Below are 104079 nucleotides of genomic sequence, written 5' to 3' on the forward strand. Positions count from 1 at the left end.
GAACGAGTGTGTTGAAATCGATGGGAGCGAAGGTGACATCCATTCCGAGTTTTTTGAGCGCTTCCGTTATGATGTTACCCATTCCTTCACGGATCTGGTTTCCAGCGTTGGTCATGATGATGAACTTCACCGGATTTCCTTCACTGTCGAGGAGCTGGCCGTTTTTATCCCATTTGAAACCACCGAGCTTGAGCATCGTTCTGGCAAGATCGAGGTTGTACGGATACTTTCTGAGAACGGATTCGTCGTAATAAACGGTCGCAGCCTGACTGATAGGACCCCACTGTTCAACCGCGAGGCCGTTGTAGAGTGTGTCGATCATCGACTGCTTGTCGATGGCATACGCCACTGCCCTTCTGAAGAAATCGTTCCTGAACCACTTTCTCTTCACAGGATCGGGAGCGTTCCAGTTGAAACTGATGAAAGTGGTTCCAAAGTTCGGACCTCCGATACCCACAATCCAGCCCTTTTCTCTTGCCATGGCCTTGAGTTCCGCGTACTCTGTTCCGCGAGGTCCGTACACATCAACTTCTCCGTTTTCAAACGCAAGCCTCTGCGCATCCAGTGTTGGGATGATCTTGAAGATGATGCCGTCGAGATAAGGAAGCTGTTTTCCTTCCTTGTCGTACTTCCAGTAGTAAGGGTTCTTCACGAATCTCACGTACTGATCGGGCACGTACTCAACGGGAATGAACGGACCAAGACCCACGATTTCTCCCTTGTTGATGGCATCAACCGTCCAGAATTCCTTGAATTTTCCTTCCTTCACGTACGGTTCCGCGAGGTGTTTGGGGAAGATAGGAATGCCTCCGATGTACCTTACCGCAAGCCTGTACGCTTCTTTGAGAGTGGTTTTCACCGTGTAATCGTCGATCTTTTCGGCCACCGGCCAGTTGTCTGCAAAGAGGTCCTGCATATCGTTCGGTATGTCAGGGTTGAAATAGATATCGTTGATCGTGAAGACCACATCGTCCGCTGTGAACGGTGTTCCGTCACTCCATTTGACACCCTTCCTCAGGTGCCAGACTATCTCCATGCTTCCGTCCTCGTTTTGCTTGAGTTCCCAACTTTCCGCAAGAGCGGGATGGATCCTTGCGTAATTGTCAAGCTCGATCATGGAAGCCATAAACCTCGCTATAACGTCTGTGGAACTCGTCTCCTGTGCTACAACATCGTTACACGTTCTGGGACCGGAAAGCGTCGGTACTACGAGCACTCCCCCGTACTGTCCTGTGAATTCTGCTCCGATATACGTTTCGAACTGAGCGAACGGTGAAAGTTCTGCGAAAAGTGCAACGGCTGCAATCATAAGGAAAATACCAAGAAACCTACGCATAACATCACACCTCCTCTATGACGAATGTAAATGACACGCCACCCAGTGACCTGGGGAAATTTCCTTCATCGCCGGATACTCTTTCTCACACACGGGCATCTTGTAAGGACACCTCGGATGGAAGAAACAACCAGCCGGTCTGTTGATGGGGCTTGGAACCCCGCCCCTGAGGATGATGCGTTTTCTCGTGCGCTCAACTTTCGGATCTGGAACGGGAACGGCAGAGAGTAACGCCTGAGTGTATGGATGAAAGGGATTATCGAATATCTCGTCGGTGTTCCCCATTTCCACGATCCTGCCAAGGTACATGATACCGACTTCGTGGCTTATGAATCTCACAAGTCCAAGGTCGTGCGAGATGAAGAGATACGTGAAACCCTTTTCTTCCTGAAGCTTGAGAAACAGGTTTATAACCTGTGCCTGAACGGAAACGTCCAGCGAGGCTGTGGGTTCATCGAGTATCACTATCTCAGGATTTATGGAGATCGCCCTCGCGATAGCGATCCTCTGTCTCTGACCTCCACTGAATTGATGTGGATATCTTTCGAGGTGATATTCCTTGAGCCCCACGCTTTTGAGAAGATCTTTCACTATATCTACAGCTTCTTCTCGTGTTTTCGCCAGTCCGTGGAACAGAATAGGCTCAGTCAGAATGTCGCCAACTGTCATTCTCGGATTCAAGGAACTCATGGGATCCTGAAAGACAATCTGTATCTTCCTTCTGAATCTCATCCTCTTTTCACCGATGTCATCGAGCAGAATCTGATAAAATTTCTCTTCGCTTTCTTTCGCTTCTTTAAAGAAGATTTCCGCGTACTTCTTATCCACATCCTCAAGCACATCCACAATCTGATCTGGTGATAATTTTTCCCCAATTTCGCGGAATATATCCACGTAGGTTGTCTTCAGATATTTCTCCGCGTCTTTTCTCTTCATGAAGTAGTACGTGGTGTCGTCACCGTCGATCACAACACGGCCCGCGGTGGGATTCGTGAGACGCAGTATCGTCTTTGCGGTAGTTGTCTTCCCACATCCCGACTCGCCAACGAGGGCGAACGTTTTTCCCTTTTCCACAGAAAAAGAGATATCATCAACCGCTTTCACATAACCAACGATCTTTTTCATAAGGAATCCTTTTCTGATCGGGAAATACTTTCTCAAACTCAGCACTTCGATACTCTTCATCCTGAACAGCTCCCCTTCATACGATGAGTGTGTATCCCAAACTGTCCACAATGGTTTTTATTTGTTCTTTGGAGATTATTTGATCATCGTAATCCACACCAACAACCTTAGCCGTTATCTCATAATCCACATCGAAAACGCCCTCGAGCTTCCCAATGACTTTTATCACTTTCCTGTAATCTTCCTCCGTTTTTGCACCCTTGAGCATAAAATAGTTCAATCTTCTCAACTCTCATACCTCCTTTCGAATCGCATGCCTTCGATTATCGATCTTCCATTTTTTGCTTCCCAGAAGGTCATCTTCTTCTTTCCGGGGAATTGAATGTATCTTACTTTCACTTTTCCGTTGCCGGTACCTATCCATGCACCTTCCTTATCAATATAGTTTATCAAACCTGGTTCATCTCCCGAACTATCTATCGCTGTTACTCCAAACAATTTCACTTCATCGTTCCCTAAGAAAGCTCTGGCACCGGGTCTGGAATCGTAAGCCCTGATTTTGTTCTTCACCGATTCAGCGTCCTTTGAGAAATCCACAATCAGGTCCTCTTTTTTTATCATTGGAGCATAGGTTGCCAGGGAATGATCCTGATCTTTCAGTTCTATGTCCCCCGCCTTCAGTTTTTCCAGGAACTCGATCAACATCTCTTTCGAAAGTTCTATCAAACGTTTTTCTACCTGATCGAAAGTTTCGAATGGATTCACAAAAATTTCCCTCTGGAGTGCAATAGGACCAGCGTCGAGCTCTTTCACCATCTTGTATATGGTGACACCTGTTCTTTCTTCGCCGTTCTCAAGCACTCTCTGTATAGGAGAAGCACCCCTGTATTTTGGAAGAAGAGAGGGATGAATGTTGTAACAACCAAGTTCTGGAAGAGAAAGTATCTTCTCACCCAAAATCCTTCCGTAGGATGCGACTATTATAACATCTGGCCTCACAGACCGGAGAAATTCTAAAGCTTCTTTCTTGTTTATCGATTCGGGTTGAATGAAAGGAACTCCGTGTCTTTCAGCCACTGCCTTCACCGGAGTTGGTGCGACTTTCCTTCCCCGCCCCCTTGGTTTGTCCGGTTGGGTGACTACACCCACCACGTTGAACCTGTTTTTGATCAAATGTTCCAGTATTTCCGCTGCGAACTCCGGTGTTCCCACAAAGACAATTCTCAAATTGCCACCTTCCTTTTTAGAATCTCAAGAGTTTCCCGATCAGCCTTCAACGTGATCAGAGCGTGCCCTTCCCCGTAGTTTTCGTTCAGTATTACCAGTCGATCTTTCAAAGCGTAGATCTGTCCTATCTTTTCCAAGGGAACTTTCAAAGTTTCCTGAATATCCTTTTGCCCCATGATTTCTTCCAGTTTGTTCAGAAGCTGATCCAGTCCTAGCCTTTTTTCCGATGAGATGAACAAGGCCTCCGGATACTTCCACTTCAGCGTTTCTATCCTCTCTTTGGGGCAAACATCGATCTTGTTGAAAACCAGCATCCTCGGAATCTTATCGGCACCGATTTCCTCCAGAACTTTCTCAGAAGCTTTCATTTTTTCTTCAAGATACGGATCAAAAGCGTCAACAAGATGTATAAGCACATCCGAATACTTTATCTCTTCAAGCGTCGCTTTAAACGCACTCACAATGGTGTGAGGTAGCTTTCTGATGAATCCGACTGTGTCACTCACAAGAATGACTCTTCCGCTCTTTAACTTCAACCGTCTCGTGACAGGCTCGAGAGTGGCAAAGAGTTTGTCAGCGACGTACACATCACTGTAGGTTAAAGCCCTGAGGAGAGTGGATTTCCCGGCGTTTGTGTATCCAACTATAGAAACATGTGGGATCTTCTTTTCCAGCCTTTGTTTTCTCTGAGTGTTCCTTTCTTGCTCTATTTCTTTCAGTCTTTTTCGGAGCTGTGCGATGCGGTTTTTTATGTGCCTTCTCAAAACCTCTAGCAAGGGTTCACCTGGCCCTCTGGTGCCAATACCTCCACCGAGTCTAGAAAGTTCCTCGCCCTTTCCAACGAGCCTTGGAAGCTCGTAAAGCAAACTCGCCATCTCCACCTGGAGCTTTCCTTCTTCGCTCGTTGCATGACGGGCAAAGATTTCAAGGATCACCTGCGTCCTATCAAGAACATCTACGTTCAGCTCTTCTTGCATGTTTTTGTACTGCACCGGCGTGATTTCATCGTCAACGACCACGAGATCCGCTTCACAGAATTCTATTATTTCCCTGAGCTTCTGCAATTTCCCCCTCCCAAGGTAGGTGGCTGGATCCGGCTTTGTTCTCTTTTGCCAGAACCATTCAACGACTCCAACACCAAGGGTTTTACACAAACCCTTCATTTCTTCAAGAGACTCTTTTATTTTCTCCTCATCTTTACCAGCAGCAACGACCACCGCTTTTTTCCCTTCAAGATCCCTCGTTCTCAGAGATCTCATCCTCCCGCTCTGTTTCCTGTTTCTTTGGCATCAGCATCACATAAGAGGAAGGAATAATCGTGCTGATCGCGTGTTTGTAAATGAGACTTTGCTGGTTTCCGCTCTCCAGCAGGACCGTATAGCTGTCGAAAGATCTGATGAATCCCTTTGTCTGAAAACCGTTCACTAGATACACCTTTACTTCGATTCTGTTAACCCTGAGATGGTTCAGAAACCTGTCCTGAAGGTTGAACTTTTCCGCCAAGGCAAACTCCCCCCTCGATGTGATTCAAAATAGAATTATACTGAAAAATTTTCAACTATCAGCTTCTTGAGTTCCTCCTTTACTTTTCTTTCACTTTCGAACGTTAAATTGTACCACACGGCTTCCTTGTACCTTTTGAACCATATGATCTGTCTTCTGGCAAAGTGTCTGGTGTTTCGTTTTATGAGATGAATCATCCTGTCAAAATCGTACTTTCCTTCCAGATAGTCGATGACTTCTCTGTATCCTATCGTCTTCATCGAGTTGAGATCTTTAGAATATCCCATCTCCAAGAGTTTTTTCACTTCGTCCACGAGTCCTATCTCTATCATCTTATCAACTCTTTTGTTTATTCTCTCGTAAAGTTCGTGCCTTTCCCGGGTCAGAACGATTATGAAAAACCTGTCGTCACCCTTTGCTTCTTTTTGAAGCTCCGAGATCCTTCTTCCCGTTTTCATGTAAACTTCAAGGGCTCTGATCGTTCTCTTGAGATCGTTTGGATGAATGCGTGTTGCCGCTTCAGGGTCGAATTCTTCGAGCATTTTTCTCAAAATCCCGGGTTCTCTTTTCTCTAATTCTCTGAGCTCCTTTCTTATGTTCTCGTCGGCGGGCACTCCTTCGAATATACCCCGAACCAGAGCGTCCGTGTACAGTCCCGTTCCTCCAACGTAAACAGGGATCTTCCCGCGTTTGAGGACATCTTCCACTACTTTCAGAGAATCCTTCCTGTACATGAAGGCGTTGTAATACTCATCAGGATCGATGATATCTATCATGTGATGAGGAACCCTCTTTCTCTGCTCCGGTGTTGGCTTGGCTGTTCCTATGTCCATGTGGCGATAGATCTGCCTCGAGTCCATCGATACGATCTCTGCACCTATTTCTTCACACACTTCAATCATGACATCTGTCTTCCCGACAGCAGTGGGTCCACCGACTATGGCTATCTTCATCGCTTGTATATCACCCCGTACAGAACACCACTCTTTCTGGAACCTTTCAGTTCGTCAACCTTGATTTTCTTGAAGAGAGAATCCTTCACATGGCTTTTTAAAATAACCTTCTTCTTCGCGATTCTCAGCATTTCCTCAATGTCTTCTTCGCTCACCGTGCCGTACACGGCAAAGGGCCTTAGAGGATTCATGGCAGAAGACTCGTACACAGGATTCTCAAACATGGGATCGCAGTAAACCACGTCGAACGAATTATCGGGCTGACTTCTGATGTATTCCTTGAAATTCGCGTAATGAATTTCTATTCTTTTTAAAGCGTCTTTCAACCACTGAATGTCAGTCTCAAAATTTTCCATTCCGTATTTCACGACGGTGTATATGTGAATGGATCCTTCAAGGCCGATTACCTTACCTTCAGGAAGAAAAGCGGCCACGAGGATAGCCTCACTTCCAAGACCAAAGGTTGTATCCAGCACGACTTCGTTCCCTTCCGGTTGAAGGGACTCTATCAGGTAGTCTTTCTGACCGCTTCTTATGTTCCTCATCCGTAGGATAGCTGAAGAAGGATGAAAAAAGAACTCCCCTCCGGGCCATTTTATTGAGATTCTGTTCTTCTCCACCACGTAGTAGAAGTCCACGTTGAACTCTTTCAATCTCCTTCTTGAAACGTAGATGGTGTCAAGTTTTTCAGCGAGTTCTTTCGCCTTCACCACCTGCTTTCTGTCCGGTTTGTGTGAGGTTGTGACCACGAAGTTTTTCATTCTCTATCACCTCTAAAAGCTTCTGGTTCAGCACTTTTTGTTCCTCAATATTCGTCTTCAATTCCTGGTATTTCGACATCAACTGATTGTGCTTCTCCAGTGCCACCTGATAGTTGTGATAGCTCACGAGAAAAACAAAGATCATGAGGAAGAGAAAAGTCAAGAGTCCCAGATTCACTTTGAAATGTTTCCGCCTTCTTGGCCTCAGTTTAGAACGTGATCTCATATTCATCCCTCCCCTCCTGTATGGTGAGGGATGTTGGTTCATCATCAAAAAACACATACACAACGTAGCTTTCATCAGTCTCTGGCAGATATAACAGAAATCCTTCATTATAAACGGGAACTTTCATTTCGTATCCCCCGAAACTCAGTTTCACCACATTTCCCTCGTTGGTGAGTTCACCGTACACCTTCACAGGGTCTTCCACTGCAAAAATTTTCTCGTTTTCAAGGTCGAAGAGCAGGTACGCGTTGCTCCTCAACACCGTGTCGGTGCTGAACTCTCCTGCGGAGTGGTAAAGCACCACTGGCGCTGTTTTAAAAGCTGTTTTAAAAGACACTTCTTCTTGTTGTTCATCGAACACGATTGTAGCCACTGTGGTGAGCTCAAAATCTGACAGATCAAACGGTATATCCACCGTGGTCAGAAGCACTCCTTCATTGGCCAATACATCCTTAAGCGTGTACTCTTTTCCGTTCACCGATAAATAACTGCTTTCCAGATCCACAGTAACGCTTCCGTCTGTTCCTACGTTGAACAAATAGACGTACAAATCCGCCTTTTCGGGGCTCATCAGGGTACAGCCAACGGCGAACAGCAGGAGAAAAGCAGCGAAAAGAACCCTCACAGGAAACACCTCACAGTATGTACGCGCTCAGATCCTCGTCCTGAACGATCCTTTCGAGTCTTCTTCTCACGTATTCGGCATCCACAACGACCCTCTTTTCCGGAATATCCGGTGCTTCGAAAGAGATCTCCTCGAGGACCTTTTCAGCAACCGTGTAGAGCCTTCTGGCTCCGATGTTTTCGAGTCTTTGATTCAACTGATATGCTATTCGAGCCATTTCTCTGATTCCATCCTCGGTGAAGACGAGTTCCACGCCTTCCGTTGAAAGGAGTGCTTGGTACTGTTTTATGATGGCGTTCTCTGGTTCCTTCAGTATCCTCACGAAATCCTCTTCGGAGAGGGGTGACAGTTCCACACGTATCGGGAAACGTCCCTGAAGTTCCGGGATGAGATCTGATGGTCGTGAAACATGGAATGCTCCGGCCGCTATGAAGAGAATGTAATCCGTTCTTACCGGTCCGTACTTGGTCATGATCGTGGTGCCTTCAACGATGGGAAGAAGGTCCCTCTGAACACCCTGTCTGGACACATCTGGTCCCACAGCACTTTCTTTTCCAGCGATCTTGTCTATTTCATCTATGAAGATGATTCCCCTGTTCTGAGCTCTGTCAAGTGCTTCCTGCACCACCTTGTCCATGTCTATGAGTTTTTCCGCTTCTAAAGGCAGCAGGACCTTCCTCGCTTCAGAGACCTTCATCTTTCTCTTTTTCTTCTGCTTTGGAAGCATTCCACTGAACATATTAGTGATCTCTATCCCGAGGTCTTCCATGCCCGGCCCGAAGATTCCCATGAACGGAGAGACCGTTTCTTCGAGTTCTATTTCAATCTCTTCGTTTTCCAGCTCCCCTTTTCTCAGTTTCTCCCTCATTTCTTCTCTTTTCGCTCTGAATCTTTTCCTATCTTCCGGTGTGTACTGATGTTGCTGTCCACCGGTTATGAGGTTTATGAAGGGATTCGTGACAACTGGCACGGCTTTTGATTCGGGAACGAGAGAATCGAGAATTCGCTCTTCAACCAGTTCTTCCGCCTGTTTTTCCACTTCTTTTATCTTTTCCTGTTTCACCATGTTGACACTGATCTCAACCAGATCTCTTATCATCGAGTCCACGTTCTTTCCCACGTATCCCACTTCCGTGAACCTTGTCGCTTCGACTTTCAAGAACGGTGATCCGGAAAGCTGAGCCAATCTCCGGGCGATCTCTGTCTTTCCTACACCCGTGGGTCCGATCATCAGGATGTTCTTGGGGAGTACTTCTTTTCTCCATTCTTCTGGAAGCTTCTGTCTTCTGATTCTGTTTCGGACCGCTATCGCCACAGCTTTCTTTGCTTCGTATTGACCGACTATGTATTTATCGAGCTCCTGAACGATTTCCTTCGGAGTCATTTCATCGAAACTCTTCATAAAAACACCCCCTAAACTTCTTCGATCACTATGTTCTGGTTCGTGTAGATGCAGATCTCACCGGCTATCATCATTGCTTTCTCCACGATTTCCCGCGCGGAGAGATCGGTGTTTCTGAGAAGGGCCTTGGCAGCTGCGAGTGCGTAAGGTCCTCCAGAACCGATGGCGGCCGCGTCGTCGTCGGGCTGGATAACCTCACCGTTTCCCGATATGATGAAGATGTTCTCTTTATCTGCCACAAGAAGCAGGGCTTCCAATCTTCTCAGAACTCTGTCCGTTCTCCAATCCTTTGCGAGTTCAACGGCAGCCTTTGTGAGGTTACCTCCCCACTCTCTCAGTTTCGCTTCGAATCTATCGAAGAGCGTCATGGCGTCCGCCACAGATCCCGCAAAACCAGCGAGCACTTTTCCTTCCCCAAGCTTTCTAACCTTTCTCGCATTTCCCTTCAAAACGGTCGAACCGAAGGTGACCTGACCGTCTCCTCCCATCACCGTTTGACCGTTTTTTCTCACAACCAGTATCGTCGTTCCGTGAAATTTCATGGTTCAACACCTCCTCAAGTTATTTTAACTCAATTTCTCAAATAAAGGAAATGGTATCATCTTAAATGAGGAGGTGCGAACTTGAAAGTAGGGGTAGCTCTCAGTGGAGGAGTAGACAGTGCGGTAGCTCTCTATCTACTGCTGAAAGAAGGACACGAGGTAAAGGCCTTCCATATGAAAACGAAGGAAGATGAATTCTTCATCAGAAAAGAAATAAAGAAGAAGGTCTGCTGCAGTCCATCGGATACGGCTGACGCGATAAGAATAGCCCACTCTCTTGGAGTGAAGATAGAGATCGTCGATGTGAAAGAGATCTTCAGAGAGAAAGTCATCGAACCATTCAAGAAGGATCTTCTCAAAGGTCTCACTCCGAATCCTTGTGTACACTGCAACCGCTTCGTGAAGTTTGGGTACCTCATGGATTACGTTCTCAACCAGGGATTCGACGCGTTCGCGAGCGGGCATTATGCGAGAATAGATTTCAGTGAAAAGTACGGGAGAAAGGTGATAAAAAAAGGTGTGGATTTGAAGAAAGATCAGTCGTATTTCCTTGCCAGGATCGAACCCTGGAGGATAGAAAAACTCATCTTTCCGAACGGAGTATACACGAAAGAAGAGATCAGAAGAATCGCAGAAGAAGCGGGAATACACGTCGCAAAGAAACAGGAAAGTCAGGACGTGTGTTTCATACCGGATGGCAGTGTCGAAAATTTTTTGAAAGACGAAGGTATAACACTCAAAGAGGGTGACCTCATTACACCAGAGGGAGAGACCGTTGGTCAACACTTCGGGTATCCACTCTACACAATCGGTCAGAGAAAGGGCTTCAAGATAGAAAAATTCGGGAGAAGATACTACGTGGAGGGCAAAATTCCGGAGAAGAACGTTGTTATTGTATCAGATCTGGAAGATGTTTTTTTCTCCGGTTTGATCGCAGAAGATCCTGTCTGGCATGTCGAAGTGCCGGAAGAGTTCAGATGTGTCTGCAGGGTGAGGAAAAAATCCGAAGAAGCTCCCGCGATCGTCAGGGTAAGAGATAACGAAGTGGGGGTCAGGTTCGAGAAGAAAGTCTTCGCTGTTACACCGGGTCAGATCGCCGCCTTTTACGATGGGGACACACTCCTTGGAGGAGCGATCATAAAGGAGGGAATCCGATGAGAAGCATCGTTCAGAACAAGGTGGAAGAGTGTCTCGAGATATTGAAGTGGGACAAAACGAAATGGATCGATTTCTGGAGAGAGCTGAGAAAAAAGTTCGGTCCGATAGTCCCAAACTACGAGAAAAAACTCGAATTGAACGATGAAAAGATCGAAAAGATCCTTCGGGAAATAGAGCGAAGAGAACTCGACAGATTCAAGTGGGATTGGCTGGACGTCTCGAGGAACAAAAAAATAGAGTGTGCAGAATCGCTCTCAGAGAGAGAAGATTTCCTCGATTTGAAAAAAGAAGACTTCTCCGTGTTCCTCATGTCGCTTCTGGGTCTTTCAGACTGGGTTGTTGTGGATGGAGAGAAAGAGAAGATCGTGGTGATTGACGTGTTCTCTCTCTGGAGAAAGGGATTTCTAAGAGAGCTTTCACTCGCCACGCTCCACGCGGTGATAGAGTTCAGAAAAGGAAAAAAAATCGGGAACTACGGAGGAAAAAAAGAGTACTTTGATTCACTGCTGAAAGAGATTGAGAAAATTTTAAGAGGAAAAGAAGCTCTCGGTGATCTGTGCAAATTTTTGAGAAACCACGTTTCGTACTACGACTGGGTGGGATTTTACTTCGTGGAAGATGGAAAGCTGAAACTCGGTCCGTTCGTGGGAGAGCCAACAGAACACGTGGAGATACCGTTCGGAGTTGGAATCTGTGGTCAGGCAGCGGAAAGAGAAGAGACCTTCGTTGTCCAGGATGTGAGCAAAGAAACGAATTACCTCTCCTGCAGTCCAAAGACGAAAGCGGAAATTGTGGTTCCCATTTTCAAGGATGGAAAGATCATAGGAGAGCTGGACATAGATTCGTACAGTCCTTCTCCTTTTTCCGAAGAGGACAGAGACCTTCTCGAAAAGGTGTGTGAACTCGTGTCAAAGGTGGTGTGAGGGAGAACCTCACACCACTCTTTTGAAGTGTTCGATGGATCTGTCCCAGGTTTTCTCCGCGTCGTTCGGGAAGTAGCACGCGGGAAGTTCTCCATGCTGTCTGTGGTAGTGCATGCATTCACAGCAGATGCCCTTTCTCGGACATCCAGGATAAGAACAGTTGCAGTAAGAAAGGTTCCTCTCTTTGTTCGGGCAGACCTTCACGATCTCACCTCCAGATTTCCCATGATTCGATCATCCATATCGAGAAATTCGTTTATTTCCCGAGAGAGTCTGACAACCAGATACAACCAGTATGCACCGAAAGTGAACAGAGTGAGGAGAAAAACCGATAGCACGTTCCTTTCTTTTATGACCGGTTTGTAGTCGATGTTGAAAAGGGTTCTGTAAAGGTGGATCTTAATCTCCTGGAGTTTTCTTATAGTTTCAAACAGATAATGAAGAAAGATCACAAAAAAGATCAACTGAAACAGTGAGAAAATCCATATTCCAGCAAAGAGAAACTCGAGAAACCAGAAGGCTATAAAGGCAATGTATGGCCAGTTTGGAACAAACGGCTTCTCGTTCAAGTTCACTGAATGTAGCTCCGCCAGTCTCAACGTTTCCAGAATGTTGATGTTCAGGAGCACACTCCACTGTCTGTAAACGATCAAAAGAGAAATCGTGGAAATCAGAGAAAGAAAAAGGGTCATAGACCCAAGGGTGTAACTGGGAGATCCTGCCAGAATCTCCCTGTAATATTCTAACAGCAGAATCGAGCTCATCGCAGAAAAGACAACACCCATCCAGGCCAGGTTCATGTTCACCCTCTTCAATTTCTATCCCTCCAGTGTTCGATGAGATCGTCTCAGGAGCTCTCCGAGGTGAAGTCGTTTAAAGCAACGAAATCGTCCCAGTATTCCGGATTTTTCACTTTCTGAGGCAAGTAGATCTTGACCTCCTCCCAATCCCCTGAAGGGGATGGGACTTTTGGTGGCTCTCAGGCCACCTTCCATGGAGCCAAAGACGCTCCATGGCCACAGAGGTGCGGATGGAACCTCACACCTCTGACGGGGGCCAAACCCGCTACTACCTGGCCTGTGCCAGGATACCTTTTCCAGATGTTGATTGCTCCAACTCCGTCCCTGTGATACTCAAAACCACAGGTTTTGCAGTGGTATCTTCTTCCGTTCGGCTTGTTCTTTGCACCACAGACAGGACACGTCTTGCTCGTGTTCGCTTCTGAGATGAGCTTTACTTTGATTCCGAACTGCTCTGCTTTGTACCTTATCATCTCGATGAGTTTTCTGAACTGCCACTGGTGGATCTTCTGGTTCGCATTGTCGCTATAGTCCGCTCTTTCTCTGATCCCTGTGACGTCTCCTATCACGATGGTTCCGATTTGTTTTCTGAGGCACAGTCCGATGAAACTGCTTGTGATCTTGTGCATGATGTCGTTGATCTGGTTTCTGAGCCGTCTCAGGACTCTTTTCTTTGCACGAACAAGCTTGTTGTACCTTCTTGATCCCTTCTTGCACTCTGCTATGGCAGACTGAAGGCTTGCGAGGCGTTTGTTTCGGTAGCGAAGGATGCTGCTAAGAACCCCTCCGTGGTAGCTGATGACTTCTTTTCCATCAAAGCACGTGATGGGACGGAGCACTCCAGGGTCGACTGCCATAACACCAGAATTAGCACTCTTTTCTTCAATCTCCACCTCTATCGCAAGGTGGAGATAGTATCCATCTTCAAAGACAAGTCTTGCCTGTTTGATGCGAAGGGGAGGTTTGAGAGGTGTTTGTACAACAAATGGTTCTCGTTCTTTGCCCAAAGACAGTCTCAGGGTGCCGTCTGATAGAAGTTTTACAGCGCTTTCTTTCCATATGAACGGTAGATAGCGTTTTTTCTTGTAGGGAGGTTTTGCATCTTGATTCTTTTTGGCTGCTTTGAAGTACCCTTTGAGGGCTTGAAAGTAGAGCTGAACAAATGCCTGCTTTGAGTGGACGTGGATTTTGATGTTTTCTGCCCAGCGGAGGATGTATTTGTCTGCGGTGGGCCAGGACAGCCAGAAGCCTTTCTTTCGGTGTATCTTTCGCACAAGAGACATCGTTTTGTTGTAGATTCTTGCTGCGGTGCGGTTGAGTTCTTCGCATGTTTGATTCAAATGTCCCGGTACAGCGAGTTTGTAGGTTCGTATCACACGTCTGGGCATTTTTCCACTCCCTGTGCCAATTGTAACACAGTCGAGCTACAACAACCACTTACTATCCCTCTGAAAGAGGATAGCTTGCGTGGTTGGGGTTCTGTCAACCAGAGCGAAGACATCTATCCAAGATGGATTTCCCATCATCTCCTTCAGATCCTGAGAGATGAACTGCTCCAGATCGTTGTCCCCTGCTATCCAGACGAGGAACGAAAGCGTGTGGTTGTAAACAGGAATGCACCCGAAAATCAAGAGAAAAAGACTACCTGTTAAGATAATCAAACTTCTTGCCCTGATACGTATCTCTCCTCTCGAGTTCTTCTTCTATCATGTTGATGATTTCTATCTTGCTCTTTCCCCAGTTACCGAAGATCGTTCCCTTTCTCGGAGGATCTGCAACCAGCCTGTGAATAACCACGTTCGGAGAGAGATACTCGAGAAATGTGATCGCTCTGTCGATGTACTCCTCGAGTGAACAGATTTTTATTTCTCCCTTTTTGTACATCTCCGCGAGTTTTGTTCCTTCCACCACGTAAAGCGAGTGGAGTTTCACACCGTCCACATCGAGAGCGGAAAGGATCTTGGCCGTCTCTACCACATCCTCCATATCGTCCCAGGGCAGATTCAAAATCACATGCACCACGAGTTCGATGCCTCTCTTTTTCACTCTCACAGCGGCATCCACGAACTCCGCGAGGGTGTGGCCTCTGTTGATCTTCTTGAGTGTTCGATAGTTTGCTGTCTGAAGACCGAGCTCAACGGAAACATCGACACGCTTTTTGAATTCTTCGAACAGATCCAAAACTCGTTCGGACACGAGATCGGGCCTCGTGGAGACAGAGAGCTGGATTATACTGTCGTCCACGAGAGCTTCCTCGTAGCGTTCTCTGAGCACCTCAACAGGAGCGTACGTGTTGCTGAACGACTGAAAATACGCGATGAATTTCTTGATCCCCCGCTTTTCGTATTTTTTCTTTATTTCCATGACCTGCTCTCTTATCGGGAGCCTCATCAGAGTGGTAAAACCGCTTCCCGTGGCATCACAGTAGATACAGCCACCCCTACTTTTCGTACCGTCCCTGTTCGGACAGGAGAATCCCCCGTGTATCACTATTCTCTGAACCCTTTCACCGTATCTTTCCTTCAGATAATCGCTGAGCTTTCTGTATCGCACGGCCCATCCTCCTTTTCCTATCTATGATACAATAGTTTCAAAAGAACTCGAAATCGAGGAGGAGATCGGCCTTGCGGATGAAAGACCTCTACGCTCCTACTCTCAAAGAAACCCCTTCCGATGTTGAGACAGTGAGCCACGAGTATCTTCTTCGAGGAGGCTTCATCAGAAAAACAGCTGCCGGTATATACACCTACCTCCCACTGGGAAGAAGAGTGCTTCTCAAAATAGAGAACATAGTTCGGGAAGAGATGAACAGGATAGGGGCACAGGAAATTCTGATGCCCATCCTTCAACCTGCGGAACTCTGGAAACAGTCAGGAAGGTGGGACGATTACGGTCCCGAAATGATGAAACTCAAAGACAGGCACGAAAGAGACTTCACACTCGGTCCCACGCACGAGGAGATCGTCACGGACCTTGTGAAGAACGAGCTCCGTTCGTACAAACAGCTTCCTCTCACTCTGTATCAGATAGCGAACAAGTACAGAGACGAAATCAGACCCCGTTTTGGCCTTCTCAGGGCAAGAGAATTCATCATGAAGGACGCTTACAGCTTTCACGCAAGCTGGGAATCTCTGGACGAGACGTACGAAGAGTTCAAAAAAGCGTACTCCCGAATTATGGAAAGGCTCGGCGTGAGGTACATGATCATAGAGGCAGAAACGGGTGCCATCGGAGGGAACGCTTCCCACGAGTTCGTCGTTCCTGCAAAAATAGGAGAGACGAACGTACTCTTCTGTGAAAAGTGCGGCTACCAGGCAAGCGACGAAAAAGCCGAATACAAAGGTGAATATACTCAGGAACAGGAAGAAGAGAAACCCTTCAAGAAGGTTCCCACACCCGGGGTGAAGACGATCGAGGAAGTTTCAGAGTTTCTCGGTGTTCCTCCGTCGAAGATCGTGAAGTCTCTTCTTTACAAAGGAAGAGAAGGATACGTCATGGTACTCATAAGAGGAGACCTGGAGCTCAATGAAGCGAAACTCAAAGCACATTTGAAAGATCAGTCGCTGAGAATGGCAACTCCAGAAGAAATTCTGAAGGACTTCGGTGTTCCTGTCGGATTCATTGGACCCATCGGTGTGGATGTGAAGAAAGTGGCCGATCACAGCGTCAGGGGGCTGAAAAACTTCGTCGTTGGGGGTATGGAAGAGGACACGCACTACGTAAACGCAAACCATCCCAGAGATTTCAAGGTGGACGAGTGGTACGATCTGAGAACGATGGTGGAGGGCGATCCCTGTCCCGTCTGTGGTGAGCCTCTCAAGGCAACAAAAGGGATAGAGCTTGGTCACATATTCAAACTCGGTACAAAATACTCCGAAGCCATGAAGGCCTACTTTATGGATGAAAACGGTGAGATGAAGCCTTTCATCATGGGCTGTTATGGCTGGGGAGTTTCCAGAACGATGGCGGCTGTTGTGGAGCATTTCCACGATGAGAACGGTATGATCTGGCCCCTTTCGATCGCCCCTTACACCGTTGTGGTGGACATTCTGAACATGAACGACGCTGAACAGAAGCAGGTGGGAGAAAAGATTTACCAGGTTCTCTCAGAAAAAGGAGAAGAGGTTGTTCTGGATGACAGAGAAGTCTCGCCTGGTTTCAAATTCAAAGACGCCGATCTCATAGGCTTTCCCATAAGAATAAACGTGGGAAGATCCCTCAAGGAAGGTGTTGTTGAACTGAAGAAACGCTATTCGAAAGAACTCGTCAAGGTGAACATCAAAAACGGTTTCGGCACGCTTCTGGAAACACTGGAAAAGATGAAGCGGGAGTACGATCCCAAGGAGGCTGCCAGGTGAACTACAGCAAACTCTCCTCCGCCACGATACAGGGAATAGAAGCAATGAAAATAGATGTGGAAGTGGATTTCGACAACAGGAGCGTTTTCAACGATATAGACGTGGTCGGTCTCGGTGACACCGCTGTGAAAGAGAGCAGAAAAAGGGTGAAAAGTGCTATTCTGAACAGCGGATTTTCTCTTCCACACGGTAAATACGTGGTGAACCTCGCTCCTGGAGACGTGAGAAAAGAAGGTTCCATGCTCGACCTGCCAATCGCACTGTGCATACTCGCTTCAACAGGAATAGTTCAGGTGAGCGAAAACATCCTCGCTATAGGAGAACTCTCGCTGAATGGAGAAGTGAAGAGGGTGAACGGGGTTCTTCCCGTTCTCCTTTCTCTTTCAGAAAGGTTCAATGGTACGGTGCTCATCCCAAAAGAGAACGAAGAAGAAGCAAAGTGTGTGAAAGGGCTGGATATATATGCAGTGGAATCTCTCAGAGAATGCGTTGAGTTTTTGAGGGGAGATAGAGCGCTGAAACAGATCGAGTATTCGGGTATAGGAAACACGAACGTTGAATACGAGATTGATTTTTCCGACGTTAGAGACCACGAGATGGTGAAAAGAGCGGTGGAGATAGCCGTCGCAGGTTTTCACAACATCCTCATGATAGGAAATCCCGGTTCCGGAAAGACCATGATAGCGAAGAGAATTCCCACGATCTTTCCTCCCATGTCCGAAGAGGAAATCCTCGAGACGAGTAAGGTGTACAGCGCATCTGGTTATCCCGGGATCGTGAAACTCCGTCCCTTCAGATCTCCCCATCACACAGCGTCGACCGTCTCCATCATCGGTGGCGGCACCAACCCAAGACCCGGTGAGATTTCCCTCGCACACAACGGTGTTCTGTTCCTCGATGAACTGCCGGAATTCAAAAGAGACGTGCTGGAAGCGTTGAGACAGCCTCTCGAAGAAGGCATCGTCACGGTTGCCAGAGCGAAGTTCACCGTCACCTACCCCGCTCGCTTCATGCTGGTCGGTGCCATGAATCCCTGTCCCTGTGGAAATCTTGGAGACCCGAAACAACCCTGTGTCTGCTCTCCCAGAGACATCATGAGGTACAGAAAGAAAATCTCAGGTCCTCTTCTGGACAGGATGGATCTGGTGATCAACGTTCCGAAGCTCTCCTTCGAGGAAATGATGAAAAAACCCGAAGGAGAGAAAAGCTCTTCAATCAGAGAGCGGGTGATTAAGGCGAGGGAGATACAGAAAAGACGTTTCAGGGATACTCATATTTCCTGCAATTCACAGATGTCTCACAGAATGCTGAGGAGGTTTGTCCAGCTGGACGAGAAGAGTGAGGACCTCCTGAAGAGATACGTGGAAAGATACGGACTGTCGGGTAGAAAGATCGATAAAGTTCTGAAGATCTCACGAACAATAGCGGATCTGGAAGGTTCGAGCAGTGTAGAAATGAGTCACCTCGCAGAAGCGCTTCAGTACAGGTTCAGAGAGAGTTAGCTTTCCCACCAGAATTTCCTCTCCGCTATTTCATCCATGGTCTTCCTTTCTTTGAGGTTTTCCTCACGAAAGTACTCTCGCATCTTTCTTTCTTTTAATTTTTCAAGAATCTTTCTCTCCTTCATTTTTTCAAAAAGTTTACTTCTCGTTTTTTCCTGTTCCTTCATCAGTTCAGAAAGTTCACTTTGCTTTTTTTTGATCTCTTCTTCATAAAACATCATCTGCATCTCCATATTCAGGAGATCTTCCTTTCTGAGAACCTTTTTGTGAAGAAAATTACTTTCTATTCGCTTCTTTTCAGCGGAAAGTTGTTGTATAATTCTCTGGGTATTTTCCACTTTTTCATTGATTTTTGAGAGATCGTTTTTCAAAGTTTCTTCTTCCTTTCTTCGAACATCGTATATTCTCTGAAGTCTAAATCTAAAAGGCACGAATCATCACCCCAATAAGATTTTTGGAAAAATTTATAGTGGATGATAAAATTAAGTAAGGTTCTGATAATTTCCAGAAATATTTTACCAGAATCCGGGGGAGAAAGGCTTGTATACAAGGGAAGAACTCATGGAGATAGTGTCAGAGAGAGTGAAAAAGTGTACGGCTTGCCCACTTCATCTGAATAGGACAAACGTTGTCGTAGGAGAAGGAAATCTGGATACGAGGATCGTTTTTGTGGGAGAAGGACCGGGAGAGGAAGAAGACAAGACGGGAAGACCTTTCGTCGGAAGAGCGGGAATGCTTCTGACGGAGCTACTCAGAGAATCAGGTATCAGAAGAGAAGATGTTTACATATGCAACGTTGTGAAATGCAGGCCTCCCAACAACAGAACACCCACTCCTGAAGAACAGGCGGCATGTGGACATTTTTTACTCGCTCAGATCGAAATCATCAACCCAGATGTGATAGTTGCTCTCGGAGCCACGGCATTGTCTTTCCTCATGGATGGGAAAAAGGTATCCATAACCAAAATCAGAGGAAATCCCATCGACTGGCTCGCAGGAAAAAAGGTCATTCCAACATTCCATCCGAGTTATCTTCTGAGAAATAGAAGTAATGAACTCAGAAAGATCGTTCTTGAGGATATTGAGAAAGCAAAAAGTTTCATAAAGAAGGAGGGTCGATAGCATGCCAAGAGGAAGAAAGAAAACCCTGACACCTGCGCTCGAAGATTACCTTGCGGTGATTCAGGAGATACTTCAGAAACAACCCGCGGCGAGGGTGAGCACCATCGCGAGAAAGATGGGTGTGAGCCTTCCAAGTGTGACAAACGCCATGAAAAGACTGGCAGAACTCGAATACGTCGAATACGAGAAGTACGGATACATAACCCTTACCGAGAAGGGAAAAAGAAGAGCAAGATCGTTGAGAGGTTCTCAGAACAGACTCAGAAACTTTTTCTTCTACGTGATGGGAATACCTTCGCCCACCGCGGAAAAACTCGCGCGTCATTTCTCACACTTCCTGGATACAAAAACGAGAGAAAGATTCAAGAGATTTTACGACATAATGGTGAATTTCGATGAGAGCAAGGTGCAGGAACTGAAGGAATTCCTCGAAGAGAGCAGAAGACTTGTGAACGTTCAGGAAATCCCTGAAGAAGCCAGAATTATGGAAGAAGATGAAGAAGAGGAGGCTCAACCATGAACGTTCTGGTAACAGGCGGAGCGGGCTTCATAGGATCCCACGTGGTGGACAAACTGATAGAAAACGGATACGGCGTCATTGTGGTGGACAATCTATCCTCTGGAAAGGTCGAAAACCTCAACAGAAACGCGCTGTTTTATGAACAGAGTATAGAGGACGAAGAAATGATGGAGCGGATCTTCTCTCTGCACAGACCCGAGTATGTCTTTCACCTCGCCGCTCAGGCTAGTGTCGCCATCTCCGTTAGGGAACCTGTCAGAGACGCGGAAACGAACATCATTGGATCTCTTGTGCTTCTTGAAAAATCCATCAAGCACGGTGTTAAAAAATTCATTTTTTCATCCACCGGTGGGGCTATATACGGAGAGAATGTGAAGGTCTTTCCAACACCAGAGACGGAGACACCTCATCCGATATCACCTTACGGTATTGCGAAGTACAGCATCGAGATGTACCTGGAATTCTTCGCAAGAGAGTACGGGCTGAAGTACACAGTCCTCAGATACGCCAACGTTTACGGGCCAAGACAGGATCCGTACGGTGAAGCGGGCGTGGTGGCCATCTTCACTGAAAGGATGCTCAGGGGAGAGGAAGTTCACATATTCGGTGATGGAGAGTACGTCAGAGACTACGTTTACGTTGATGACGTAGTCAGAGCGAATCTTCTCGCCATGGAGAAAGGCGACAACGAAGTCTTCAACATAGGAACGGGAAGGGGCACGACCGTGAACCAGCTCTTCAAACTGCTGAAAGAGATCACTGGCTACGATAAAGAGCCCGTCTATAAACCACCGCGTAAGGGCGACGTGAGAAAGAGCATTCTCGATTACACGAAGGCGAAGGAAAAACTCGGCTGGGAACCCAAAGTTTCCCTTGAGGAGGGATTGAAGCTCACCGTTGAGTATTTCAGAAAAACCCTTGAATGAACTGCTCAGGCCGAAAGATTTCGAGGATTTCGTCGGTCAGGATCATATATTCGGCGATAAAGGGATTCTCCGGCGAACTTTAAAAACAGGCAACATGTTCTCCTCCATCCTTTATGGACCACCGGGGTCTGGTAAGACCTCGGTTTTTTCACTGCTGAAAAGGTATTTCAACGGCGAGGTAGTTTATCTGAGCTCCACCGTTCACGGGGTTTCTGAAATAAAGAACGTTCTCAAAAGAGGAGAACAGCTGAGAAAATACGGAAAAAAACTGCTTCTTTTTCTCGATGAAATACACCGCCTGAACAAAAACCAGCAGATGGTCTTGGTTTCCCATGTTGAACGAGGAGACATCGTACTGGTTGCGACAACAACTGAAAACCCAAGTTTTGCCATCGTACCCGCACTTCTCTCAAGATGCAGGATTCTTTACTTCAAAAAACTCTCTGACGAGGACCTGATGAAGATCTTGAAAAAAGCAACAGAGGTTCTCAACATCGATCTGGAAGAAACGGTAGAGAAAGCCATAGTAAGGTATTCCGAAGGAGACGCCAGGAAACTCTTGAACACCCTGGAGATCGTCCACCAGGCGTTCAAAAACAAGAGGGCAACTCTTGAAGATCTGGAAACTCTGCTGGGAAATGTGAGCGGGTACACGAAGGAATCACACTACGATTTCGCTTCAGCCTTTATAAAGAGTATGAGGGGTAGCGATCCAAACGCCGCCGTTTACTACCTCGTCAAGATGATAGAGATGGGAGAAGACCCGCGATTCATAGCACGAAGAATGATCATATTCGCCAGCGAAGACGTTGGACTCGCCGACCCAAACGCTCTACATATCGCCGTTTCGACCTCCATCGCTGTCGAACACGTGGGACTTCCCGAATGCTTGATGAACCTTGTAGAGTGTGCCATCTACCTTTCCCTCGCTCCCAAGAGCAATTCTGTTTATCTTGCAATGAAAAAGGCCCAGGAACTTCTTGTGGAGGACGTACCGCTTTTTTTGAGAAATCCCGTCACCGAAGAAATGAAAAAGCGTGGATACGGAGAAAGGTATCTTTATCCCCATGATTTCGGTGGTTTCGTGAAAACGAACTATCTTCCAGAAAAGTTGAAAGGTGAGGTCATCTTCCAGCCAAAAAGAGTAGGTTTTGAGGAAGAACTCTTTGAAAGGCTCAAACGTCTTTGGCCCGAGAAGTACGGGGGTGAAAGTATGGCCGAAGTGAGAAAAGAACTGGAATACAAAGGGAAAAAGATCAGAATCGTAAAGGGAGACATCACAAGAGAAGAAGCGGACGCCATAGTGAACGCGGCGAACGAATATCTGAAACACGGAGGAGGAGTAGCGGGAGCGATCGTGAGAGCAGGTGGAAGCGTTATTCAGGAGGAAAGCGACAGGATCGTTCAGGAGCGTGGAAGAATTCCGACAGGCGAAGCGGTGGTAACCGGCGCTGGAAAGCTGAAGGCAAAATACGTGATTCACGCTGTGGGACCCGTTTGGAGAGGAGGCAGTCATGGAGAGGACGAACTCCTCTACAAAGCAGTTTACAACGCACTCCTTCGAGCTCACGAACTGAAATTGAAAAGCATCTCAATGCCTGCCATCAGCACAGGAATCTTCGGATTTCCGAAAGAAAGAGCGGTGGGAATCTTTTCAAAGGCAATAAAAGATTTCATCGATCAACATCCGGATACCGCTCTGGAAGAAATCCGCATATGCAATATAGACGAGGAAACAACGAAAATTTTCGAAGAAAAGTTCAGCGTTTGATGAAACCAAAAGAAGGGGCAAACGCCCCTTCTTTTTTTAAGACCTCTGAGGAAGTATTGAATCAACTCAAACGAGTTCTTGGATCTATTCCGCAACAGATTTCCATACCTGAAAGGAACTATTGATATTTTCATCATACCACAGAAAGTAAAAAAAGTAAAGGGGGCCTTTGGCCCCCTTGTTATCATTTAGAATTCTTCAGGAATACTCGGTGTTTCTTTTTTCTCCTCGGGTTTTTCAACGATGAGCACTTCCGTTGTCAGGAGCATTCCAGCGATGGACGCGGCGTTCTGCAGAGCGCTCCTTGTAACCTTTGCTGGGTCAATGATTCCTCTTTCAAACATGTTGCAGTATTCTCCCCTGAGTGCGTCGAATCCATAGGCTGGATCGTCATTCGAGAGTATCTTCTCTACGATCACCGCTCCATCGTATCCTGCGTTTTCAGCGATTTGCTTAATTGGGGCTGAGAGTGCCTTGTAAACGATCTGAGCTCCTATTTTCTCGTCGCCTTCGAGCTCTTCTATGACCTTTTCAACGGCTTTTCTTGCTCTCAGGAGTGTTACTCCTCCACCTGGAACGATTCCTTCTTCAACAGCTGCCCTTGTAGCACTCAATGCATCTTCAATTCTGTGTTTCTTTTCCTTGAGCTCTGTTTCGGTGGCTGCTCCGACCTTTATGACGGCTACTCCTCCTGCGAGCTTTGCCATCCTTTCCTGGAGAGTTTCTTTTTCGTATTCGGACGTGGTTTCTTCTATCTGGGCTTTGATCTGAGCAATTCTCTTCTTGATGGCCTCCGGATCACCTTTTCCTCCAATTATGATGGTCTCATCCTTCTTGACTCTCACAAGATCGGCTCTTCCGAGATCTTCGAGGGTGAGATCCTCGAGATTGATTCCGAGCTCTTCACTTGCCACCTGACCTCCGGTGAGTATCGCTATGTCCTGAAGCATGGCTTTCCTTCTTTCACCGAATCCAGGCGCCTTCACAGCACAGGACTGGAGAGTACCCTTGAGCTTGTTGAGAACGAGCGTTGTCAGAACTTCTCCTTCAACGTCTTCCGCTATGACGAGGAGTGGTCTTCCGGTCTGAGCGACTTTTTCAAGAATTGAAATGAGAGGTTTCACAGCGCTGAGCTTCCTGTCAGTGATGAGTATGAAGGGCTCTTTCAGAACAACCTCCATCTTCTCAGCATCTGTGACGAAGTACGGTGAAATGTAACCCCTGTCAAACTGCATACCTTCGGTGAATTCAACATACGTTTCAAGCGTCTTGGAATCCTCCACGGTGATGACTCCGTCTTCTCCTACCTTGTCCATAGCTTCTGCGATGAGTTCTCCAATTTCGGCACTGTTCGCAGATATAGCGGCAACGTGGGCAATGTCCTCCCTACCGGAAAGTTTCTTGGAGACCTTCTTGATCTCTTCGACGGCTTTCTCAACAGCTTTGTCTATACCCCTCTTGAGGAGTATTGGATTGGCACCTGCTGCAACGTTCTTGAGGCCTTCTTTGATCATGGCCTGTGCGAGAACTGTAGCCGTTGTTGTACCATCACCGGCAACGTCGTTTGTTTTGGAAGCAACCTCTTTCACGAGCTGAGCCCCGAGGTTTTCGAATTTATCCTCGAGCTCAATCTCCTTGGCTATAGAAACACCGTCGTTGGTTATTGTTGGAGAACCCCACGATTTTTCAATAACAACGTTCCTTCCCTTTGGCCCAAGAGTCACCTTTACCGCGTTAGCAACCTTGTCCACACCTCTTTCGAGTGCCCTTCTCGCTTCTTCGTTGAACTTCAAAATCTTCGGCATATTTCACACCTCCCTCACTCTTCGATTTTCGCGAGTATGTCGTTCACATCAATGATGATGTAATCCTCATCATCGATCTTTATTTCTGTACCCGCGTATTTGGAGTAAATAACCTTGTCTCCAACTTTGATGTCGAATTTTTCGTCGTCATCGATCTTTCCCACGGCTACGACCTCTGCCTTCATCGGTTTCTCTTTTGCGGAATCTGGAAGAACGATTCCTCCCTCAGTCTTCTTTTCCTCTTTGATGGGCTTGATGAGAAGCCTTTCACCGAGAGGTATCACTTTCATCATCCATCCCTCCTTCGTAGATTTTTAGCACTCTCATCGTTCGACTGCTAATATAAATATACTACTTTTTACGAGCCTCTTCAAGGGATATTGATTAAGAAAAACGAACACAAACTCAACATTATCGTTAATAATGGGTAAACAATGAGTCAAAGAGGTTGAAGAAAAGTAAAAAGGCGCTTGAAGCGCCCTTTTTCTGGTGGAGGCGGGGGGATTCGAACCCCCGTCCGAAGATGGAGGCCCCTGGGCTTCTCCGAGCGCAGCCCGTGTTTTCGATTTCAGGGGGGACCCCCCACGGGCAGGGTGTCCTCTCCCACAGCCTTCCTGAAATTTCCCGATTCAGGCCGGAAGGCGAAGCCTGAATCGGTAGGCTGGATATCTCACGCCCTCTTCCGAAGCCCAGCCAACTTCGGAGAGGACGGCCGCCTATCTATTAGGCGGCAACAGCAACAGGTTCGTTGGCACTTATTCTTTGTTCCACCTTTTTTACGAGGAGGTGGAGACCTCGGCTCGCTTCCCAGGGGACTCCATCCCCGTCGAACCCGTTCGCCCCCTGGTTTATCAATCCATCTTTATTATACCACCTTTATTATACCACTGTTCAGACTCTTCCAAATGTCGGAAGGTTCAGGGTATGTTGTATAATCATATGAAGATACATACCCAATTTACGACCAGGAGGTGTACCAGGTGACCGCATACATCATACGAAGACTTCTGCTCTTGCCCCTGATTCTCTTAGGAGTAACTTTCATCGTCTTCTCGATGATCCAGTCCCTCGGGCCGGACAAATTGCTCGCAGCGTACGTTAACCCGAACATGCTGGACAAATTAACGCCCGAGCAAATGGACGCTCTGAAGGAGAAGTACGGCTTGAACGACTTTTTCGTTGTGAGATACGTCAAATGGCTCTCAAACACTCTGAGAGGTGATCTCGGGTGGTCCCTTGTTGGGAAAGAACCGGTGAAAGATGCTCTTTTGAGAAGACTCCCATACACCGTTGAACTTGCGCTTTACGCCATCTTCCCTGTTGTATTTGTTGGAATATGGCTCGGTGTGAAGGCTGCGGTTCACAGAGGAAAATTCCTCGATCATTTCATAAGAATCTTCGCCGTGGTTGGCTGGTCTTTTCCTGATTTCGTCTTTGGATTGCTCGTTCTGATGATCTTTTACAGTATACTGAACTGGCTTCCTCCTGGGAATCTGAGTATGTGGGCTGAAGAAGTGATCAAATCTCCGGAGTTTCATCGCTACACAAAGCTCGTTACAATAGACGCGCTTTTGAACGGCAGATTGGACATCTTCTGGGATGGTCTGAAACACCTCATAGGTCCCATCATAACGCTTTCGTGGCTCTGGTGGGCGTATCTTCTGAGAATCACCAGGTCGAGCATGCTGGAAGTCCTGAACAAAGAATACGTGAGAACCGCCAGGGCAAAGGGTCTTCCTGAAGATGTGGTTATAAACAAACACGCCAGAAGAAACGCTTTGATTCCGGTTACCACGGTCGCCGGTGGTATGATCATCGGCCTCTTCTCCGGTACCGTGATCGTGGAAACGGTCTTCAACAGAACGGGTGTGGGAAGCTTCACCGCGCAGGCAGCCCTGCAACTCGATTACGCCTCGGTGATGGCTTCTGCGTTGTTTTTCTCAACAATTCTTGTTGTTGGAAATCTCATAATAGATATCCTGTACGCCCTTATAGACCCCAGAATAAGACTTGGATGAGAGGTGAAACGACGTGAATCAGGAATTCAAAAGAATAATGAAGAGATTTTTTAGAGATCCATCCGCCATCATAGGGTTCTCTCTGGTGCTCTTCTTTGTGGTGATAGCCATTCTCGCGCCTGTTATAGCTCCTCCCATTCACCCGCTCACCAGAGCCAAGCTACCCGATCCTTACTTGATGCCCGTGGTGAGCTGGAATCAGAGCCCACAACCCCCTACCACGAAAGAGGATGCCCTGGCGAAGAATCCCAACAGAGAACCTATACGCTGTGTTGATTATCATCCATTCGGTGTCATTGGTGGCCGTGATATTCTATACGGAATCGTCTGGGGCACAAGAACGGCTTTCAAGATAGGTCTCATAGTCACACTCGCAAGACTCCTGATAGGAGTGTTCATAGGTTCAATCTCAGGTTACTTTGGAGGATGGATAGATGAGGTTCTCATGAGGATCACCGATATCTTTCTCTCTATTCCTTTCCTCATAGCGGCTGTTGTGCTGACAACCGTTCTCGGGACAGGTCTCGACAAGGTTATGATAGCGATGATCGTGTTTGGATGGATGGGAGCGGCAAGGCTCATCAGAGGAAACATTCTTCAGGTGAGGGAAGAACAATTCGTTCTGGCAGCGAAAGCAATAGGTGTGCCCGATTTTCTCATCATACTGAAACACGTTCTTCCGAATACCATTTTCCCCGTCCTGATATGGGCTTCCATGAACATGGGATCTCTCGTGATAACGGCCGCTGTGCTCAGTTTCTTGGGACTCGGTGCCCCCCAGGGATACGCCGACTGGGGATCCATCCTCAGTTACTCGAGAGACTGGATGATGGAGATAGGAAAGCACTGGTACGCCCTCGTTTATCCCGGTACCGCTATGGTTCTCTTCGTTCTGGGATGGAATCTGCTGGGCGATGCGCTCAGAGACGCTTTCGATCCAAGGCTAAAATTCTAAGGAGGGATCGAATTGACAGAGCCTCTGCTTAGGGTGGAAAATCTGAAAACCTATTTCTATACAGAAGACGGTGTGGTGAAGGCGGTCGATGGTGTTTCTTTTGAGGTCAGAGAGGGAGAAACCCTGGGCATCGTTGGGGAATCCGGAAGTGGAAAAAGTGTGACATCGCTCTCAATAATGAGACTCCTGGATCAGAACGGAAAGATAGTTGATGGAAAGATCATCTTCAAAGGAAGGAATCTTCTCGAACTTTCAGAGAGCGAAATGAGGAAGATCAGAGGAAAAGAGATCGCCATGATATTTCAAGAACCCATGGTGGCTTTGAACCCTGTTTTCACGATAGGGGATCAGATAATGGAGGCAATAATTCTTCACCAGAACGTCTCTGAAAAAGAAGCGAGAAAAATGGCTATAGATCTTCTCAGAAAAGTGGGAATTCCCGAACCTGAAAAGAGAGTGGATGAGTACCCCCACCAGCTCTCCGGTGGGATGAGACAGAGGGCTATGATAGCCATGGCACTCTCCTGCAGACCGAGTCTTCTCATAGCGGACGAACCCACCACCGCTCTCGACGTGACCATACAGGCTCAGATCCTGGAGCTCATGAAGGAACTCCAGAAAGAATACGGAATGGCAATCATTCTGATCACCCACGATATGGGCGTCGTTGCGGAAATGTCCGATAAAGTTGCTGTCATGTACGCGGGAAAGGTGGTCGAGTACGGAGACGTGAAAACCATCTTCACCGAACCCAAGCACCCCTACACCTATGCTCTTCTCGAATCCATTCCCAGAATAGACGTAGAACAGGAGAGACTGAAGAGCATTCCGGGAAACGTACCCGACCCGCTCAACTTCCCTCCGGGATGTAAATTCCATCCCAGATGTGAATTCTTCGAAAAAGGAAAATGCGACGTTGAAGAACCTGAACTGGAAGACCTGGATGGCAATCACAAGGTGAGGTGTTTCTTCTGGCAAAAACTCGATGAAATGAGACATGCAAAAAGCGAGGTGTGAAACGTGAGCAGGGAAATCCTTAGAGTTGAAAATCTGGTGAAACATTTTCCCATAAGGGCTGGTGTTTTTAAGAGAATTGTTGGATGGGTGAAGGCCGTCGATGGTGTCAGCTTCAGCATAAACGAGGGAGAAACCTTCGGCCTCGTTGGAGAGTCGGGTTGTGGAAAAACCACGATTGGAATGACCCTGCTCAGACTGTACGAGCCAACATCGGGACGCATCATCGTGGACAACGAAGACACGACCTACTACTTCATGCCGCGTTCCAAGGCAAAAAAATACATAAAGCGCACCTATCTGAGCAGGTTCGTCAACATGAAGGAGTCAGATGTGGAAAAACTGGAAGGTGTCGACAGAGAGTACGCCCGTATTTTCTTTGAGGAGGCAAAGGGTTCTCCAAAGAAGTTCATGTCCATTCTTCTCGATGATCTACCGGAGAAAAGGAAAAAATTTCGAAGAGAGATGCAGATAGTGTTCCAGGATCCATACAGTTCCCTGAACCCGAGGTTGAGAGTGAAGAGCATAGTGGGTGAAGGCATCGTCACACACAGGATCGCAAGGGGGGAAGAAGTAGAGAAACGAATCAAAGAAATCTTGGAGGATGTGGGTATTCCTTCGGCTTACGTGTACAGGTTTCCACATGAATTCTCCGGTGGTCAGCGCCAGAGAATCGGAATCGCACGTGCCCTGGCTTTGGAACCCAAACTCGTCGTGGCGGACGAGGCCGTCGCTGCTCTGGACGTCTCGATAAGAAGTCAGATCATAAACCTCATGGAAGATCTTCAGAGGGAACACAAACTCACGTACATTTTCATTTCGCACGATCTGGCTGTTGTAAAGCACATAAGCGATAGAATAGGTGTGATGTATCTTGGAAAGATGGTGGAACTTGCTCCTAAAAAAGACTTGTTCGAAAAACCGCTCCACCCTTACACTGTAGCTCTCATGTCTGCGATACCGGTACCTGATCCAACAAAGAAGAGGGAAAGAATCATTCTCAAAGGAGATGTTCCGAGCCCTATAAATCCGCCGTCTGGCTGTAGATTCCACACAAGATGTCCCATAGCGAAAGAGATTTGCTCCAAGGAAGAACCGGCTTTTCGAGAGGTTGAAGAGGGACACTTCGTCGCCTGTCACTTCCCGGGTGAGCTGAGGTGAGAAGGTACTGGCTGGTAATTTTGTTGATCGCCATCGTCATTCTGTTTTTTAGAGTGAAGTGGGAAGTGAAGAGAATACACGTTGAAGATCCAGAGATCAAAAAAATGGTTGAGGAAATTCTTCGGGAAAAACGTTACAGATACAAGTTCACCGACACCAGAGAGAGAGCTCTGATAATAGAAAAGGACAGAGCTATCGTACCGCCAAACGAAGTAGTTCTCCACCTGGACTGGCCGGAGAAAGTGAAAGAGAAGGTGAAAGAACTGGTTGAACCGTTCTTTCAAAAGATAGAGCTTTCCGCCACAGAATCACAGATGGCTACAGCAGAGGTGTTTTTGGAAGCTGTGATCGAAAGTTTCTTTGAAGGAAATCAGTCTCTGTTTGAGAATTCTTACTACTGCGGGGAGATCTACGTGTTTTCAAACGGAAAATGTGTGGCGGAGTACGATCCGTCAACTGGAGAACTCGTTTTTCTCGATAAATAGGAGGTGAACGGTTTGGCAACGCTTCTGGAAGTGAAAAACCTCAGCACGTGGTTTTACATGGAAGAAGGTGTAGTCAAAGCCGTGAACGATGTGAACTTCTCGCTGAATTCCAACGAAGTTCTCGGAATTGTCGGTGAGACTGGTTCCGGCAAGAGTGTGACAGTGAAATCCATAATGCGCCTCATAAAGCCTCCCGGAAAAATAGTGAGCGGTGAGATCATATACAAAGGTCAGGATATACTGAAGATACCCGAAAAAGAAATGCACAGGATTCGAGGAAAAGAGATCGCAATGATCTTTCAGGATCCGATGATGTCTCTTAATCCGCTTTACACGATAGGAGACCAGCTCATGGAAACGATCAAATACCATCTTGGCTATGACAAGAGAAGGGCCTATTTGAGAGCGGTGGAAATGCTGGAACTCGTTGGAATACCGGAACCCGACAAGAGAATGAACAACTATCCTTTCGAGTTCTCCGGAGGAATGAGACAAAGAGTGGTTATAGCCATTGCCTTGTCCTGCAATCCCAGTGTGCTCATAGCGGATGAGCCCACCACCGCCCTCGATGTGACCATACAGGCTCAGATCTTAGAGCTCATGAAAGAACTCCAGAAGGAATTCAAAACGGGACTCATCTTCATAACACACGATCTCGGTGTGATCGCTTCCATGGCAGACAGGATCATGGTGATGTACGGAGGAAGACAGGTCGAGATAGGAACAGCTGATCAAATCTTCTACTCACCCAGACATCCTTACACGAAGATGCTTCTGAGAAGTGTGCCGAGAGTGGATAAAAGACTTGAAAAACTCGAATCCATACCGGGACAGCCTCCGAGGATGGTCGATATACCACCGGTGTGTCCCTTCTTGCCTCGCTGTCCAAGAAGAGTGGAGAGGTGCTTGAAAGAATTACCAGAGCTTTCCGAGATAGAAGAAAACCACTACGTCAGATGTTTCAATCCGGTTGAGGAGGAAGTGAGTCTTGAAAGAAATTCTTGATTTTCAGAAAAACGAGATCACTGAATACCACGTGTATCGAAAGCTATCGAAGAGAACGAACAAGAAAAACGCTGAGATCCTCCTTGCAATAGCGGAAGATGAGAAAAGTCACTACGAAAAACTGAAGAACATCACCGGGAAGGATGTTAAGCCTTCCTACATCAAGATGTTCTGGTACTCGCTGCTTTCCGTTCTTTTTGGTTTGACTTTCACTCTCAAACTCATGGAAAACAACGAGAAAAAAGCGGAAAGAGCCTATGAAAGACTGGAGAAAGAGTATCCAGAAGTAGTCCATATTCTCAAAGACGAAGAAAAGCATGAAGAAGAGCTTCTGAACATGCTCGACGAGGAACGTCTCAATTACGTGAGTTCCATGGTTCTCGGATTGAACGATGCTCTCGTGGAACTGACGGGGGCACTCGCTGGTCTCACGTTCGCCTTTCAAAACACCAAGATAGTCGGATTGTCCGGCTTGATAACCGGTATCGCTGCAGCCTTCTCCATGGCAGCTTCCGAGTATCTTTCGCAGAGAGCGGAAGAAGGATCAGGTGAATCCAAACCCTTAAAAGCCGCCATCTACACAGGTATCGCTTACATCGTAACGGTCGCCGTGCTGGTGGCTCCATACCTCATACTCAAAAACCCATTCTTATCACTTGTCCTTACTTTGACGGGAGCCGTTCTCATAGTTCTTCTTTTCACCTTTTTTGTCTCGGTGGTTAAAGAGAAGGATTTCGCGAAATACTTTCTTGAAATGTTCCTTTTGAGTTTCGGTGTGGCAGGATTTTCTTTCCTCGTCGGTATACTCGCGAGAAAGATCTTTGGAATCGAAATCTGAGGAGTGCTCGCCATGATATGGAACGACACCGTTTTTTGCGTCGTAGACACAGAAACCACGGGAACCGATCCCCTTGCCGGAGACCGGATAGTTGAAATAGCCGCTGTTCCTGTCTTCAAGGGGAAGATCTACAGGAACAAAGCGTTTCACTCTCTCGTGAATCCCAGAATAAGAATCCCTGCGCTGATTCAAAAAGTCCACGGTATCAGCAACATGGACATTGAGGAAGCACCTGATATGGATGCGGTTTACAATCTCTTCAGAGACTACGTGAAAGGAACGGTGCTCGTGTTTCACAACGCCAACTTCGACCTCACTTTTCTGGATATGATGGCAAAAGAAACGGGAAATTTTCCAATAACGAATCCCTACATTGACACACTCGATCTTTCAGAAGAGATCTTTGGAAGACCCCATTCTCTCAAATGGCTCTGCGAAAGACTTGGGATAAAAACCACGATACGGCACCGTGCACTTCCAGATGCCCTGGTGACCGCAAGAGTTTTTGTGAAGCTTGTTGAATTTCTTGGTGAAAACAGAGTCAACGAATTCATCCGTGGAAAACGGGGGTAATAAAATGGTTAAGAACTACGTTCTCGACACGAACGTCTTGATTCACGATCCAGATTCCATCTTCTCCTTCGAAGACAACAACGTGATCATTCCTCTTCCCGTTCTTGAAGAGCTCGACAAGCTGAAAAGAGAACACGGAAGTGTGGGAAAGAACGCCCGAGAGGTGATTCGACACCTCGATGAACTCAGAAAGAAAGGAAATCTCAGAAAAGGAATCCCGCTGGAGAACGGCGGAATTCTCCGCGTCATGGTTTTGGAAAGAGAAGTGGAGAACGTTCCAAGATTCCTTCACGAACGCTACGTGGACAACATCATTCTCGCGTACGTGATAGAGCTCATGAACAGAGAAAAGATCCCCACCATTCTCGTCAGCAAGGATATAAATCTTCGGGTGAAAGCGGACTCTCTTGGTATTCCCGCCCAGGACTATCTGACCGATCGATCCGAGCTGGAGACGATGCCTAAGGGGTATGTCGAAATCGACGACGAAGAACTCAAAAAACAGTTAAAAGTGAAAGGAGTTGTGGAAAAGAAACTCGACCTTCTCGACAATTTCTACATAGATCTGGGTGGAGTGTACGGGAAATATCGCAAAGGAAAAGTTCTGAGAGTGGAACCTTTCGAGACTATGGGCATTTCTCCGCGGAACAGAGAACAGATCTTTTCCATGGATGCCCTTCTGGATGACGAAATACCTCTGGTCTTCCTTGTTGGAATCGCAGGAACCGGAAAGACGCTTCTCGCTCTCGCTTGCGGTCTCTACAAAGTCCTCGTTGAAAAACGCTACAAAAAACTGATAGTGACTCGTCCTACGGTTCCCATGGGACGCGATATCGGGTATCTCCCCGGAGAACTTGAAAAGAAAATGAAACCGTGGCTCCAACCGATAATGGACAATCTTGAACTCATATCTTCTCTTTCCGGTTTGAAAATCAAGGAACTCGAGAAACAGGAAATACTGGAAGTGGAAGCGATATCTTTCATCAGGGGAAGATCCATACCAAAGCAGTTCATCATCATAGACGAAGCACAGAACCTCACTCCACACGAGGTAAAAACGATCCTCACACGTGTGGGAGAAGACACCAAGATAGTTCTCGTTGGAGATCCGTACCAGATCGACACCCCGTATCTGGACAAAGACACGAACGGACTGGTTTACGCAGCCTTGAAACTTCTGGAATCGGATCTTTCCGCGGTGATAAAGCTGGAGAAGGGAGAAAGGTCAAGACTCGCCACCATCGCTGCTGAGCTTCTGTGAGACCTCTTTCAATATTTCATCCAGCATGGTGCTTTCAACAAACGAAGGGGAAAGCTGATACAGATAGCTTTTCCCCTTTCTTTTCTTTCTGACAATTCCCATTCTCTGAAGCGAGGAGAGAACAGCGGATGAGTCTTTCCCCCTGAACGCGTCTATTTCGCTCTTTGGAATCGGTCCTGAGAGGAGAAGCAGTGCCACCACTTCCATCTGCGCATCGGTGAGATTTTTGTACTTCCTTCCGGACAGCTTAGAAACGAAATCAGCGTACTCAGGTTTGGTGAAAAAACGATACCTTCCATTCACCTCTCTCAGAACAACTCCGTGTGCTTCGTCTTCGTATTCCTTTTTCAATTCTTCGAGAACTCTTTTTATCTCTTCAGGATCTTTTTCGAGTATTTTGATAAGCCTTTCCAGAGTGATACCATTTGAAGCAAATATGAGTGCCTCAATAGCGGCCTTGAGCTGCATTTGTGTACCTCCTGATCCTGCTTTCTCCCACGAGAATCAATTTCCCTATCTTCACAAGCTCGAGGATAGCAAGAAGTCTGACTATCAGTTCGTAGACATTCTCCGCTCTGGAAAGCAATCGCAGGATCTCGATCTCACCATCTATTTCATCAAGTATTCTCTCCATCATCTCTTCAACAGAAAGAGTTTCGCTCCTCACCTTGTGTACAGCTTCACGTAGTGATTCTTCTTTCCATATCCTCTCGAGCGTTTTCCTGAACCTTTCCAGGCCTTCTATTCTTTCAAAGAAGACACTTCTCACCCTGATTTGTTTTCTCTTCAGAAGATTCGTTTCATTTCTGATTCTCTGGATAATTTCCTTCACCTTGGAGTATTCCTCAATTCTTCTGTAGAGTTCTTCTTTCTTTCTGTCTACCTCTTCTTTTTCTTCTTCTCTCACTCTCGGAATGAGCATTTTCGACTTGAGCTCCATCAGAGTGGAGGCCATTTCCAGAAAATCGGAGGTGACCTTCATATCCAACTTTTTCATCTGCTCGAGGTATTCTACGAACTCGTCTGCGAGCTGTGCGATGGGTATTTCTCTGATATCTACCTTTTTCTTTCTCACAAGATAGAGCAGAAGATCGAGAGGTCCCTCGAAAACGGGAAGTTTGAAGACAAGTTCCATTCTTTCACCTCAGAACATCAAGTTCATGGCCTTTCTCACTTCCTCCATCGTTTTAGAGGCTACTTCTCTGGCCTTCTTCGTCCCTTCCATTATAACGTCTTCTACGTAATGTGGATCTTCGTCTATATTTTTGAAATTTTCCCAGATCGGTGCCAATTTTCGTTTCATATTCTTCAACAGCAACTTCTTACAATCAACACAACCGATGCTGGCCGTTGTACAGCCTTCCCATACCCATTTGCTCTCTTCTTCACTGATATCGAACGCCTGGTGGTATTTCCATACGGGGCAGTTCTCCGGATTTCCAGGGTCGCTCCTTCTCACTCTTGCCGGGTCGGTCATCATTCTCAGTATAGTCTGTTCCAGTTCTTTTTCCGTGATTTCAAGGTTTATTATGTTCCCATAGCTTTTGCTCATCTTTCGGCCGTCCGTTCCTGGAAGCTTTGGAACTCGAGACAGAATTGCTTCTGGTTCTGGAAAGACTTCATCGTAGAGATAGTTAAAACGCCTGGCGATCTCCCTCGTGAGTTCTATGTGGTAAACCTGATCTTCACCGACTGGTACTCCTTCAGCTTTGTAGATCAAAATATCGGCTGCCTGAAGAACGGGATAGATGAGAAAACCAGCCGTGGAAAGATCTTTGTAGTTCAGCTCACTTTTTATCTCTTTGTAAGTGGGAACCCTCTCGAGACGTGAAACAGAAACGATCATGCTGAAAAGCAGTGCAAGCTCAGCGTGCTCTTTGACACCAGACTGAACAAAAATCACGGACTTTTCAGGATCTATTCCACAGGCGAGAAATCCCCTCACCAGGTCGCGGGTGTATTCTTTGAGCTTCGAAACATCGTCGTAGTGGGTGGTCAAAGCGTGCCAATCCGCGACAAAGTAGAAACATTCGTTTCCTTCTTCCTGAAGCTTCACCCAGTTTTCCAGAGCTCCCACGAGATGACCTATATGGAGTTTTCCGGTAGGTCTCATGCCGCTCAGTATTCTCAACTTTTATCCCTCCATGTTCTGTGATAATATTAATTGAGAATATCAAGAATGAGGAGAGTGAAAAGGTTGAGCTCAAGAACCATCTACATCTTGCTGATCATCATGGTTGTTTTCATGCTCGTCGAATTTCTCTTTTTCTTTCTGGGAGGAAGAGCTCCCTTTGAAATAGTATACTACAGGAGCACCATGGAATACGATTATTCCGGGAACGCCACGTTCACCACCAGTGCGAAGCTTTATTTTAAAGATGAGAAGAAAAAAGAAGAGTACAAGATCAATTATGCTTCTGCATCTAAGGAGGAGTTGAATAAATACTTTTCTCAGATCAGCAAAGAAGTTGGAAGAGAAATAGTTCCACTGGATTACAACGTGAGAGTTGAAGACACAGGAGGTATGCTCGAAGTCACAGAAACAACGCTCCTGAGGGGAGCTGCACAGGTGAAGGGTGATGTCTTGGACACCAGCATGGGAAGTCTCACAATGAACGTAGCGGGTGAAACGGAGATCGTCGTGAAATTACCTGAAGACGCAGCTGTGATATCGGTCACACCAACCCCATCTGAACGTGAGAACAACACTCTGATCTGGCGTCCAGATTCATCCATGGTGTTTCCAAAAGTTATCTTTAAAAGGGTGAATGAAAATGAAGGAATTCCTGGATCTTCTCAATGAATCCAGATTGACCGTCACTCTCACGGGAGCCGGTATCAGTACCCCAAGCGGCATACCAGATTTCAGAGGACCGAATGGGATATACAAAAAGTATTCCCAGAATGTCTTCGACATTGATTTCTTCTACTCTCACCCTGAGGAATTCTACCAATTCGCCAAGGAAGGTATTTTCCCTATGTTAGAAGCAAAACCGAACCTTGCACACGTGCTGCTCGCAAAACTGGAAGAAAAGGGCCTGATAGAGGCTGTGATCACACAGAACATAGACAGACTTCACCAGAGAGCGGGCAGTAAAAAAGTGATAGAGCTACACGGAAACGTTGAGGAGTATTACTGTGTGAGGTGTGAGAAAAAATACACCGTCGAAGATGTTATAGAGAAACTCGAATCATTGGATGTTCCACGCTGTGATGACTGCAACGGTTTGATCAGGCCGAACATCGTGTTCTTTGGGGAAAATCTGCCGCAAGACGCCCTCAGGGAAGCGATCGAACTTTCATCCAAGGCCAGTTTGATGATCGTCCTGGGATCTTCGCTCGTTGTGTATCCCGCTGCCGAGCTTCCCCTCATAACTGTCAGGAGCGGTGGAAAGCTCGTTATCGTGAATTTGGGAGAAACTCCTTTCGATGATATCGCAACTTTGAAGTACAACATGGACGTTGTCGAGTTCGCCAGAAGAGTGATGGAAGAAGGAGGTATCTCATGAATCTCGTAGACTATCTGGTGGTGCTTTCCACGGTGGGAACGGTGGTCTTTTCGTGGACGTATCTTCTCCTTGGGAGGAACGGTAACTCAAAAGAGCCGAATCAGGAGGATGTAGAAGAGAGGATCATGGAACTCATGGGAAAGTTCCGCTACCTGTCGGCCAACAGACTCGAACTCCTCGAAAAGAAGACACAAGAGTTAAGAAAACTCATATCCGAAGCCAACACCGTGATGTCAAGGCTGATGGTCAAGATGTCCGAAATAGAAAGAGAAAGGATCTTCTCCTCTGAAGATGAAGGGGAAAAATCTGAAAAGATGGAAAAACCAATTATCCCTGTTATTCAAGAGCAGGATGAAACGAAAGCGGAAGAAAAAGAAGAGGAACTGGAAACCGCTTTAGAAAGAAGAATCGTCTCGATGTACGACAGGGGATTTTCAGAAGTGGATATCGCCAAAAAACTGGGTATCACGGTTGGAGAAGTCAGACTGATACTCCAACTGTTCAAGAGGAACGCCGGTTGAGAAAGAGAAAACGGTACTTTCCGGCGGAATCCTTCAGGAAAACAGCGTCGGAAACGATCTTTTTCAACTCCTCCACCTGGTCTTCTCCTATCTCCATCAGCACAATCTTTCCACTCGTGTTGTACCTGCCGAAAAATTCTCTGTAAAAGTCGAGGCCGTCCTCTCCTCCAAAAAGCGCCTCTGCAGGTTCGAAAAGAACATCTTTTGGCAGATGAGCACTTGATTTCACGTATGGAGGATTCGAAAGGATCATCTCGATCGATGCGAACTTTTCTTTGAACGGTTCAAGAAACTCACCTTTTCTCACAAAGAATCTGTCGGAAACACCGTGCCTCTCCGCGTTTTTTCTGGCGACTTCAACAGCTTTGGAAGAAACGTCCGTCGCGAAAACAACCACATCGGAGAATTTCGCTACACTCACTCCAATGGCACCGCTTCCTGTTCCTATGTCTGCGACTGCTTTTATTCCGTACTTTCTTATCAGCTCGAGGGCGAGTTCGACCAGTTCCTCCGTCTCCGGTCTTGGAACGAATACACCTTCTTCCACGAGTAAAGAAAGACCCATGAACTCTTTCTCACCGAGAATGTAGTGCAGGGGATATCCACTTGCTCTTTTCTCCACGAGTTTCAGAATCCTTTTTTCCTCAGTTGGAGAAACTACCAAGTCTTTCAAAAAGAGATCTTCCTTGCGGATCCCAAGTACCCGGGAAACGATGAGTAACACCTCAAGAACAGGAGTTTCGGTCACTCCCTCGAGTTTTCCAGAGCAGTCTTTTATCAAACTCCAAATTTTTCTCTCAGCTCCGGAGACATTCTTTCTGGTGTCCATGGTGGGTCGAATGTGAGCTCCACCTCCACGTTGTTGACTCCCTCGATCCTCTTTATCGCCTCTTCAGCGTCGGAAAGAATCATTCCGGCAAGAGGACACATGGGTGTGGTCATTGTCATGAGGACTTTCACGTTGTTCTGATCGTCTATCTGGATGTCGTACACCAGACCCAGACTCACCACATCCAGACCGAGTTCAAAATCGATCACGTTTTTCAGGGCGTTCAGAACATCTTCTTTAGTCACCTTTTTCGACATCGGCATCCCTCCCGGTTCTATTATACTATGTTATAATTCAAATTAGAAGAGCCGAATTGAGGGGGTGAAAAAATGCCGAAAGTAACGGTTTCCATAAAGGTGATTCCCGCCGTGGAAGATGGAAGACTCCACGAGGTGATCGACAGAGCGATCGAAAAGATCTCTTCGTGGGGCATGAAATACGAAGTGGGTCCTTCCAACACCACCGTGGAAGGTGAATTCGAAGAGATCATGGATCGTGTGAAAGAGCTCGTCAGATACCTTGAACAGTTCGCGAAACGATTCGTTCTTCAGCTGGACATCGATTACAAAGTCGGAGGTATCACGATTGAAGAGAAGGTATCGAAGTACCGCTAAATGGCTGTTTTTTATAGCTCTGATTTTCGTGTGGGAGTTCTCGAAAGTCCCACAGTATCTTCTTCCCAAACCTTCTTCCATAGTTCTCGAGGGACTTTCGCAGTGGAAAATCTTGATGGATCACAGTCTCTACACGATCCTTGAGGCTTTTTCTGGCCTGGTTATAGGCCTCGTGTTGGGAATGGGGCTTGCGGTCCTGATGGATCTGTTCCAGACGGTGAAAGAGGTAATGTACCCGATCCTCATCATCTCACAGGCGATACCCATCGTTGCTGTGGCACCGCTCGTCATCATCTGGTTCGGTCTGGGCGTGGGCACGAAAATAGGCATAGTAGCGTTCGTCACACTCTTTCCGGTTGCGCTCAACACTCTCGAAGGATTCAGAACGATCGATCAGGACGCTCTGGATCTTTTCAAAGTGATGAAGGCAACGAAGATCCAGATCTACAGGTACCTTGTACTACCGCACACGTTACCTTACGTTCTCTCTGGGCTCAAGATATCCGCCACATACGCTGTGGTTTCCGCTGTGATAGGAGAATGGCTTGGAGCAGAAAAAGGCCTGGGCATATACATGATAAGGGCAATGAACACCTTCAGAGCTGACAGGCTCTTTCTCTCTGTGATAGTTGTGGTTGTGCTCAGCGTTGCCGTCTTCAAGATAGCTGATATTCTCTCCAGAAAACTCACACCTTGGTTCGAGGAAAGGAGGCTGGTAAAATGAAAAGACTGACCTTCATTGCGATGTTTTTGATCTCTGTCCTTGCACTTTTCGCTGAAGAGGTAACGGTCGTACTGGACTGGTATCCCAACACGAACCACACGGGGCTCTACGTAGCCAAGGACCTTGGATACTACAGAGAAGAAGGGTTGGATGTGAAGATCGTTCAACCGTCTCGGTTGACAGCGGAACAGCTTGTAGCGAGTGGAAAAGCGGAATTTGGCGTGAGTTATCAGGAAGCGGTCACCCTCTCCAGAGGAGAAGGGATGCCCATCGTCTCCATAGCTGCCATCATCCAGCACAACACATCGGGTTTCGCTTGGCTGAAGGATGAAGGAATCAAAAGTGTGAAAGACTGGGAGGGTAAGAGATACGGAAGCTGGGGTTCTCCTATAGAGAAGGCGACCATAGAATACATCATGAGAAAATACGGTGCAGATCCTTCAAAGGTGATTTTTGTGAACGTGGGACAGATGGATTTCTTTGCGGGAACGCTGAACAATGTGTTCGATTTTGCCTGGATCTTCTACGGATGGGACGGTGTTGCCAGCAAGGTGAAAGGGATAGAGATAGAGTTCCTCCCGCTGAAGGATATAGACGAAGTCTTTGACTACTACACGCCGGTTCTGATAACGAGCGAATCTCTCATAAAGCAAAATCCAGATCTCGTAAGAAGATTTTTGAGAGCCACGGCCAAGGGATACGAGTACGCAATACAGCACCCTGTGGAGGCAGCCAAAATACTCCTCAAATACGCTCCGGAACTGGATGAAAAGATCGTTGTAGAATCTCAAAAGTACCTCGCAGGTCAGTACAAAGCGGACGCGGAAAAATGGGGCTACCAGAAAGAAGAAGTCTGGAGGAGATACGCGGAATGGCTTCACTCTATGGGATTCCTGAAAGAGACGATAGACGTGACGAAGGCGTTCACAAACGAGTTCCTACCGTGATAAAGGTATCCCACCTCACGGTTTGCTACGGAGAACTCAAAGCGGTGGAGGATCTCTCCTTGGAGGTTCAAAGGGGAGAGATCCTCTCCCTTGTGGGACCATCCGGATGTGGAAAGACCACCGTTGTGAAGGCTATTCTGGGATTGATTCCCTACGAGGGAAAGATAGAGATCTTCACATCTCGTCTCGGATACTGTCCTCAAAAGGATGTGCTGTTCGACTGGATGACCGCCTATGAGAACGCCGTGCTCCCACTCGTTCTCAGAAAAGAACTGCCGCCATCAAACATAAAAGAATTGTTTGAACGATTCGGTCTTTCTGGCTTTGAAGAGAAAAGGCCGTACCAGCTGAGTGGCGGTATGAGGCAGAGACTGTCTCTTCTGAGGGCCGTTCTATCGGGCGAGGAGCTCCTCGTACTCGATGAACCTTTTTCTTCGGTAGATGCTTACACTCGAAAGAAACTCCAGATATGGCTTTCTGAGATCGTACACAGGATGAAAAGTACGGTCGTACTCATCACTCACGACGTGGAGGAAGCGGTCTTCCTTTCAGACAGAATATTGATCCTCTCCGATCGCCCCGCAAGGATTTTGAAGGAAATACGCGTGCCGTTTCCAAAGCCGAGAACCATAAAAACTTTTTCCGATCCTCGTTTCTCAGAAATAGAAGAAGAGGTGCTGGAGACTCTCATGAATCAACCCTGATATTTTCAGGGAGAGTCTCTTCAGTTTCCTCCAGGGTGTTCTCCGTGTTCAGCAGACCGTTCAGGTAGTTTCTCAATCTTCTGACCTGGAACATGAACGCCTCCAGCTTGCTCTGTACCGTTGGTGTGAACGGATTCCCATCGGACTCTATGTGTATCACGGGAAGGTCTCCGAACTCGTCCAGTACTTTTCTCAAAACCCCTGTGGTCTTCTCTTTTTGTTCTTTCAAGCCTTTTTTCACAACCGCTTCCGCTATCCTGCTCGGCATGCAACCAAAGGGTCCTATTGAGATGATACCATCGTAGTGGTTTACGATCTCATGCAGGACGGTTCCTATGGTGAGGATCGCTTCTCCGGTGAGCTTTGGATTCAGGTAGTCTTTCGCCGCGTCAACAATGGATTCTACATCCACCATATGAGACCTGTAAAAGCCGCTTTTTTCCAAGATTTTTTTCACTCTTCTCTCTACGTACCTTTTCACGAGGATCTCGATTCGCTTCTTCAGCCTGTCCACGCGGGTGGAATTCGGAGAGATCAACCTGTTGAGGTACAGATAATCCGTGTAATAGATCCACTCGTGGACCGGCGATATGTGCATGATGATCCTGTTCTTCTCCATCAAATTTTCGAGGTGCTTTCTGGAGAACTCGTCTCTTCTCACATAGATTTCTCCTGTAAGCAGCACCTTCGGCGCCTTTTCGTAATCCACGATCCTCTCAACACCCGAAAGTATCTCTGAGACTTCATCGAGTGTTTTGAAGAAGTCCCTAAGAGAATCGTTCGCAAGACTGTTCAATATCTTTTCCCTGCATCCTTCCAGGACTTTTCTTGCTTCCTCCTTGTCCCTCGCCAGCGTCATCACGGCGCGTTCCACGTCGAAGAACACATCAGAAACGACAATAGCCAACCATGCCCTGATTCTGAAAGCAATTCCAAGCCCCGCATAGGCATTTTCGGAATTCAACCCGAAGAGCGTCACATTTCTCACGTTGTTCCTATCGAGCCACAGGTTCATGAAGACACTGTACTGCCCGAATCGGCATGGTCCCATCGTCTCCGGCATGAAATAAAGTATGATCTCGTCATCGGATGCTTTCTCTCTGATGTACTTTATGAGGCTTCCAAGAGTGAGTTGAAGAGGAAGACACTCCTTCGAAAGAGAGTTTCCCCTTCCGAGTTTGAACTCCTCGACATCCGGTGGAGGACACACGTCGGACCTGACACCGTAATACCTGAAAGCTGCAGAAAGACACTGAGACCCGAACTGACCCATCGACGGGAAAACAACTTTCACCCTTTCATCATTGAGTCGCAGTCTCCCTCCGTCCGGAGTGATCACATAGAGGGTGTTTTTTTCCAAAATCGTTTGGGGTCTTTTCGCACTTTTTCTTTTTTCGTTCTTTCTCTGCAATCTGAGATAACTCTTAACAATGTCTACGAAGGCTTCGATTCTCGTTTCTATGCCTGCGTCCGCTGTGTGACTGTCGAGCTCCAGAACGAGCGACGGTTTCTTCGCCATTATGTCTCTGAAGTAAGAGATGATGAAAGAGTCAGGACCACAGCTGAAGTTGGTGATGTAAACCCCAAAGAGTTTTGGATGCTTTTCGACGAATCGTGACGCTTTGAGAATCATCTCTCCCCACGACCAGTACATGTTTCTGTAGCCCTTTTCATCCTCGAAGGGTATGGAATCGAAGTTGATGATGGGAATTCCGCGGGTGGCGAATTTTTCGGGGATTCCCATGTTCGCATCGGAAGAGAAGGCGTTGTAAGATCTTCCAAAGAGAACCACACCGAATTCCGACTCGTCAAGAATTTTCAGAAATTCATTCCACTGTTTCTTTATGAGACTAAACCTTTCGTTGAAAGCCTTCCAGGCCTTTTCAAAGGCTCGTTCCCCTTCCTCGCGTGATCTTCCAAGCCTTTCAGCCACTCTGAGAAATTCTTCCTTTTCATCACCGCGCGAGAAATCGAAATAGCCCGTCACGAGCTTTTCTTCCATTTCAGGAAACGCAGATGTGAGCCAGTCAACTTCACTCTGAACAAAGGGACAGAAGACGTTGTAGTTCTCTGAATTTTCCACTTTGATTCCTCTCAACCTTGGAACGAATATCAGATCCGGATTCTTCGAGATCAGATCGTACATGTAGCCGTGGGAGAGTTCCACCGGGAAGCAGAATTCGGAGTTCATCATCTCCCAGCCGCGTCTGTCGGACTTTTCGGGAACCACAACGTCGAAACCGAGTTCTGTAAGGAAGGTGTAGAAAAGCGGGAAAAGGTTGTTCATCGCCAAAGATCTGCTCAAACCGATGGTCTTTGCTCCCTTCACTTCTCTCTCGAGGTGGAAAATGTATTTCTCCCTGTTTTTGACGAAGTTGTACTTTGTGCTGTCTATGTTGGCGTGTCTCAGCACGTTCTCGTACTTGTTGCAGGCACCACCGAACGGGAACCGCTTTCCATCGATCTCTATGATCCTGATCTCACACTTTCTATCGCATTTTTCTTTCCCACCGGGACAGATGAACGTTCCTCTGTATCTGACTTCTCTGGAGATCAATTCCTTCAGTTTGAACTCTTTCTTTTCCAGAAAACCGAGTTCAAGATTCTCTTTGGTGAGCAGAGCCACTCCGTAAGCGCCCATCAAACCCGGGTGCGGGGGAACAACTATGTTCTTTCCAACGAGAGCAGCCATGGCAACAGGCACCGCTTTGTTGTAGCAAACTCCGCCCTGCATGAAGATCTTCTTTCCTACAGGTCTGCTTCCTTTCACCCTGTTCAGGTAGTTCATACACACGGAGTACACAAGCCCGGCGCATATGTCTTCTTTAGAGATCCCTTCGTTCACCGCCGTCTTGACGTCGCTTCCTATGAAGGCCGCGCACTGATCGCTGAAGTTCGGAGGATTTTCGCCTTTCAGAGCGAGATCTCCGATCTCGGTGTAGTGGACTCCAAGGGACTCTCCCGCTGCCTCTTCGAGGAAAGATCCCGTCCCGGCCGAACAGGCTTCGTTCATCGCGTAATCCGCCGGAACCCCGTTCACCAGATAGGTGTACTTGGCATCTTGACCTCCTATCTCGAAGATCGTGTCCACCTCTGGATCGAAATGAGCGGCCGCTTTCGCGTGCGCCATTATCTCGTTGTACACGGCGTCGGTCTGAGAATACAGCCCAACGATCTTCCTCCCTGATCCCGTCACACCGAGTCCGATTATCTTCACTTTCGTCCCGTTGAGCTGCTCCAATATAGAGGAGTAGCACTGCCTTGCCGCTCTTATGGGATCTCCCAGAGTTCGAAGGTACACTCCCGCCAGGATGGCTTCATCATCGTATCTCATCAGCACCGCTTTCGTTGTGGTGGATCCAACGTCTATTCCCAGCACACACACATCCCCATCTCTTGCCTGCTGGAACGGCATTTCTTTGAACTCGACCATGTGCAGGTACTTTTTGAGAGGCTCGTGAGTGGGAAAACTGGTAATTTCTTCTTTTTTGATCGTGAAGGTCTTTTTCGATACCACTCCGTTCAGCTTTCCCCACAGGTAAGCCCCGTAGGCTTCGAAGAACAGCGCTTCTTCCGGAACGATCACTTCCAGAACTCTTTCCAGGTGCTTCAACATGAGCCTGTTTCTCGTCGTTCCACCGACAAGGAGGATCTTCTTAACTCCTGCCTTGTGAGCCAGTTCCACTATCTTGTCGGCCATCACCTTTCCAAGACCGTTCAGAACGAGTTCCTTTGGAACCCCTTTGTTCAGCGCGTGGGTGCAATCACTCTTGCAGAAAACGGTACACCTCGAGGAGAGTTCATAGTACTCTTCCGTCTCGACACTGTTGGCTTCCTCAAGAGATATTCCCATCCTCTGAAGCTGCTGAAGGAAGAATTCTCCCGTTCCCGAGGCGCACTTGCTACCCGTGTATATGCCGGTTATGATTCCCTTATCGTTCACTCTGTAGAGAATGGTGTTCTCCCCACCGGCACTGACAACGGCTTCGACCTTTCCGTATTTTTTCATGAGATGCCTGTAGGCGATTTCCGTTGCCTCCGCTTCGGATATCTGAGGCAGATCTATTATTTCTCTTGTCTTTCGACCTGTGATGACCACGGGCCCTTCATCGAGAAAAGCGGGGATCATCATGGAAAGCAGAGCGAGGGGATCTCCGTTGTGAGGAAGATTTCCTTTCTCCCTTTCACTGTAGAATGAAACACTCGAGGAACCGATGCACACTCCGGTCATTTCACATCACCTCTTTGTTGAATATTTTAACACCTAACGTTCGCAGTCTCAACTCACCTCTTGAAATCCTCTCCACTCTGTGATATCATTTGTACCGGCGACCCGGTAGCTCAGCAGGCAGAGCACCTGACTTTTAATCAGGGGGTCGTGGGTTCGAATCCCACCCGGGTCACCAGCGGTGCGAGAGTGGCGGAACTGGCAGACGCGCTGGACTTAGAATCCAGTGGGCTGAAGCCCGTGTGGGTTCAAGTCCCACCTCTCGCACCAGGATAGAGCAGGCGGGTGTAGCTCAGTGGTAGAGCACCAGCTTGCCAAGCTGGGGGTCGCGGGTTCGAATCCCGTCGCCCGCTCCAGACAAGAAAGAAGGGGAAATCTCCCCTTCTTCTTTTTCTTTACGTCGTGGAGGTAGAAGAGTCTTGAACACTCTGTCAGTGTTGTTATCCCTTTTCACAGTCATTGTTGTGCAGAGAGTTTTCAAAAAACTTTCCATTTCTCTGCTCTCTGGTGTCATCGTGATGATTCTCTCTCTCAAGGTGAGAAACATTCCGGAAATTCTTTCCTGGACGATCTCTTCAGATTCCTTCTGGTCACTCATTGCGACGGTTTTTCTGATATACCTTCTTTCAGGAATGATGGAAAATTCAGGTGATTACAACCGCTTTTCCGAGGAAATGCGAACTATCTTTTCGAAGAACGTGGATTCGTTCGTCCCCGCTCTCATAGGTCTCATGCCGATGCCCGGCGGAGCTCTCTTCACAGCTCCCATAGTGAAGAATTCACTTCCCGAAGAGAATCCGCTGAAACTCGCCGTCAAGAACTACTGGTTCAGACACACGATAGAATTCTTCTGGCCCATATATCCAGCTGTGGTGCTCGTCTCTGAACTCTCCGGGATCCATCCGGGAAAGGTTTCTCTGACTCTCTTTCCTGTGTTTGCCATAGCCTTTCTTCTGGGATGGTTTTTTTTCAATGGAAAGCAACTTCCCCGTCTCTCTAAACCCAGATCTTTCTTCAATCTTCTTCCACTGATACCCGTTCTGGGAACGGGTGTTCTCATACTTATTTTCAAAGTTCCAGGATGGTTCGCACTTCTTTTGAGCACATCGGGTTATGCGGTATTCAGGAGAAGATACCTTCTAAAGACTCTGAAGCAGGTTTTCAATAAGTGGGATGTTTTTCTCGTCCTTTTTCTTGTTTACATCTACAAGGTCATAGTTGAACACTCCGGCGTGGGTGAAGGCATCGCGGCTGAATTTGTCAGATGGAATCTTTCTCCCTGGATCCTTCTCATCTTTTTACCTCTCGTGTCGGGAATCTCCACGGGTATCACACAGGCAGCCGTCGGTATTTCTCTTCCTGTTTTGATGGAGGTGTTCAGCAGCAAGTACGCCGTGTACACCTACATGTTCGCTGTGGGTGGTGTCATACTGTCTCCGGTTCATCTGTGCGTCGTGCTGTCTGCGAAATTCTTCGAGGTAGAGGTGTTCGACATTCTAAAGAAGGTGTTCCTCCCACTGGTGCTGACTCTGATCCTCGGCGCCCTCGTTTTGGGGGTGATCCTGTGAACGAAATCGTGGTGAAAGGAGCAAGAATTCACAATCTGAAAAACATAACCGTGAGGATTCCAAAGAACAGGCTTGTTGTCATAACGGGAGTTTCAGGATCGGGGAAGTCTTCACTCGCCATGGACACGATATACGCCGAAGGGCAGAGAAGATATCTGGAGTCACTTTCTACGTATGCGAGACAGTTCCTCGGCAACCTGAAAAAACCCGATGTTGACGAGATAGAAGGGCTTTCCCCCGCCATAGCCATAGATCAGAAAACCGTCTCTCACAATCCCAGATCGACCGTTGGAACGGTGACGGAAATTTACGATTACCTGAGGGTGCTCTACGCGAGGATAGGAAAAGCCCACTGCCCTGAGTGCGGAAGGCCTCTCGAGAAAAAGAGCATCGATGAGATCCTTCAGGATTTGTTCAATTCTTTCAAAGAGGGGAGTCGAATCTACATACTCGCACCAGTTGCGACGGAGAAGAAAGGAACATTCAAAAAAGAGATCGAAGAGTTCATCTCCAAAGGATTCGCGAGAATAGAAATAGACGGCGAGATTTACAGGCTCGAGGAAGTGCCGGAACTCGACAAGAACAAACGACACACTGTGAAGCTGGTGGTCGATAGGTTGATCCTTGAAACCAGAAACGAACACAGGATACTGGACAGTCTCGAGCTAGCAATGAGGGAAGGAAAAGGATTCGTCGAGATCAGAAACGTCGACACCGGAGAATGCAAGATCTTCAGCGAAAACCTCATGTGCCCGGTGTGTGGTATCGGGTTTCCAGAGATCACACCAAAGCTGTTTTCTTTCAACAGTCCGTACGGTGCGTGTCCGAACTGTCACGGCCTCGGCTTCACATTTGAGGTGGATCCATCCCTCGTGATAGACGAAGAGAAGAGCGTTCTCGAAGGTGCGATCATTCCGTACAGATGGGACAGAAGGCTCTCGAGATGGGTCGCAAGGGAGATAGAAAAGCGAGGTGTTTCCCCTCACCTTCCCTTCAAAGATCTGCCTGAAGATGTGAAAGAGTTCATCTTGTACGGAGATGATCGTTTCGAAGGAGTGGTTCCAAAAGTTCAGAGGTGGCACAGAGAAACGGAATCTCCCGAGATGAAGGAGTGGCTGGAAAAGAACTTCATCGTACAGAGAACCTGCTCCGTCTGCGGTGGGAAAAGACTGAACAGGGAAGCCCTCTCTGTGAAGATAAACGGTTTGAACATACACGAGTTCACCGAGCTTTCTATCTCAGAAGAACTCGAATTTTTGAAGAATCTGAATCTCACCGAAAGAGAGCGAGAAATCGTGGGAGAACTCCTGAAGGAAATAGAAAAAAGGCTCGAATTCCTCGTGGACGTTGGACTCGAATATCTCACTCTCTCCAGATCCGCCACCACACTCTCTGGAGGAGAATCTCAGAGAATAAGGCTCGCAACACAGATAGGTTCGGGTCTCACGGGAGTCATCTACGTTCTGGACGAGCCGACTATTGGACTCCACCCAAGGGACACAGAGCGACTGATAAAAACCCTCAAAAAGCTCAGAGATCTTGGAAACACGGTGATAGTGGTGGAACACGATGAGGAAGTGATCAGGAACGCTGACCACATCATAGACATCGGACCGGGCGGGGGAACGAACGGTGGTCGGGTCGTCTTCCAGGGTACCGTGGATGAACTTTTGAAAAATCCAGACAGCTCTCTGACGGGTGAATACCTCTCGGGGAAAAGAAAGATCGCAGTAAACAAAACGAGGCGGCTTCCTTACGCGTCTTTGAAGATCAAAGGCGTTCGTCACAACAATCTGAAGAACATAGACGTTGAGATTCCCCTCGGTGTCTTCGTCTGTGTCACGGGAGTGTCGGGATCTGGAAAATCTTCCCTCGTCATGGAAACGCTCTACCCGGCGTTGATGAATCTCCTTCACAAAACCAAACTTCCCGCTGGAGAATTCGATTCGATCGAAGGACACGAGAACATCGACAAGGTGATCGCGATAGATCAATCTCCCATTGGAAGAACACCGAGGAGCAACCCGGCTACCTACACCAAGGTGTTCGACGAAATAAGAAGCCTCTTTGCCATGACCCCCGCTGCTAAGGCACGTGGTTACACCAAGAGCAGATTCAGCTTCAATCTGAAGGGAGGAAGATGTGAAGCCTGTCAGGGTCAGGGTTACGTGAAGATAGAAATGCTCTTCCTTCCCGATGTGTACGTGGAGTGCGATGTTTGCAAGGGAAAGAGATACAACAGAGAAACACTCGAGATAACCTACAAAGGAAAAAACATTTCTGATATACTCGATATGACGGTGGATGAAGCGCTGGAGTTCTTCAAGAACATACCCTCTATAAAGAGAACGCTTCAGGTTTTGCACGATGTGGGCTTGGGATACGTGAAACTCGGGCAACCAGCCACCACCCTCTCCGGGGGTGAGGCGCAGAGAATCAAACTCGCCTCTGAGTTGAGAAAAAGAGATACGGGAAGAACCCTCTACATACTCGACGAGCCAACTGTTGGACTTCACTTTGAAGACGTGAGAAAACTCGTGGAAGTTCTCCACAGGCTGGTAGATAGAGGAAACACCGTAATCGTGATAGAACACAATCTCGATGTCATAAAAAACGCAGACCACATCATAGATCTCGGTCCTGAAGGTGGAAAAGAAGGTGGCTACATAGTTGCAACGGGAACACCAGAGGAAATAGCAAAGAATCCTCACTCTTACACCGGAAGATTCTTGAAGAACGTGTTATAATGCCCAGGGAGGTGTAGTGATGAAGACGTTTTTCCTAATCGTTCACACCATCATAAGCGTGGCTCTCATCTACATGGTCCAGGTACAGATGTCGAAATTCTCAGAGCTCGGTGGTGCCTTCGGAAGTGGAGGACTTCACACCGTTTTTGGAAGGAGGAAAGGCCTCGACACCGGTGGAAAGATCACTCTTGTCCTGTCTGTACTCTTTTTCGTTTCCTGCGTAGTAACAGCTTTCGTCCTAACGAGGTGATGGGATGACGCCGGAAGAACAGGTGAAAATTCTCAAAAGAAATGTTGTTGACCTCATAAGCGAAGAAGAACTCCTCGACAGAATAAAAAGAAAGGGAAAACTCCGCGTGAAACTCGGCGTGGATCCCTCAAGGCCCGATTTGCATCTGGGTCACGCGGTCGTTCTGAGGAAGTTGAGAGAGTTTCAAGAGCTCGGTCACACGGTCGTTCTGATCATAGGAGACTTCACCGCACGCATTGGTGATCCCTCTGGAAGGAACGAAACGCGTCCCATGCTGACCAAAGAAGAGGTTCTGGAGAACGCAAAGACCTATCAGGAACAGGCCTTCAAGATACTGGATCCAGAAAGAACGGAGCTTCGATTCAACGGTGAATGGCTCGACAGGATGACCTTCGCGGATGTGATCGTTCTGGCTTCAAAGTACACGGTTGCGAGGATGCTCGAGAGAGACGATTTCGCAAAGAGATTCAAAGAAGGCATTCCCATCGCCGTATCGGAGTTTCTGTACCCGCTCGCACAGGCCTACGATTCCGTTGCCATCCAGGCAGATGTGGAACTCGGCGGAACGGATCAGCTTTTCAACCTCCTTGTGGGAAGGAAGATACAGGAAGAATACGGTCAAGAGCCCCAGATCGTCATGACGATGCCGATCATCGAGGGAACAGACGGAAAATTGAAGATGAGCAAAAGCTACGGAAACTACATCGCTTTCAACGATCCGCCCGAGGAGATGTACGGGAAACTCATGTCCATACCTGATGAACTCATCATAAAATACATGCACCTTCTCACGAACATCCCAGAAGAAGTGATCGAAGAGTACGAGAAAAAGATGAAGGAAAAAACGATCAATCCACGAGACGTAAAGATGGTTCTCGCGTACGAAATAACCCGTTTCTTCCACGGAGAGGAAAACGCAAAGAAGGCCCAGGAACAATTCGTGAAAGTCTTTCAAAAGAAAGAAATTCCTGACGAGATGCCGGTCGTTGAGATTTCTCAGGATAAGAACATCGTGGATCTCCTCGTGGAGATAGGAGCTGCATCCAGCAAAAGTGAGGCTAAAAGACTCGTTTCTCAAGGTGGAGTGTACATCGACGGAGAGAGGATAGAGGACATAAAATTCACTGTAGAACCTGATGGAGAGCGAGTTTTGAAAGTTGGAAAGAGGAAGTTCTACAGAATATCAGGTGGAGAGACAAAAAAACTTTAGAAAACTCTTGAATTTCCTTTGGACGGGATGGTATAATCACCACAGGATTTAACTGTGATCAATGAGAAGGGAGGTTTGTCCCATGAAGAGAGTTCTTCTTACCGTTGCAATGCTGTCCGTTTTCTTCTCAGCGATGTTCGCGTTCTTCCCTGATGTTCCAAAAGATCACTGGGCTTACGAGTACGTCTGGAAGCTGTGGCAGAGGGGTATCTTCATAGGTTATCCGGACGGCGAGTTCAAAGGGGACAGGTACATCACCAGATACGAAGCAGCGACTGCGGTGAGCAGGCTCCTCGATTTCATCGAACAGAAGATGCTTGCAGGTGCTTCAGGTGATCTGGCACAGGTTGTTGGAAATCTCTCCGACAAGTACATGGCCCTCGAGGAGAAGGTTAACGGTCTCACCGGCATACTGGACACTCTGGCATCCCAGATAGGTACCACTCAGGCCAATCTCACAGAAACCGAAAGAGAACTGCTCGAGAAGATCGATTCTGTGAAAGAAGAGATCGAGATGGAGTTCGACAAAGAGATCTCGCTCAACAGAGAAGTTGTGAACAACATCGGGCTCAAACTTGGAAATCTCTCCAGAGACTACGAAAGATACAAGGAGAATGTGGACGCAAAGATCTCTGAAGTGAACGAAAAACTCGCAGCCCTTGAAAAGGACCTTGGAAACAAGATCGCCGATCTCGAAGGAATAGTCAATCTACACGAGAAAGACATCATAAACATTTACAACAAGATCAGTTCCGTTAACGAGGAACTCAACAACAAGATCGCCGCGACAGAAGAGAAACTCTCCAGAAGAGACGAAGAAATCTCCGCAATGGTCGAACTCCACGAAAAGGACATCATAAACCTCTACAACAAGGTCGCTGCACTCAACGAAGATCTCAGCAAAAAAATACTTGACACGAAAGCCGAACTTTCTGCTAAAATAGAGTCACAGGAGAAAACGCTGAACATGGTCTACACAAAACTCCTCGACACAGAAAGCAAATTGAACGATGAGATTTCCGCTCTCAAAGAAAAGGATGCAGAGATACAGAAGACGGTTGATCTTCATGAACAGGATATTGTCAACCTCTACGGAAAAACATCATCTCTCGAAGAAGAGCTCAACATGAAGTACAGTGAGACCAACGAAAAGATCGATCAGGTGAAGGCGGAACTCGAGAGCAAGATCGAAAGCGTGAAGGCTTACAACAGAAATCTCAGTATTCTCACAGGCGCGTTCTTTGGAATTCTCGGTCTCATTCTGATTGCAATCAGTGGTAAATAAAACCAAAATTTATTCTGAGGGGAGGTAAGATGTTATGAAGAAGTTGCTCGCTCTTTTCCTGGTACTGGGTCTTTTAGTCACAGCAGCGTTTGCCTACGAAGACGTCGTTAAAGTCAATGTCTCCGGAACTGGCTACTTCAACGCGTACCTCGACGAAGAAGGCATCGACCTCGAAGGTGGAATCAGTGATTTGTCTGTGTCCATTTCTCCAAGCTCTGGCAGTGTAACAGCACCGGCTACCATTACAGCAGAGTTTTCCATTGACGTCCTTGGAAAAACAGCTTCTCTCAGCAAGATAGCCATCACAACAGATCTGTTCGATCTCACTTACTACAACGATGATATCTATGGGGATGGCTATGTGTTCTACTACGTAGGAGACAGAACACTTGAATTCACACCAAAACTCGGTTTTGAAGGAATCTCTCTGACCGTATACTTTGCAGACATCGTTTCTGAAACGGACCTTACCGACGCTACAAACAATACCAACAACTACTTCGACGATGCCGTTGCTCTGAAACTCGGCGTGACAAACCTTGATCTTCTCGATGCAACACTCTTTGGTGCGTTCTATGATACCGATACGAACAATGCTACAAGCGCGTATGGCTACGCTGCCCACTTGAACCTCACTGGAAAAGATATCCTTGAGAATCTTGTCGTTGATCTTGCCTACGCTTATGAAGCAACTAGCGTGTATCTGGTTGAGGCACAGTACAGCAAGTCCTTTGAAATGGAACCTGTTACTCTGACTGTATCTCCACACTTTGTGTATTCTGAAGGAACTCCAACGTACTACGACGATGATTCTATTGATGACGATGATTGGGCTGCTCCTTGGAACTCTAAATTCGTAGAAGTTGGTCTCAAAGCAGAAGCCGGTGTCACCGATGAGGTTACATTCGGCGTTGAACTGACACCGAAATATGACCTTGCTGCCAATTCCTTCAGTCTCCCCGTGGAACTTGCCCTTGCTTACGACTCCGATGTAGCAGATGCAAATGTGAAAGCTTCCTGGACCGATGCAGTTGCTTCTGCTACCGACGTTACGATCGATGCAGATCTTACAGTCACCGCTGTTGAAAACCTCACAGTCAAGGCAGCAGCAAGATATCTGGTTGCCAGCAACGAACTGGGTTACAATGTAGACGCCAGCTACGTCTACGGACCTCTCACAACAGGATTCTTCTTCGGAACATTGTTTGATTCCAACAGTGATGGTACCGCTGACATCAACGATTACTTCACCTGGTACCTGTACCTGAAAGCCTCCGTTGCATTCTAATCCAAAACCACAGCAAATCAACCCCCGGCACTTGCCGGGGGTTTTGTTTTGTTGTATAATTTAGAACTGGAGGCGTGTCCGAACTGGCTAAGGAGCCGGTCTTGAAAACCGGTGGGCCGGAAGGCCCGTGTGGGTTCGAGTCCCACCGCCTCCGCCAGCCCCGCACGGGGCTTTTCTTTTTAGGGGGTGAAAACGTGAGAGCGCTTCTTGTGATAGACCTTCAGAGAGATTTCGTGGACAGAGGAGGTGCTCTCTACTTCGAAGGTGCGGAAAGGGTGATCGACCCCGTTTTGAAATGGGTTGAAGAGTTCAAAAAGGAGAACCTCCCCATCATCACCACCCAAGACTGGCATGATCCTGAAGACAGAGAATTCAGCCTCTGGCCGAAACACTGTGTTGCGAACACCGATGGTGCAAGACTCACCGAAAAGCTCGAGAAAGCCCTGGAAGACTATCCCAATCACTTCTCTGTGAAGAAAAACCGATACAGTGCCTTCTACAACACAAATCTTGAAAAGGTAATCAGGGACAACGAAATAGACGAAGTCTACGTCTGTGGAGTTGTAACACACATTTGTGTACTCTTCACCGTTGAAGAGTTGAGAAACAGGGATATCCCTGTTAAAATAATCACTGAAGGCGTTGCTTCTTACGATGAAGGGCTTCACCGTTTTGCACTGAGAGAAATGAAAGAAATCTTAGGAGCAGAACTCATCTGAGGTGATCAATGTGAAAAGACTCAGTCCAGAGGTCTTCAAGGTTCCCATCGACCGCATCAGAAACGGTTACTACTCCGATATTTATTTCATAAACTACGTGAAAGTCCTGAAGAAAGACAACCACCATCCACGGGTGTACTACCAGTTCTTTCCGAGAAAAGACGCTACTATCTGTGGAATTGACGAGGCTCTCGCCATCTTGAAGTTCTGCACAGGATACTACAGAGACGAAGAAAAAGCAAGAGAGCTCTTCGAGGAGATCTTGAAAATAGACAAAGAAATGCAGGCAGCTTCAGTTGAAATGAACGTTCAGAGGATTCTGGAGCTCACTCAGAAAAAGTGGGACCTCAGATTGAAATTGAACGATCTGTGGGTTGACAAATGGGAAGAAATAGAAGTACACGCCCTCTACGACGGCGAGGAAGCGAAAGAAGGAGAGCCAGTAATGACGATAGAAGGAGATCCCACCTATTTCGGGTATCTTGAGACGGTTCTCCTTGGGGTGATTGCAAGAGCAACCAGCACGGCGACTGCCGTCAAGAAAGTAGTGAAAGCGGCGAGAGGAAAACCCGTGCTTTTCTTCAGCGCCCGTTTCGATCACTACTGGGTCCAAGCAACGGACGGCTACGCAGCGCTCAAGGCCGGAGCTTTTGGAGTTTCGACGGACGCGAACGCGGACTACTGGGGCGTCAAATCGATGGGAACGATGCCGCATGCTCTGATAGCTTGCTACGACGGAAAGACCGAAGATGCTGCCATCGCGTTCGATATTCACATGGAGGAAGACGTGAACAGGATCATTCTTGTGGACTGGGACAACGATGTGATAGGAACGACCTTCAGGGTCATCGAAAAATTCTACGAGTACGTGATGAAAAAGCCGTTCAAACTCGGAGTGACAGATCCTTCACCGATCATAGGTCCCGGAAAGAACAAGATATGGGGTGTGAGGTTCGACACTTCCGGGAATCTAAGAGATAAATCCGTGGTACCAAAGGACGAGTCTTCCTTTGGGGTGTGCCCGGAACTCGTCTGGAGAGCCCGTCAGGAGTTCGACAGAGTGGGGCTCAAGGATCTGAAGATAGTCGTCTCTGGAGGATTCGACGAGAAGAAGATAGATCTCTTCGAAAGACTCGGAGTTCCTGCAGATGCTTATGGTGTTGGATCTCGCCTTCTGAGGGAGAAAGTGGACATCACAGCCGATATCGTTGAAGTCAATGGTAGACACTGTGCGAAGGTGGGAAGGTACAAGATAGAAAACCCCAGACTGAAAAAAGTGGAGAAGCGCTACTGGGAAGAAGAGTGAGGAGGTGGATGGAATGGAAATCAAAAAGGGCACCTGGATCATAAAGAAAGGTTTTGCGGAGATGTTCAAGGGTGGCGTCATCATGGACGTCACCTCTGCTGAACAGGCAAAGATCGCAGAAGAAGCGGGAGCAGTCGCCGTCATGGCCCTCGAAAGGGTTCCCGCCGATATCAGAAAAGAAGGTGGAGTCGCAAGGATGGCTAGCATCGCAAAGATCAGAGAAATCATGGAAGCAGTGTCCATCCCTGTGATGGCGAAGGTGAGAATCGGTCACATAGCCGAAGCAAAGATACTGGAGGAACTCGGAGTTGACTTCATCGACGAATCCGAAGTCCTCACACCAGCTGACGACAGGTTCCACATCAACAAACACGAATTCAAAGTGCCCTTTGTCTGCGGTGCAAGGGATCTCGGGGAAGCTCTCAGAAGAATAGCGGAAGGTGCAGCCATGATCAGAACGAAGGGAGAAGCCGGAACGGGAAACGTTGTAGAAGCAGTGAAGCACATGAGAAGGGTGATGGAACAGATAAAACAGGTGACGAAGATGGAAGACGAAGAACTCGTCGCTTACGGAAAAGAAATAGGAGCTCCCGTCGAGCTTCTCAGAGAGGTCAAGAGACTTGGAAGACTTCCCGTTGTGAACTTCGCAGCGGGTGGTGTGGCAACTCCTGCGGATGCGGCTCTCATGATGATGCTCGGAGCAGATGGAGTGTTCGTGGGATCCGGTATCTTCAAGTCCAAGGATCCGAGAAAGATGGCGAAAGCCATGGTGCTGGCCGTTACCTACTGGGACAATCCAAGGATACTCCTCAAGATCTCCGAAGACATAGGAGAGCCGATGAGAGGGCTCGATGTCGAAGAACTCGAAGTGAGAATGCAGGAGAGAGGGTGGTAAAGAATGAAGATAGGCGTTCTGGGTGTTCAGGGAGACGTCAGAGAACACGTGGAAGCTCTCCATAAACTCGGAGTTGAGACCCTGATAGTGAAACTTCCAGAGCAGCTGGACATGGTGGATGGCCTCATTCTGCCCGGTGGAGAATCGACCACCATGATAAGAATTCTCAAAGAGATGGATATGGATGAAAAGTTGGTGGAAAGAATAAACAACGGCCTTCCCGTCTTTGCAACGTGTGCCGGTGTGATCCTTCTCGCAAAGCGCATCAAAAACTACTCTCAGGAAAAACTAGGAGTTTTGGACATAACCGTTGAAAGAAATGCCTACGGAAGACAGGTCGAAAGTTTTGAGACGTTTGTAGAGATACCCGCTGTAGGAAAAGATCCGTTCAGAGCCATTTTCATAAGGGCTCCGAGGATCGTTGAAACAGGAAAGAATGTGGAAATTCTGGCAACTTACGACTATGATCCTGTTCTAGTGAAAGAAGGAAATATACTCGCGTGCACGTTTCACCCAGAACTCACCGACGATTTGAGACTGCACAGATACTTCCTGGAGATGGTGAAATGAAAGTGAAGATTGATCTGGAAGATGAAAAACTCCGTGAACGAATAGCCAGTATCGTTCAAGAGGCAGGTTTTTTCATAAATGAATCGGCGGATGTGATCATCACCGACGATTTGAAAAAACAGGGTCGGTGGGTGATTCTGGTTTCAAAGAACGTACCTGAAAATATCCCGGAAGGTGTGCTGGACGTGATCGATCCACGCCTTCCGGACTTTTTGCTGAGAAGAAAATTCGAAATGATGAAGGTGTACCTGATATTCCCATTTGGTATCCTCAGCTATCTCGAAGACGAATTCGAAAAATCAAAGCGATACGGATTTCCACTTTCTGTTATCTATCTCTTCTTCGAAGATGACGGTACGGCAAGACGTGTCTATGAACTCCTTCGAGAACTTTTGAGGTCTTCTGATAGATTCGATTTCCTGAAGAGAAACGAAATAATGATCGTTCTTCCCGGAACATCGAAAGAAGGCGCGGAAAGACTCCTCAAAAGGTTGAAGAGAAAGTTCCTGAGATTGGACTGGACAAAACAGCCGATGCTCGAGTACGGAGTCGCCCAGGTCGAAGACTGGATGGAAACCGTTGAAGATCTGCTTGCATCTCTTGAATCCTCTCTGAGGAGGTTGTAAAAATCTGAGTAAAAAAGAGTGGATCAACATAATTCTGGCACTGGCTTTTGGATTTCTCGCCGTTGTTTTTATTTTCAGGGAAGTGGATCCCGCTGAATTTTCCAGATATTTTCATTTGAAATCTCTCCTTTACATGTTCCTTCTCTGCGGAACATTTGTTTTTTCTATCGTCATAGACTCTCTCAGGATGAAATGGCTCTACTCATTTGTGTGGAAAGAGAAGTTTCCACTGTACGATGCCTTCTTCAACAATTACATGAGTTTTGTCTTCAGCATGCTCACCCCTTTCTATTTTGGAGGACAGTTTTTCCAGACGTATCACCTCTCAAAAATGGGTTTCAAATCTGAACACAATGTGAACGTGATTCTTTCCAGATTTGTAGAATACCTGATCTCCGTTACTGTTCTTTCGATTCTGGGCCTTGTGAGATACAGAAACTTTCTCTTCTCGAACGCACTTTTGACTTCAAAGTTGATACTTCTCGCGTACCTCATCAGCGTATCGTTCATTGCTGTTTTGATGTCTGCGCTGATAAATCCTCCCCTCATCGCACGTCTTTTTAACGCTTTCAAAAGAATAAGATGGATAGATCGACTCATCAAAAAGATCACCAAAGCAGAAGACTGGGATACCAGATTTCTCGAATGGACAGAAAAATTGAAGGAAAGTGTTCAAGTACTCTGGAAAAGCGGCTTTATGTTTTTTGATTTTCCTCTCACTTTCATTTCCCTGCTTGTTCAATCTTTTGTTCTCTACCTTGCCATCTGGCTCACATCCGGAAAAATAGGTTTCCTCGATGTCACAGGCCTCTTCTATTTCTTGAGTTTGGTCGTGTTTTACATACCCACTCCTGGAGCGAGTGGAGGAGTGGAAGCGGTTTATCAGATCGTTTTTTCCAAGATTTTGAATTCTTCCGAAAAAACACTCGCCTCCATTCTCATCTGGAGGATTTCCACCTATTACCTTCCGATATTCATTGGTATAGCATTCCTCTTGATTTACCGCTATCCGAAGGAAGTGACAAAATGAAGATCGTTCTCAGATTCAAGAAAAAAGGAATGAGGAGATTTCTCTCAACACTTGAGTCCATAAAACTCGTGGAAAGATCCATAAGGAGAGCAGATTTTTCGATCGTTTTCACGGAAGGTTTCCATCCAAAACCGAAGATGAGTTTCCTCGACGCCATGCCGGTGGGTGTGGTGAACCTCGCTTTCTACGTGGAACTCTTTGTGAAAAACATCTCAGAAAAACACATAGAAACCCTGAAAAGCATTCTCCCAAAGGATTTCGCTTTAGAAAGTGCATGGATCTTCGATGGAAACATCAACGAACTGGTCAACTCGTATCGTTTCTTAGTGATCTCAGAAAAACCTGTGGATCTGGAGAAGACTATTTTGAAAAAGAACAAAAAAGTTTCGTTCAAAGAGAGTCTTCTTGATTTTGAAATATCGAGTGGAAAAAAGTATCACATCTTCAGGTATACTCAAAAGAGGGAGAAACTGATAAACCCGTTACTCCTTGCAGAAGAAGGAACTTTTTTCTTACCCATATGTGAAGAAGCCATGACCGAACACGGTCCTCTTTCTTCTCTCCTCGAAAGGAGGGGTACGCGTGTCTAAAAAAGTTCTTCTCGTTGATGACTCGGCGGTTCTGAGAAAAATCGTTTCTTTCAATCTGAAAAAAGAAGGTTACGAAGTGATAGAAGCGGAAAACGGGCAGATAGCCCTGGAAAAGCTTTCGGAGTTTACACCAGACCTGATAGTTCTCGACATAATGATGCCCGTGATGGATGGATTCACCGTGTTGAAGAAGCTTCAGGAAAAAGAAGAATGGAAAAGAATTCCGGTGATAGTCCTCACGGCAAAGGGTGGTGAAGAAGACGAATCTCTGGCACTTTCCCTGGGTGCCAGAAAGGTCATGAGAAAGCCGTTCAGTCCCTCCCAGTTCATCGAGGAGGTGAAGCATCTATTAAATGAATGAAAGGGAAATTTGCGAAAGAATCGCTGAAATCTTGAATCTTGAACACGACTGTTCGAAGGGAATAGATGATCTTCTGAAGATCCTGGAGTACGAGATAAACGAATATCGAAAAAGCTTAGAAGAGCAGGCCATGTTCATGGAAGCTCAGATCGAAGAACTCTCGCGCTCGTACGAAGAAATATCAACTCTGCTTGAAATCTCGGAGATTTTCGGAACATTTGAATTTCCTTTGAACTTGCAGGACAAACTGGAAAAGGTTATTCGACTCCTCAGGAACGTGATAAAATTCGAAAGCTATCTCGTTCATCTTGAAAGTGAACTGACAGTCGGGGATCTGAACAGAGAAGAAATAGAACCAGAAATAGGAAATCCAGAAAAGACTGTTCTGATAGAACCCGGGAAATCTGAGAAATTTTCAAATCTTCTGTTTGTACCGATAAAAGGGAACAAATACTACGGATATGTGTGTTTCGTTGGAAAAGAAGACGGAGGGGTTTTCACCGCCGGCGACAGGAAAATAGCTGAGATGACGGCAAGATACATAGCGAGTGCTCTCGACAGATTGGATTTTCTCAAAAAGGAGATAGAGCGAGAAAGACTGGAAGAACAATTGAACATAGCAAGACAGATACAGACAAATCTTCTTCCCCGGAAAATTCCAGAGATTGGTTTCGTAGAAGCAGATGCCTGCTCTCAACCCGCTGTTCAAGTTGGTGGAGACTATTACGATTTCTTCGTGTCACAGGAGAAAAGATTTCTCACAGTCGTGGGTGATGTGGCAGGAAAGAGTGTACCGGCGGCTCTGCTCATGAGCGCTGTGAGGAGTTATCTGAAAGTACTGGTCACCACGTGTCCCGATCTGGAAAAGCTTGTGAACAGGCTGAACACCATTCTCTGTGAAGACATGACAAACGATCGCTTTGTAACGATGGCTTTTATAGAGATATCTCCAGATGGAACTTTGAATCTTATAAACGCAGGACACAATCCAGTTTATTTCTTGCATAAAGGAGAGCTCGTCAAGCTTGAAGCTTCTGCAATCCCAATCGGTATAACAGAGTGGGAATACAAAAAACACTCTATTCATTTGAAACCTGGTACATTCGTTATATCTTACTCCGACGGATTGACAGAAGCGAGGAACGAAGCGGGCGAAGAATTCGGATACGAAAGGCTGGAAAAGATTCTGAGGGAATTTAAAGGTGAAACATCCGCCGAATTGCTGGAGATGCTGAGAAAAAACGTTAAGTCGTTTATAGGAGATGCCCAGCAACATGACGATATGACAATCGTGGTGTTAAAATATAAAGGACAGCAGGAGGTGGAATGATGTCAGGTCATAACAAGTGGGCCAATATTAAACACAGGAAGATGGCCCAGGATGCGAAGAAATCCAAGATTTTCACAAAACTAATCAGAGAAATCATCGTTGCGGCAAGAGAAGGAGGAGGAAACATAGAAACAAATCCGCGATTGAGAGCGGCAGTTGAAAAAGCAAGGGCGGAAAACATGCCCAAAGAAAACATTGAAAGAGCCATAAAGAGAGGAACAGGAGAACTCGAGGGAGTAGACTACCAGGAAGTGATCTACGAAGGATACGCACCCGGAGGAGTCGCCGTGTACATCAGAGCGCTCACAGACAACAAAAACAGAACCGCTCAGGAGCTCAGGCATCTGTTCAACAAATACGGTGGCAGCCTTGCGGAAAGCGGTTCGGTGAGCTGGATATTCGAAAGAAAGGGTGTTATCGAAATCTCGAGAGATAAGGTGAAAGATCTGGAAGAACTCATGATGATCGCTATAGACGCGGGTGCGGAAGACATAAAAGACACAGAAGATCCAATACAGATAATCACAGCACCTGAGAACATCTCAGAAGTGAAGAGCAAGCTGGAAGAAGCCGGTTACGAGGTGGAATCTAAGGTAACATTCATCCCTAAAAACACGGTGAAAGTCACAGGCAAAGATGCCGAAAAAGTTCTTGAATTTCTCAACGCGCTGGAAGATATGGACGACGTGCAGGAAGTGTATTCGAACTTTGAAATGGACGACAAAGAGATGGAGGAGATACTTTCCAGGCTGGAAGGATAACCCTGATTTTGTTTGTTTTAGTAACTGTCTCTGCATACGCTGGTTTCATCGAAGTGGGAGCAGGAGTTTATAATGGTTCTCCCACACTGGGTTTCGTACTGTCTCCCGAACTCAAAACAGATTTCATAGAAGGAAAATTCAGGTTCGATTTTTTTGCAAGTTTTTCGGAAGGGGAGCTTTCTCTCCTTCCTTTCATTTACGGCAATCCTGTTTATTTCCGATTCGGAATCGATGATTTTTCATTCGAATATCACGCACCGACAGTTTTGAAGGCATCTTTTGTACCGTTCAAAAAGAGCTGGAACGTGAGACTTGGTTTCATGGGTAGTATCTGGAACGGAGAAAATGTTTTCTTCTTCACGGAGAAACCTGTGTTTCTCGTTTTGTCGAACGATGGTAACTACCATATCGGTCTGAACTTCAAAGTATTCGATACAGGCCTCGAACTCTTCGTTGAAAACGAAAAACCCGGTGTCTGGTTGGAACTTGGGAGTTTAAAAGTTGGTGTTTCAAACTGGATTGGTTTGATCTTCGAGCGTAAAAAAGCAGTGGTCCGTCTTCTTTACGATGGAGAATTCAAACCCGGTTTGACGTTGCTCGAGGAAAACGGATGGATCTTCATCAACAGCGACTACGTAGAAGGAAGTTGGAAGGTGGGAAGATTCCATGCAGGAGGAAAGATCGGAAAAGAAAATTGGGCCTTTCAAATTTCAATCGAATTTTGAGTGGAAGGAATTTCCTCAGGAGGAATTCGAATGGTTCGTGAAAGAAGTTGAAAAGAGGTTCGGGCTGAACCTCTCTTCTTACAAACCGCAGAGGGTAAAGCGCAGAACAGAACTTCTTCTCAGGAAGTACAACGTAGATTACAGAGAGTATATAAACATGCTCACAAAGGACAAGAAGTACCTCGATGAATTCATGGATAAGATGACGATAAACGTGACAGAGTTCTTCAGAAATCCGGAAAAATGGTGGGAACTGAGAGATGAAATCATTCCTCTGATTGCAAAAAATTCCCTTAGGATGAAGTTCTGGAGCGCGGGTTGTTCCTCTGGAGAGGAACCGTACTCCCTGGCCATCCTGGTTCACGAACTCAATCTTTCCTATAAAACTCGTATTCTGGCAACGGACATCGACATCGGCGTGCTTAGAAGAGCCCAGGAAGGGATTTACGAAGAAAGGGCCTTCGTCAGCACTCCAAAGGAATACCTGGAAAAATACTTTGAGAAGCTACCAGATGGAAGGTACAGGATAAAAGATTCTGTGAAGAAAATCGTGGAATTCAAAATGCACGATCTTTTGAGAGATCCGTTCGAAAAGAACTTCGATCTGATATTGTGTCGAAACGTGGTTATTTACTTCGAACCAGAAGCGAAAAATGAGCTCTACAGGAAGTTCGCTGAATCCATGAAACTGGGAGGTTTCTTCTTCGTCGGAAACACCGAAAGAATTTTCAACTACAAGGAACTGGGATTTGAGATATACAAACCGTTCATCTACAGAAAGGTGAAATAGATGGCGTTTGTGATGGTTCTCACAATTGTTCTGGATCAGCTTACAAAGCGGATAGCAAGCGAGATACACGGAACTTTCTTCATAGTTCCGGGTTTTTTGAGATTCGTGAAGGCAACCAACCGAGGAATCGCACTCGGGTTGTTTAAAAATCTTTCCGAACAGCTTCTCTGGACCGTGATGTTCGTTGTTGTTTTTCTCTCCCTGCTTCCTTATATTTTCAAGTTCAGCAGGCTGGAAAGAATAGCCATGGGCTTCATTCTTGGGGGAGCTCTCGGCAACCTTCTCGACAGAATCAGATTCGGATACGTTCTTGATTTTCTGAACTTGACCTTTCTCCCAACGATATTCAACCTAGCGGATGTGTTCATCATAGTCGGAGGAGCGCTTATGATACTGGGAGTTTTCAGAGGTGGAGACAATGAAAGTTTGGAGAGTCGAAAAAAGAGAAGAGGGCTGGAGACTGGATCAGTTTTTGAAGGAGAAGACACCATCATGGATCTCGAGATCAATGATTCAAAAAGCGATAAAAGAGGGCAAAGTGAAGGTCAACGGTCAGATTAAAAAACCAAGTTACAAGTTGAAAGAGGGTGAAATAGTAGAGGTTGACCTCCCTGAAAAGCCGCAGGAAGCGACCGTTCAACCCGAAGAGATAGAATTGAAAGTTCTTTATGAAGATAGAGACATCATAGTTATCGACAAACCCGGAGACATGATCGTTCATCCTGTTCCCTCCAAACTCAGCGGAACTCTTGTGAACGCTCTTCTTCATCACTGCAAAGATCTTCAGGGAGTTGGGGGAAAGCTCCGTCCGGGAATAGTTCACAGGCTCGACAAAGAGACCTCTGGTGTCATGGTAGTAGCCAAAAATGACTTCGCACATCAAAGCCTCTCGAAGCAGTTCAAAGATCGAAAGGTGAAGAAGACCTACATACTCCTGGCGAAAGGCAGAATGAAAAATGATGAAGGAGTTATCGATCTTCCACTCGCGAGACATCCCGTTCTGAGGATAAAAATGGCTGTCGTTGAAACAGGGAAAGAAGCGATCACAGAGTACAGAGTTCTGAAAAGGTTCGATGATGTCGCTACACTCGTTCTCGCCTTTCCCAAAACAGGTAGAACACACCAGATCAGGGTGCACATGAAAAGCCTCGGTCATCCGATCATGGGAGACAAAATCTACGGGAAGCCGAAAGAGGATGAGATCTTCGGAATAAAAAGGCAGATGCTTCACGCCCTGAAACTCGGTTTCTTCCACCCTCGAACGGGCGAATGGATGGAGTTCGTCTCACCTCTGCCGGAGGACTTCAAAGAAGCCATCAGAAGGATCCATGAATACGTGAGGGAAAGATCATGATTCCATGGGTGATATCTCCCTATTCTTTCGATGGCTCAGTCGTTCGATTCGAAAAACTGGCCCTTCTCTTGAAAAGAAAGGGACTGAAATCAGTCATCCTCGCCGACAGAAACTTCCACGCCGCCGTGAAGTTCAACACGATCATGAGGAAACACGGCCTGATACCGGTTCACGGTCTCTGGAAAGACGGCAGAATCTTCGTCGCGAGAAACAGAGAGGAATTCGACAGCCTGGTCAGGTACTACAACGGAGAAACACATGAAATCGAAGACATACCTGTTTTCCAAGAAAGCGAACTAACACCTGTGAGATATCTCGATGCCTCTGAAAAAAAGGCCAGCATCTTCATGAGAAAGATCTTCGGACTCGACGAAGACGTTCAGGGTTTTCCAGAAAAATGTGAAGATGTGGCCGACATTCTGAACGCAGAAGCCTACGATCTCAGAGTGAATCACAGATTTCCCACTCCTCCAAAGGGTTGGAACGAATCACTCATAAAAAAGGCAGAACCATTGGGTGAAGAGTACGTCAGCCGCCTGAAAAGAGAACTCGAGGTGATAAAAAGAAAGGGTTTCACCCCGTACATCTACACGGTGGAAAAAGTGGTAGAGATCGCAAAGAAAATGGGCATAAAAGTCGGTCCTGGAAGAGGAAGTGCGGTTGGTTCTCTCGTTGCATACCTGTGCGGAATAACAGAGGTAGATCCAATAAAATACGACCTTCTCTTCGAACGCTTCTTGAACGAAGAAAGGCAGGAACCACCCGATATAGATGTGGATGTGGAAGACAGGAGAAGAAAAGACCTGATAAAGGAATTATCAAAGTCTTTTCAAGTCTATCAAGTTTCAACCTTCGGAAACCTCACAGAGAAATCTCTGAAAAACCTCATAAACTCCGTTCTTCCAGATGCGTCTCTTGAAGAGAAAAACGAAATCTACAAAACCGTTTACGGACTGCCGCACCACCCCAGTGTTCACGCCGCGGGAGTCGTGATCTCAGAAAATCCTCTTCCATTGCCTACAAGAACGGAAGAAAATATTCCGATAACGGACTACGACATGTACGATCTCCAAGAAATAGGTGTTGTGAAGATCGATATACTGGGTCTTAAAACCCTCTCGTTCATAAAAGATTTCAAAAAAGAGGTTTTTGACTATTCCGACGAAAAAACGTACCATATCATCTCCAAAGGAAAAACCCTCGGTGTGTTCCAGCTTGAAGGCCTTCAGGCAAGAAAACTGTGCAGAAGAATCTCTCCCAGAAACATGAACGAACTCTCCACTCTCCTTGCCCTAAACAGACCTGGCCCGTTGAGGTCTGGTCTGGACGTCATGTTTTCGAATCCAAAGAATGTTCCTGCGTTTTTCAGGAGGATGTTTCCAGAGACAAGAGGGGTTCTGATCTATCAGGAACAGATCATGCGACTCGCCATGTTCGCGGGCCTCTCAGGCACCGAAGCGGATATTTTGAGGAGGGCCATTGCGAAGAAAGAAAGAGAAAAAATGGAACCACTCCTTGAAAAGATGAAAAAAGGCCTCCTTGAAAAAGGTATGGAGAACGCAGAACAGATTCTCGAAATCCTCCTGAACTTTTCCTCGTACGCCTTCAACAAATCCCACAGCGTCGCATACGCTCACATCACATACCAAACGGCATATTTAAAAGCCCATCATTTTGAAGAATTTTTCAAACTCTACTTCGCGTACAATTCTTCCGACACCGGAAAGATCTTTCTTGCCGTTCAGGAACTGAGAAACGAAGGATACAGAGTGCATCCCCCAGATATCAACATCTCCGGGAAAGATCTGACCTTTCATGGTAAAGACGTTTATCTTCCCCTGACGGTTGTGAAAGGATTGGGAACGACCCTGGTTGAACAGATCGAAAAAATCAGGCCGATCAGTAGTGTGAGAGATCTCCAGGAGAAGGTAATCGGCGTTCCAAGAAACGTTATAGAAAATCTGATCATAGCAGGCGCTTTCGACGGACTTTATGAAAACAGAAAACTGGCACTGGAAGAACTGAATAAAAAGGTTGAGAAAGATATTCTGGAAATTCGAAGTCTCTTTGGAGAAAAGGTGGAGCAGGAAAGTTCAAACGTTAAAATAGGAGATATCACCGAACTCGAAGAGAAAAGCATGGGATTTCCGTTGACACCAGTTCTCGAAGTCCCAACAGGGCTCTTTGCTTGTATAGCCGATGTCTTCACGTATGGTAGGATCCTTCCCGTACTCGTCAAGAGAGTTTCGAGAAACATCGTGACGGATGGTCTTTCCGTTTGCCGTGTGAGCACAGACATTCCCGATGGTGTTCACCTTGTGCTCCTCTCTCCCCTCCAGAAGATTATCAAAATCTGGCCCTTCAATGAAAACACCAGGTTCGTGTACAGAGTGGATCCCACCTCGATGCTGGAAAAGGCTGGTCAAAACGAGATAACGGAAATTCTAAAAAACGGCGCCGTAGCAAGGTATGAAGGCTACCGACCTCTAACGGATGAATATCGCTATAGAGTCGTTCCTCGGTAAGCACAGTATGCTATAATTCAAATATAGTAAGGAGTCATCACATTTTTGGAAAGGGGGATTTCGTTATGAGGAAACTGTTTGTGCTGTTCCTGGCAATCCTATCAGTTCTGGCACTGGCCGAGGTGAAAAACCCGGACACCATAATCGACGCCACCATTGGAGAACCCGATACTCTAGACCCACACTACGCCTATGACACGGCGAGTGGTGAGGTCATCTACAACGTGTACGAGAACCTGATCGCCTACAAAGGAGAGAGCCTCACAGAATTCGAACCACGCCTTGCAGAAAGATGGGAAATCCTGGACGGAGGTAAAACCTACAAATTCTACATCAGAAAAGGTGTGAAGTTCCACGAAGGTGGAGATCTCACACCAGAAGACGTGGAATACAGCTTTGAGAGAGGCCTCATTTTCGATCCAACAGCGGGTCCCATGTGGATGCTCTGGGAAGCCCTGTTCGGTGTGGATTCACTGGAAACTTTCGTCGAGGAAAAGATCGGCAAGCCTTACAACGAACTCTTCGACGAAAACGGTGAACCACTTCCAGAGTACAAAGACGCCCTCATAAAGATCTACACGGACTACATCGATCCTGCCATCGAAGTTGAAGGTGACGCCGTTGTGTTCCACCTCGTGAGACCCTTTGCACCGTTCATGTACATACTCGCCCAGAGCGCAAGCTGGAGTGCCGTCCTCGACAAAGAGTGGTGTATAGAGATAGGATGCTGGGACGGAAGAGCCGATACCTGGTGGAAGTACCACGATATCAGAAAAGAAGATTCTCCACTCTACGCGAGAATGAATGGAACTGGACCCTTCAAGTTCGTCGAATGGGACAGAGCCCAGCAGAAAGTCATCCTCGAACGAAACGACAACTACTGGAGAGAACCCGCGAAGATCAAAAGAGTTGTCATCTGGGGAATCGACGAGTGGAGCACAAGAAGGGCGATGTTCCTACAAGGAGATGCCGATATCTGCGCTGTTCCAACCCAGTACCTCGAACAGGTGGAAGGAAAACCCGGTGTCACCGTTATAAAAGGACTTCCTGAACTCGCAGTAACATCCCTTCACTTCGCATGGAACGTTCCCGAAGACAGCAAGTACATAGGCTCTGGAAAACTCGATGGAAACGGAATACCAACAGATTTCTTCACTGATGAAAATGTGAGAAAGGCCTTCATCTACGCGTTCGACTACGACACCTTCATAAATGAAGTCCTCAAGGGTCTTGGTAGAAAGATACCAACAGATCTTCCAGAAGGACTCCTTGGATTCAACGAAGAGCTGCTGAACGATCCCAACGCTCCACATTTCGATATTGTGAAAGCAACAGAGTACTTCCAGAAAGCGTGGAATGGAGAAGTCTGGAAGAAAGGATTCAAGATCACACTGCTTTACAACACTGGAAACGATGTGAGAAGAGCAGCTGCGGAAATGCTGAAGGCATACATCGAAATGATCAATCCAAAGTTCAAGGTTGAAGTAAGAGGTGTTCAATGGCCCACATATCTCGATGCAACCAAGAGAGGAGAAGTACCTGTTTTCATCATAGGATGGCTCGCAGATTATCCGGATCCTCACAACTTCATCTTCACCTACTACCACAGTGCAGGAGTTTATTCCGGAAGACAGGGCGAAAACTTCAGAAAGTTCGTCTCCACTCCACATCCCGATCTTGGCGGTAGAAGCCTCGACGAACTCATAGAAGAAGCAATCGCAAAGACCGATCCTGCAGAAAGACAGGCACTCTACGAAGAGATCCAGAAGTTCGCAATGAAGCACGCCCTTGGTATGCCTCTCTACCAACCACTCGGTGTGAGAGTCCAGAGAAGCTGGGTCAAGGGATGGTACTACAACCCAATGAGACCTGGTGACGACTACTACGTGCTCTGGAAAGCAGAAGAGTAAAGATCATAAAAAAATAAAAGGGGCTCCGAAAGGAGCCCCTTATTTTTTCTCTTTGTTCTTCACGCGAGTTCTTCTTCCACCGCAGCTCTTGGGGTTTCTTCCACCTGGATTCCCGCGAAGACATCGAGACCGGTTCCTGCGGGTATCAGCTGACCTACGATCACGTTTTCCTTCAACCCAATGAGTGGATCGACCTTTCCTTCGATCGCTGCTGCGGTCAGCACCCACGCAGTTTCTTCGAACGCAGCCGCACTGAGCCAGCCGGGGTAGTTCAGAGCCGCTTTCTTGAGCGACAGAAGTCTTCTCTTGTACTTAATGGGTTCCTTCGGGAGAATCTGGTACGTCACAACTTTATCTTTCTCGAAGACGTCGATCTCTTTTATTCCCGCTTCTATGATCTTCTTCAAAAGTTCTTCGGTCACTTCATCACCTTTTTGTGCGAGTTCCACGAGTTCTCCCTCTTCTGTTTCCGTGATGATTCTCTTTGCGAGCGTCTTTCCTATGACCCACTTCCTGTTCTCTTCTACTTTCGCGTTTCCTTCGAGAATTTCTCTGTTGAATCTCTTTATATCCATAAGCGGCACCAGTTGATCCGGCAAGTAATCGCTGTCCCCTGGATCGATGATCGTTGCCATGCTGAGCATCTGTTTGAATATGATCTCGAAGTGCTTGTCGTGTATACTCACACCCTGTTGCACGTAAGCGTTCTTTATGATCTTCAGCAGATTCATCGCCGTCATTACACCTTTTTCTGATTCGAGTTCCAGGAGTTTCCACCACACAATGGCACCACTGGTGAGGGTGTCCCCTTTCAGGACTTTCTGGCCTTTTTCAACCCTTACTTTCGCTCTCTTCGGTACTTTGTAAGCGTGGATGTTACCAGCGTAATCTTCGACGTAAATCACCGTTCTACCACTTTCATCGGTTGATATGTCTTTAACGAAACCATCGACTTCACACAGAATCGCTTCAGATCCATAGTATTTTTTGATTTCTTTCTTTCCACCGCTCTTCTCTTCTCTCAAGAACGCGTACGGTTCGAACGTCTTCTCCACAGTTGTGAGACCGCTGACGATGTCGCTCGCCCCCATGACTCCTCCAACGTGGAAAGTCCTCATCGTAAGCTGTGTACCAGGCTCTCCTATGGACTGAGCGGCCACGATTCCCACCGATTCACCGACGTTCACTATCTTGTGGTTGGAAAGATCCATACCGTAACAAGCAGCACAGACACCGTACTCGGACTCACAGGTGAGGGGTGATCTCACAATGATATCGGGTCTTACAGGAACTTTTTCTATTCCATTCTCTTCGAGCATCTTCGCCACAATCTCGTTTATCACTTCCTGATACACGAGAAGTTGTCTTTCACCTCTTTTATCGTAAAGAGGTTCTTCTTCCGCGTAAACAGTTCCAACAACAGGATAGACCTTCACCTTTATGCGGTATTTCCCTTCGTTCTTAGCGGCTTTTACCACATCCCAAGTGAGTTCCGTTCCTTCTTCGTACTCTCCAACTGGTTCCGCAATCTCGGCGTACATATTGGGAAGTGAGAGTTCTGTTATGTCTATCTCTTCGTACCTCACAACGTCAACCATTTTTTTGTAAGAAGCCAGGAAGTTCGCATCGTCGTCCGTGAGCATGGTGTTTCTCGTGTATTCTTTGCCTGTTTCTGGATTCTTCAAAACTTCTTTTGTTTCTGGATCAAGTATATCCCTTGCGAGCACTCTACCAAAGAGGAACTCGTTCATCTTTTCTACAACTGTTCCTTCTTTTATCAGGTCCATGGCTCTGATTCCATCGTGGGTTCCACAGTCGGGTTCCGCCACTGTAACACTTTGAGCCACATCCACAAGACGCCTAGTTAGATATCCCGCGAAGGATGTGTTCATTGCTGTGTCAACCTGTCCCTTTCTGGCACCGTAGGTGGATATGAAGAACTGCAGGATGTCAACGCCCTCTCTGAGGTTCTTATCGACCGGGTAATCGAAGGTAAGTGCTTCGTGTATTGCCTGACCCTTGAAGATCTTGGACTTTATTTCCCTGGATCTTGGGTCGTACGCCTTGATCATCAAACCTCTGATACCGGCGAGCTGTTTCACCTGATCTATGTTACCTCTGGCACCAGAGTTCACCATCATGTATATAGGGTTGAACGGATCCTCCGCGAGCGTTCTGGATGTGAGTTTTGTGATCTCCTCTGTCACACTCATCCAGAGTCGTATGATTTCACTCTTTCTCTGTTCTTCCGTCAAGAAGCCTTTTTCATAGTTCTCTTCGATTATTCTGACCTTCTCCCAGGTCTTTCTGAGAATCTCATCTCTTTCTGGTGGTATCTTCAGATCCTTCAGTGAGAGAGTCAGCCCGGAAACAGTTGCATAGTGGAAGCCGATGTCTTTTATGTCATCCAAAAGATCTGCCGCTCTGTCTATGCCGTGTCTCTTGAACGTTTCATAGACAAGGGTGTTTATCTGTTTTTTGTCGAAAATTCTATTGTAATCTCTCAAATCTTCCGGGAGAATGCTGTTGAAGATAACTCTTCCCAGTGTCGTCTTTATTCGTTTTTCCTCACCATTGACAACGGCCTTTATCAGAATCGGAGTGTGAAGTTTTATGAATCCAAGATGGTAAGCCAGCATTGCCTCTTCAGGTGAAGAGAACTTCCATTTCACATCTTCTTCTTTCAGTGAATCGAATTCTTTACTGACCGTTGTGAGGTAGTAAGAGCCTATGATGATATCCTGCGTTGGTAGTGAAATCGGTTTTCCGTGTGCTGGGGAAATGATGTTGTATCTCGAAAGCATGAGAAATCTTGCCTCTGCCTGCGCTGCTGCTGAAAGCGGTACATGAACCGCCATCTGGTCACCGTCAAAGTCCGCGTTGAAAGGCGGACACACAACAGGATGGAGCTGTATGGCGTTTCCTTCAACGAGTTTTGGTTCAAACGCCTGAATTGACATTCTGTGGAGTGTGGGAGCTCTGTTCAAAAGAACGACGCTCCCCTTTATCACTTCTTCGAGCACTTCCCAGGCTTCCGGCATCTCTTTTTCTATGATCGCTTTCTTGACCTTTCTCATGGTTTTGCTGGAAGAACCCTCTCCAAGAAGTTTTGCCAGAACAAACGGTTTGAAGAGTTCCATTGCCATTTTCTTTGGAATACCGCACTGGTGGATTTTCAAATGTGGTCCCACGACAATAACCGCTCTTCCAGAGTAGTCCACCCGCTTTCCAAGCAGATTTCTTCTGAATCTTCCCTTCTTTCCCTTCAGGAGATCGGTGAGCGATTTCAGAGGTCTACCATTTCTGTCTTTCAAAACGGCTCTTCTGCTTCTCTTTCCTTCCGAATCGGAACCGTTGTGAATGAGAGCGTCAACCGCTTCCTGGAGCATTCTTTTCTCGTTTCTCAGAATGATCTCAGGTGCCCCGAGTTCCAGAAGTTTTTTGAGTCTGTTGTTTCTGTTTATGAGTCTCCTGTAAAGTTCGTTGAGGTCTGTTGTGGCGAACCTTCCTCCCTCGATCTGTATCATCGGCCTGAGATCGGGTGGAATCACAGGAACGACTTCGAGAACCATCCATTCGGGTTTGTTACCAGATTTCAGGAAATCCTTCACCATCTTCAACCTTCTTCTGAGCTTTATCGCCTTTGAGCTGGAAGAAGGTAACTTTTTGAGTTCCGCTTCAATTTCCACCTGAAGCGCTTCCAGATCCAGATTCTGAAGCAGTTTCTTTATCGCCTGTGCTCCGGCGTCAGCCACTATCTTTTCTGGATAGATCTGAAGATACGCTTCGTACTCGTTTTCTGTGAATATATCGCCAACTTTCAAGCCTGTCTCTTTGGAAACCTCAGGATCTATATCCGTTATGACCACGATCGGCCTGTCATTTTCCGTTCTCTCTTCGACATCGAACATGGTTGGATAGTGGGACTCGAAGATTTTGTACTCGGTGGCAGAGAGATACTCCTCCTCAAAGAGGAATCTGTCAGCCAGGTGATCTCCTTTCTTCACCTGGTCACCGTTGTTAACGTAAACAAGTGCTCCTTCGAAGACGGGATATTTTCTTTCCTCTATAATCTGTTCCACGTAGACCTCACCGGTGGAGAGCACTTCGAAGTTTCCGTCTTCAAGCGCTCTTACGTTGAGGTTGGAACTGAATTTCACTGTACCAGATATGCTCGCTTTGACAGCTGGGAGGCTGGTAGAAGTCGTGATCTGGTCTCCTTTTTTCACCTTCTGGCCGTTCGAAACGAGAATCCTCGCTCCGTAAGGAACCGTGAAAACAACCGGCTGATCCCTACTGGTTGTGAGCGGTTTCAACGTAATAGTATTCGAAAGTTCATCTATTTCCACGTGACCGTCAAATGGAGCATAAACAGGGTCAATTGTCATTTCTTTTGTCAGATCCTGTCCTTTTTCCACTTCCTGTCCGTCTTTCACAGAGAGAATCATTCCAGGGAGCACCGTGTGTGTGGCTCTGGTGATGTTCTTCACTATGATCCAGGTGATTTCCCTCCCTGTGATAGACTTTTCTGTCTTCAAAGTCACTTCTCCATCAATATCGGAAAGAACGGGAGATTTTGGATTCTTCACCACGAACGCCTGCTCAACGTCGAAATCCCACTTTTTCCTGTATATCCTGTACTCGGTCTCGTAGATCACGTCTCCCTGGGAGAACGGAGTATCTTTGGGATCAGTCACAATGAAAGCCCTTTCTATGACACGGCGACTGCCGTAATAGATGATGTTTTCCAGGTCTGAAGTGCTCATGTTCAAAAGCGTTCCGAGGACACTCGGTATGCTCTCGAGGTACCAGATGTGCACAGCGGGTGCTGCCAGTTCTATGTGCCCCATCCTTTTTCTCCTGGCTTCTCTGGATTCGACCCTGACTCCACACCTCTCACAGACGGTGCCCTCGTATTTCTTTCCCTTATACTTACCACAGGCACATTCGTAGTCCTTCACAGGACCGAAAATCCTCTCACAGAAAAGACCATCTCTCTCGGGTTTGAACGTTCTGTAGTTGATCGTTTCAGGTTTCTTGACCTCTCCTCCAGACCAGCTTCTTATCACTTCTGGAGAGGCTATCTTTATCTGAATCGCCTTTATCTTCCTCTTGAAAGAGGACATTGGCATTCTACCAACCTCCCAATCAGTACTTGTCGATATCTATCTCGTTACCGTTCTCATCATAGAGTCTCACATCGAGCGCGAGACCTTTAAGTTCTTTGATGAGAACCCTAAAGCTTTCGGGAACACCAGGTTCAGGTATATTCATGTTCTTCAGTATGGCTTTGTAAGCTTCATTTCTTCCTTTTATGTCGTCGGATTTTATGGTGAGCATCTCCGCGAGAGTATGAGCAGCTCCGTACGCTTCCAGAGCCCAGACCTCCATTTCTCCAAGCCTCTGTCCACCGAAGTGAGACTTTCCTCCGAGAGGCTGCTGGTGAATGAGAGAGTAAGGTCCTGTGGATCTTGCATGAATCTTTTCTTTTGCTATATGAACGAGCTTCAGCATGTACATGTAACCGACCACCACAGGATTGTCGAAGGGTTCTCCCGTTCTTCCGTCTCTGAGAACCACTTTTCCATTCGGGTTGTTTTCGTCGTCTCCAAGGTGAAGACCCCTCTTCTTCCTTTCTTCGTAGAGCGGTCTGAGAATTTCGTCTTCTTTCGCCCCTTCGAAAACAGGTGTTGCAAACCATTTTCCAGTTAGTTTGGCGAGCCATCCAAGGTGCGTTTCCAGAATCTGACCGACGTTCATACGTGAGGGTATTCCCAGCGGGTTCAGTACCATCTGAACCGGTGTTCCATCGGGTAGGAACGGCATGTCTTCTTTTGGAAGTATGTTTGAGACAACACCTTTGTTTCCGTGGCGTCCCGCGAGCTTGTCTCCGATGTCGAGCGTCTTTCTTGAGGCGACGTACACCCTGACGAGTTTCAAAACTCCCGCTCCCAGTTCTGCTATATCGTTTTGATCGTAAACATCGACCCTTATAACTCTTCCCTCAACCCCGTGAGGCAGCCTGAGAGATGTATCCTTCACGTCTCTTCCACGTTCACCAAAAACAGATCTGATGATCTTCTCTTCTGGTGTTGTGTCTCCTTCACCTTTCGGTGTCACCTTTCCAACCAGTATTGCCTGAGAACCCACTCCATAGTCACTCACAACGTACGCTCCAACTCTGATGATTCCGTTCTCGTCGAGATTTTTCAGGAGTTCTTTGCTCACGTTCGGTATATCAGCGGTGATCTCTTCAGGACCGAGCCTCGTTTCTCTTGCTTGAGTTTCATAAACTTCTATGTGGATCGACGTGAAAACGTCTTCTTCAAGAAGCTCCTGACTCACGAGAATAGCGTCCTCGTAGTTGTAACCTTCCCATGGCATGAAGGCGACGAGGATGTTCCTTCCGAGTGCCAGTTCTCCCATGTCGGTTGCCGGACCGTCGGCTATGGGATCACCCTTCTTCACAAAATCGCCTTCGTTGACAATGGGTTTTTGATTTATCATCGTATCCTGGTTGGATCTCACAAATTTTAGAAGTCTGTATTCATCAACCACTGGATTGCCCTTATCATCGTACATGAGATTTCCATTCTCGTCTGTTCTGTGAACAACGATTCTGGCGGCGTCAACCTCTTTCACTATTCCATCGTGTTCTGCGAGAGTGACATAACCAGAATTTTTCGCTGCTTCCCATTCCATTCCAGTTCCAACAAAGGGTGCTTCCGCTTTCAGAAGCGGGACGGCCTGCCTCTGCATGTTCGAACCCATAAGGGCTCGGCTGGCATCGTCGTGTTCGAGGAATGGAATGAGTGAAGCCGAGACACTGAAGGGCTGTTTTGTTGATACATCCATGAAATCTACTTCTTCTCTGGGAACAAGCCTGATATCCTCACCCACTCGAGCCACTACTCTCTCTGGTATTATGTTGCCCTCTTCATCCACGGGTGTGGTGGCAGGTACAATTTTGAAATCTTCTTCTTCGTTGGCCCTCAAGTAGACTACTTCATCCGTCACTTTTCCATTGACTACCTTTCTGTAAGGAGTCATGAGAAATCCGTATTCATCAATTTTGGTGTATATAGCCAGCGATGTTATGAATCCTATGTTCGCACCTTCAGGTGTCTCAATGGGACACAGCCTTCCGTACTGTGAGTAGTGCACGTTTCTTGCTTCGAAGACTTTGGATTCTCTTCTCAACCCACCAGGTCCAACAGCGGAAACCCTTCTTTTGTGAGTGAGTTCCGACAGAGGGTTCACCTGATCCATGAACTGAGAAAGCTGGTTCATCGCGAAAAACTGGTTGACCGTTGATATGATAGATTTTATGTTTATAAGACTCTGAATGGAAACCTTGCTCAGAGAGTTTATGAGTGTGAGTCTTTCCTGAATGGCCTTCTGTGCCCTTGCGAACAACCTCTCGAACTCTCTCTGGACGAGTTCTCCCACCGTTCTAACGCGCTTGTTCCCGAGATGGTCTTTTGTATCGAAAGGTATCGAAGGAAGCTCCTTGTTTATGTTGGAGATGTACCTGATAGCAGCAAGGACACTGAGATCGGATGTTACTCCATAGTTCCTCCGAAACACCGATACAAGCTTTCTGAGGTCGTAAGAAGCTGTTTTTCTCTTTTCCAAATATTCTTCCTTGAAGATTCTGATCAAATTTCTCAACTCGTAGGAATCTATTTCAAAATCGTTGACGTATCTTCTCTCAAAGTAGTCGAAGAGAATTCTGGAAGCGAGGACTATATCGAGTGGTTTCAGAACGAGAGAATTTTCGTTGTAAACCTTCTTCCTCGCTTCTTCGGGATCTTCTCCCTCAACCTCTATGAGGTACCTGATGTAAGCGTTTCTTAGTCTTTCGTTGACTTTGTACCTTCCCACCTCGGAAAGATCGTATCTTTCTGGATTAAAGAAGAGATCGTGAAGATACCTCTTCGCCGCGTTTATTCTTGGAAGTTCCTCGGGTCGCAATCTTCTAAATATCTCCAGATAAGCGTCCACAACGGTAACTTCGTTTAAACCGTAAATCTTTGTCTTTTCCTCTTCTTCCTCTCCCTCTTCGCCCGAGGAAGACACCAATTCCAGCATCTTTTCAAATGTATTTTGAGCTATTGGATGAACTATTTTTATCTGATTTATGTCATCTATCATCAAAATCCTTTCCGCGAGATCTTTGGTCAGGATATCCCATTTTTCGGCGATCTTCCTGTCACCATCGTAGATGTCTTCAAGCAGAATGGAACCCACATGGAGCAGGAGACTGTCTTCATCGTCGGCATCCAGATAGGTGGGATAAAGAGAGAGGATATCCTCATCCTTTTCATAACCGATCGTTTTCAGAAAGAGGAAAAGATTGACCTTCTTTCCGTCAAGACCCGCGTAAAGAACTCCATCGTAGGGATCGAGGATAACTTCAAGCCATGCGCCTCGAGATGGAAGAAAGTATCCGCCGTACTCTTCTCTGTCGATGTACTCAGACGAGAAGTAAAGCCCTGGAGAAACTACTATCTGATTGACCACAACTCTTTCTGCTCCATTTATTATGAACGTTCCACGATCTGTCATGTAGGGAATGTAGCCAAGGAACACTTCTTCTTCCTTCATTTCACCGCTTTTCATGTCGGTAAGGCGAGCCGTTGCGTATATTGGAACACTGTAAGTTAAACCCTTTGCTTTACATTCAAGGGGATCAACAACAGGTTCTCCTATCCTGGTTGAAACAAATTCAAGGGCAAATCCTCTGTCCGATTTTTTCAAATCTGAGCGAGTCGCCTGCGAATAAATGGGGGAAAATTTTTTGAGGACTTCGAGCAAACCTTCTTCGAGGAATCTTCGGTAGGAAATCTTCTGAATCTCCACAAGGTCTGGAATTGGTAGGGGTTCCTGAGTCTTGCCGAAAGAAACCCTTGTCCTCCTACCGCAAGAGATCTCTTTCATTTTCTCACCTCTCAATGTGGAATAAGAAACTCCCAGGATTTCTCTCCCGGGTTTTGCTTAGATTGAACGGAAAGGAAACAATAGGGTGAGGAAGAGCTTTTGTACCACACTCTATTTATTAAAACACAAAAACCCTGTACCGGCAAGAGGCGGTACAGGGTTGAAACATTCTTTTTTCACAAACGAAAATTTACTTCAGTTCTACCTCAGCACCGGCTTCTTCAAGCTTTTTCTTGATATCTTCTGCTTCCTGTTTGGGAACACCGCTCTTAATGATTGCGTCGGGTGAACCGGCTTTTTCAACGAGATCTTTGGCTTCCTTGAGACCGAGTCCGGTGATCTCTCTGACAACCTTGATGACCTGAATCTTGTTCTGACCGAAGCTCTTCAAAACAACGTCAAATTCTGTTTTCTCTTCCTGAGCGGCACCGGCAGCGGCTCCGGCAACTGGAGCGGCAGCAACGGCCACAGGTGCTGCAGCAGTCACTCCAAATTTGTCTTCGAGCTTCTTCACGAGTTCTGCAAGCTCTGAAACCGTGAGTTTCTCAATCGCTTCGATGATTTCATCAATCGTCATCTTCAAACACCTCCATCATTCGGATTTTTTCTCTTTAATGGCATTGAGCACATACACGAGATTCCTCAAAATACCACTCAGAACAAACACAAGACCGGTAATAGGAGCTTTCACACGACCAACGAGCATAGCGTAGAGCTCTTCTTTGGATGGGAGTTTTGCGATGTTTTCCACTTCTTCTGCCGTGAATTTCTTTCCTTCGAGGAAACCACCCTTGAGCCTCGAAAGATCCGCTTTCTTATCCTTGTAAAAGTTGTAAATTATCTTGACAGCCTCCACAGGATCTCCTTCCGTGACGTAGAGTACAGCTGTAGGTCCTTTGAGAAATTCTTCGTAGCCTTCGTATTCAGCGTTCTTGAGCGCAAGATTCAAGAGAGTATTTTTCACAACCCTGAACCTTGCTCCATCTCCGTACTTTTCTCTCAATTTGGAGCGAAGTTCGGTGAGATCAGCCACCGTGAAACCCAGGAAATCGGCAAAGAGTATCAGCGATGTTTTTTTGAATATTTCACTCATTTCTTCAACTATGAGTTCTTTTTGTTGCCTGGTCAGCAAAGGATTCACCTCCCAAAAAAATTTTGTGGACCCCGGAGGGTCCACAAAAAGGTCATAGAACCTTTCTGGGACGCCTCCGGCAGGATCTTTAACCCCAAGGGCCCTGCCATCTACGGCGTCTTATTGAGTTTTCGATTGCTTTACTCTTTCAACAGGCTCTGAAGATTCAACTTTATACCGGGTCCCATTGTAGAAGACAAAACCGCTTTTTTAATGAACTGTCCTTTCACACCTGCGGGTTTCATCTGCATGATCTGTCTTACAGCTGAAATTATGTTTTCCTTCAATTTTTCGTTGTCAAAACTCCTTTTACCAACGGGTATGTGAATGTTCCCAGTTTTGTCCGTTCTGACCTCTATTCTTCCTTTTTTGAATTCTTTAACCGCTTCCGCTACTTCCTGAGTTACCGTTCCTGATTTGGGCGACGGCATCAAACCTCTTGGTCCCAAGATCTTTCCGAGTCTTCCAATTACTCTCATCATATCGGGCGTGGCTATTGCAACATCGAAATCGAGAAAACCTTCCTTTTCTATTTTTTCTACCAGATCCTCAGCTCCTACGTAATCGGCACCCGCTTCCAATGCCTCTTTCGCCGCTTCTCCTTTGGCAAACACCAGAACCCTGACTTCCTTACCCGTTCCGTGTGGAAGGACAACAGTTCCTCTGATGTGCTGCTCAGGTTTCCTGTAGTCTATTCCAGTTTGAATGTGGAGTTCTATCGTTTCATCGAACTTCGCTGTGGCAGTTTTTTTAACAAGTTCTATGGCCTCATCGAGATCGTAGTATTTCGTTCTGTCTACGAACTTCCTTGCTTCAAGATACCTCTTGGAGTGCTTCGGCATTGCGCCTCCTCCTTTCCGTTACTTCAGTCCACCACTTCTATTCCCATGCTCTTAGCGGTTCCTTCAATGATCTTCATGGCCGCTTCCAAACTGTTTGCGTTCAAGTCCGGCATCTTTGTTCTCGCTATCTCTTCGATCTGTTTTCTGGTAACCTTTCCAACAATCTTTCTCTTTGGTTCGGAAGAACCTTTCTCCAAACCTGCCGCTTTCATGAGAAGGAAGGAAGCCGGAGGTGTTTTGATGATAAAGGTGAACGACTTATCTTCGTACACCGTTATAACAACAGGAAGAATCATGCCTGCTTTATCCGCTGTTTCGGCATTGAACCTTTTACAAAACTCCATGATGTTAACACCGTGCTGACCCAAGGCGGGTCCAACGGGTGGAGCCGGCGTGGCTTTTCCGGCAGGCAGTTGTAATTTAATCTGAGCCGCTACTTTCTTCGCCATGTTCGAACCTCCCTATGCGTGGTGCGGATTCCTCCTCCCACGTTTTCTCACTCGATTTTCTCCACTTCAGAAACATGAAGAACAACAGGAGTTTCACGTCCGAATATAGTTACGTTTACTTTCAATTCCTGTCTCTCTGGATCGATTTCCTTTATAACACCCGCAAAATCTTCGAAGGGACCGCTTATTATCTTCACCATGTCTCCAACCTTGAAACCGAGTTCGACCTTCACAGGTTTCTTCTTCTCTTCGTACTCTTCGAGGCCCGCGAGTCTCAAAATAGGTCTCATTTCTCTGTCTTTTACGGGAACGGGTTGTCCTCCCGAACTGACAAACCCCATAACGTATGGCACGGAACGAACGAAATTGTAGGCCTCATCGTTCATGATCATTTCCACGAACACATAACCCGGGAAGAGTTTTCTTCTTTTCGTCTTGTAGATTCTGATCTCTTTTCTTGTTGAATAATCCACCACTTCGACTCTTCCCGAAACCTTGGCGAAGAACTTCCTGGCTTCCGCAAGCATTTCCCCCTGTTTCACTTCTTTTCCTTTTTTTATCCTATCCCTGTCGAAAACATCCAAAGGAATGTAATAAACGTCCTGCTCACCATCGGGTGTCTGAACGACCACTTTTTTCATTCGTTCTATCTCAACGATCTTTCCATCCAGTTCACAGATGTACTCTTCGTTTTTCGAAAGCGGCAGTCCCTGCTTCACTTTCGTTCCAACCCTCAAACCCGGCTCGATTCCCGCGGATTCAGGAATGTAATACGTCTTCGTATATTTCCTATCGATGGTTTCTACGACGATCTTTCTGACGTTCTTCACGTCGACAATCACACCGCTTCTTCGAGCATAAATAGGAGGCTCTTCGGCTATCAAATTCCCTTTGTTAATATCTTTTCCATTGTTCACGTGTAATTTGGCCTTCGGAGAAAGTATGAGCCTCTCGGAAGGGCTGGTGGCGTCCAGAACTACCTCTTCAGGAATAACAATACGCCCCACCAGATTTTTGATTCCGGTGGCTTCAATTTTCTTTTCGATATTTTCTTTAACTCTTTCTTCGTAACCAGACATGGTGAGCACTATGTACCAATTTTTCTTCATCACCTATCACCTTATCCTATTCCCAACGCTTTGAAAATCGCACTCACAACTCCTGAGAATATGAAATCAAGCACAAAAAAATAAACGCTTGTAACAGCGAGTATCACGAGAACAACACCAAAAGAAGTGAGTAACTCTTTTCGGGAGGGCCAGGAAATTTTCTTTGCTTCGGCGATGACTTCCCTGAAGAACTTTCGGAGTTTCTCCATTCTCGATGCCCCCTCAGATCAAAAAATGGCAGGGCCGGCAGGACTCGAACCCGCAACCACCGGTTTTGGAGACCGGCGCTCTACCAGTTGAGCTACGGCCCTGCGATTACGCTTTCGTTTCGGTATGAATCGTGTGGGCGTTGCACTTTGGGCAGTACTTTCTCAGTTCGAGCTTTGCTCTTTTGTCCTTGTTCCTTGTGGTGTAGTAGTTCTTGTTACCGCACTGAGAACATTTCAGAGCCACTTTCACTCGCATATCTTCCACCCTTTCTCAAAAAATCTGGTGGTGGGGGGAGGATTTGAACCTCCGAAGGCATTCTGCCAGCGGATTTACAGTCCGCCCCCTTTGGCCACTCGGGCACCCCACCACATACTTTTGGAGCCAGCGGTGGGACTCGAACCCACAACCTACTGATTACAAATCAGTCGCTCTACCGGTTGAGCTACGCTGGCCCTATTTCCTTTCCGATGACCTATGGCGGCGGTGGGACTCGAACCCACGACACGGTGATTATGAATCACCCGCTCTCGCCGCTGAGCTACGCCGCCCAAGACCGTTCATTAATTTTACTATCAGAGCTTTTCTTTGTCAACCTCGAACATCTTTGAACGATGTGTTAAAATAATAAGGAGAGCCGTGCTCTCCTTCAGGAACTGGTGGGCTCGGGAGGATTCGAACCCCCGACCACCCGGTTATGAGCCGGGCGCTCTGCCAACTGAGCTACGAGCCCACACCGCTATCAGATTATATTCTAACAAAACCCCGTTGTCAAGGAGTGTGATCAGCATGAAGAAAGATCCCATCAAGGAAATGCTCGTAAAATATCCGAGAATTCTCGTGATAAAAGCCGCTCTGAAGATTTTAAAGGACGGAAATAAGATAGACCGAGAACGGATCGAAAAAACGATTGTCAAGATCATGACCAAAAAGGAGGGCTGAAAACTTCAGCCCTCTAAGCTTATATGTTAGTATTGTTATAAAAGACCGGCACCCTCCAACAACGAGCACTCTCCGGAAGGGAGGATATCGATGAAGATCGATATCTTGGACAAAGGATTCGTTGAACTTGTGGATGTGATGGGAAACGACCTCTCCGCTGTACGGGCTGCCCGCGTTTCTTTCGATATGGGTTTGAAAGACGAAGAAAGGGATAGACATCTCATCGAATATCTCATGAAACACGGTCACGAGACACCTTTCGAACATATTGTCTTCACTTTCCACGTGAAAGCCCCTATATTCGTGGCGAGGCAGTGGTTCAGACACAGGATCGCTTCTTACAACGAACTGAGCGGCAGATACTCGAAGCTCTCCTACGAATTCTACATTCCCTCTCCCGAACGCCTGGAAGGGTACAAAACGACCATCCCTCCCGAACGGGTGACGGAGAAGATCTCAGAAATAGTCGATAAAGCGTATCGAACGTATCTGGAGTTGATAGAAAGCGGTGTTCCTCGAGAAGTGGCAAGGATAGTGCTCCCTTTGAATCTGTACACGAGGTTTTTCTGGACTGTGAACGCAAGAAGTCTCATGAACTTTTTGAACCTGAGGGCAGATTCTCACGCTCAGTGGGAAATTCAACAGTACGCTCTGGCAATCGCGAGAATTTTCAAAGAGAAGTGTCCCTGGACTTTTGAGGCATTTCTCAAGTATGCTTATAAAGGAGATATCCTGAAGGAGGTACAGGTATGAAGAAAGAACTGGTTCTTCTGATGGTTCTGCTGGCTGTTTCCGCGATGGCAATTTACATCTCAGAAGTCGATTTCAAGGGATTGAACACACTCAATTCCGAATTCATAGTTCAAAAAGTCGGAAAACTCTTCGGAGAGGTATCATCCGATGAAATTCAGGAGTATCTGAAAAAAGTCTTCAACCTTGGATATTTCTCCTCTCTAACACCCTCTCTGGAACCAGCTGATGTGGGCTACAGACTTGTCGTCTCACTGGAGGAAAATCCAGTTGTCAAAGATTGGAAACTGGAAATAGAGGGCCCTGGTCTGGTGGACAAAAAAGAACTCGAAGAGCTCGTTAAAATCGAGAAAGGCATGCCGTTGAACGTGAACCTTTTGAAAGAAACGTTCGAAGCTATGAGAAACAAGTATCAGGAAGCGGGATACTTTCTTGTGGAGATAAACGGAAACTTTGAAGACGGTACTTATAAAATCGTTGTGAAAGAATACGCTCTTTGGGATATCGTTTTCAACGGAGAAGTGGATGGCCTTGATTTCGTTTCCATCCTTTCGAAAGCGAAGATAAAAACCCTGAGAGACTTCTATTCTTCCTCTCCACTGGTGAGGTTTTTCACCATGAGCAAGAAAGATTTCTATCCAAAGTACTCCGATATAAACAACCTCATCTCAGTTATAAATTCCTACCCGTTCTTCTCGAAAGAAACAACGGTTGACTTCAAGAAAACCACGGTGAAGGACATCGAAGAAAAAAACGTCGTAATCATGGTGGTCAATGTAGTGCAGAGAAGACTGTTTGAAGGAGAGAAAGCTTTCAAAGAGATTCTCTTCCACGGTAACACGATCTTCACGGATCAGGAGCTTTTGAAAGCGTCCGGGTTGTCTCCAGATCAGCCCTACACGAATTCTCAGGTGCTTCTCGCGATGAACAGAATAGTTGATTTTTACGAGAAGAACAATTTCCCATACACGTGGGTGGAAGCAAAGGTAGAAGACGACAGCCTCGTGTTCGATATCTACGAGAAATACGTTCGCTCCGTTAAAATCGAAGGACTCAAGAAAACAAAACCCTACGTGGTGGAGAACCTGGTCACCATAAAAGAAGGAGAACCTCTGAACAAAGAAGAGATCATGCTCACCTACTCTTATCTGCAGAACAGCAGGTACTTCGATTCTGTGAACATATATCCACAGCTTTCTCCAAGCGCAACTCAGGTGGATGTCGTGATAGACCTCAAAGAAGCGGAAAAAACGAGGAATTTCATAGGTGGAATTGGATGGACCATGCCGAAAGAAGGTGAGTGGTGGCAGGGCTTCAGCGGAATGGTTCAGTTCTCCGCAGTGAACACTTTCGGCTACGGAGAGTCCTTCTCTGTGAATCTCAACCTCGGTTTCACCGAAAGGAGCTTTGAAGGAAGTGTAAAACTCCCTGTCAAATTCGAAGTTCCAATGAACCTTGAACTGGGGATTGGATACACAGATTACACCACCTCCAGCGGCACCGATACGATCAGCCTCAAAGGCTTGATCTCTTCTCTTCCGTACAAGGGGCATTCCTTCGGTATCGGACCCATCTACGAAAAAACATTGGTCGACGGAAGCAAGGGAACTCTCGCAATTCTCACGAGATACAAATACAACACCAAGAACTCCGCAATCCTTCCAACCGAAGGATACTACCTCTCGCTCGACCTGACGCGCGCGGGTCTTTTCGGGCTGGACGATCAAAAGTACTGGAAGGGCATCCTCTCGGGAGAAGCGTACTATCCGATCTTTGAAAGTCTCTTCTGGAGCTTCAAAGGCACAGGCGGAATGGTCCGCAACGAAATTGGAACGGAACTTTTGGAAGTTTCCGGACCTTACGCGGTACGTGGTTACAACTACTTCGAGACTGAAAAGATGTTCAAACTCTCAGCCGATCTGAACTGGATTCTCCAGAAAGAAAACGTACCCGTCGTCACTGGACTGTTCGTCGACTACGGCGGAATAGAAGAGAACGGAAATATGAACACTCTCTCCTCAGCAGGAGTGAAACTCGATCTCGTCGTTCCCCTTCTTGGAAGCGTGGAAGTTGGCGGTGCCTACAGATTCAACGAAAAAGACTGGCAGTTCTACTTCTTCATGGGAAGCTGGTGAGGAGGGAGGAGATTTGAAAAAGATCGGTATCATCGGCGGTGGCCAGCTTGGCAAGATGATGACCCTCGAAGCGAAGAAGATGGGTTTTTACGTGATAGTGCTCGATCCAACTCCCAGAAGCCCCGCTGGACAGGTGGCGGACGAACAGATAGTCGCGGGCTTTTTTGACTCAGAAAGAATTGAAGATCTGGTGAAAGGTTCAGATGTCACCACTTACGATCTTGAACACATCGACGTTCAGACGTTGAAGAAACTCTACAACGAGGGTTACAAAATACATCCCTCTCCGTACACCCTGGAAATCATACAGGATAAGTTCGTTCAAAAAGAATTTTTGAAGAAAAACGGCATCCCAGTTCCTGAATACAAACTTGTGAAGGATCTGGAAAGCGACGTCAGGGAGTTCGGTTTCCCTGTTGTTCAAAAGGCGAGAAAGGGAGGATACGACGGCAGAGGGGTGTTCATCATAAAAAACGAAAAAGATCTTGAAAACGCTATAAAAGGCGAGACCTACCTTGAGGAGTTCGTTGAGATAGAGAAAGAACTCGCTGTCATGGTGGCGAGAAACGAAAAAGGAGAAATAGCATGTTATCCCGTGGTGGAGATGTACTTCGACGAAGATGCGAACATCTGCGATACAGTGATAGCCCCTGCCAGGATAGAAGAAAAATACTCGAAGATCGCCAGAGAAATTGCAACGAGTGTTGTAGAAGCGTTAGAAGGTGTCGGTATCTTTGGAATAGAGATGTTTCTCACAAAACAGGGTGAGATACTCGTCAACGAGATCGCTCCACGGCCACACAACTCCGGCCATTACACCATCGAAGCGTGTGTGACGAGCCAGTTCGAACAGCACATTAGAGCGATCATGAACCTGCCTCTCGGATCAACGGAGCTTCTCATCCCCGCGGTGATGGTGAATCTCCTCGGTGAGGAAGGATATTATGGAAAACCCGCCCTCATTGGATTGGAAGAAGCTCTGGCCATAGAAGGTCTTTCGCTTCATTTCTATGGAAAAAAAGAAACCAGGCCGTACAGAAAAATGGGACATTTCACGGTGGTGGATAGAGACGTTGAAAGAGCGCTCGAAAAAGCGCTCAGAGCGAAGAAAATACTGAAAGTCGTCTCGGAGGAGGGAGCGATGTGCCAAGGGTAGGAATCATCATGGGAAGTGACTCCGATCTTCCTGTAATGAAGCAGGCAGCTGAAATTTTGGAAGAATTCGGAATAGATTACGAGATTACGATCGTTTCTGCCCACAGGACACCGGATCGCATGTTCGAGTACGCAAAGAACGCCGAAGAACGGGGAATAGAAGTGATCATTGCGGGAGCGGGGGGAGCGGCTCACCTTCCAGGAATGGTGGCAAGCATCACCCACCTTCCTGTGATAGGTGTTCCCGTGAAAACATCCACACTGAACGGTCTGGATTCTCTTTTCTCCATAGTTCAGATGCCAGGGGGTGTGCCCGTTGCCACCGTTGCCATAAACAACGCGAAGAACGCGGGAATCCTTGCTGCGTCTATTCTGGGAATCAAATATCCGGAGATCGCAAGGAAGGTAAAAGAGTATAAAGAAAGAATGAAACGGGAAGTTCTGGAAAAAGCCCAAAGATTAGAACAAATTGGTTACAAAGAATATCTGAACCAGAAAGAGTAAATTGTGATAAAATTAACATGAAAAAGACCGTTCCACCTGAGGTGGAGGGCACCCGACACCGAGGGGGAACTCACCCCTTCGGTCGTGCGAAGGGGATTTTTCTTTATAGAGGGTGATATCGTGAGATTGCCGGACGCTGGTTTCAGGAGATACATCGTTGTCGCTGGAAGGAGAAACGTTGGAAAATCATCCTTCATGAACGCACTCGTTGGACAAAACGTGTCCATCGTGAGTGAATACGCAGGCACCACGACAGATCCCGTTTACAAATCCATGGAGCTTTACCCCGTAGGCCCTGTAACGCTGGTCGACACTCCTGGGCTCGATGATGTGGGAGAACTTGGAAGACTCAGAGTGGAGAAAGCAAGGAGAGTATTCTACAGAGCGGACTGTGGAATACTCGTAACAGACAGCGAACCGACACCGTACGAAGACGACGTTGTCAATCTTTTCAAAGAGATGGAAATTCCCTTCGTAGTTGTCGTAAACAAAATCGACGTTCTTGGAGAAAAGGCCGAAGAGCTGAAGGGACTCTACGAAAGCCGTTACGAAGCGAAAGTACTCCTTGTTTCGGCTTTGCAGAAAAAGGGATTCGACGATATCGGAAAAACCATCTCCGAAATTCTTCCGGGTGATGAAGAGATTCCTTACCTCGGTGATCTGATAGATGGCGGCGATCTTGTGATCCTCGTGGTCCCTATAGATCTCGGTGCTCCAAAGGGGAGGCTCATCATGCCTCAGGTCCACGCGATCAGGGAAGCCCTCGACAGAGAAGCCATCGCCCTCGTGGTGAAGGAAAGAGAGCTCAGGTACGTGATGGAAAACATAGGGATGAAACCAAAACTCGTCATCACAGACTCTCAGGTGGTAATGAAAGTAGCGTCTGATGTCCCGGAAGACGTGGAACTCACCACCTTTTCCATTGTGGAGTCACGATATCGAGGCGATCTGGCCTACTTTGTGGAAAGCGTGAGAAAGATAGAAGAGCTGGAAGACGGAGACACTGTTGTCATCATGGAAGGCTGCACCCACAGACCTCTCACCGAAGACATCGGAAGGGTGAAGATTCCAAGGTGGCTTGTGAACCACACGGGAGCCCAGTTGAACTTCAAAGTCATAGCGGGAAAGGATTTCCCGGATCTCGAAGAGATCGAAGATGCCAAACTCATCATTCACTGCGGAGGATGTGTTCTGAACAGGGCAGCTATGATGAGAAGGGTGAGAATGGCAAAAAGACTCGGTATTCCCATGACGAACTACGGTGTGACGATCTCTTACCTCCATGGAGTACTCGACCGGGCGATACGTCCCTTCAGAGAGGAAGTGAAGGTGTGAGAAAGGAACACGATTACCTCGGGGAACTGGAGATAGAAGACGAAGCCTACTATGGAATACACACAAAGAGAGCCCTCATGAACTTCCCATCCACAGGTGAAAAGCTTGACGAAACTTTCATCTGGGCCTATTTCATGGTGAAAAAAGCCTGCGCCCTTTTGAACACAGAGCTCGGTTATCTGGACGAACGAACAGGAAACGCCATCGTGAAGGCCTGTGACGAATGGGAAGACCTGAAAAAACACGTGGTTGTGGATCCACTCTCTGGTGGGGCTGGAACTTCCATAAACATGAACGTAAACGAAGTGATCGCAAACAGGGCTACGGAAATACTCGGTGGAAAGAAAGGAGAATACCTGGTCGATCCCATAGACCATGTGAACCTGCACCAGTCCACGAACGATACCTTCCCAACGAGTGCGAAAATCGCCACCATCGTGAAACTCAGAAAACTCATAGATGAAGTGATAAACCTTCAGGAGAAGATTCAGGAGAAAGAGAAGGAGTTCTACTCCATAAGAAAACCAGGAAGAACACAGCTCATGGATGGACCGCCCATCATGTTAGGGCAGGAATTCGGCGCTTTCGCGGATGCCCTCGCAAGAGACAGATGGAGGCTCTACAAAGTCGAAGAAAGAATAAGAAGTGTAAACATCGGGGGAACGGCCATCGGAACGGGAGTTGGGGCGCCGAAAGACTACATCCTCAAGATCGTCGAAAAAGTGAGAGAAGTAACGAAAGTGAAGATTGCTAAAGCAGAAAACCTCATAGACGCCACGCAGAACTGGGACGTTTTTGCTGAGGTTCATGGTCTTTTGAAATCTCTTGCTGTGAACCTCTACAAGATCTCAAATGACATCAGACTGCTGGGAAGCGGACCAAACACCGTGATCGGGGAACTGATTCTTCCAGCTGTGCAGGCGGGAAGCTCCATCATGCCAGGAAAAATAAACCCGGTTGTTCCCGAGTACGTGATGCAAATCTGTCACATGGTTTTCGGTCACGACATGATCCTGAACCATGCCTGCGCACTTGGGAATTTAGAACTCAACCAGTTCGCTCCTCTGATAGTTCACCTAACACTGAAATCTCTCACACTCCTCACAAACGCCTGTAGATCACTCGCCAGCTACATCTCAAAAATAAAAGCGAACAACGAGCGGTGCGAGGAACACCTTCGAAGGTCTGTTTCGAACCTCACACCTTTGATAAAGTTGTTTGGATACGAAGCGGTCTCTGAAGCAATAAAAAAAGCGAATTGGGACATAAAGAAAGCCGTTGAAATTCTATCCCAGGAGAAAAACATTCCTGTCGAAGAGATACTGAAGGTTCTCAACCTCAAAAAGATGACGGGGCTTGGCTACTCCTTGTAATAATAGTCCACGAGTTTTTCGTACAGGAACTTATAATCACTGTACAGTCTCTCGTACACCGCGTTTCTTTCAGAATCAGGGTGAAACACCCGCTCTACCCGAACCTCTTTTTCGATAAAGCCTTCCACATCTTCTCCCAGCGATTTCAAAGCCATTACGTAGGCTCCAAAAGCGGAAGGATTCTCCACGTTTGTGACGATTATATCCTTTCCAAGAACGTCCGATAAGAGCTGGACCCAGTACGGAGAGCTGGTGAAACCTCCCGTCGCAACGATTCGATTGGGATCAACACTTCCCACTCTTTTAACCGCGTTGTGTATGTCCTTTATCCTGAAGCAGATTCCCTCGAGTGCCGCTCTTGCAATGTCACTCCTTCTGTGAGAGGAAGTGAGCCCTACCAGAACGCCCCTGTATCTTTCTCTCCAGTGCGGTGCCCTTTCCCCGTTGAGAAACGGCAGGAATACCAGTCCGTTCGCACCAGCTGGAGACTCCTTTGCTTCTTCTATGATATCGTCGTAACTGTCGAACCTCATGACATCTTTAAGCCACATCAACACGATACCGCCATTGTTTATCGCCCCGCCGAGAACGTAGTTTTCCTCATCGATCAGATAGCACCAGGTGGAAATCCCCTCCCGATCGATCACCGGTCTGTCCATGACAACACGAAACGCGCCGCTCGTTCCGATCGTCACGGTGGCTGAATCAGGATCCATCGCGCTCAATCCCACGTTCGTCATCACTCCGTCTCCACCGCCAAGGATCAGGTAGACTTTCTTGAAGCCAAGCTCTTTTGCTATCTCGTCTTTCACCCTCACCTGTGTGTAAGGTGATTTGATCTCAGGAAGATCTTCTTTCCTCACTCCCGTGATCTCCAGGATTTCCCCGTCCCATTCGAGGGAATGTATGTTCATCATACCGGTTCCAGATGCGAGAGAAAGCTCTTCCACAAATTCTCCAGTCATCTTGTTGACGATGTAGGCTTTTATCGAACAGAACTTTTTCGCATTCGAGTTTTTCTTCATCCACAGGATCTTTGAAGGCCAGTACATCGGATGGAGCGGGCACGCGGTTTTTTCATAAAAGAACCTGACACCGTACTTCTTCTCCAGTTCTTCCTTTTCCCTAAAGGATCTCCTGTCTGCCCAGTTGAGGAGGGGAGTAACCGGATTGAGATTTTCATCAAGACCGATGATGCTGTGGAACACAGAGCTCATACCAACGTAGAGAACCTCGTCCTCGTTGGGTACTTGCTTTAAAAGATCGAAAACAGCGGAAAAGATCTCATTCGGGTCCTGTTCTGCCGCCTCGGGTGATGGAAAGAAGATTCTATATGACTTTTTCAGAACTTTCCACTCACCGTTACTTTTGAACATAAGACGAGCGCTCTCTGTTCCAATGTCTATGGCCGCTATCATCCTCTCCTCCCCTTCAGATCGTAGAGGTACTTTCCACCCGGGACTATCCAGAGACTATCCTCATCCATGAAATCTTCTTTTCTGATCTTCGACGGATCCATGTATCCAAGGTTCACTGCCCTGCATTCGTCTTCAGGAATGGAGGTAGCGAGAATCACATCGAATTCGAACTCCTCTTTACCCGTTTCTGGATCGAACGTTCCAGCTCCTCTTACGTTGATCACATGTGCTGCAACGTTCTTGTTGAAATCGGGATGTTTCTTCAGATACCATTTCACGTAGTCTTTGCAGTGGTATCCTATTTCCCTGATCCACTTGTCCATCTGCGGGTTGGAGTGGAACCTCTTTATGTGCGGTGCGTAGATGATGATCTGACCGCCCTTTGCCATCACACCTGGTTTTTGAAGCTTGTAGGACCCCTTCCCCGCCGTCCAGACCTCGTCGTATTCCTCTCCTATCACCTGGACAGCCCTTCTGAGAGGTCGGTCTATGTATTTCACGTGAAGTTGAGAGCTGAGCTCGCAAGCTTTTTCGTATGCCCTTAAAAAGCCTTTGTATCCTTCATCTATGTAGAGAGCTCTTGGAATCACTTCTTCTTCCTCTTCGTACACCATGTTGAGTGTGAAGGATCTTGCTTTTATCTTCTCAAAAATCATCTCCGATGCCCTGTTTATGATCTTACGCGCGGGATTGTCCACCGTGCCTATGAGTTTTGGAATGCCCATGAGAACTGCTGCCCAGTGGAAAGTATCTACAACTTCCGTGCTGGCGATTCCCGGAATAACGATCTTCAAGCCACCGGAAAAACCTGTCGATTCGTGAGGAACTGTACCGTTTATGAAAAAGATCGCGTCGAAATCTTCAAAGAGGATTCTGTTCACCTTTATCGGTATCTCCTCTTCCAGATCTCCCTCGGTCATCTCTGAAACGAAATCAGCCGGTAGTGTGCCAACAAACGCCAGTGCTTCAGGATTGAAAAACTCATGGTTGTGGAAAAACACTCCTCTTTCGTTTCTTGAGATACCGAGTTTCTTTTCGAACTCTTCAATTTTCATGGCCCTGTGTGTACCGCTCGCGTTGAGCGTATGAAACTCTTTCAGACCTCTTTCAAGGAGAAATCTGTAGAGGTTCTTTGCCACTAAGTGGGTGAAATCCACGCGGGTGTAATCTGTGTGCACCACCAGCACTTTTTTCACTTTTCCAAGATCTTCAACCAATTTTGAAAGACCTTCTTTTATCTTCTCTTCGGTCAAAGGATCTCCTTCCAGATACACCGTCACTGGCCTCACCCCTTCAATTCGCAGTCCAACCACCGTCTACAAATATGATCTGTCCAGTCACGTACTTCGCCTCTTCGGAAGCAAGGAAGACTGCCACACCCTTCAAATCCTCTGGTACACCCGTTCTGCCAAGGGGTATCCTCTTGAGCATGTAGTCCAGTTTTTCTGGATCGCTGAATACAGCCTCTGTCATCTTGGTTCTGTACCAGCCCGGCGCTATCACATTCACCCTTATGCCGTACCTTCCCCACTCCTTCGCCAGAGCTTTTGTGAGAGAAGCTACGCCCCCTTTCGAAGCAGCGTACGCGGATATGTTGGGCATGGTGACTTCTTCAACGGTGAGAGATCCTATGTTTATGATAGAGGGGTTATCGGATTCTCTCAGGAGTGAAAAGGCCTCCCTACACACGTAGTAAGTTCCAAAAAGGTTCACCTCTATCACCTGTCTGAACTCATCGAGAGGAAATTCTTCCGCTGGATGTCTTCTGTTTATCCCCGCAGCGTTGACCACCGTATCGAGCTTTCCAAATTTCTCTTTCACTGCTTCCAAAAGTTTTTTCACTTCCTCATAGTTTGAAACATCGCATCGGAAAGCCATCGTTTCAACGCCGTATTTTTCTGTCAACTTTTGAGCCGCTTCTGATGCTTCCTCCAGATTTCTGCTTGCAACGACCACTGAACATCCAACCTCTGCCAGCCCCTGAGCGATTCCAAAACCCAGCCCACGAGAGCCACCGGTTACGAGGGCAACCCTCCCCCTGAGATCGAACACCTCTTTCACCCCTCCAGCAGATCCACGTGCCTTTTTATATGTTTTGCCACAGTTTCGTAAAAGAGTTCCTCGTTTTGTTCAAGCGCCTCAAACAGCCGTTCTTTCAAAGATGCATCTTTCAGAACAGAGCCATAGGTGACATGGATCAACTGTCTCACGTTGATGTCTTCAAAAAGACCTGGAAGATCTTCATCTTTCACTTTCTCTACTTCCGGAACTTTCGACAGATCCGCAGATATGTGATAGGACTTTCTGTCTTCCTCAAAGTGATCGAGAGCACACCTGTAGATCTCCCGGAAGAGCTCCGGGTTGACCATGGATATGACCTTCACCGCCTCAAGATAACTCGTTCCGGCTGTCTTCACGTGGAAAAGGCCTCCTGTCGCGGAAGCAAAAGCAGGATACACGGAAAATTTGTCGCTTCCAGAGTGGAGTGATATTTTGTATCCTTCGAACATCCTTGCGATTTCTGCGTGCATTTTGATTTCTCTCTCGAACTGTGCAAGATCCCCCTTGTAATCTATTCCCTTTTCCCATTCGCCGATGAATCTCAGGGCAAGATTGGTGAACTCCACACCTCTTCGTCTGAGTTCTTCCACAACGAAAATGTGGAAGAGAGGACTCGTGGGAGTTTCTGTTTCGTCAACTGACACTTCGAAGTCGAAATCCGGGGTTTCGTCTTTCAAAATTTGATACATCATATCCACGTGGGCAATCGCATCGTAATACACGAGCGCCGCATCTCTGAGATTCTTCTCATCGAATTCGATCTTCTCACCGAGAACAGAGTATTTCTTACCGAGATAGATCCTGTCGATCCTTTCCTTTCTCAGAATCTCTTCGAATTTCTCATTTCTTTCCTTTTCTGTAAGTTTTGAAAGATTCCTCACATGATCCGAAGGATCGATTGTGAACATGGTGAAACCTTCCCTTGCAGCCGAAACAAGATCCTCCGGCCGCTTCACATGGTCTGCATCCGCTCCGAATCCCTCACTGTATCCCTCCTGGAAAACTCCCCATGTGGCATCGTCCAGCACATCTCTCCAGGTCCTTCCCGTTCTCTCGTTCTCCCTCACCGACTGCTGCGCAAAGATGGGAAAAAGCCCTGAATCCTTCAACGCCCTCACGTGAGCTGGTGTGGTGATACCGAGTCTGTCACCTGTTCCAAAAGACGCTCTCAATCCCGCTCGAACTGGTTTGAGATCTGGAAAGTATTTTCTGAGAACTTCCAAGTTCTCATGATTTCTCTCACAGAAAAAGAACGAAACACCCTCCACCCGCTGTTTTTTGAAAAACGACAGACCCTCAGGTGCCTTTTCTCCAGCCACTACCAGAATTTTTCCTTCCTCTCCCTTTGTCAAGAAGAAAGAGAGAGAATCCTTTTCTCTATAAGACTTTTCGTAAACTTCGTATCCCCTTCCAAAGTGATCTTTGAACACTTTCAAGACCATAACTTCTCAACTCCTTTCATATGTGTACAGGTTCTTTATGGTCTCCGCCTCCACATTTTTCAAGTGTTCTTTCAACTTTTCTATAGCGCCTTCTTTATCGCCGCTGATGATTCTCTCTATGAGTTCTTTGTGTTCTCTGTTCGAAACGACGTATCTTTCGTTCAGATGCCTTACGAGGTCTATACGATCCCATATCTTTTCATACAAAGATATGATGAGATCATTCCCTGAGGCTCTGATAAAGAGTTTGTGCAGTCTTTCATCGGAATCGTCGAAAATCTCTCTCTTTGCACTTTTCTCCACATCATCGATTTCTCCCTTTATCTCTAAAAGTTCTTCGGAACCAGCAATTTTATCGAAGTAATTTTCAAGACAGAAGACTTCCATCATGATTCTCGTTTCTATGGTTTCTCTTATGAATTTCTCATCGACGTCGGTTACAAAAAAACCAACCCTTGGAACCACCTTCACAAGACCCTCAGTTGCAAGCTGGAGAAGGGCATCCCGCACAGGAGTAAAGCTGATACCAAGTTTTTCGGAGAGTTCTCTCACGTTTAGTTTCTCTCCAAGCTTCAATTCGTGGTTCAGTATCATTTCTTTGAGAAGATTGTAGACCTTCGTTCTCACGAGGTCCACTTCGATTTTTTTCATCCTATCTCTCCTTCCTCCCAGTTGATGTGGAACACACCTTCTCTGTCTACTCTCTCAAAAGTGTGTGCTCCGAAGAAGTCTCTTTGAGCCTGTATGAGATTCGCCGGCAGTCTCTCTTCGGTAAGACTCATGAAGTAGTTGTAAGAGGAATTCAAAACAGGAACGGGGATTTCGTTCTCTATGGACGCCTTCAATATGTTCTTTAGAGAATCGATTTTGCCTTTCAATAGATTCATCACTTCTTCGTTCTCCAGCAAATACGCGTTCTCGTTAGATATGTACCTTCTGAGTGTGTCTATCAACTTCGCCCTTATGATACATCCACCCTTCCATATTCTGAGCACCTCCGAGAGGTTCACCCCATAGCCGAACTCTTTCGATGCTTCTGCGATCAACCACATGCCCTGAGAAAAGGCCATGAACATGGCAAAGAAGAGAGAGTTTCGGAGATCTCTCAAAAATTCCTCGCTACCCTGAGTAGCGCTTCTTCTCTTATTATACAGTTTCGAAAGCCTTGTTCTTATGTCTTTGAAATGGGAAATCACCCTTTCAACCACCGCCAGGTTTATGGAAGGGGTAGGTATTCCGAGGTCAAGGGCTGCTTGGGATGTCCACTTTCCAGTTCCCTTCTGTTCTGCCTTGTCCAGAATCACATCGACCATCGGTTTTCCTGTTTCTTCATCTTTCTTTCTCAAAATCTTGTAGGTGATCTCCACCAGGAACGAGCTGAGTTCTCCTCTGTTCCACTCTTCAAAGATACTGGACATTTCTTCAGATGATAGGCTCAAAACATCTCTCATAATGTGATAAACTTCCGCTATCGCCTGCATGATGGCGTATTCTATGCCGTTGTGAACCATCTTCACAAAGTGGCCCGCTGATCTTTCCCCAACGTATGTACAGCATGGTCCCTCCTCTGTTTTCGCTGCTATTTTCAAAAGAATCTCCTCAACCAGGTTGTACGCTTCTCTACTTCCTCCAGGCATGAGAGAAGGCCCGTAAAGAGCCCCGTACTCACCACCAGAAACTCCCATACCGAGGAAAAGTATTCCCTTTTCAGAGAGTTCCTTGAAGCGTCTTTCGGTATCCATGTAATGGGAATTACCACCGTCTATTATCAAATCACCTGGTTCGAGGTGAGGAAGAAGCTGAGAAATCGTATCATCCACGGGTTTACCTGCCTTTACCATTAAGATTATCTTTCTTGGCCTTTCGAGAGACTTCACGAAGCTTTCGATATCGTAATGAGGTTCTATCTCTTCATTCGTTACACGATTTTTCACAAATTCTTCCGTTCTCTGTGCTGTTCTGTTGTAAACCGAAACTTTGTAGCCTTTCCTCGCAATGTTCAGTGCAAGATTCTGACCCATCACCGCAAGACCGATGAGACCGATATGAGATTTCACCGGTGTCACCTCCCTTTTTATTTCAGCAGAGCTTTACCTTCGATGTAAAGCTTTTCGAATCTTGATCCATTCATGATAACATTCTCCATCCCCAACTGACCGAACTCAAGAAGAACAGAGATCTTCGCTCCTTCCATTATAGTATCAGATATCAGGATATCTTTTACATAATCATTCTCCAGACCCTCAATCCGTAGAGCGTATTTTCCACCTGTCGCCTTCAGGTTCTTAACAAAAACGCTTCTGACTACAGGGAGATATTCCCCCTCTTCGTTATCGTATCTGAGATTTATTCTGATCACCTCTTCCGAAACGTTCACAGCCACGTTGTCTATAAAGAAGATGTTCTCCATGTATCCTCCACGCCTGGAATTCGTTTTCAACCTGAGAGCCCTTTCCACATTCATGTAGACGTTGTTCCTTGCAACGACGTTTCTCACACCACCGGACATTTCACTCCCAATCACAAGTCCACCATGACTCGCCTGACTGATCACCAGGTTGTCCCTCACAAGAATGTATTCAGAAGGCACTCCGATTCGCCTTCCGTCCGCGTCTCTCCCCGATTTGATGACCACAGAATCATCACCTGTGTCGAATCTGCATTTCTCAATGAGCATATACTTGCAGGATTCAGGATCGATACCATCATTGTTTGGGCCCGTGCTCGAAATTTCGATGTTTCTTATGATCACATTTTCAGAAAGAACAGGATGTACACACCACATAGGAGAGTTGATGATCTTCACATCTTCTACCAAAACATTCCTGCATCTGTAAAACTGAACAAAACTCGGTCTCAGATAATGTCCCTTTCCGAACACTCTCTCTTCAACTGGTGTTCCTCTCTCTGCCATCTCTTTCAGTTTTTTTACATCCTCCTGCTGGTTGGGAAGTCCTTCCTTCCATCCGAAATCTTTCTTTCCCTTCCAGGACCACCAGTGTTCGTTGTCTGCTGAACCGTCTAAAACCCCACTTCCGGTGATAGCCACGTTTTTACAATCCAAGGCGTAAACCAGGGGAGAATAATTGTACAGTTCGATTCCCTCGAACCTGGTGAGAACGACGGGAAGGTATCTCTCAGGATCAGGAATGAATTTTATGGTTCCCTTCACGTGGAGTTCGATGTTGCTCTTCAAATGAATTGGTCCCGTTAGAAACACACCTTCGGGAACAATCAGTCTTCCTCCGCCCTGTTTTGAAAGTTCTTCTATGGCCCTTTTGAAGCTCTCAGAACAGTCGGTTCTTTCATCCCCTCTCGCTCCAAAATCGAGGAGGTTAACCTCTCGATTGGGTATTTCGGGCTCTCTCACGTGATTCAAAATCTCTTCTTCAATCTTTTTTGCCAGTTCTTCCATGATCATCCCTCCGGATAAAGGATTACCTTCAAAGCCTCTCTCGATTCCATGAGTTCCAGTGCTCTGTTTGCCTCTTTCAAAGGAAGTCTGTGCGTGATGAGTTTGGAAAGAAGTTGATAATTCCTGGACGTGATTGAAACCGTCTTCACGAAGTGTGAAGCATCACTGACCCAAATTCCCTTGAAAGTCGCGCTCTTCAAAACAAGCCATTCGTAAACCTTAAAAGGTACAGGATCCTGTGGCACAGCTACCCCCGCAACAGCGTAAAATCCTCCTCTTCTCAGTAACTCAGCTCCTTCGAGAAGCGCTCTGCTGTCCCCCGTCGCCTCCAGGACAAAATCTGCTCCTCTACCGTGTGTGATGTCCATTATTGCTTTTCTTCTCTCCTCAGCACTCGTTTCTCTTCTGTTAAATGTGAGATCTGCTCCTATTTCTTCGGCGAGTTTCAGCCTGTTCGGAGAACCCGCTATTACAACCACCTTCTCCGCACCAAGACTCCTTGCTATAACAACTCCAAACAATCCCAAAGGTCCCGCTCCCTGTATAACAACGGTCTTCCCAGCAAAGGATTCAGGATACTCATCAAATGCGTGATATGCAGTTGCTCCCGAACACATCGCCATAGCAAGAACATCAAGATCGTCTTTTTCCGATACCTTTAAAACGTCTGTTTCTGGGTCCAGCACAATGTGAGAACTGTAGCATCCTCTGAGGTGAGGATACTCAGAACATCCCCTGTTTATTCCATAGACCTTTCTATTTGGACAGAGATAAGGTTCTTTTGACACCTTACACCAGTAACATTCACCACAGGTGATACCCCTATTCCAGACTATCAAATCACCGGGTTTAAGGAGTTCTCCATTGAGATCTCTCTTTTCTCCGTTCACTTCGACAACTCTTCCTGCACCCTCGTGCCCCAGGATGATGGGAAGAGGTACTCTGGGATCTTCTCCGCGAAACATGTGAACATCGGAACCACAAACACCTGCAGAGAGAATTTCAACCAGAATAGATCCTCGTGGAATGTCTGAGATCTCGAATTCTTTATATACAAGAGGTTGATTGAACTTTTCGAGCACCATGGCGTGAGCTTTCAACCCCATCACTCCCTTTAAGATGTTTGATGTTTCAGATAGCGCAATCCTGATTGCAATTATATCACAACTGTGAAGAAAGATTTGTTGTTGTACAAAATCAAATTCATATTTGTGTAATTATTGGTTCTTTATTTCGAAACATTAATTGGTGTAAAATTTCAAGAGATGAAATATCAAACATCTTACATTATAAGGAGGGGAAAGTATGAAAAGGAAACTTGTTTGGTTATCGTTTTTATTACTGATATTCACGCTTGCTTTTTCTCAAGTAGCCAATGTGCCAAGGTCGGACTTACTAATTGTTCAACACTCTCACGGTAGAGTCTCTGATCCTGCTAATTGCAATATTTTCACGTCATCCTGGAGATATCCGGCCAGAGGGCTTCATCAGTTGATCGTTAGACCTCTTTGGATGGTTGATCCTGCGAAAATGGAAATTATCAATGTTCTTGCAGAAACTAGCCCTATTTACAACGATGATTTCACGGAAATGACTGTTAAACTTCGCAAAGGGATATATTGGAGTGATGGAGTGGAATTCACTGCCGATGATGTTGTCTTCGGAGTGAAATTAACGATTCAAAATGAAGGTATGTCTAACCACGTTCAACTCAAAGAATGGGTCAAAGATGTCGAGGCAAAAGATAAATACACTGTCGTTTTTAAGCTAAACAAATCCAATCCTAGATTCCATTATTATTTTGTCGACAGATGGGGTTGCTGGAGACCATTCCCCAAACATATATTTGAGAAAGTAGAAGATCCCGTTAAATTCAATTTCTATCCACCTGTTGGAACGGGTCCTTATGTTTTAAAATCCTATGATCCAAATGGATATTGGTTTTTGTATGAGAGAAGAGAAGATTGGGAAAGAACACCAGATGGTATACTTTATGGAATGCCACAACCTCGCTATGTGCTCTTCCAGGCTTATGATTCTCCTAGCCAAATGATTCTTGCCATGAGACAACACCAACTGGACGTCACATATACATTTTCTTTGGAAATGGTTAAATCTTTTTTGAAAATACCTACTGTTAGATTCTTCAGAAAAGATTTCCCTTGGGGTGAAACACTAGAACCAACAGTTACAGGCATTACTCTGAATACAATGCGCTATCCTTACAACATTCGTGATGTAAGATGGGCATTGGTACTTGCTATAAACATACTGGAAGTTGCAGATCTAGTTGCTGATGGGGCTGTTAGATTTGCCCCATTACATGTGCCACCAGAACCTGTCTGTGAAAAGTATTACTATACAGCCTTGAAAGATTTCTTAGAGAACTTCACATTGCAAATTGACGATCAGACGGTATTCAAACCTTTTGATACCACACTACCCGATAAGCTGGCAGAAATGGCAAGGAAGAAGGGTTATAAAGTCTCCAAAGGTCAACTAGAAGAGTTGTTTGGCATCGGTTGGTGGAGATATGCTCCTGACGTAGCAGAAAAATTACTGAAAAAACATGGTTTCAAGAGAAATGAACAGGGACAGTGGTTGTTACCCAACGGAACCCCATGGAAGATGGAAATAATTGTTAACCCAGACACAAACAGGCCAGACAATAGGGTACCTGCAGCAATTGCGCAACAGTGGAAAAAATTTGGAATCCAAATTGAAATAAGACCAACTTCTGATTCTACTGTGCACGCTTATGGAGAATTTGATGCGTGCAGTGCCTGGCCAGCAGTAGAAACATGGGGAGGAGTAGCAGATATTTATAGAACATTATCTCCTTTCGCGAGCAGATATCAGCGACCAATAGGCGAATTCAACGCTGGTCATGCTTCCAGATGGTCTGACCCTAGAATGGATGAAATATTAGAAAAAATGGAAAAAACATCTCCATTTGATCCAGAAACAATAGAGTTAGGTAAAGAAGGATTAAAATTGTTAATTGAAGAAATGCCAAGCATTCCCGCTTTCCAACTGACATGGTTTGTGATTTACGATGAATACTACTGGACAAACTGGTCAACCGTGGAGAATATCTACGTACATCCTGTCCATACTTGGCCTAATTTCGGTTTTGAATTGCCGTATCTGAAAAGAACAAAATAAATTCTTCTAAAATCTGAATTTTTCAGGGGGGCCTCCCCCCCTATTTTGGAGGAGGTCCAGCTATGTGGAAGTACACAATCGCTAGATTCATACAATTTCTCATAGTTGTATTTATAAGCGTAACGGCTATTTTTTTAATAGTAAGATTAACTCCGAGCGGTCCTGTTGAAAACGCAATAGCAAGAATTTCATCAAGTGGAGCCTACCTAGAACCAAGTCTTGTAGAAAAAATGATAGATTCTTTGAAAGAAATGTATGGTTTAAAAGGAAATTTGTTTGAACAATATATCAACACCTGGAAAAGATTGCTCACTTTAGATTTTGGCCCATCCTTGACTTACTTTCCAACCCCTGTGAAATCTATTATCAGAGAATCTGTTTTTTGGACAATAGGATTGTTAGGCACGACAACCGTTTTATCGTGGATAATAGGAAATATACTAGGAGTTTTAGCAGGTTATTATGGTCAGAATTCACGCTTGTTGAATTTGATTGATACACTTTTCATGATTGTTAGACCTATTCCTTACTACATTCTCGCTTTTGTGCTTCTTATAGTATTTGCTTATTATATTCCAATTTTTCCCATAGGAGGGGCTTACACACCAGGTATAATTCCTCAAATGAACTGGGGTTTCTTTCTCGATATATTAAGACATGCATTTCTCCCTGCCTTGAGTTTACTACTCCTTGGAATAGCCGGTTGGTTTCAAAGTATGAAAATTATATCAATTAATATTAAAAGAGAAGATTTTGTCGTTTATGCAAAGTATGGAGGGGTACCGGATAAGAAAATAGTTATGAAATATATATTTAGAAATGCCCTTTTACCTCAAATAACAGGCCTATCCCTTTCGTTGGGTCAAATTTTTGGAGGAGCTTTGATAACAGAAATTGTTTTTTCTTACCCAGGGCTAGGTGGAGTACTCTATTCAGCCATTCTGCAGTCAGATTACAATACAATTTTAGGAATTGTTATGTTTTCAGTTCTGGCCATTTCACTTGGAACATTAATTTTGGACATAACATATCCTCTTTTTGATCCTCGAATTAGATACTCAAATAGGTGAGGTGGATTGAATGAGATATTTGAAGGATTTACTTCTTGATAAAAAATTTCGATTTAGCTTTATAGTAATGCTTTCACTAACATTTCTGGTGATTCTTTCTTTATTTTCTCCATACGAACCGACGCAATGGCAAGTTGTACCTGAAGAACTACCTCCTTCTTTTAAACACCCTTTTGGGACTACTTCGTTAGGTCAGGATCTTTTTTGGACTATTTGTTCAGCTGTAAAGAATAGTCTGGTGTTTGCTATCATAACGGCTGCAATATCAAGAGCTATAGCTGTAACATTAGGTATGTTATCTGGTTTCAAAAAAGGAGCATTCGATAAAGTTCTCATGGCAATATCTGACGCTCTCATTTCACTTCCCAGGATTCCTATCTTAATTCTTATAGGAGCTATTTTCAAGGAATCTCTTCGTCTCTCTACATTAGCTATAATTCTGGCATCAATTGGTTGGGCATGGGATGCGAGGGTGATTAGGTCTCAGGTTTTGAGTCTGAGGGAAAGGGATTTTACTTACACCGCTCTTCTCTCTGGATCAAAGGCTCTTTCAATTGTTTTTAAAGAATTCTTCCCTCATATCACTCCCATAATTTTTGCTTCTATCTTAAACAACATGATGTGGGCAATCGGAATAGAAACCACCCTCTCTGTCCTTGGTTTGACAAATCTCCTCGTACCAACGCTTGGAACCACATTATATTGGGCTATCAGTTATCAAGCTTTGTTTTTAGGTTATTGGTGGTGGATAGTTTTTCCGGTGCTTATCATAGTTTTTCTATTTGTTTCCATCTACCTCCTTTCCATCAGCATCAGTGAGTATC

General features: G+C 46.5%; 99 protein-coding genes, 9 tRNA genes and 1 other RNA gene (1 of these 109 running past the window's edge). 60 read left to right on the forward strand and 49 right to left on the reverse strand.

Annotated features, from left to right (window positions below; translation table 11 throughout):
* The 12 genes in view from MC24_RS08785 to hslV are tightly spaced (at most 35 nt apart) and all read right to left on the reverse strand, a layout consistent with a single transcriptional unit that may run on beyond the window.
* Positions 1-1336, reverse strand: partial view of an ABC transporter substrate-binding protein gene (locus MC24_RS08785; protein ID WP_038054657.1) — the 5' portion only. Its footprint begins 404 nt before the window's first position; the window shows 1336 of its 1740 coding nt (coding positions 1-1336); the start codon lies at positions 1334-1336; the stop codon falls past the left edge of the window.
* Between the two features lie 15 nt (positions 1337-1351).
* On the reverse strand, positions 1352-2521 hold the full coding sequence (locus tag MC24_RS08790) for an ABC transporter ATP-binding protein (RefSeq protein WP_038054659.1): 1170 nt from the start codon (positions 2519-2521) through the stop codon (positions 1352-1354).
* Positions 2522-2537: 16 nt separating this feature from the next.
* Positions 2538-2750, reverse strand: a complete 213-nt coding sequence (locus MC24_RS08795) for a heavy-metal-associated domain-containing protein (RefSeq protein WP_038054661.1) — start codon at positions 2748-2750, stop codon at positions 2538-2540.
* On the reverse strand, positions 2747-3688 hold the full coding sequence (fmt, locus tag MC24_RS08800; protein ID WP_038054663.1) for a methionyl-tRNA formyltransferase: 942 nt from the start codon (positions 3686-3688) through the stop codon (positions 2747-2749). Before fmt ends, MC24_RS08795 begins: the two co-directional genes overlap by 4 nt.
* Complete coding sequence (gene hflX, locus MC24_RS08805; RefSeq protein ID WP_052125273.1) at positions 3685-4947, reverse strand: GTPase HflX; 1263 nt, start codon at positions 4945-4947, stop codon at positions 3685-3687. Before hflX ends, fmt begins: the two co-directional genes overlap by 4 nt.
* Complete coding sequence (hfq, locus tag MC24_RS08810; protein ID WP_038054665.1) at positions 4919-5191, reverse strand: RNA chaperone Hfq; 273 nt, start codon at positions 5189-5191, stop codon at positions 4919-4921. The genes hflX and hfq overlap by 29 nt, the downstream gene beginning before the upstream one ends.
* Before the next feature lie 35 nt (positions 5192-5226).
* Positions 5227-6144, reverse strand: coding sequence for a tRNA (adenosine(37)-N6)-dimethylallyltransferase MiaA (gene miaA / locus MC24_RS08815; RefSeq protein ID WP_038054667.1), 918 nt, complete (start codon positions 6142-6144; stop codon positions 5227-5229).
* Positions 6141-6905, reverse strand: coding sequence for a class I SAM-dependent methyltransferase (locus MC24_RS08820; RefSeq protein WP_038054668.1), 765 nt, complete (start codon positions 6903-6905; stop codon positions 6141-6143). Before MC24_RS08820 ends, miaA begins: the two co-directional genes overlap by 4 nt.
* On the reverse strand, positions 6832-7131 hold the full coding sequence (locus MC24_RS08825) for a heat-shock protein Hsp70 (RefSeq protein WP_235280362.1): 300 nt from the start codon (positions 7129-7131) through the stop codon (positions 6832-6834). The genes MC24_RS08820 and MC24_RS08825 overlap by 74 nt, the downstream gene beginning before the upstream one ends.
* On the reverse strand, positions 7115-7756 hold the full coding sequence (locus MC24_RS08830) for a hypothetical protein (protein WP_038054670.1): 642 nt from the start codon (positions 7754-7756) through the stop codon (positions 7115-7117). The genes MC24_RS08825 and MC24_RS08830 overlap by 17 nt, the downstream gene beginning before the upstream one ends.
* A 10-nt stretch (positions 7757-7766) precedes the next feature.
* Positions 7767-9158: an ATP-dependent protease ATPase subunit HslU gene (hslU, locus tag MC24_RS08835; RefSeq protein WP_038054671.1), complete on the reverse strand. Its 1392-nt coding sequence runs from the start codon at positions 9156-9158 to the stop codon at positions 7767-7769.
* An 11-nt stretch (positions 9159-9169) separates the two neighbouring features.
* A complete protein-coding gene (hslV, locus tag MC24_RS08840; RefSeq protein WP_038054673.1) occupies positions 9170-9700 on the reverse strand; it encodes an ATP-dependent protease subunit HslV in 531 nt (176 codons plus the stop codon).
* An 81-nt stretch (positions 9701-9781) separates the two neighbouring features.
* Between hslV and mnmA the strand changes: the two genes are divergently transcribed.
* Complete coding sequence (mnmA, locus tag MC24_RS08845) at positions 9782-10858, forward strand: tRNA 2-thiouridine(34) synthase MnmA (protein ID WP_038054676.1); 1077 nt, start codon at positions 9782-9784, stop codon at positions 10856-10858.
* A complete protein-coding gene (locus tag MC24_RS08850) occupies positions 10855-11781 on the forward strand; it encodes a GAF domain-containing protein (RefSeq protein ID WP_038054679.1) in 927 nt (308 codons plus the stop codon). Before mnmA ends, MC24_RS08850 begins: the two co-directional genes overlap by 4 nt.
* Before the next feature lie 9 nt (positions 11782-11790).
* Here MC24_RS08850 and MC24_RS08855 read toward each other — a convergent pair whose 3' ends face one another.
* From MC24_RS08855 to MC24_RS08875, 5 genes are all read right to left on the reverse strand, one after another.
* Positions 11791-11985: a DUF6485 family protein gene (locus MC24_RS08855; RefSeq protein ID WP_038054681.1), complete on the reverse strand. Its 195-nt coding sequence runs from the start codon at positions 11983-11985 to the stop codon at positions 11791-11793.
* Positions 11982-12587 (reverse strand): hypothetical protein, encoded by a 606-nt coding sequence (locus MC24_RS08860; RefSeq protein WP_235280370.1) that lies wholly within the window; start codon positions 12585-12587, stop codon positions 11982-11984. The genes MC24_RS08855 and MC24_RS08860 overlap by 4 nt, the downstream gene beginning before the upstream one ends.
* Positions 12588-12760: 173 nt before the next feature.
* Positions 12761-13969 carry an RNA-guided endonuclease InsQ/TnpB family protein gene (locus MC24_RS08865; protein WP_038054686.1) on the reverse strand — a complete coding sequence of 403 codons (1209 nt, stop codon included), beginning with the start codon at positions 13967-13969 and terminating at the stop codon, positions 12761-12763.
* A 36-nt stretch (positions 13970-14005) separates the two neighbouring features.
* Positions 14006-14242: a hypothetical protein gene (locus tag MC24_RS08870; protein WP_235280363.1), complete on the reverse strand. Its 237-nt coding sequence runs from the start codon at positions 14240-14242 to the stop codon at positions 14006-14008.
* Entirely contained in the window at positions 14223-15134 is a 912-nt protein-coding gene (locus tag MC24_RS08875) for a TIGR01212 family radical SAM protein (RefSeq protein WP_038054690.1), read from the reverse strand. Before MC24_RS08875 ends, MC24_RS08870 begins: the two co-directional genes overlap by 20 nt.
* A 71-nt stretch (positions 15135-15205) precedes the next feature.
* Between MC24_RS08875 and MC24_RS08880 the strand changes: the two genes are divergently transcribed.
* Both MC24_RS08880 and MC24_RS08885 read left to right on the forward strand, forming a co-directional pair.
* Entirely contained in the window at positions 15206-16939 is a 1734-nt protein-coding gene (locus MC24_RS08880; RefSeq protein WP_038054693.1) for a proline--tRNA ligase, read from the forward strand.
* Positions 16936-18441, forward strand: coding sequence for a YifB family Mg chelatase-like AAA ATPase (locus MC24_RS08885; protein ID WP_012310539.1), 1506 nt, complete (start codon positions 16936-16938; stop codon positions 18439-18441). The genes MC24_RS08880 and MC24_RS08885 overlap by 4 nt, the downstream gene beginning before the upstream one ends.
* Here MC24_RS08885 and fliJ read toward each other — a convergent pair.
* Entirely contained in the window at positions 18438-18872 is a 435-nt protein-coding gene (fliJ, locus tag MC24_RS08890) for a flagellar export protein FliJ (RefSeq protein WP_012310540.1), read from the reverse strand. The two genes, MC24_RS08885 and fliJ, sit on opposite strands and share 4 nt — an antisense overlap.
* A gap of 109 nt (positions 18873-18981) precedes the next feature.
* On the opposite strand from fliJ, the gene tmung reads away from it, so the two are divergent.
* From tmung to MC24_RS08910, 4 genes are read left to right on the forward strand one after another with little or no spacing between them, the layout of a single operon-like run.
* Complete coding sequence (tmung, locus tag MC24_RS08895) at positions 18982-19563, forward strand: type-4 uracil-DNA glycosylase (RefSeq protein ID WP_011943060.1); 582 nt, start codon at positions 18982-18984, stop codon at positions 19561-19563.
* A 1-nt stretch (position 19564) separates the two neighbouring features.
* Positions 19565-20083: a metal-dependent transcriptional regulator gene (locus MC24_RS08900; RefSeq protein WP_012310541.1), complete on the forward strand. Its 519-nt coding sequence runs from the start codon at positions 19565-19567 to the stop codon at positions 20081-20083.
* Positions 20080-21009 (forward strand): SDR family oxidoreductase, encoded by a 930-nt coding sequence (locus MC24_RS08905; protein ID WP_012310542.1) that lies wholly within the window; start codon positions 20080-20082, stop codon positions 21007-21009. The genes MC24_RS08900 and MC24_RS08905 overlap by 4 nt, the downstream gene beginning before the upstream one ends.
* Positions 21002-22780: an AAA family ATPase gene (locus MC24_RS08910; protein WP_235280364.1), complete on the forward strand. Its 1779-nt coding sequence runs from the start codon at positions 21002-21004 to the stop codon at positions 22778-22780. The genes MC24_RS08905 and MC24_RS08910 overlap by 8 nt, the downstream gene beginning before the upstream one ends.
* 188 nt (positions 22781-22968) lie before the next feature.
* On the opposite strand, the gene groL is transcribed toward MC24_RS08910, so the two are convergent.
* The 3 genes from groL to ssrA all read right to left on the reverse strand — a co-directional run bounded on the left by groL (position 22969) and on the right by ssrA (position 25429).
* On the reverse strand, positions 22969-24585 hold the full coding sequence (gene groL, locus MC24_RS08915; RefSeq protein WP_038054698.1) for a chaperonin GroEL: 1617 nt from the start codon (positions 24583-24585) through the stop codon (positions 22969-22971).
* A 14-nt stretch (positions 24586-24599) separates the two neighbouring features.
* A complete protein-coding gene (groES, locus tag MC24_RS08920) occupies positions 24600-24875 on the reverse strand; it encodes a co-chaperone GroES (RefSeq protein ID WP_024103730.1) in 276 nt (91 codons plus the stop codon).
* 197 nt (positions 24876-25072) lie between these two features.
* Positions 25073-25429: a transfer-messenger RNA gene (ssrA, locus tag MC24_RS09365) on the reverse strand.
* 136 nt (positions 25430-25565) lie between these two features.
* Between ssrA and MC24_RS08925 the strand changes: the two genes are divergently transcribed.
* Genes MC24_RS08925 through MC24_RS08965 form a run of 9 tightly spaced genes read left to right on the forward strand, consistent with a single transcriptional unit; the run spans position 25566 to position 33895 of the window.
* Entirely contained in the window at positions 25566-26603 is a 1038-nt protein-coding gene (locus MC24_RS08925) for an ABC transporter permease (RefSeq protein ID WP_038054700.1), read from the forward strand.
* Between the two features lie 13 nt (positions 26604-26616).
* On the forward strand, positions 26617-27558 hold the full coding sequence (locus MC24_RS08930) for an ABC transporter permease (protein WP_004081440.1): 942 nt from the start codon (positions 26617-26619) through the stop codon (positions 27556-27558).
* A 12-nt stretch (positions 27559-27570) separates the two neighbouring features.
* Positions 27571-28575 carry an ABC transporter ATP-binding protein gene (locus MC24_RS08935; protein WP_008192165.1) on the forward strand — a complete coding sequence of 335 codons (1005 nt, stop codon included), beginning with the start codon at positions 27571-27573 and terminating at the stop codon, positions 28573-28575.
* Between the two features lie 3 nt (positions 28576-28578).
* Positions 28579-29733: an ABC transporter ATP-binding protein gene (locus tag MC24_RS08940; RefSeq protein ID WP_008192163.1), complete on the forward strand. Its 1155-nt coding sequence runs from the start codon at positions 28579-28581 to the stop codon at positions 29731-29733.
* Complete coding sequence (locus tag MC24_RS08945) at positions 29730-30218, forward strand: hypothetical protein (protein WP_008192162.1); 489 nt, start codon at positions 29730-29732, stop codon at positions 30216-30218. The genes MC24_RS08940 and MC24_RS08945 overlap by 4 nt, the downstream gene beginning before the upstream one ends.
* A gap of 12 nt (positions 30219-30230) precedes the next feature.
* Complete coding sequence (locus tag MC24_RS08950) at positions 30231-31223, forward strand: ABC transporter ATP-binding protein (protein WP_038054702.1); 993 nt, start codon at positions 30231-30233, stop codon at positions 31221-31223.
* Positions 31207-32061 (forward strand): VIT1/CCC1 transporter family protein, encoded by an 855-nt coding sequence (locus tag MC24_RS08955; protein ID WP_038054704.1) that lies wholly within the window; start codon positions 31207-31209, stop codon positions 32059-32061. Before MC24_RS08950 ends, MC24_RS08955 begins: the two co-directional genes overlap by 17 nt.
* A gap of 12 nt (positions 32062-32073) precedes the next feature.
* A complete protein-coding gene (locus MC24_RS08960; protein WP_038054706.1) occupies positions 32074-32634 on the forward strand; it encodes a 3'-5' exonuclease in 561 nt (186 codons plus the stop codon).
* A 4-nt stretch (positions 32635-32638) separates the two neighbouring features.
* Entirely contained in the window at positions 32639-33895 is a 1257-nt protein-coding gene (locus MC24_RS08965) for a PhoH family protein (RefSeq protein ID WP_012310545.1), read from the forward strand.
* On the opposite strand, the gene scpB is transcribed toward MC24_RS08965, so the two are convergent.
* The 3 genes from scpB to trpS are packed head-to-tail and all read right to left on the reverse strand — an operon-like array spanning position 33860 to position 36026.
* On the reverse strand, positions 33860-34363 hold the full coding sequence (scpB, locus tag MC24_RS08970; protein ID WP_011943070.1) for an SMC-Scp complex subunit ScpB: 504 nt from the start codon (positions 34361-34363) through the stop codon (positions 33860-33862). The genes MC24_RS08965 and scpB overlap by 36 nt on opposite strands.
* The gene (locus tag MC24_RS08975; RefSeq protein ID WP_011943071.1) at positions 34341-35030 is read right to left on the reverse strand and encodes a segregation and condensation protein A; all 690 of its coding nucleotides are present in this window, start codon (positions 35028-35030) and stop codon (positions 34341-34343) included. The genes scpB and MC24_RS08975 overlap by 23 nt, the downstream gene beginning before the upstream one ends.
* Positions 35031-35039: 9 nt before the next feature.
* Positions 35040-36026 (reverse strand): tryptophan--tRNA ligase, encoded by a 987-nt coding sequence (gene trpS, locus MC24_RS08980; RefSeq protein WP_011943072.1) that lies wholly within the window; start codon positions 36024-36026, stop codon positions 35040-35042.
* Positions 36027-36092: 66 nt separating this feature from the next.
* On the opposite strand from trpS, the gene MC24_RS08985 reads away from it, so the two are divergent.
* From MC24_RS08985 to MC24_RS08995, 3 genes are read left to right on the forward strand one after another with little or no spacing between them, the layout of a single operon-like run.
* Positions 36093-36698: a DUF4897 domain-containing protein gene (locus MC24_RS08985; RefSeq protein ID WP_004081475.1), complete on the forward strand. Its 606-nt coding sequence runs from the start codon at positions 36093-36095 to the stop codon at positions 36696-36698.
* Positions 36670-37404 (forward strand): NAD-dependent protein deacylase, encoded by a 735-nt coding sequence (locus tag MC24_RS08990; RefSeq protein WP_011943073.1) that lies wholly within the window; start codon positions 36670-36672, stop codon positions 37402-37404. The genes MC24_RS08985 and MC24_RS08990 overlap by 29 nt, the downstream gene beginning before the upstream one ends.
* Complete coding sequence (locus MC24_RS08995) at positions 37401-37925, forward strand: DUF6115 domain-containing protein (protein WP_011943074.1); 525 nt, start codon at positions 37401-37403, stop codon at positions 37923-37925. Before MC24_RS08990 ends, MC24_RS08995 begins: the two co-directional genes overlap by 4 nt.
* Here MC24_RS08995 and prmC read toward each other — a convergent pair.
* Positions 37906-38754 (reverse strand): peptide chain release factor N(5)-glutamine methyltransferase, encoded by an 849-nt coding sequence (gene prmC / locus MC24_RS09000; RefSeq protein WP_012310546.1) that lies wholly within the window; start codon positions 38752-38754, stop codon positions 37906-37908. The genes MC24_RS08995 and prmC overlap by 20 nt on opposite strands.
* Positions 38703-39011 carry a metal-sulfur cluster assembly factor gene (locus MC24_RS09005; protein WP_011943076.1) on the reverse strand — a complete coding sequence of 103 codons (309 nt, stop codon included), beginning with the start codon at positions 39009-39011 and terminating at the stop codon, positions 38703-38705. Before MC24_RS09005 ends, prmC begins: the two co-directional genes overlap by 52 nt.
* Positions 39012-39083: 72 nt before the next feature.
* Between MC24_RS09005 and MC24_RS09010 the strand changes: the two genes are divergently transcribed.
* From MC24_RS09010 to MC24_RS09025, 4 genes are read left to right on the forward strand one after another with little or no spacing between them, the layout of a single operon-like run.
* Positions 39084-39368, forward strand: a complete 285-nt coding sequence (locus MC24_RS09010; RefSeq protein ID WP_011943077.1) for a thiamine-binding protein — start codon at positions 39084-39086, stop codon at positions 39366-39368.
* A complete protein-coding gene (locus tag MC24_RS09015) occupies positions 39340-40092 on the forward strand; it encodes an ABC transporter permease (protein WP_011943078.1) in 753 nt (250 codons plus the stop codon). Before MC24_RS09010 ends, MC24_RS09015 begins: the two co-directional genes overlap by 29 nt.
* Positions 40089-41039: an ABC transporter substrate-binding protein gene (locus tag MC24_RS09020; protein ID WP_011943079.1), complete on the forward strand. Its 951-nt coding sequence runs from the start codon at positions 40089-40091 to the stop codon at positions 41037-41039. Before MC24_RS09015 ends, MC24_RS09020 begins: the two co-directional genes overlap by 4 nt.
* Entirely contained in the window at positions 40964-41743 is a 780-nt protein-coding gene (locus MC24_RS09025; protein WP_235231264.1) for an ABC transporter ATP-binding protein, read from the forward strand. Before MC24_RS09020 ends, MC24_RS09025 begins: the two co-directional genes overlap by 76 nt.
* Here the strand turns inward: MC24_RS09025 and MC24_RS09030 are convergent.
* A complete protein-coding gene (locus MC24_RS09030; RefSeq protein ID WP_038054708.1) occupies positions 41727-45974 on the reverse strand; it encodes an acyl-CoA dehydratase activase in 4248 nt (1415 codons plus the stop codon). The two genes, MC24_RS09025 and MC24_RS09030, sit on opposite strands and share 17 nt — an antisense overlap.
* Positions 45975-46073: 99 nt before the next feature.
* Between MC24_RS09030 and MC24_RS09035 the strand changes: the two genes are divergently transcribed.
* From MC24_RS09035 to MC24_RS09155, 26 genes are all read left to right on the forward strand, one after another.
* A tRNA-Lys gene (locus tag MC24_RS09035) sits at positions 46074-46149 on the forward strand.
* A 5-nt stretch (positions 46150-46154) separates the two neighbouring features.
* Positions 46155-46241, forward strand: a tRNA-Leu gene (locus MC24_RS09040).
* Between the two features lie 11 nt (positions 46242-46252).
* Positions 46253-46327 (forward strand) — tRNA-Gly (locus MC24_RS09045).
* Positions 46328-46390: 63 nt separating this feature from the next.
* Positions 46391-47539, forward strand: a complete 1149-nt coding sequence (locus tag MC24_RS09050) for a TIGR00529 family membrane protein (protein ID WP_012310549.1) — start codon at positions 46391-46393, stop codon at positions 47537-47539.
* On the forward strand, positions 47536-50286 hold the full coding sequence (uvrA, locus tag MC24_RS09055; RefSeq protein ID WP_038033638.1) for an excinuclease ABC subunit UvrA: 2751 nt from the start codon (positions 47536-47538) through the stop codon (positions 50284-50286). Before MC24_RS09050 ends, uvrA begins: the two co-directional genes overlap by 4 nt.
* Before the next feature lie 19 nt (positions 50287-50305).
* Complete coding sequence (gene secG, locus MC24_RS09060) at positions 50306-50536, forward strand: preprotein translocase subunit SecG (RefSeq protein ID WP_004081487.1); 231 nt, start codon at positions 50306-50308, stop codon at positions 50534-50536.
* A 4-nt stretch (positions 50537-50540) separates the two neighbouring features.
* Positions 50541-51746 carry a tyrosine--tRNA ligase gene (tyrS, locus tag MC24_RS09065; RefSeq protein WP_038054709.1) on the forward strand — a complete coding sequence of 402 codons (1206 nt, stop codon included), beginning with the start codon at positions 50541-50543 and terminating at the stop codon, positions 51744-51746.
* 82 nt (positions 51747-51828) lie between these two features.
* On the forward strand, positions 51829-53031 hold the full coding sequence (ompA1, locus tag MC24_RS09070; protein ID WP_038054710.1) for an outer membrane anchor protein OmpA1: 1203 nt from the start codon (positions 51829-51831) through the stop codon (positions 53029-53031).
* 34 nt (positions 53032-53065) lie between these two features.
* Positions 53066-54319 carry an outer membrane porin OmpB gene (gene ompB, locus MC24_RS09075; RefSeq protein ID WP_038054711.1) on the forward strand — a complete coding sequence of 418 codons (1254 nt, stop codon included), beginning with the start codon at positions 53066-53068 and terminating at the stop codon, positions 54317-54319.
* A gap of 68 nt (positions 54320-54387) precedes the next feature.
* Positions 54388-54476, forward strand: a tRNA-Ser gene (locus tag MC24_RS09080).
* 37 nt (positions 54477-54513) lie between these two features.
* Positions 54514-55038 (forward strand): cysteine hydrolase family protein, encoded by a 525-nt coding sequence (locus MC24_RS09085; RefSeq protein WP_038054712.1) that lies wholly within the window; start codon positions 54514-54516, stop codon positions 55036-55038.
* A 10-nt stretch (positions 55039-55048) separates the two neighbouring features.
* The gene (locus tag MC24_RS09090; RefSeq protein ID WP_038054714.1) at positions 55049-56344 is read left to right on the forward strand and encodes a nicotinate phosphoribosyltransferase; all 1296 of its coding nucleotides are present in this window, start codon (positions 55049-55051) and stop codon (positions 56342-56344) included.
* 13 nt (positions 56345-56357) lie between these two features.
* Positions 56358-57239, forward strand: a complete 882-nt coding sequence (gene pdxS, locus MC24_RS09095) for a pyridoxal 5'-phosphate synthase lyase subunit PdxS (protein WP_004081493.1) — start codon at positions 56358-56360, stop codon at positions 57237-57239.
* 3 nt (positions 57240-57242) lie between these two features.
* Positions 57243-57809: a pyridoxal 5'-phosphate synthase glutaminase subunit PdxT gene (gene pdxT / locus MC24_RS09100; RefSeq protein WP_004081494.1), complete on the forward strand. Its 567-nt coding sequence runs from the start codon at positions 57243-57245 to the stop codon at positions 57807-57809.
* On the forward strand, positions 57806-58435 hold the full coding sequence (locus tag MC24_RS09105; RefSeq protein ID WP_038054716.1) for a diguanylate cyclase: 630 nt from the start codon (positions 57806-57808) through the stop codon (positions 58433-58435). The genes pdxT and MC24_RS09105 overlap by 4 nt, the downstream gene beginning before the upstream one ends.
* 40 nt (positions 58436-58475) lie before the next feature.
* Entirely contained in the window at positions 58476-59465 is a 990-nt protein-coding gene (locus MC24_RS09110; protein ID WP_081501862.1) for a lysylphosphatidylglycerol synthase transmembrane domain-containing protein, read from the forward strand.
* Positions 59462-60055, forward strand: a complete 594-nt coding sequence (locus MC24_RS09115; RefSeq protein WP_004081497.1) for a TIGR03936 family radical SAM-associated protein — start codon at positions 59462-59464, stop codon at positions 60053-60055. The genes MC24_RS09110 and MC24_RS09115 overlap by 4 nt, the downstream gene beginning before the upstream one ends.
* Positions 60048-60416, forward strand: coding sequence for a response regulator (locus MC24_RS09120; RefSeq protein ID WP_004081498.1), 369 nt, complete (start codon positions 60048-60050; stop codon positions 60414-60416). The genes MC24_RS09115 and MC24_RS09120 overlap by 8 nt, the downstream gene beginning before the upstream one ends.
* Positions 60409-61746 carry a PP2C family protein-serine/threonine phosphatase gene (locus MC24_RS09125; protein ID WP_038054718.1) on the forward strand — a complete coding sequence of 446 codons (1338 nt, stop codon included), beginning with the start codon at positions 60409-60411 and terminating at the stop codon, positions 61744-61746. The genes MC24_RS09120 and MC24_RS09125 overlap by 8 nt, the downstream gene beginning before the upstream one ends.
* Positions 61746-62507: a YebC/PmpR family DNA-binding transcriptional regulator gene (locus MC24_RS09130; RefSeq protein WP_038054720.1), complete on the forward strand. Its 762-nt coding sequence runs from the start codon at positions 61746-61748 to the stop codon at positions 62505-62507. The genes MC24_RS09125 and MC24_RS09130 overlap by 1 nt, the downstream gene beginning before the upstream one ends.
* 8 nt (positions 62508-62515) lie before the next feature.
* Positions 62516-63232 (forward strand): hypothetical protein, encoded by a 717-nt coding sequence (locus tag MC24_RS09135; RefSeq protein WP_038054722.1) that lies wholly within the window; start codon positions 62516-62518, stop codon positions 63230-63232.
* On the forward strand, positions 63174-64022 hold the full coding sequence (locus MC24_RS09140) for a CheR family methyltransferase (RefSeq protein ID WP_038054724.1): 849 nt from the start codon (positions 63174-63176) through the stop codon (positions 64020-64022). The genes MC24_RS09135 and MC24_RS09140 overlap by 59 nt, the downstream gene beginning before the upstream one ends.
* Complete coding sequence (gene lspA / locus MC24_RS09950; RefSeq protein ID WP_004081503.1) at positions 64023-64583, forward strand: signal peptidase II; 561 nt, start codon at positions 64023-64025, stop codon at positions 64581-64583. It abuts the gene before it with no gap.
* Positions 64495-65376 (forward strand): RluA family pseudouridine synthase, encoded by an 882-nt coding sequence (locus tag MC24_RS09145; RefSeq protein WP_235280371.1) that lies wholly within the window; start codon positions 64495-64497, stop codon positions 65374-65376. The genes lspA and MC24_RS09145 overlap by 89 nt, the downstream gene beginning before the upstream one ends.
* Complete coding sequence (locus MC24_RS09150; protein WP_038054728.1) at positions 65373-67901, forward strand: helix-hairpin-helix domain-containing protein; 2529 nt, start codon at positions 65373-65375, stop codon at positions 67899-67901. Before MC24_RS09145 ends, MC24_RS09150 begins: the two co-directional genes overlap by 4 nt.
* 65 nt (positions 67902-67966) lie before the next feature.
* Positions 67967-69811 carry an ABC transporter substrate-binding protein gene (locus MC24_RS09155; protein WP_038054730.1) on the forward strand — a complete coding sequence of 615 codons (1845 nt, stop codon included), beginning with the start codon at positions 67967-67969 and terminating at the stop codon, positions 69809-69811.
* Between the two features lie 59 nt (positions 69812-69870).
* Here the strand turns inward: MC24_RS09155 and rpoC are convergent, their stop codons facing one another.
* The 14 genes from rpoC to MC24_RS09225 all read right to left on the reverse strand — a co-directional run bounded on the left by rpoC (position 69871) and on the right by MC24_RS09225 (position 83223).
* Positions 69871-74943, reverse strand: coding sequence for a DNA-directed RNA polymerase subunit beta' (rpoC, locus tag MC24_RS09160; protein WP_038054732.1), 5073 nt, complete (start codon positions 74941-74943; stop codon positions 69871-69873).
* Between the two features lie 16 nt (positions 74944-74959).
* Positions 74960-78751, reverse strand: a complete 3792-nt coding sequence (rpoB, locus tag MC24_RS09165; RefSeq protein ID WP_012895873.1) for a DNA-directed RNA polymerase subunit beta — start codon at positions 78749-78751, stop codon at positions 74960-74962.
* Between the two features lie 190 nt (positions 78752-78941).
* Complete coding sequence (gene rplL / locus MC24_RS09170; RefSeq protein WP_011943105.1) at positions 78942-79328, reverse strand: 50S ribosomal protein L7/L12; 387 nt, start codon at positions 79326-79328, stop codon at positions 78942-78944.
* A 15-nt stretch (positions 79329-79343) separates the two neighbouring features.
* Positions 79344-79883, reverse strand: coding sequence for a 50S ribosomal protein L10 (gene rplJ, locus MC24_RS09175; RefSeq protein ID WP_038054734.1), 540 nt, complete (start codon positions 79881-79883; stop codon positions 79344-79346).
* Positions 79884-80023: 140 nt separating this feature from the next.
* Positions 80024-80725 (reverse strand): 50S ribosomal protein L1, encoded by a 702-nt coding sequence (gene rplA / locus MC24_RS09180; RefSeq protein WP_011943107.1) that lies wholly within the window; start codon positions 80723-80725, stop codon positions 80024-80026.
* 23 nt (positions 80726-80748) lie between these two features.
* Positions 80749-81174, reverse strand: coding sequence for a 50S ribosomal protein L11 (gene rplK / locus MC24_RS09185; RefSeq protein WP_038033608.1), 426 nt, complete (start codon positions 81172-81174; stop codon positions 80749-80751).
* Positions 81175-81221: 47 nt separating this feature from the next.
* A complete protein-coding gene (nusG, locus tag MC24_RS09190; RefSeq protein WP_038054737.1) occupies positions 81222-82283 on the reverse strand; it encodes a transcription termination/antitermination protein NusG in 1062 nt (353 codons plus the stop codon).
* Between the two features lie 11 nt (positions 82284-82294).
* The gene (secE, locus tag MC24_RS09195; protein WP_004081514.1) at positions 82295-82492 is read right to left on the reverse strand and encodes a preprotein translocase subunit SecE; all 198 of its coding nucleotides are present in this window, start codon (positions 82490-82492) and stop codon (positions 82295-82297) included.
* Between the two features lie 26 nt (positions 82493-82518).
* Positions 82519-82594: transfer RNA gene (locus MC24_RS09200), tRNA-Trp, on the reverse strand.
* Between the two features lie 4 nt (positions 82595-82598).
* Entirely contained in the window at positions 82599-82748 is a 150-nt protein-coding gene (rpmG, locus tag MC24_RS09205) for a 50S ribosomal protein L33 (protein WP_004081515.1), read from the reverse strand.
* Positions 82749-82773: 25 nt separating this feature from the next.
* Positions 82774-82860 (reverse strand) — tRNA-Tyr (locus tag MC24_RS09210).
* A gap of 9 nt (positions 82861-82869) precedes the next feature.
* Positions 82870-82945, reverse strand: a tRNA-Thr gene (locus tag MC24_RS09215).
* A gap of 23 nt (positions 82946-82968) precedes the next feature.
* Positions 82969-83041: transfer RNA gene (locus MC24_RS09220), tRNA-Met, on the reverse strand.
* 106 nt (positions 83042-83147) lie between these two features.
* Positions 83148-83223, reverse strand: a tRNA-Met gene (locus tag MC24_RS09225).
* A gap of 56 nt (positions 83224-83279) precedes the next feature.
* Here MC24_RS09225 and MC24_RS09585 point away from each other — a divergent pair.
* The 7 genes from MC24_RS09585 to MC24_RS09255 all read left to right on the forward strand — a co-directional run bounded on the left by MC24_RS09585 (position 83280) and on the right by MC24_RS09255 (position 90684).
* On the forward strand, positions 83280-83432 hold the full coding sequence (locus MC24_RS09585; protein WP_004081516.1) for a hypothetical protein: 153 nt from the start codon (positions 83280-83282) through the stop codon (positions 83430-83432).
* Positions 83433-83522: 90 nt separating this feature from the next.
* Positions 83523-84185, forward strand: coding sequence for an FAD-dependent thymidylate synthase (gene thyX, locus MC24_RS09230; RefSeq protein WP_004081517.1), 663 nt, complete (start codon positions 83523-83525; stop codon positions 84183-84185).
* Positions 84182-86317 carry a BamA/OMP85 family outer membrane protein gene (locus MC24_RS09235; RefSeq protein ID WP_038054739.1) on the forward strand — a complete coding sequence of 712 codons (2136 nt, stop codon included), beginning with the start codon at positions 84182-84184 and terminating at the stop codon, positions 86315-86317. Before thyX ends, MC24_RS09235 begins: the two co-directional genes overlap by 4 nt.
* A gap of 13 nt (positions 86318-86330) precedes the next feature.
* Entirely contained in the window at positions 86331-87473 is a 1143-nt protein-coding gene (gene purK, locus MC24_RS09240; protein WP_004081519.1) for a 5-(carboxyamino)imidazole ribonucleotide synthase, read from the forward strand.
* The gene (purE, locus tag MC24_RS09245; protein WP_004081520.1) at positions 87461-87976 is read left to right on the forward strand and encodes a 5-(carboxyamino)imidazole ribonucleotide mutase; all 516 of its coding nucleotides are present in this window, start codon (positions 87461-87463) and stop codon (positions 87974-87976) included. The genes purK and purE overlap by 13 nt, the downstream gene beginning before the upstream one ends.
* 120 nt (positions 87977-88096) lie before the next feature.
* The gene (gene hydF / locus MC24_RS09250; RefSeq protein WP_011943114.1) at positions 88097-89311 is read left to right on the forward strand and encodes a [FeFe] hydrogenase H-cluster maturation GTPase HydF; all 1215 of its coding nucleotides are present in this window, start codon (positions 88097-88099) and stop codon (positions 89309-89311) included.
* Positions 89308-90684 carry an aspartate ammonia-lyase gene (locus MC24_RS09255; RefSeq protein WP_011943115.1) on the forward strand — a complete coding sequence of 459 codons (1377 nt, stop codon included), beginning with the start codon at positions 89308-89310 and terminating at the stop codon, positions 90682-90684. Before hydF ends, MC24_RS09255 begins: the two co-directional genes overlap by 4 nt.
* Here the strand turns inward: MC24_RS09255 and MC24_RS09260 are convergent.
* The 8 genes from MC24_RS09260 to MC24_RS09295 are packed head-to-tail and all read right to left on the reverse strand — an operon-like array spanning position 90672 to position 100126.
* Positions 90672-92102 (reverse strand): gluconokinase, encoded by a 1431-nt coding sequence (locus tag MC24_RS09260; RefSeq protein WP_011943116.1) that lies wholly within the window; start codon positions 92100-92102, stop codon positions 90672-90674. The two genes, MC24_RS09255 and MC24_RS09260, sit on opposite strands and share 13 nt — an antisense overlap.
* Positions 92099-93382: a lactate racemase domain-containing protein gene (locus MC24_RS09265; RefSeq protein ID WP_011943117.1), complete on the reverse strand. Its 1284-nt coding sequence runs from the start codon at positions 93380-93382 to the stop codon at positions 92099-92101. Before MC24_RS09265 ends, MC24_RS09260 begins: the two co-directional genes overlap by 4 nt.
* Before the next feature lie 13 nt (positions 93383-93395).
* Positions 93396-94154 (reverse strand): SDR family oxidoreductase, encoded by a 759-nt coding sequence (locus tag MC24_RS09270; protein ID WP_011943118.1) that lies wholly within the window; start codon positions 94152-94154, stop codon positions 93396-93398.
* 5 nt (positions 94155-94159) lie between these two features.
* Complete coding sequence (uxaE, locus tag MC24_RS09275) at positions 94160-95605, reverse strand: D-tagaturonate epimerase UxaE (RefSeq protein ID WP_038054742.1); 1446 nt, start codon at positions 95603-95605, stop codon at positions 94160-94162.
* Positions 95606-95611: 6 nt separating this feature from the next.
* Positions 95612-96256: a GntR family transcriptional regulator gene (locus tag MC24_RS09280; protein WP_012310576.1), complete on the reverse strand. Its 645-nt coding sequence runs from the start codon at positions 96254-96256 to the stop codon at positions 95612-95614.
* On the reverse strand, positions 96253-97662 hold the full coding sequence (gene gndA / locus MC24_RS09285; protein ID WP_012310577.1) for an NADP-dependent phosphogluconate dehydrogenase: 1410 nt from the start codon (positions 97660-97662) through the stop codon (positions 96253-96255). Before gndA ends, MC24_RS09280 begins: the two co-directional genes overlap by 4 nt.
* 17 nt (positions 97663-97679) lie before the next feature.
* Complete coding sequence (pelB, locus tag MC24_RS09290) at positions 97680-99026, reverse strand: exopolygalacturonase PelB (protein ID WP_148186709.1); 1347 nt, start codon at positions 99024-99026, stop codon at positions 97680-97682.
* Positions 99023-100126, reverse strand: coding sequence for a zinc-binding dehydrogenase (locus MC24_RS09295; protein ID WP_038054745.1), 1104 nt, complete (start codon positions 100124-100126; stop codon positions 99023-99025). Before MC24_RS09295 ends, pelB begins: the two co-directional genes overlap by 4 nt.
* 199 nt (positions 100127-100325) lie before the next feature.
* On the opposite strand from MC24_RS09295, the gene MC24_RS09300 reads away from it, so the two are divergent.
* From MC24_RS09300 to MC24_RS09310, 3 genes are all read left to right on the forward strand, one after another.
* Positions 100326-102185 (forward strand): ABC transporter substrate-binding protein, encoded by a 1860-nt coding sequence (locus MC24_RS09300; protein WP_038054747.1) that lies wholly within the window; start codon positions 100326-100328, stop codon positions 102183-102185.
* Positions 102186-102247: 62 nt separating this feature from the next.
* Entirely contained in the window at positions 102248-103255 is a 1008-nt protein-coding gene (locus MC24_RS09305) for an ABC transporter permease (protein WP_011943124.1), read from the forward strand.
* A 10-nt stretch (positions 103256-103265) separates the two neighbouring features.
* The coding region (locus tag MC24_RS09310; RefSeq protein ID WP_038054750.1) for an ABC transporter permease at positions 103266-104079 on the forward strand (814 nt) is incomplete at its 3' end.

Origin of the sequence: Thermotoga sp. Mc24 (assembly GCF_000784835.1) — a bacterium.
Lineage (GTDB): Bacteria > Thermotogota > Thermotogae > Thermotogales > Thermotogaceae > Thermotoga.

Coding starts and splice junctions, on each gene's coding strand:
- MC24_RS08790 (WP_038054659.1), bottom strand. CDS start 2,521: ATGAAGAGTATCGAAGTGCTGAGTTTGAGAAAGTATTTCCCGATCAGA.
- hflX (WP_052125273.1), bottom strand. CDS start 4,947: ATGAGATCTCTGAGAACGAGGGATCTTGAAGGGAAAAAAGCGGTGGTC.
- miaA (WP_038054667.1), bottom strand. CDS start 6,144: ATGAAGATAGCCATAGTCGGTGGACCCACTGCTGTCGGGAAGACAGAT.
- MC24_RS08820 (WP_038054668.1), bottom strand. CDS start 6,905: ATGAAAAACTTCGTGGTCACAACCTCACACAAACCGGACAGAAAGCAG.
- MC24_RS08825 (WP_235280362.1), bottom strand. CDS start 7,131: ATGAGATCACGTTCTAAACTGAGGCCAAGAAGGCGGAAACATTTCAAA.
- hslU (WP_038054671.1), bottom strand. CDS start 9,158: ATGAAGAGTTTCGATGAAATGACTCCGAAGGAAATCGTTCAGGAGCTC.
- hslV (WP_038054673.1), bottom strand. CDS start 9,700: ATGAAATTTCACGGAACGACGATACTGGTTGTGAGAAAAAACGGTCAA.
- MC24_RS08850 (WP_038054679.1), top strand. CDS start 10,855: ATGAGAAGCATCGTTCAGAACAAGGTGGAAGAGTGTCTCGAGATATTG.
- MC24_RS08865 (WP_038054686.1), bottom strand. CDS start 13,969: ATGCCCAGACGTGTGATACGAACCTACAAACTCGCTGTACCGGGACAT.
- MC24_RS08900 (WP_012310541.1), top strand. CDS start 19,565: ATGCCAAGAGGAAGAAAGAAAACCCTGACACCTGCGCTCGAAGATTAC.
- MC24_RS08905 (WP_012310542.1), top strand. CDS start 20,080: ATGAACGTTCTGGTAACAGGCGGAGCGGGCTTCATAGGATCCCACGTG.
- groL (WP_038054698.1), bottom strand. CDS start 24,585: ATGCCGAAGATTTTGAAGTTCAACGAAGAAGCGAGAAGGGCACTCGAA.
- groES (WP_024103730.1), bottom strand. CDS start 24,875: ATGAAAGTGATACCTCTCGGTGAAAGGCTTCTCATCAAGCCCATCAAA.
- MC24_RS08960 (WP_038054706.1), top strand. CDS start 32,074: ATGATATGGAACGACACCGTTTTTTGCGTCGTAGACACAGAAACCACG.
- MC24_RS08965 (WP_012310545.1), top strand. CDS start 32,639: ATGGTTAAGAACTACGTTCTCGACACGAACGTCTTGATTCACGATCCA.
- scpB (WP_011943070.1), bottom strand. CDS start 34,363: ATGCAGCTCAAGGCCGCTATTGAGGCACTCATATTTGCTTCAAATGGT.
- MC24_RS08975 (WP_011943071.1), bottom strand. CDS start 35,030: ATGGAACTTGTCTTCAAACTTCCCGTTTTCGAGGGACCTCTCGATCTT.
- MC24_RS08990 (WP_011943073.1), top strand. CDS start 36,670: ATGAAGGAATTCCTGGATCTTCTCAATGAATCCAGATTGACCGTCACT.
- MC24_RS08995 (WP_011943074.1), top strand. CDS start 37,401: ATGAATCTCGTAGACTATCTGGTGGTGCTTTCCACGGTGGGAACGGTG.
- prmC (WP_012310546.1), bottom strand. CDS start 38,754: ATGGACACCAGAAAGAATGTCTCCGGAGCTGAGAGAAAAATTTGGAGT.
- MC24_RS09005 (WP_011943076.1), bottom strand. CDS start 39,011: ATGTCGAAAAAGGTGACTAAAGAAGATGTTCTGAACGCCCTGAAAAAC.
- MC24_RS09010 (WP_011943077.1), top strand. CDS start 39,084: ATGCCGAAAGTAACGGTTTCCATAAAGGTGATTCCCGCCGTGGAAGAT.
- MC24_RS09020 (WP_011943079.1), top strand. CDS start 40,089: ATGAAAAGACTGACCTTCATTGCGATGTTTTTGATCTCTGTCCTTGCA.
- MC24_RS09025 (WP_235231264.1), top strand. CDS start 40,964: ATGGCTTCACTCTATGGGATTCCTGAAAGAGACGATAGACGTGACGAA.
- MC24_RS09030 (WP_038054708.1), bottom strand. CDS start 45,974: ATGACCGGAGTGTGCATCGGTTCCTCGAGTGTTTCATTCTACAGTGAA.
- secG (WP_004081487.1), top strand. CDS start 50,306: ATGAAGACGTTTTTCCTAATCGTTCACACCATCATAAGCGTGGCTCTC.
- tyrS (WP_038054709.1), top strand. CDS start 50,541: ATGACGCCGGAAGAACAGGTGAAAATTCTCAAAAGAAATGTTGTTGAC.
- ompA1 (WP_038054710.1), top strand. CDS start 51,829: ATGAAGAGAGTTCTTCTTACCGTTGCAATGCTGTCCGTTTTCTTCTCA.
- ompB (WP_038054711.1), top strand. CDS start 53,066: ATGAAGAAGTTGCTCGCTCTTTTCCTGGTACTGGGTCTTTTAGTCACA.
- pdxS (WP_004081493.1), top strand. CDS start 56,358: ATGGAAATCAAAAAGGGCACCTGGATCATAAAGAAAGGTTTTGCGGAG.
- pdxT (WP_004081494.1), top strand. CDS start 57,243: ATGAAGATAGGCGTTCTGGGTGTTCAGGGAGACGTCAGAGAACACGTG.
- MC24_RS09105 (WP_038054716.1), top strand. CDS start 57,806: ATGAAAGTGAAGATTGATCTGGAAGATGAAAAACTCCGTGAACGAATA.
- MC24_RS09115 (WP_004081497.1), top strand. CDS start 59,462: ATGAAGATCGTTCTCAGATTCAAGAAAAAAGGAATGAGGAGATTTCTC.
- MC24_RS09125 (WP_038054718.1), top strand. CDS start 60,409: ATGAATGAAAGGGAAATTTGCGAAAGAATCGCTGAAATCTTGAATCTT.
- MC24_RS09130 (WP_038054720.1), top strand. CDS start 61,746: ATGTCAGGTCATAACAAGTGGGCCAATATTAAACACAGGAAGATGGCC.
- MC24_RS09140 (WP_038054724.1), top strand. CDS start 63,174: ATGCAGGAGGAAAGATCGGAAAAGAAAATTGGGCCTTTCAAATTTCAA.
- lspA (WP_004081503.1), top strand. CDS start 64,023: ATGGCGTTTGTGATGGTTCTCACAATTGTTCTGGATCAGCTTACAAAG.
- MC24_RS09150 (WP_038054728.1), top strand. CDS start 65,373: ATGATTCCATGGGTGATATCTCCCTATTCTTTCGATGGCTCAGTCGTT.
- MC24_RS09155 (WP_038054730.1), top strand. CDS start 67,967: ATGAGGAAACTGTTTGTGCTGTTCCTGGCAATCCTATCAGTTCTGGCA.
- rpoC (WP_038054732.1), bottom strand. CDS start 74,943: ATGCCAATGTCCTCTTTCAAGAGGAAGATAAAGGCGATTCAGATAAAG.
- rpoB (WP_012895873.1), bottom strand. CDS start 78,751: ATGAAAGAGATCTCTTGCGGTAGGAGGACAAGGGTTTCTTTCGGCAAG.
- rplL (WP_011943105.1), bottom strand. CDS start 79,328: ATGACGATTGATGAAATCATCGAAGCGATTGAGAAACTCACGGTTTCA.
- rplA (WP_011943107.1), bottom strand. CDS start 80,725: ATGCCGAAGCACTCCAAGAGGTATCTTGAAGCAAGGAAGTTCGTAGAC.
- rplK (WP_038033608.1), bottom strand. CDS start 81,174: ATGGCGAAGAAAGTAGCGGCTCAGATTAAATTACAACTGCCTGCCGGA.
- nusG (WP_038054737.1), bottom strand. CDS start 82,283: ATGAAGAAAAATTGGTACATAGTGCTCACCATGTCTGGTTACGAAGAA.
- secE (WP_004081514.1), bottom strand. CDS start 82,492: ATGGAGAAACTCCGAAAGTTCTTCAGGGAAGTCATCGCCGAAGCAAAG.
- rpmG (WP_004081515.1), bottom strand. CDS start 82,748: ATGCGAGTGAAAGTGGCTCTGAAATGTTCTCAGTGCGGTAACAAGAAC.
- MC24_RS09585 (WP_004081516.1), top strand. CDS start 83,280: ATGAAGAAAGATCCCATCAAGGAAATGCTCGTAAAATATCCGAGAATT.
- thyX (WP_004081517.1), top strand. CDS start 83,523: ATGAAGATCGATATCTTGGACAAAGGATTCGTTGAACTTGTGGATGTG.
- MC24_RS09235 (WP_038054739.1), top strand. CDS start 84,182: ATGAAGAAAGAACTGGTTCTTCTGATGGTTCTGCTGGCTGTTTCCGCG.
- MC24_RS09260 (WP_011943116.1), bottom strand. CDS start 92,102: ATGATAGCGGCCATAGACATTGGAACAGAGAGCGCTCGTCTTATGTTC.
- uxaE (WP_038054742.1), bottom strand. CDS start 95,605: ATGGTCTTGAAAGTGTTCAAAGATCACTTTGGAAGGGGATACGAAGTT.
- MC24_RS09280 (WP_012310576.1), bottom strand. CDS start 96,256: ATGAAAAAAATCGAAGTGGACCTCGTGAGAACGAAGGTCTACAATCTT.
- pelB (WP_148186709.1), bottom strand. CDS start 99,026: ATGATCATGGAAGAACTGGCAAAAAAGATTGAAGAAGAGATTTTGAAT.
- MC24_RS09295 (WP_038054745.1), bottom strand. CDS start 100,126: ATGGGGTTGAAAGCTCACGCCATGGTGCTCGAAAAGTTCAATCAACCT.
- MC24_RS09300 (WP_038054747.1), top strand. CDS start 100,326: ATGAAAAGGAAACTTGTTTGGTTATCGTTTTTATTACTGATATTCACG.
- MC24_RS09305 (WP_011943124.1), top strand. CDS start 102,248: ATGTGGAAGTACACAATCGCTAGATTCATACAATTTCTCATAGTTGTA.